Source organism: Peribacillus loiseleuriae, from assembly GCF_001183985.1.
Classification (GTDB): Bacteria; Bacillota; Bacilli; order Bacillales; family DSM-1321; genus Peribacillus; species Peribacillus loiseleuriae.
The window spans coordinates 1,830,169-1,942,333 of sequence record NZ_LFZW01000001.1 but is presented as its reverse complement, the minus strand read 5'-3'; the positions used below and the strand labels follow the sequence as shown (position 1 = coordinate 1,942,333).

The window sequence follows — 112,165 nt, the reverse complement described above, 5'->3', positions numbered from 1 at the left end:
TGTTACCTTACCATTAGCCCTCCAAGACTCGCTACGAGTGAATGGCTAGTTCTTTCTCGACGGGAATCCCACCCGCTATATGATACGACCTAGGCTCGGCCGCACAAGCACCCTTTAGTGCATTAACAATTGGTGATAGTTATTACAGGAATGCTGCACCAAACCCATATCTTAGAGATTCCATTTTCTATGATAATAATAAATTGTCAGAAGTACGATGAATTCGGATGTTGGGATTGCGAGCCAGACGCCTGTTAATCCAAATAATCGAGGCATGATCATAAGCAAGATTAGCAAAACGATAATTTCGCGTGCTGCAGTAATCCATGTTGCCATTCGGATGTGTCCGATAGATTGATAATACGTCATCATGACAAAATTTGTTCCCATAAAGAGATATGCGATGAAGAATAGTTTAATGCCAGATACAGCCAGTGTCACCACTTCTTCAGAGAAATCACCGAACAAGCTGACAATCTGTGTTGCTGCAAATTGACCGATTAACACAAATAAGATACCAGCTACCAAAGCTGTCCCGATCGCAAGCCTTATTGTTTGTTTGATCTTCTTTTCATCTTTGGCTCCACTATAATAACTAATCAGTGGTTGGATGGCGGATCCCATTCCTAAAAACAATAGTAACATTACACTATGAACATAATTCAAAATCGTAAATGCTGATACACCGACAGTTCCGACGAGACTTTTAAACGCGAGGTTATGCGAAATCGTAAAAACTGAAATCCCGACTTCTGCAAGAAAACTTGGGAAACCAATGACTAATATAAGCAGAGCAAGCTTCTTATCAAATTTGAAACGCACGAAACGTAAGTTGCTTTTTTTTCTGAAAAAATGCGTACAAAGTATGATAAGTCCACTAAATGCCCCTAAGACTGTCGCAGCAGCTGCACCTTCCACGCCAAAATCAAGCACGAATAAAAACACATAGTTCAAAATGATATTGACAACTGACGTGGTAATAAGCGCAATCATTGCTACATTTGGACCGCCATCATTTCTCACTAAAATACTAAAAGCATTTTCTACAGTGAAGACAAACCCAAACAATAACATGACGTTCAGATAATCCGATGTATATTCAATCGTATCAGCATTCGCGCCAAGTAAATACGCGAGTTCTGTTCTAAATACAAAGGCAGTAAGTCCGATGATCATCGTCAAGATAAATATAGAGCTTATGGCATGTGAAAAAATGATACGTGCTTGATCTGGTCGTTTAGCGCCCATCATAGCGGAATAACGAGTTGCCGCACCGATACCAATCCACAATGACATGGCGACAAAAATGGTATAGACTGGTCCAGCAATACCCACACCTGCCAGAGCCACTGGACCTAACTTGTTGCCGACCATAATTCCGTCAATAACAATATTGACAGCCATCAGCAACATTCCGACGATTGAGGGGATTAAATACCTCAGGAAAGATTTTCCTACTGATTCTGTATCTATACGGTTTATTATTTGTTCTTTTTCCATTGCTATTTCAAATCCTTATCTATTAATTGGTTTAAAAAACCCAAAAAAATATTTTTGTTTTTATAGTTTTCTTAGGGAGAAAAGAAACTGGCATATTATGTGCCAGTATATTCATCATTTTTTTCAGTCAGAATTCCACTCAATAATACATCCACAATCGTTTCAAATGATTCTGTTACTGAGATACTATGCCCTAAAAAGAATTGTCTATCAAGCGTTATATTCGAAGCCCCAATAATCAGTTTCATCAATAAGTCGATGTTCATGTCCTTAATGATCCCCGATTGGATTCCTTCTTCAAGAAGTGCTTTAAGATCATCCCACTGATTCAATTCGCGATTTACGCGTTCCCATTGTTCAGGGTAGAACCGTTTCAATTGCTCCAAAATACGCAAATCGTAAAACTCATTGTATTTAGGTAAGACAACAATAGTTTTTTTTATTTTTTCCGCGAGTGTGAATTCAGGATTGTCGATAATTAGGCGAGTCTGTTCGTCAAACTCACTAAGCGTCAAATCGATAATGGAATCAAGAATATCTACCTTTGATGAAAAAATTTCATATAACGTACGCTTACTTATCCCAAGTCTTTTCGCCAGATCATCCATTCTGAACTTAATGCCATTATTTCTAGTTTCTTCAATGAATGCTTGTATGATTCGTGTCTTCAACTTATATTCCCCCTTAAGAAAACTTAAAAAACTTTTTTAGTTTTTATGGTTCTTTTTATGGTTCAATGATACTACAGTTGTTGAAGTTATGCCAACTCGGATTATCAACAGTCGATAAACAAGCAAGGATAAATAAAGAGGAAATAATTTTATGAGCGAAAATATTCAAAAGAAATAAGCCTAGATCACTCAAAAGATGAAAAAAAATCTATTTCTACTAAGGTTATTGCGACTAAACAAATGCCAAAAGAAAGGATTCTTATGATGACTACTTTATCGCAAATACTTTAATTCCTTATATAATAAATACTTTGACAACCTTCCGAAAAATACCTCCTTATTCAACTAACCTGCCCCGTTAGTCTCGTTGGGCAATTGAAACGTTTTTCCGCTGGATCAAACAAAATTTAAACGTTCCAGTGTTATTTGGCACGACAAAAAATGCGGTGTTCAACCAACTCTTCGCAGCGCTTATTGCGTATGTTTTATTGAAATGGTTGCACGTTCAAGCTCGTAAACAAATCCATCGCAAGCCCTTATCACTCACAGATTTTCAGCGATTGCTTCTTTGTGATGCTTTGCCCTTTAAATGGCGACTCGCACTCAAAGAAATCCTCGGAAGGTATCGTTTGGTTTATAATGAACCTGTATAATTTTGGTTAATCAACACATGTGTTAAAGAACTTTATTATTCGTGAACAAAAGTTACAGAAAAAATTAAAGCGCAAGTAATCTATGAGCTAAGGAAACAATTCAAAGTCATCGACTTAATTAAGATTGCAGATATTCCAAGAAGTACTTATTATTGGGTAAAACAACTGAATCGTCCTGATAAATACCGAGATGTTAAAACAGTCATCGAAGAAATTTTTCATGAGCATAAAGGTCGTTATGGTTATCGTAGATTGGCTAAAGAATTAATGAAACGCCAGATTCTACTGAACCCGAAGACCATACTTCGTTTAATGAATCAATTGGGACTGAAATGTCTAGTACGTTTGAAAAAATATCGTTCTTATCGTGGAAATGTAGGTAAAATTGCACCGAATATTTTAAATCGTGATTTTTCTGCAAAGAAACCGAATCAACAATGGGTAACGGATGTAACAGAGTTCCATTTGTTTGGAGAAAAACTGTATCTATCCCCTATTTTGGATTTATTTAATGGAGAGATCAAGGCTGGCAGTATCAAATGACACTCAAACAAAACAATAGTACTCAAAATATGTCCCGTAAAAGAAATTGTTTAGATAACGCAGTTATTGAAAACTTCTTTGGCTTATTGAAATCTGAGTTACTCTATCTCCAAAAGTTCGAAAGTATGGAACACTTCTAGCAAGAACTAGAAGAATATATGTACTATTACAATTACAATAGAATGAAGGCAAAATTAAAGGACCTGAGCCCAGTAGAATACCGGATTCAGGTCCAAGAAGCTGCCTAGATTTTTTGTCTAACTTTATTGGTTCAGTTCAGCTCGGTGCTTTTTTATCTGTAGACGATTTTCACATCACTTACTTTCGAACAAGCTTATTCACAATGCCTTCTTTCTCTAGGATTTCTCGTTGTTTTTCACCGAGAAGATCGTAATGAGAATAACCATCCTTTCGAATGTGAATCCATTCCCACTTTAGACCATACCGCGCTCCCCACTCAGCTAGCTGCCTCAAATCATTACAGCCTACTTTCGTAACAGTATCGCAATCTGGAAATCGATCATCCAGCCAGTAATGGGTAATAACTGCAATTTCGCCGTTATCTATTTTCTTTTTCCACTCAGTAATGTCATTACGTTTGATACCAAATGCCAAGACAAGCACCTCCATTTCTAAAGTTGCTGTCATTACAACGAATGCACTCGTTTTTTTGAACTTTTTGACTATTATTCATTCTTTTTCTTGTTCATTTCATATGCCTCATGCCAATCTGGCAAATGACGTTTAATTGAAATCGGTCTAAAGCTTTCTTTTTTTACACAAACATGAGCAGATCTAGCAGATACAGCTAATTCTTCATTTCCGGTAAGAATTTCATATCCATAAACAACACGTAGTCCATCATATGACTCAATCCATGTTTTAACAGTGGCTGTTTCGCCGTAACGCAGTGGTTTTTTATAGGATACCTGGATATCAATGACAGGAGATAGAATGCCATCAGCCTCCATCTCTGCATAATTAAAACCCAAATCTTTAATCAGTTGAGTTCTTCCAATCTCCAGCCAAATCACATAATTGGCATGATAAACTACGCCCATTTGATCCGTTTCTGCATATCGTACTTCAATCTTTTTATCTGATACTAACATTACATCTCACTCTTCCCTAATTTTTCTGCTGCTTTTTTCAAATCATCTGTCGTTAAGACGGTCAAATCTTGCGGATCTTTTTCACTCGACTCGTTTATTAACCGCATTGCTTGTTCTTGAATAGCTTCATCAATTAAACTCGTTGCAAAGCGCCCATTCCCCTTAACTTGATATAAGGTTAAATATTGCATCAACCAACTAATTGCTTGGTCTTCCAATTTGTATTGATAATGAATTGCATAATTTTCAATAATTTGTAAAAGCTCTTCAGTTGTATAATCAGGAAAATGAATAAATTTGCGAAAACGAGAACGAAGACCCGGATTACTTTCAAGAAGACTGTTCATTTCATTGCTATATCCAGCAAGGACTACAACTAGGTTCTCATTATGCTTTGTCATTTCTTCAACTAGTGTATCGATGACTTCTTTTCCAAAATCATTTTCTGATTTACTAAATAAGGAATAAGCTTCGTCAATAAATAAGACACCACCTAGTGCTTCGCGAATCTTTCTCTTCGTTTTAATGGCTGTTTGTCCAACATACTCGCCAACAAAATCGGAGCGACCTGCTACAATCAAATGGCCCCTTTTTAGCATCCCTGTTTCTTTTAAAAACTCCGAGTATATTTTGGCTACCGTCGTTTTACCTGTCCCAGGATTCCCAGTAAACACCGCATGTGATTGAATAGGAACGGCTTGAAGACCATGATTACGGCGAACTTGCTGCATCTCAACAAATGCAATGATCGCTTGTACTTCTTTCTTAATTTCCTCTAAACCTATTAATAAACCTAGCTTTTCACCTGGAGAGATTGTAGGCTTTATTTCATTTCGCCGGAAATCTTCCCCTGTAAGTGACGTATAATGGAGAATTGGTTGTTCATCTAAGTCTGTACGAGCTCCTCTATTAAAAATAGCGTCGCTTACGATAGATCGTACGGTTCTTGCATTTCCAAATGTTTCATCTACTTTTTCCGCCTCAATGCGAAGCTCAAGCTCATTACTTGCATCCTTCGTCATAATATAATCATTATCTCGCGCCATCCCTTCCGCAAGTTGTAACAATTCCTCGGTTGTATAGTCCGGGAGTTGGAAATGATTAGACTGAGGGAATCTGCTCCTTAAGCCCGGGTTAGCCTGTAAAAATTGACGCATTTCATCAGGATAACCGGCTAATATCACTGCAAATTTACCTGCGTATTTTTGATTACTCATCAGTGAAACAAGCGTGTCAATTGCTGTTTGTCCATAATCATTCCCAGATTGACCTTCTCGTTTTAAACTGTACGCTTCATCGATAAATAGTACACCACCAAGAGATTTCTCCACAGCATTTTGAACTCTTTCTTCTGTTTGACCGATGAATGAGCCTACAAGCTGGGAACGATCTACTTCTATGACCTCTTCACGGGGAAGTACACCTAATTCATGATAAATTTTAGCAAGAAGTCGAGCAATGGTCGTTTTGCCTGTTCCTGGATTACCAGTTAGAACCATATTTAGACTTAGCTCATCTTTAATTTGAAGACCAAGTTCTTTTCTTTTATTTTGGTATTGTAGGAAGCGATAATACTCGTTCATTCTATTTTTTACTTCAGTTAACCCAATCATTGATTGCAGTTCGGCAAGTGCATCTTTGGTTTGGGGTAAGACCCCGTTGTTCGTTTGAAATAAATCAGTCCACTGTTTTTTCACTTCCATAATACGATCCAGATGTTCTTTCATATCATTGAAATGTGTCGAAGTATGAAATACACCTGAAATGGACTCCTCATATTCCTTTGCAGCTTGAAGTAGCTTTGTAAACCCTTTAGATGCTTCAAAAAGCAGAGAAATTGCCGTTTCATAGTTTTGGATGATATCAAAGTCAACATGATTTTTTGCCTGTTCTAGTGATTGTTCAAGATTACTACGTTCTTCTGCCATCGCTCCCATATATTTCTTACATAAAGAAATATACTCTTCGGCTATTTTTTTCTTTGCTGTACGATTATCTGTTTCACGTATTAATGGAAATTCGATGGTAGAAAACACTTCACGGTATTTCTTCCAACCAGAGCGTACTAGAAGTTCATTTGCCCGCTTATTCTTCGCATCAGCGCTGACCGCTTCTCTGAGCCATGTTTCATATAGTGAGTTCTCTCCATGAAGAAACTTCTGGCTTTCGGCAAGCATGCTAAATAGCTCTGATTTGTAAGAATACGTACCTGCTGGTGAATCATCGTTTTCAATCTCAGCTAAGACATTCAAAATCGTATGTAAATCACTTATATACCCATTTTTATTTATTTCTTCTGTTAATTTTTTTATTTTTTCTTCATAATAATTATGATCAAGCATATTCCTAGTATCCATTATTATCCCATCTTCCAGTTACGAATTCCTCTCCATCTTATCATATCAAGCTGTCCCTTTTCTCGTTGCAAGAACAGTTCATCTTTTTCCTCATAAAAAAGAAGAAAGAATTCCTTCTTCCTTCTTTTTGACCGTCTATTTAAAGTTATTCATTCATATCCATTCTCTCGGGCTTGCTTTTCATCTTCAATTTCACTTTTAAAAGATTCAATGCTTTCTTGTCTTCGTTGATTTTTTTCCTTTATCGCATTTCTACCATCACCTGAAGCGAACTCCAATGTTTCTTCAGCTGCTTCGATATTTTCCATCGTGTTCTGAATCATATCTTCAAGTTTTTCCACATTATCACTACGATCATCCGGATTCTGTTTATGATTCATCGAAAATACCTCCTACCAAAAAATTAAGATGTCATTAGTTTACATAATTATATTTTTATGAACTAAACATACTATTCACCCTTCGTTTGAATAACTTGAGGCTGCTGGCCGCTTTGGTCTTGCATTTGTTTGCCTTTATTCCCACCTGCAGTTCGAGATTTTGTTCCCGTTTGGTTTGGCGCAAAATGTTTAGAATCTTTTTTAGGATTGCTCATCAATTTTCCCCTCCTCAAGAATAGGATGACCAAATGATAAGCAAACATGACCGGAATTATTTGTTAAATGCTACTCCGCTTTTTGTAAATGTCTTCGTTCAATACGATCTTCAATTTTTGCCAAACGCTCTTCGTCTTGCAACAATTCTTGCTTATTTTCATTAATTAACTCTTCAAAAGTCTTTTTTTTTCGTTTCAAACCCTTCACCCACCTACCAATTGTATTTATCACTACTATTACCAATTAATGAATGATTTATAAGTGAACTTTCAAAAAATTCAATTAGCTGAATACATAAAAATGACGAAATCATTTGATTTCGTCATTTCATATCCTCAATATATTTTTCCATGGATTGCAGGGACACTTGACCAATATGTTTTCGGCTTATAAGTCCTTCACTATCTATAAAATATGTAGTCGGCATTGCCGCTACCTTATATCGTTTATTTACAGCGTTTTTTATGTTTTGAGAATCTAACAGGATTGGGAAGGTAACTCCCATTTCATCTACAAAGGTTTGAACATCGTTCTGCGGATCCAAATTTATCGCAAGGATCACCGTATCCTTCCCTAAACCTTTAGCAAACGTCTCCATATCAGGCATTTCCTCGCGGCAAGGGCCACACCAAGTAGCCCAAAAATTAAGCATTACCTTTTTTCCTTGATAATCCGATAACTTTACCTTCTCACCACTTAGTGTTTCCAATTCAAAGTCTGGTGCCTTTTGGCCAGTATCAAGTCCGCTTCTTGGCTCCATAGCCTGAACTATAGCGACAGCAATGAGCACCACTAGAAAAACTGCTGCAATTATTTTTTTATACATATGTATTCACCTAATTCTATTGGATAATTTTAATATGTCGTTTGGTACTCTACTACAACTTACCAACATCCATAGAAGTTATAAAGTTTTTAACCAGTCAGGCAACAATTTGGGTTAATCCTTCATTAAATTCACATAATTTACAAAAAAGAAAGAGGATGCCCCTTTTGTAAAAGAGCGACCCCAACACTACTACATACAGTTTAAATGAAGTGTAAGACACTATAACCGTGTGGTACGTGAAGTCAGACCTTTTTGGGACATCCTTATTTCTGTAGTAAAATTAACCTTTTAATTTATCGCGCAAGACCATTTGTAAGATACCGCCATGACGGTAGTAGTCAATTTCTACTTCAGAGTCAAAACGAACGAGTACTTCAAATTCTTTTTTGTTTCCAGCTTCATCAGTAGCTGTAACTTTTACGATATCGCGTGGTTTTACAGATTCATCAATTTGAACGTCGATTGCTTCTTTACCTGTTAAGCCAAGTGTTTCAGCATTTTCACCTGCTCTGAATTGAAGCGGTAGAACACCCATTAATACTAAGTTAGAACGATGAATACGTTCGAAGCTTTCAGCGATCACTGTTTTGATGCCTAAAAGGTTTGTACCTTTAGCCGCCCAGTCACGCGAGCTTCCCATCCCGTAGTCTTTACCGGCTAAGATAGCAAGACCTGTACCATCTGCTTTATATTTCATACAAGCATCATAGATTGCCATAACATCGCCAGTTGGCCAATGCGTTGTAAAGCCACCTTCTGTACCAGGAGCCACTTGGTTACGGATACGAATGTTGGCGAAAGTTCCACGCATCATGACTTCATGGTTACCACGACGGGAACCATATGAGTTGAAATCACGTGGTTTTACGCCATTTTCACGCAAGTAAATACCAGCAGGTGTGTCTTTACCAATTGCACCTGCAGGAGAAATATGATCCGTTGTAACGGAATCACCGAATTTACCTACGATACGTAAGCCCGAAAGCGCATCAACAGTACCTGGTTCAGGTGACATTCCTTCAAAGAATGGCGGATTTTGAATATATGTTGAAGTTGTATCAAACGTGTACAATGCTTCATTACTTGTTTGAATTTCATTCCAACGTTTATTGTCATTGAAAACTGTTTCATATTCTTTACGGAACAATTCTGGTGTGACTGTTGCTTTAACAACAGCATTTACTTCATCTTGAGAAGGCCAAATATCTTTTAGGTAAACATCATTCCCATCTTGATCTTTACCTAATGAATCATTTTGTAGATCGAAATCCACTGTTCCAGCTAAAGCATATGCTACAACTAGTGTTGGAGAAGCAAGGTAATTTGCTTTCACCAATGGGTGGATACGTCCTTCAAAGTTACGGTTACCGGAAAGTACAGATGTTACAAGAAGATCGCCTTCAGCGATTGCCGCTTCGATTTCATCAGCAAGTGGACCTGAGTTCCCAATACACGTTGTACAGCCGTAACCAACTACGTTGAAGCCTAATTGATCCAAGTAAGTCTGAAGACCTGCATCACGTAAGTATCCAGTAACAACTTTAGACCCTGGTGCTAATGATGTTTTTACATAATCGGGAACCGTCAAGCCTTTTTCTACTGCTTTTTTTGCAATTAAACCAGCGCCAAGCATAACATACGGGTTAGACGTATTTGTACAGCTTGTAATTGCAGCGATTGCAATTGCACCAGTTTTCATTTTTGACTCATGCCCATCTGTGAATTTCACTGTTACTTCTTTGTCAATTTCAGAAGATTCCAATCCAAATCCTTGGTTCCCCATAGGTGCATTAAGCGCTTCTTTGAATGATTGTTGCATTTGAGAAAGTGGAATTAAATCTTGTGGACGTTTAGGACCAGAAAGATTCGGTTCAATTTCAGATAATTCAAGCTCAATAACATCTGTGTAAACTGGATCTTCTTTGTCAGGTGTATAAAACATTCCATTTGCTTTGGAATATGTTTCAACGATCTGAATAAGTGTTTCGTCACGGCCAGTCAAACGAAGATAGTCAATTGCTTCTCCATCAACTGGGAAGAAACCACAAGTAGCACCATATTCTGGAGCCATGTTAGCGATTGTTGCACGATCAGCTAACGGGAGATTGGTTACTCCAGGACCGAAGAATTCAACAAATTTACCAACTACACCATGTTTACGAAGCACTTGTGTCACTTTTAAGGCAAGGTCAGTAGCTGTGGTGCCGTTAGGTAGTTCACCAGTCAGTTTCACCCCTACAACCTCAGGAACTGGGAAGTATGAAGGTTGACCAAGCATGCCAGCTTCTGCTTCAATCCCACCTACACCCCATCCAAGAACTCCAATACCATTAATCATTGTTGTATGAGAATCTGTACCAAACACAGAGTCTGGGTATACTTCTAAGTCCCCATTTGGAGTGTTAACAGATTGAACGACATTCGCTAAGTACTCAAGGTTAACTTGGTGAACAATCCCCGTTGCTGGTGGAACCGCGCGATAGTTGTTGAATGATTTTTGAGCCCAACTAAGGAATTGGTAACGCTCAGCATTTCTTTCAAACTCAAGATCCATATTAACTGCAAGTGAATCTAAAGTACCTGCTTTATCTACTTGTACAGAATGGTCAATTACTAAATCAACTGGAATTTCAGGATTGATTTTATCAGGATCTTCCCCAAGAGCAGCCATTGCACCACGTAAAGATGCAAGGTCAACAACAGCCGGTACGCCTGTAAAATCCTGTAGAATTACACGTGCAGGTTTGAATGGTACATCAATGTCTTTTAATTCGCTAGTCCCCCACTTAGCTAAATTATCAACATGTTCTTTTGTAATAACTCTGCCATCTACTTGACGCAATACCGCTTCAAGTAAAACTTTAATAGAATATGGAAGACGAGAAACGTTTCCAACTCCTGCTTTCTCAAGCGCTTCCAAATTATAATAGTTATAGCGCTTTCCATCGATTTCAAAAGAAGAGCGCGATTGATACACATCATTTTTTGTCATCAGAATATTACCCCCTATAAGACTTTACGAAAAACATTTGAACATAAAAAGTTAAACGTGGTATGTAAGAATTTCCACATCACCATGTCCTTCTTACAACTATATAAAAAAAACCCCTTTTTTGTCGAAAAGTTTGAATCTTCTCCCATCAAAACTTTTCTTACAAACTAATAGTAATATAGAAATGAGCATAAGTAAATAACAAGTAAGTTATTGTTTTTGATAAGTTTTTCTTATGTTAATCACTTTCATAAACTTCATTTCCTTATTATATATAACTTTTTCCACATTTACTCTTTATAGTAATTAGCTTTTTCACCATAACTTTTCATATGCCTTCGAAAGGTTAGTGGTCAAACATTGTCTTTTGGTGGTCACTTATACTGCATTCCCTATTTCCTTTAAAGCGTTCAGTAGCATGGGCATAATCTGAACGAAATTCTAACCTAATCCTGCATTTTGAATGCCACGCCATGCCCTTGCGCTTTTGCCTAACATAAAGAAAAAACAAGCGCTAACAATGAGAACTGAACCTACAGGAAAACTTAGCGCGACCATCAGATCCACTAAAGGATCCAAAGTATTGTGTGGCTCCGACCGGAATTGCTTCTGGATCTGACGCAAAGGCACGTAAAGGAGTTTTAAAATGGGAAATAAGCCCTCTCTCTGAGAAGGCTGCTTTAAATATGCTTCACGTTTCAAAGAGTACTATGTCTGATATGGTCGGGCGTTTAACATTATATTTTTGTTACTAAAGCATAATATCAACCGCAAAATTTGACTTTAATTATACATAAAAAAGGGATGATTCCCATAACTACTGAACCATCCCTTTTTTATTATACTTTTCAGTGGCTTGTTGAATCGACTGCCTTTTTTCTTCTATTACGTGAATAGTACTTTAATTTATCACGAAACCTACTTAATCATCTTCCTTTACTTCACGTTCGTTTAAAGATTGAACAGGTCGATGGTTGTCAGGGAATATTTTTCGAAATTTATCTATTTGTTCTTTAGACATTTCTATAGGCTCCTCCAATACAATCCATTTAACAGCTTCTGAACATGGAGGAGTTGTTAAAGAACCATTATATCGAAACGAATCTTTATCTTTTGGCAATAAGTTCATTAAGTCGATGGACTCTGCCAATTTAACATCTTCTGTTGTTTCTTCTGTTGGAATGACGTTCCAAGCCTTTTCTAGATAAGGATTTGATGCTCCCTCCTTAATCATTAAACCAAGAACAGCTAATTGATTATTAGCATCCTTATGTACAAGATGTAATTCCATATCAAAATTCTGCCCATTAAATTGGTGTTCACTTGGTGTATGGAAGTGGAATTGCGCTAACTTATATTCATTATTGTCCACTACAATAGAGTTATCTAGGGTCTGTGGGTTGGCCTGAATCGTATGTCCGTTGTTACTCAGGGAGAATCCAGTAGGTTTATAGTTAATATCCAGATCCTTTATTTTTTCATCTTCTATAACTTTTGACATTTCGATATTGACAGGGGACTGCTCTTTCCCGTTTGTACATGCAGCGTAATCAGGATTTATATCACCCCAATGTTCCGGTCCTGTTTCCCCTTCGTAAGACCAATGCGCTGTATGTACTTCATTTGACTTTTGCTCTTCTTTTGTAACATCTTTTTTAGCCACATCGGGTAATGTAGAAGAACAAGCTGTTAACGATAGAACGAGAAAAATTATGAAAAATGAATAAAATATTTTTTTGGCTTGCATGATCTTAAACTCCTTTATTCTAATGGATGTAATAAATGTATTATACCTCTATAATTGCATTCAATGTACCTTTGAATAGCCAATTTGATCTAAATAGGATTTTGTGCTTAGGGGCAAAACCCATAAAATGTGGCACCAACATTACGGTGGTCCCACAACGGAATAAAAATATGTGCCCGATGTACCAACAAATAATAAGAATGAATAGGGACTGATAAATAAAAAAGGATAACTCCGACTTTAATTTCTTTTCCTTCATCAATAAATCTACTCCCTTAGAATAAGAAAAGGCTTTATAACGATAGCTTTTTTCTGTACCTCTTTCCCAAAATAATTGTATTAGGAACTTCTACAGTTTGATAGAGGATATCCGTTATTTTTAGTAAGCGTTGTAATGATTTCAAGAGTTTCTTTTTGTCTCTTTGTAAGTTTTAGGCTAAGCATGATTTACTCCTTTTCGAATACGTGGTTTAGCAGCTGATAAAATGTTGGCTTTAATAAATATCCTTGGTTGCCTTTTCTTAAGACAATATGCACAGATGAATTTTTCCTCAATCCCCTTAACAATTATGAGGCGATCCGTAATAACGCCTTTATTATTCATATACATAATTGCTACAGGTATTTGTTTCTCAAGTGAAGTAATGAATAAGGCCCTTTCAATGTAGGTATGGCCACAATTATACAGAAAATAAATTTATTATTAATAGAACAACCGACATATTAATAATATAGATGATTTTATAAATAAAAGTTATTTTATCAAAGGAGGATTGGAACTTGGATATTAGTTTTATTACTAGTCTGTCCTTATCTGGTTTATTAGGAGCGATTATTGGCTTAGAGCGTGAATTCCGTTCAAAAGAAGCAGGATTACGGACACATTTCTTAGTGGCCGTAGGCAGTACCCTAATAATGTTAGTATCTAAATATGGATTTACTGATATTATTCAGAATGATAATATCGTTTTAGACCCAAGTCGTATTGCTGCTCAAGTAGTAAGTGGAATCGGTTTTTTAGGTGCAGGTACAATCATCATACAAAAACAATTTGTTAGGGGACTAACAACAGCAGCTGGAATATGGGCAACTTCTGGAATTGGTTTAACTATTGGTGCAGGTATGTATACCATCGGGATTAGTGCCACTATTTTCGTTTTAATAGGATTAGAAATACTTAGCAGAGTATTTAAAAATTCATTACATCATATATTTTCTGTTAAGCTTAAATCAAATTCTAAGGCTTCAATAGAAACAGTTATAGATTGGTTTGAGTCTAATAATATTGAAATTACCTCATACGATTGTAGTGAATACCTAGAAGAGAATAAAACGCTATATAGTTTTGAAATTAAGGGTAAATTAAAAAGAGAAAAGGATAAACGGAAAATTTATAAAGCAATACAAGCATGTCCGGATATCCAAACCATTAGGATAGAATAAGTTATTTAAAAGCCCCTCTCGATTAAGAGAAGGGCTTTTCTTATCCATTTAAACAAAGACTTTCCTCCTATTTATCAAATATAAACAGTGTAAATTTGCAGTATATGCTGATGAAATCTCTACAGATAAACATTTATTGATGGTGTCCAATCCTAAATGATAAGAGAACATAACATGATTATATAGTAATACCTTTAAAGGAGGAGATCAACGATGGCCCAGATAGGTAACTGTTGTAATGATTCGTTAGTCGGTGTAAATGATGCATTATGTTTTACTATTGATATAGCTGATACGGATGGAACACCTTTAGTCCTTTGGAACGATGCCACTACTTTTGTCATTAATGGAACAATCATGGTAGAGAACAATGGTACTATTGGCGTTTCACCAACAGCTGCACTTACTGTAAACGGAACACCGATTGCCGGGTTTATTGTAGGTCCAGGTGAGGCTAAATCCGTTACTCTGAATGACATTAACTCAATTGGTATCATTGGAACAGGTGGAACACCAGCAGGCTCTACAGCAAGCGTTAAAGTATCTTTCTCTCTAAATTATAAGTTCTAATTTCAAATGAGAATGATTTTTCATATACTATTGATTTTCTGCTAATCGAATTAAGGACAACATAGTTATTATGCTAACTGGTACTTTACTTTAATAAGAGCGGTGTAGCAGATAATTTTAGGGGTAATATATTAGGTATAGGACGAGGCGCTTAGTCAGGTACACTACACCACCAGTGAGCCTTGCTCCTTTTTACGACGTTTATAAAACCTTAATCATTTATTCATAGTTTAGTAACATCTACTCGGTAAGATAAAGAAGTGAAGAGACCCCTACCTTTTTCAATAATATCCCATTATTTTGTCCGGCAAATGCCGGATTTTTTTGTGCTTTACGAAGATACAGTACATCTGCTACTCTTTACAATCCTCATATCTCTAGTATTTAGGGAATAAAATCTATCCTTAAGTCAGTATATTTTTTTCATTTTTAGCCAGTCTATAATAATCGGAGGTGATATAAATGATTAACCCAAATCCTAAAAAAGAAACACATGTAAAAAAGGAGCCACAACAAAGTATTGATGAAGTAGGCCTTGATGTAGAGGAACAAGCTATGAATGGACTATACGGAATGCCAGAAACTGATTTTGAAAATAGTCAAAACGATTCACAAAAATAAATCTGCGCAAGCATAGCTGTAAAGGTATGCTTACATCAAAACCGATGAATGTATTTGCTGTCTTATTCGTACTCTGCAATATCATTAGTGTCTGTTAATAACGTGTAATTTTCTTTAGTTGACTTATTTCTAAGCCTATTAATTTTTAAATAGGTATTCATACTAGAACTTGTATTATTGCACTCCATATACTATTAATGTCTCAATTAATAATATATGGAGGTTTTCAAATGTATAATAAAACTTGTGGTCATACTTTCGATTGTCATTGTCCACCACAAACTTTTCCTAACCAGTATGATCCACCTCAAATTTCACCAACACAACAAACGGTTAATACAAATGTGTTCAAAACTGTAGTGCCGCATATTCACCCTTCTCACACCACTACAGTTAACAAGCATTTGTTTAATCATCAACACTATTTCCCACAATCTCAATCAGTGGTAAATGAATGTTACGAAGAGCATTTAATGTGTGGTATGCCGTATAATCCTTGTTGTCATCCAAGACCATTCGGATGTTAACTTTTGAAAAGCCCCTTTTGGGGTTTTTCTTATTACTGAACTACTCTATAATGCACTCATAACGTGTCACATCATTTTCGAACTGTGCAACAAATTCATATCTTATGTCTAGGCTCTTTTCTCAAAGTTTGTTGTTTTTTATATAATACTCCATTAATACTTTTTATACATACAGGAATGTAGTAGAAACTCATATCATCCCCTATTTCGGTATTCAAAAGATTAAAAATATCACGCCAATTTTTCATATTTTAATCGGATGTTAGTGGTCAAGCGAGTGGTCAAATTGGCTCGGGTGAAAAACTTTGGTCTCTCTATTTTTCCTATGAAACCTCTTATTTATCCAGCAATTTCCGGACTTTTTTGTTGCACATCATCTTCAGGTTACTCATTAAAACAGGTTCCGAATTTAGGATTTCGTGGTAATTTGAATAAATAGCTACTATCTTATATAAATAAACTACTATTCTTATACAGGGGTGTATTTATGAATAGAACACTCGAAGAATTACAAACTGAAATTACGTTTGAAGCACGAAAAGGGTTTCCACTATTGTTATCTGGCGCAATTGTCTTTTTATTTTTCACCTTTATGCCCTCAGTTTTTTCAATGGACACTGTACATTTAATTTGGATTTTTGGTTTAGGCGCCATTTTTCCTTTTGGAATCCTAATTAGTAAAATTCTTGGTGTTAATCTATTTGCTACCGGTAACCCTTTAGGTACTTTAGGAGGGATAGTTGCAGCTCCACAAGATTTTTACATACCTGTATTTATAATTGTGTATATGCAGATACCTGAATATCTCCCTTTCACCATCGGGTTACTAGGAGGCTCTCATTTTCTGCCTTATATGTGGATTTATAAAAGCAGAGCTTATTTATTTGTACATTAGGTACCTGTCTTTCCTCTCTAATCTTAGGTGGGTTCTTTGTTAATCAAGCATTCTTTCTTGTACCTTTAGCAATCTCTATTGTGTATGGTATAGGTGTTCTTTTAATTCTTAAAGAACTTAAAACCAATCTAGCTTAATCACCTTTTTATTAGGTGATTTTTTATTTTAACGAGCACTTTTTCATTAAACTGATTATTGAATATTGCTTATTCTCACCTAACGCAATCTATGATAGGCTAGGACTGTCTGTTTTTAATGACAGCAAATTTAATTAGATTATATAGGAGAGATACTATGCCATTAACTTTTGCTCATCCAGCAGCAATACTGCCTTTCTCAAGAAAAAGTAAATATATTAATTTTTCGGCAATGGTTTTAGGTAGTATGGCACCTGATTTTGAATACTTCTTAAGAGGGCAGCCTTTTGGGGAGATTGGACATACCTTTATCGGCTTTCTTTTTTTAAATCTCCCATTAGTTACTTTAATTTACTTTATCTATCATCTCTTTATACACCAAACCTTATTTAATCACTTGCCAATATTTCTACAGGATTCTTATTCGAAAAAATCAGATTCAAGTACTAACTTGAAAATAATAGTTTTTTGCTATTCTGCTTTGTTTGGAATGTTAACTCACGTAATATGGGATTCTTTTACTCATATGAACGGGTTTATGGTAATAAATTCCCCTATACTCACTTACACGTTTAGTGTCTATGGATTTGACATACCTTTATATAAATTTTTACAACATGGCAGTACATTATTTGGAATAACTATGATATTTGGTTATTTATATTACAGAGCTTTATCTCAAAGAAGTCATAAAAATCTTGAAGTTTATCCAAAACAGAAATTCATTTATTGGTCGTCAATATTCTTTCTAACAACCTTGTCTGTAATACTTTGGTTTCTTATAGACTATGTTTCAGTCATGAGTTACGGCATAATAGTTGTCAGAATAATAGATTCAGCCTTGATGAGTTTATTAATTGTTTCTTTGGTTTTTAAATATCGACAAAATGAAAGCGAATAATTATAGGACTTCCAAAAAGGAGGTCCCATGGAAAACGCCCATATCTTTTCGTACATGCACTTCCATTAGAAATCTTTGGATACCAAACGTAAACGGTCTTCTAGCTAATGGAACTTTTAATATAGCCAACGAATTAGAAACGGTCGGTAAGCATCTTCATTTATGATTTTATTTTTGCTTGCCAACATACTCCTGATTATTTTTCCTTTTATCGACATTTAGATTTACATAGAAACCCCTTTTATGACCAAAACTATACATGGAGGTGATTTACATGGCTAAACGTAAGGCAAACCATATAATTCCTGGCATGAATGCAGCTAGCGCACAAGGGAAAGGTGCAGGATATAACGAGGAATTTTCTCAACCTTTAACAGAGGAACAAAAACAAAATAATAAAAAGCGAAAGAAAAACCAGTAATTGAAAAACCGCCAGTAAAGCGTTCAGCTGGCGGTTTTTTTGCATGAAGGGCATGGGGACGGGGCTTCGCGACTTAATAATCTAGCCAATCTACTTGGCAGATATACATACTTTATTAAGAAAGCACTTCAAAATCCGGCTCCGCACCGCCACCATTGTGATTAGGTAAGTGTAGCGTGCTACATGTGGTAAATAGTCGCGTTTTAACGCCATATTCGTTTTGTATCATGATTGTTCAACATCTTCGATCATACTTTGAAGATCCTCTTGGTACCGCTGTAGTTGTTCCCGTTGTTGCTCTGAGGCAACCTGCAGCGCACTTTGAATTTGTTGATATGCTTCATCCATTTCTTGCTTCACGTGTTTAAGCTGACTGCCATACTCAGGTCCGTCTTTAACAATTTCAAACATAGCTTCCTGAGCTTGCTTAAAGCTTTGGTCGGCTTCCTGAAATGCACGCCTTTTATCTTGTTTATCCAGCAATTTTGTCCACTCCTTTTTAGTAATCATCGAATTGCGATGTATGAGTAGGTTTTACCTATTGACATAGTTTATACGAGAAATAGAAAGTGAATCCGTGCATATTCTAAAAAATCCTGCTCATCATAAATGGTAAGAGGAGGGATAGAAAATGAACAAAAACGATGGCAAAGATATTAGGAAAAATGCTCCCAAAGGAGATAATCCAGGACAGCCTGCACCTTTAAGCGGGTCACATAAAGTAAAAAACAGAAATCACAGCCGCCAAAAACACAATTCTAGTCACGATATGTAAGCTGACGAATAACAGATAGCCCTAAAGTGTCTGACCTCACACTCTATATACAGTTTATAGTGTTACCTATCTATATGAACTATGTATAGAACGCGCAGTGTCTGACACTTTGTCTATCTGTTATATGAATTAAGCTCACTCACTAAAGCCTCGACCGCTTCACTGTATTTTCATTTATCAAGAAATAGCTTCTTTTTGCAAATAGCCCAAAGCTCCACCAAGTATAAACATTTTGCAGACTTAGGCTTTTTACTGAATGGGCCCTCAATAATTGAAGCAATCATATCTTCGTAATTTAGTTTGACCTGCTTTGGCCCCCTTCTTTCTTATCAACTAACACTAGCTTGAAAATTGAAATTCTGTTCTGCTTCCTTTCTGTGTTGCAATGACTTCGAGGCGTGCGTCAATTCGTTCTTTTAGTTCAGGCACATGAGAAATAATTCCAACAAGACGACCACTACTCTGGATATCCATCAATGTTTCAATCGCATGATCTAAAGATTCCGGATCAAGTGTGCCGAAGCCTTCATCAATAAACATCGTTTCCAATGAAATCCCACCTGCATTTTGCTGCACAACATCCGCTAAACCAAGAGCCAAAGCCAATGCTGCTTTAAAGCTTTCCCCCCCTGACAAGGTCTTTACATGCCTTTCCTGTCCAGTATATTGATCATACACAGATAGCTCCAATCCACTTTGAATATTTCTTCTAGTCGGATCGATTTTCCGGATTAATTGATAACGTCCACTGGTCATCTTCACTAGTCTTGTATTTGCTTCTTTTAAAATATCATCTAAGAAAGCGGCAAGTACATATCGTTCAAATGTAATACGAAATGGGTTTTGTCCTTTGGAAATTTCATGAAGGTGACCAATAACCGCATATTTTTCATCAATTTCTTTTTGATCTTCTATAATTGCTAGGATTTTCTCTTGAATGACAATATTCTGCTCTTTCGATGTAAAGATGAAATTATACAATTTTCGATGATGTTCCAAATCTTCATCAACAGTTTGAACCGTTTTTTGTAAGTCCGATATGTCTGGTTTAACAATACCATTTAACTTTAATTCAAGATCATGATGAAGACCGGTTATTGTATGATATTGTTTATCATATTCTTGAACCTGATTCTCTAACCTATTTATTTCCGATTCTGTTTTTTTCGAAGCCGTATATAGTCCATACGACTCGAACCCTTGTTTCTTTAGGTCATCCTTGAAGCGAAGTCTCTCTACATCAAGATCAACTGTTACTTTTTCCAACTCATTAACAACGGAATTTCGAGTGGTTTGTATGATCGTTACTTGCTCAATCGCTGTTTGCAGGGCTGTCTGAGTGCTTTCAAATGTCTGTTGTAGTATCTTTTGATGGGTTATGGCACTGTTTAATGCCTCCTTATACCCTTCTGGGGTTCGAATCGCATCGGGTATCGCATCTTTTAGGGATGCAAGTTTGGCATTTCCCTCTAAATATACTATACGGGAAGTATCTTCACTTTTTTTCAAGTCTGCCAAGCGCTGCTTCAGATCCGCTTTACTCCCTTTTAACGTTAGGAGTTTTTCGGAAATTTGCCCAAGTTGAGCTTTTTTATCAGCTAACATCTTTAAATGACGTTCTAATTCGCTTTTATTGGCTTTACATTCAATTTCATATTCACCTAAGTTGTTAAAGTCAATTTCAGGAGTTCGTTCTTTTACTTCTGCTACTCTTTCATCGTACGTATCACAGATTGATTCATATTGTGATTTAACTTGATAATATTCGGTTTCTGATTGTACTTTTTTCTGTTCAGCAGCTTGTACAAGTATCGTTTGTTTGTCAATATCCGCTTCATTTGGTATATCTTCTTGAAAGTGGGCAGGATTAGGATGTTCTGTCCCACCACACACGGGACAAGCTTCACCGTGATCGAGCATTTGTGCCAGTATACCCGCTTGGCTTTCACGCCATTTTTTGTTTAATAAGTCCAGTCCCAGCTTTTCGTTTTCAAGTTGGCCAATTGAATGAGCTAGACTAACCTGATTACGGTCTACTGCTTGTTTTACTTGATTCATTGTTTTCATTACTTCGACAAGCTTAGTTATTCTAATCAGATTTTGATCGTTGAGATCAGACTGCCTCTCCATTTCGGCAAATTGTATAGCCGCTTGTTCACATTCTTGTTTTATAATATACGTAGCTTCTTCTTCTTTTTCAATCGTAATGAGATCATTTTCTGCCCTATTCTTTTGGAGGACCATTTGCTGCCATTGCTTTTCCGATTGTGTCGTCTTTTGAATTTGATTGGCTAGATTCTCAACTGATTCCTTCATCTGCTGTAAGTTATGAACAGCGACAGCTGCTTCCTCTCGTTTGTCTGCCTTGGCTAATTCTTCTTCATATTGAATTTGCAAATTCTTTTTCTTTTCTTCACTTTGTTTAAGCTTCTTTTCTAATCGCTCATGATTTGCTTGTAATTCTTTCACTTGATTACCGATTCTTAAATAAAATTGCTCCTGTTTCTCTGCCGCAGCTGCTTTGTAGGCGTTGGAAATTTGAATTTTCACCTGATCAATTTCAATTTTTACAGCTTCTAATTTTTCTTTTTCAATCGTTAATTTTTCCAAATTTAAAAACTGCTTGATTTGTTCTTCAGCACGAAATAAGTCTTCCTTAAGAGAATCACGAGCTTTTTGTTTCTTATCGATGGCGGTTTGCAGTTCAAGTAATCGAGATTCGTCATGTAATATTTGTTTTTCTAAAAGTGGTAGCACCTTTTGCTCAGTTGGTTCATCTTGATTAAGTTCTATTATCAGCTCTTCATTATCACTTGCTGCAATTTCTTTCATATAACGAATTCTATCAAGTTTGCTTTTCTCACTTAACTTTTTTAATTCAGACACTTCTTCTTTCAACTTGTCTTCAATCGTTTTATATAATTCTGTATGAAATAGTCTTTGAAGAATCTGTTCCTTTTCCTTACTTTCCGAAGTTAAAAGCTTTCGGAATTCACCTTGTGGAATCATTAGGATTTGCCGGAATTGATTTGCATCAATCCCGATAATGTTCTTAATCTTTTCATCCACCTCACGAACATTCGCACCTAGCAACTTCTTCTCATCGTTCGATTGGACTTCATATAACTCTGCTTTCGCCGTAACCGTTGTCGTTCCCTCACCTGACTTCTTTTTCCGTTCTTGCTGTGGAGAGCGCCATATATAATACAATTTTCCGCGAAGCATAAATTCCAAACTTACTTCTGTCAATTGATCATCTGCTGCAAATTGACTCCTAAGCTCCTGCCCATTTCGATCTTCGCCACTTGCTTTTCCATAGATTGCATAGCTAATTCCATCAAATATGGTCGTCTTACCAGCTCCTGTTTTCCCAGAAATAACAAACATTGTTCGATTTCCTAGCTGTGAAAAATCGATAATTTCATTCCCTGCATATGGTCCAAATGCCTGCATCATTAATCGAAGTGGTCTCATTTCAATACACCTTCTTTTTTAACAGTGTCAATAACAGAGGACATAATATCTCGCTTTTTTTGATCAAAATGACGATCTGTCATTTCCGCATAAAATGTTTCAAATAAATCTAATTCTGATTTTTTTTCATCCTTAATGGACGAAAACGATTCTTTTCGACGAAGGTCGAGCAAATCCCATTTTCTTTCTAAATGAAGGACATTTGGATACACTTTCCGAAGACGATTAATCGGATCAATAATTGCGCCTTCATCTAGTAGTGTAATTTTCAAATAATCTTCCGTTCTTTGAGATTGATAAAAAGAAGAATCGAGAAGCTCCTCCATATACCCCTCTACCTCTCGCATATCCTTTTTCGGGGAAAGTGAACGATACCTTAAATCAAAGCTGCCATTCTCGTCCATTTCAACTATGGAAATGGATTTATTTTGCTTTGCTTCTGAAAATGAATATTTCATTAACGAGCCTGAATACCGAACCTTAGGATGATTGAGCGCATCAGGACTATGCAAGTGACCAAGTGCCGTATAGTCGAATGCATTAAAAACTTCCGCTGAAACACATCCCGAGCCTCCAACTGACAGAATTCGCTCGGAATCCGTCGTTTGCCCACCTAAGACAAAGGCATGTCCGACCAAAACATTCGGTTCATTTGGGTTAATATGTTGTGCAATCTTCGAGGTGATCGCGGCCATTGCATCTTGATGAGATGTGATTCGATCATCTTGCAATACTTGACGTACAACACCTGGTTCCGCATATGGAACACAGTAAAAATTAACACCATCCACCTGAACTGGCTTTAAATCCTTATTAAGCTTTCCTTGGATAAAGAGATTACTCTGACGATACCAAGACGATCCAAAGGATAATCGTTCTGCACTGTCATGATTACCCGAAATTGCAATTATTGGTTTATTCATTTTCACATTAATGGTATAAAGAATTTCATCAAGCAATTCTACGGCTTCGGTAGGCGGTACGGAACGATCATATAGATCACCCGCAATAACAATTGCGTCCGGATTTTCTTCTTCAATGACATGTACTAGCTGCCTAAGCATATACTCCTGATCTTCTGTCAAATGTATACCATGAACAATCTTACCTAAGTGCCAGTCCGCTGTATGAATAAATTTCATAAAATCACTCCGTTCCTTATCGTACTCCCATTATACCAAAACTCGTAAATGGTTGGTTACGACAGATTTTACTCGATACATACTAAAAAAAAGCAAACAGTATGTACACTGTCTGCTTCATTATGTTCAACTAAATAAATGCTCATATGGATTCATGTTAATTTGACGTTCGGTTAATTTTTTTCTTAAAAATTTATGATCTCGTTTAGGTGTAGCGATAATATAGCCCCTAACAACTAGATCCTGTGTAATCATTTGCGACTTTTCCCTTATTGCCAATTCTCCAATTTTACCCGCAATTTTCTGTCTACCAACATCTCTAAACAATTCGGGAATTGGGCTTACTAAATCTTCGAGTAATTCTTTCTGTTCACTTGTCCACAAATGGGTAGTTTGGCTAACATAATATTCTTCCCAATCCATATCCGATTTTCCATCTTCTTTAGGAAAACGTTTAAGAAATTTGCGAAACATGAAGAAACCGCCAATTCCCATTAATGTGATCAAAATGACCGTCCATGCAAGGATAAACCATAAAAACCAACCTTCAAGCACGTCATTCACCCCGAATTTTTAAAATATTTAATACTATTTATTATAGTCATTTTGCTAAATCTTGACAAGCAGTACAATAATTATTTCATTGAACCCCTATTAGGTTTTATTCCTGACTATGAACGTTCTTTTTTCGATAGATACTTCATTCAAGCTAAATCATTTATGGATTTATGAATTCACTAAAAAAAGCGGTTAGCAATATTTGCAACCGCTTTTTACATTCATTCATTTTTTATACTTTTGCAACTTTACCGTTTCCAAAGTGTTCATTATGGATTTTACGGTATTGAAGATACATGCTAATCCGCCATGGTACAATCATTGCATATGCGAGAAGAAAGAACATGCCACCTAACTGACCAACATCGATAGAAGTACTTAATAACCATTTAGCAACCAATCTGACAATGAGCAATCCGATAAGAATATAAGCAAACGCTTTTGATCGCTTCATATAAATCTCATTGTTCCGTACTTCAAAATTAGATGTTTTTATAAGGAATATAGAAAATAACATCCCTACCAACACTGCTTCAAGTACTTCTAACCCAGTTAATCGGAACATCGGAAATAGAAACATAAGAGCCCCAGTACTCATAAAAATTGGGGGTAATACTATTTTTTTCAAGCTAACTGGTTTTTTTGTTGCCTTTAAACGAACAATAAGTACAGTAATGGCCATAATTAGTGCCACAGCTGATGATATATAAATCATAACCAATTCATTCCTTTTATTTAATAAGGTATGCTACTTGTGACCTTATTATATCCTACTACGAAAAATTATCAAAAATTCTTTCACAAAGAGGCTAATTCTGTTAGGTCTCGCAGGAGATCATTTAATTATTCAACCTACTAATCGCTTCTACTACTCGATTTTCATCAAATGGCTTTACGATGAAATCCTTCGCTCCGGCTTCAATTGCCTCAACAACCATCTTTTGCTGTCCCATAGCTGAGCACATGATTATTTTTGCATGTGGAAACTCTTTTTTTATTTCCTTCACTGCATCTATGCCACTCATTACAGGCATAGTTATATCCATCGTAACGATGTCCGGATGTAATTGACGGTATAGTTCAATTGCTTCTTTACCGTTTGCTCCTTCGCCGATCACAATATGGTTTGCTTTATTTAATATATTTAAAAGGGTCATTCTCATAAATTTTGCATCATCAATTACTAGTATTCTGGCCATTCCTTTTAACCCTCCTAAATCATACAACGAGTAAAAATAATGCTGAACATAAATCAGCAACTCACTTAGTCTAACTAATTAATACGTATTCTTATAGGCTACCGTAATCTCATAAGATATTCAAACAATTCACTCACCAGAATTTACTATTTCATTTATTAATCAATCGTTATGTAGAATACATGCTAGAAACCTTGAAAACCTCCGGTAATATTTGTGAAAATAATGATAATTTTCGTCATCCAATCAAAGAAAAGCACAATTCCCATAAGGATCATGATGTATCCACCCGCTTTAACAATACGGTGGTTATGTTTTTTTATCCATTTCATTTTACCGATGAAGAAAGACAATATGAAGAACGGAATTGCAAAACCTAATATATAAGCAATCATATACAGCATCGCAGAATTTGGGTTGTTGACACCCATTGTTAATACAGCTGTTAAAATAGGGCCTGTACATGGAGTCCACCCTGCGGCAAACGCTAAACCAATTAATGCGGAACCTATATACCCACTTGGACGATTTTTGAATTCAATTCGTTTATTTTTCATTAGGAATTCAAAATTGAATACCCCGACTATCACTAAACCAAAAAAGATAATAATGATAGCACCAATTTGACGGATTAAATCTTGATAATTCTCAAAAAATTCACCAAGAAAGGAAGTGGTAAAACCTAAAGCGATAAATATTAGAGAAAAACCCAATAAGAAAAATAATGTGTGAAATAAGCTTCTCTTCTGCAGCATAGCATTTTCTGTTTTAAGTTCATTGACACTCATCCCTGTAATGTACGATAAAAAAGCTGGATAAAGTGGCAAGCAACAAGGAGAAATAAAACTTAGAAACCCCGCTCCAAAAGCTAGTAATATGCTAACGTCACTCAATCATGTCAACTCCTATGAAAAGCAATTTACCTTCATTCTATCAAATGCACCATGAAAAAGATATTTACTGTTTTGTGAACATATAAAAAATATGAATAAGTGTTTGAATTTATTTCCACAAGCTAGTATAATTAATATTGTAAGTATCATACATATTTAGGGACAAGATTACATCAGGTATAAACACCTCTCTATTAATGTTTAGAAAGGACTAGCAGTTATGACCCGATTAGAATTTCTCGAGCTTATCGAAATAAAACGCAATGAGCTCATTAAAATCGTTTCTAAAAACGGTCTTAATTCTCAAATAACTATTGTATACAGCCAAGAATTGGACATACTGCTAAATCAATATAACCAGTTGTTCCTTAAACAAATTGGTTAGCATAAGCAGTTAATCATTCAAACCATACAACCCGCCTTGCATGAATTCTCAAGGCGGGTTTAAAGTATCTTAAAATAGCTCTTCATAAAGCCAGTGGAAAAATTGCCATGTACGAAGGATCAGAACAAATTTCTTCTATGCATACAAACTCAAAGTAGGTTACCCTTAAAAATTTGATGTTGGTTTGTTTACAATAATCATTTTCTTTTCATCTCGTTCTTGTTGCTTGTTAAACTTTTCAATACCTCCGAAAAGTTCAACGTGAAGTTCTATTTTCTAAACAACTTGGACATTTTCTCTGATTGCTACCTTTAAATTTCGTGAAAGTTTTTTCAAAATCATTTCCACACGAACATGTAAACAGTAGTTTTTGCGAGTACCCTAGATACTCATTGGAAAGTAATTTACATTCTGAATTTTTCGTGACATAATCACGGATATTTTCAATAGTCCATTTTTTATTCATATTAACACCTCCGATAGTAAATCCGAATTTAATCACAGGAAGAAGTTTCGGATACCTTCCTTTCAATCAGGCTTATGACTTCCTAATCTACCTGATTACCCTATTATACCATCACTTCAGCTACCCTGTATTATGTACATGGATACAATTCCTTGTGGCTGTAATCCTCCTTTCTGCTTAAGTCTAAAATAGGCTCTTAATTCATGGACGGTGATGCCTTCTAGTTCACTCACAGCCCTTTTATCAATCAGATATTTCATAAGTTGTTTATATTCTTGACGCTTATTTAATCTCATCTTTGGTGTGAATCCTTTGGCTTCACAATGGTACATATACTCTGCTAAAATATCCTCCAAAAGCACAAAAAAACCACCCTTCCTGCTTAATCATTCAACAGAAAAAGTGGTTTTTAAATGAAATATGAAAGATTAACCATCTCAGCGTCATAATATAGAAGAAAAATTCATCATTTAACTTCTATATTTTTGACTAAGTTCAATCAAACGAGTGCTAAAACCCTTGATATATAAGGTTTCCTTATTTTACCTGTTTATTCATTGCGCTCATCATTTGATTGATTTTTTTCTGAGACGGTTTCATTCCCATTTGCATCATCATCATTTTAAGCATTTGTTCATTAATCGGCGGATTTTTCTTTAGGTAATTCATCATATATTTTCTAGCGATGAAAAAGCCAAGTGCTACACCGGCGATTAAAGCCAAAACTGCGGCTAAAATTATTTGCCAAAGCATATTATTTCCTCCTTCATGTTGTCTACTATAAGTGTACTAGACCAAACGTTATTATACAATACTCCACATCGTCATGTCCTCTATTTATCCATATTTTCTTTCTTTTATCGGTTTTAACCAGCCGTAACGTTTATTCTCAAAATCAATGGCCAGAAAGCTTGCTTCACATTTACGGATGCATTCAAAAAAAGTAGTCTCTGCGTCAAAGTCACCTTCAGCTTTTAAAATAATGGAATGTTCGTGAATATATACAACAGCTTTACTGTTACTTTTTGTTTTTAAATAATATACCCCATTTTGGGTCAAATACCCTTGTTTACGTTGTAAACTTTGTTCTAATGAAAAATGCACGTTGCTAGTAGGTATTTTTTTTGTAATATATTCGATTTGTTTTTGCAAAATATCCTTATGCCAGTCAGTTGATTGAATATACTCCAAAAACAAATTGAAAAAAATCTTCTCTCTACCAAAATAATGTCGGGCAAACTCATCTTCGATTAAATAGATTTGATAACTTCTCATTTAACTGCCTCCTAACATTCTTTTTTGTATTATATTCTTGAAAGTGAAAAAGATATGTTGTTTGATGGAGAAAAAAGCTTGTTTTTTTGTCGAAATCATCATTTTTTCATATATCATTACAATCAAAGTGTTTTTTTCCATAAAAAAAGTGAATATACTTAATTTTCATCAATAAATAGAGAAACGAGTCGGCACCTTTAAAAGATACCGACTCGTTTCTAAATTAATTTTCTAATAGTGATTTTACTCGATTTACCACGTTCGCAACTGTAAATCCGAATTCTTCCATAATTTTATTACCAGGGGCTGACGCACCAAAATGGTTAATTGCAAGGATTTCCCCTTCATCTCCTGCATAACGATCCCAACCGAATGGAGCTGCAACTTCGATAGCCAGACGCCTTTTCACTGCAGGGTTGATGACACTTTGTTTATATTCTTTAGATTGAGCTTCAAAACGATCCCATGACGGCATACTAATTACTGCAGCGTCAATCCCTTCTTTTGCAAGTTCTGCTTGAGCTGAAACAGCTAAATTAACTTCTGAACCTGTCGCAAGTAGAAGTACATCTGCTTCTACTTTATTAGAAGGTGACACAATATATGCACCTTTTTTAACTCCTTCTTTTGCAAGTTCAGCCGTATGTTTTAGAGTAGGAAGGTTTTGCCTAGTTAATATAAGCGCAGTTGGTTTGTTCTTAGATTGAATGGCTTCTCTCCAAGCTGCAGCTGTTTCGTTTCCATCAGCAGGACGAATAACACCAAGATTTGGCATCGCGCGCAATGATGGTAATTGTTCGATTGGCTCATGAGTAGGTCCATCTTCACCTACCGCAATACTGTCATGCGTAAATACATACGTTACAGGAAGACCCATTAAAGCAGCTAAACGAATGGCTGGGCGTAGGTAGTCAGAGAACACAAAGAAAGTTCCACCATATACACTTAATCCCCCATGAAGCGCCATTCCATTTAATGCCGCACCCATCGCAAATTCACGGACACCAAACCAAATGTTCCGACCTTCATATTCGCCTGGAACGAAGTCTGTTGCAGTTTTAATCATTGTGTTGTTGGAACCAGCCAAATCAGCTGAACCGCCAAGAAAGCTTGGTAGGTTAGATGCAATCGCATTCAATACTTCACCACTTGAAGCCCTTGAAGCAAGACTTTTCCCTTCTTCATATACCGGGATATCTTGATCCCATCCTTCAGGTAATTCGCCATTGATTGCCACTTGAAGTTGAGCAGCTAATTCAGGATGCTCTTTTTGGTAATCATTAAATAGACTTTCCCATGCTGCTTCCTTCTTGCCGCCCACTTCCACAACAGTTTTATTAAAATGTTCATATACTTCATTCGGAACATGGAAATCTTCTTCAAATGTCCATTTATAATATTCTTTTGTGAGTTTTAATTCATCAGCACCTAAAGGAGCTCCGTGAGAGGAAGATTTTCCAGAACGGTTAGGTGAACCATAACCAATAACAGTTCTTACTTCAATAAGTGTTGGGCGCGTGTCATCTGTTTTCGCCAATTCTAAAGCTTTAGCAATTTCAGTCACATCATTTCCATCTTCTACACGTATATATTGCCAGCCATATGCCTTAAAACGATCTTCAACGCTTTCACTAAATGATTTATCCAAATCTCCATCAAGTGATATATCATTTGAATCATATAATACGACCATTCTTCCAAGTTTAAGATGAGCAGCTAATGAAGCAGCTTCTGAAGAAACACCTTCCATTAAGTCTCCGTCTCCGCAAATACCATATGTATAATGATCTACTACATTATATGATCCGCGATTGTATGTTGCTGCTAAATGACGTTCAGCCATAGCCATACCTACTGCCATTGCTATACCTTGTCCAAGAGGCCCAGTTGTTGCATCTACCCCAGCAGTATGTCCGAATTCAGGATGTCCTGGTGTTTTACTTCCCCATTGGCGGAAATTTTTAATGTCATCCAATGACAAATCATAGCCTGATAAATGCAACAGACTGTATAAAAGCATCGACCCATGTCCTGCAGAAAGAACAAAACGGTCTCTATTAAACCAAGTTGGATTTTTCGGATTGTGATTCATAAACTGAGTCCAAAGAGTGTAAGCCATCGGAGCGGCCCCCATCGGCATTCCTGGATGTCCAGAATTTGCTTTTTCGATAGCATCGATTGACAAAGTACGAATTGTATTGATTGAAAGTGCATCAGTTTTATTTAACATCAAACCATCCTTTCTTTATGTATACCCTTACTATTTTATAGTGTCATGTTGATAAAAACAACAATAATTCAGATACTTTATTAAAATGCTCCGTTTCCAGTATACAATCCGTTAATTCTAAGAAAAAAAATAAAAGAGAATATCGAATCCGATATTCTCTAACGCTTCATCCCTTAATGCAAACGATTTTTTATATCTTTAATGCTTTTAAGCTTATCAGGTGTTACATCATTTCCCTCAGGGTCAATAATTGTCAAATGCTCGATTGTATTTGACATGGATTTACGAAACGTTTCTAAGTACTCACTTCTCAACTTAGATTGTTCTTTCGCTTCTTCCACTGTTAATGAACTCAACTTAGCCTTCTTAGCCAATTCATTTATCCGAGCTAATTTTTCTTTCGATAACATACTTTCGCTCCTTTACACTTTTAATAGTGTCATGTTATATAAAAAAAGGCGAAAATACAAGTTCTCTGCTTTTGGTTAATCCTCTTCTGAGACTTGGTATTCTAAATATCTGCGATTTATAGTAGCTTTTGAAACTTGATACCCAAATCCTCGTAGGGTAGCTGCAATTTCTGCAAATGTAAGTCCGTTCTTTCGAAGTTTTACTATTTCTTCGATTGGAACTTCCTTTCGTTCTCTTCCACCACCCATTCCCTGATTGCTCAGATTTTTCTGCGGCCGAAATCCATTTTCAACCGCCCGCTGCATACCTCGTTTAATCTTAATATTATGTAGCTTCCTCTGATATTCTTCAACAATTCCAACAATATTAATGACCATCGAATCAGAATCAGATAGTTCAATTTCTCCATCATGTGATATGGAATAAATTTTTACACCCTCCTTTATAATTACATGAAATAGTGCAATTTTCGCATTTCCACGTCCGAGCCGCGTTTCGTCTTGAATTAATAGAACGTCAGCCTGCTTTTTTTTAAAAATATCCAGCATTTCAAAAATCCCATCACGGTTAAGTTCGTATCCACTTGCTTGTTCTTTAATAATAGAAACGATTTCAAACTCTGATTTACTAGCTAGTTTTCTCAACTCTTCTTCCTGCCTAGTTAGTGATGTTTCCTGTGCTTCTTTTTCTGTGCTTACTCGACAGTAAATAATCGCTCTCATTTTTCTTTCCAACTTTCTTATTGCTTACTTGCAAGACTTAGATTTGTTTTAGCTATTGGTAAAATAATAGATTCTCCCGGCACTAGCGATTTAGCAGATATTTCGTTATGAGTAATGATCCATTCAATGAACTCATCTCTCGATAAATCGTCTGTACTGTATATTTCAGCCATTTTCCATAGAGTATCTCCATGATCTATTGTAACGGATATATAATTGTCAAGATTATCATGATTTCTATTCATTGAGAAAAATAAAGAAAAAATAAATACGATTCCTGCTAATAAAAGTGTGTAAGTATGACTTTTTAATAGTTTTTTCATCGTGACCCCTCCAAATTCGAATACTTGTTCGCTATTTGATAAATTAAGTATAAATCGAACACCTGTTTTTAGTCAACGATATTCGAACTTATGTTTGTATCTTTTTTTTTTGCGTGATATAATAAAAACAAGAATAAGAGAGATGGGGTGAATGTATGTCAAAGCTTTCAAAAAGGCAAAATGATATATTGGATTTTATTAAAGACGAAGTACGCACTAAAGGCTATCCACCTTCAGTAAGAGAAATTGGAGAAGCAGTTGGCTTAGCTTCAAGTTCAACCGTTCACGGTCATTTATCAAGATTAGAAAGTAAAGGACTTATTCGTCGTGATCCTACCAAACCTCGTGCCATTGAGATACTAGATCAATCTGAAACGCACAATATACCCAAAAACAATGTCATCAATGTCCCTTTACTCGGAAAAGTTACAGCTGGTCTACCAATTACAGCCATTGAAAATATCGAGGAATATTTTCCACTACCAGAATCGATGGCAGCACACGACGAACATGTCTTTATGCTCGAGATAATGGGTGATAGTATGATTGAAGCCGGAATCCATGATGGCGATTATGTTATTGTGAAACAACAAAGTACGGCGAATAATGGTGATATCGTTGTTGCCATGACTGATGACGATGAAGCAACAGTGAAACGCTTTTTTAAAGAAAAAGAGTTTATCCGATTACAACCAGAAAACTCCAATATGGAACCAATCATTCTAGGGAATGTATCAATTCTTGGAAAAGTTATTGGACTTTACCGCCAAATCCATTAATAGTTCTTTCTCCTCCTGTTTATTGCAGGAGGATTCTTTTTTTGATAACATCCTACTTTAATTACTCACTTCAGTGCATGTAAATAAAGGATACAAATGGCGAATATTATTTTTATTAGGTAACTAAAAAGACGAGTTTGAATGCAATTGTGAAATGCCTTGGGTATTCCTGTCATATAGCCTCGTATGAATAAAAGCGCTTTATTTTTAAGAGATTTCCTCTCAGATTTTTGTTAATCTCTCTTAGATAATTTATATGAACTGTTTCTAGTATTATTCCAGATACTTTATCCATTCAAACCAACATTAATATCCGATTTATTACATATATAATCTCTGAAAAAAATTCCAAAATCTAACTACGGAGATTACTTTCTTGTAGCAAAGTCTCACATTCTAAGTTAGTCGTAAAGTCTTGATTAATTTCTTAATTTTCTAAATACGCAAATATACTTTTCCATGTTTGGATAACCCAAAAGATCCCGCGGCGGAAACTAGACATCAAACACTGGAAAAAGGTCTAGCGATAAAACATTCTATGACTCTTACATTTCTTTGGAAATAGTCCCCCGCTTTTAATAATACTGAACCCATATACGAAAGAAATTCTCCAATACCCTATTACACCTGGGCAAGTGGCAAACGTTCCACAAGATTGGTGGCATTATGAAGTAGCTGCAGTTGATAATACTCATCTTTTAGCGATTTTGATGCACCTACCCCAGATGTTATATTAGATTCTGATTTCTTAAGATTCACTCCCGCAAACATCATGGCACATACCTATTGTCTCGATGAATATCAATGGAAACAAGTAATTGAACCAGTTAAACCCACAACATATATAGGCCCATACAAGGACTGTAACAAAGCAATGGGAAATACACCTTATTATTTTTATCAACAATCACAAAATATGCAGCAGTACCAACAAACTCCTTACTTTCCTCAGCATCAGCAATATAGGGGCTATTAAATAAATAATGCTACTGACATGGAAATTCCATATCTTTTTTTCTTTCGACGGATATTATTTATTACCTTTTCTATCAGTTGTACGATATTTACGCAATAATGTAATTACTTCATAGATGATAGCAAAGTAATGTCTTTGAACTAGTTCTAGGAGCAATTAAGGGCGTAGCTAATAAAAGAGACGTGTACGGAACCATCCTCGATTCGGATAAAAATTTTCTGTACACGTCCTAGAAATACAACAAAAGATTTCAAAAATAGGAAATAGGAAACTACCTAAATAATGTATGTGTGTATCCCTTCCCCCATTTTAATCACAGATATTGTCTTATATTTGTTTAGCGGAAGCGGAACTGCTCCAAGCAATTGATAGTTCTAGCTATAATTAAATCTATTAAAGTTCCAAAAACGACTATAACAGTTGTCCTTCCCGTATCAAACAGAAGCTTACTGGCTGGCTTCTAAATGACAAGAGTAGCTCCATTAAAGAATGACTTTTATCATTCCTGATTTTCTTTTTCAATTTCATGCAACCTGGCTTCAAGAGCCTTTATATCATCTGAATTTTCAGTGATTAATTTTAGAAAGTTCCTCCGTAAACGATTTACCACTATTGCTGATTCTTCCCTTGTAATTGAAGCTCCTGGTCTTGATCCGTCAAAGTAGCCGTTTGATGTAGCTTCATCCCATGAGGATTTCGCCCAATCGCTCACTTTATTTATATCTCGTTCTACCACTTTTGATTCCTCCATTGGTACTGGCATTTTCTTAACTGGTAAATCCAAATACTTCGCTACACCTCGTGCATAAGCTGCTGCCATATCTTTAATAAAATCTTTATTTTTTAGTATTTCAGCATCTTCGGAGTCAATAAAAGCAATTTCCGTTAGGATTCCCGGCATAGCAGTTTCCCGAACAACAGCTAGATTCCCTCGTTTCTTATCATCACCATGTGCTCTTAGCCCGTATTTTTTAGCAGTTTCAAGAGCCTCCGCATTGACTAGAGTTTGCAATTTCACTGAATTAGCACTCGCCTTGGTGTAGATATATGACTCGTAACCTGTACCTCCACCAGCGTTCACATGAATTGAGATAAATACATCTGCATTGGTTCTATTGGCAATATTGGCGCGTTCCGATAGTTCCATAAAGATATCCGTAAAACGCGTAAGGGTGGTTTTATGATCTGTATAGTCTTCGTCAAGATATCTTTTCATTTCTTTTGAGATATCCAGAACGATATTTTTTTCTTGTAGGCCATTAGCTATCCCACCTGGGTCTTTTCCACCGTGCCCCGGGTCAATCTTTATTTTTTTCACCATACTTATCACCTCACACTATTTTATGTTTAGGTAAATAAATATCCTGTACTTTTTTCTAGATTTCCCCATCAAACTAACTTGTGTGCAGGTGATTTCAAGACAAATTCTCTTTCACTCTGTTGGATTTACAGGCTGTTTTATCCCCCCTATTTTCCTTGATTCTTCACAAATTTGAGGAAGGGTTATTACAGCCTGTTAAATAGAAATAAAGACTTAAAAAAACCGAATAAGGGACTTTTTACAGCGCCCATTATTCGGGGGATACTTCAGGATGTCTTTTGTACTTATTATTTTATTTAAACTCAGAAGAAGTTTTGACCTCAATTAATTAAATTTTCCCGCGTTATACATATTTAACAAATTCTTTCGTATGTACTGTCTGCAATCAGGAGATACAAATGACCTTTGTTCATGGATTAAATCTCCAAATGGCATTCCATTAAGAAATTTAATTTCTCCATTAAATTCTATCCCAAAACTCGCATCGTACCCCATAACTTTCACAAATAAGGTTTTGTGATCCGTGCTCATAAAATCAATGACACTTAATATATGCTGGTTTATTTCGTGCATAATTTGTTACCTCCTAATTCATGATATATACTCCAAAAGCCGTTAAGTTTGAGATGTCAAGTAATTTAGTATTCCCAACTTATTGGGCGAGTGGTTCGCTGTAAATAATCTCCCCAATGCGGTAGAAATTTTTGCTAAAGAACATAATTGCAGACATGCTAGAAATTTCCTATAAAACCGTTCAACGTTTAATGAAAAAGTTAGAAGACCTTGTATACCACTTAATTTCATAGGAACTCCCCTTAATAGTTTTCTAAACCACATTACTATAAAAACTTGAAAACGTCATTGGATTAACACAAAAAGAAACCCTTGAGACTACTGGCATTGCGGTTTTACGAACGATAGATACATTTCTTTGCTTACTGTCGTCACCCTGGGCGCCTAAACCATATTTTTCGCAGTAGCAAGCTTCAGCATTAACTAGGTTTTGTAGTTTAGCAGAACCGGCGCTCGGTTTAGTGTAGGTATTAGACACGTATCCAGAACCACCACCCGCGTTCACATAATTTGAGATAAATTAACATCTGTCCCGCCTCTATTTGCGATATCGGTGCGTTCAAATAATTCTAAATTGACTTCGGTAGATTTTGTAAGAGTGGTCTCATGATCCATATAATTTTCATCAAGATACTTTTTTATTTCTTTTGAGATATCCAGAACGATGGTTTTTTTCTTGCAGTCCATTGGCTCCCCCACCTGGATCTTTCCTACCGTGACCTGGATCAATTTTGATTTTTTCATCCTTATCATCTCATATTTTTATGAATCAATTTCATAACTCTACAATTTAACTCTTTCCTAGAATATTAAAGAAAGTTGGACTACCACCCCTGCCAATCTATTCAACCCGTCGTCATACACATGCAGTGTGGCAAAGCTGGGGATATTCAAGAGCGCCTCGGACACGATAGCATGCAAATCACTGCTGATGTATATTCGCACATCAGTAAAAAAATTGAGAAGAATAGAGCGAACAAATTTGAAGTGTATATGAAGATTGTCCTCGAATAATCTTTTTAAAATAAAAACGGGCAGTTATCGGACAGTTTATAAAATCGAGTTGGTAGCACGATTATTGCCACCAAACAAAAAACCTCCCATTTTTAGGAGGTTGGAATTGAAGTATACATCTTGTTTCATTATCCAATTTATAAGAAATTCTTTGTTTTTTTCGCCGGATAATACCATTTATATGTTTCAAATTCCTTTTGGAACTTTTTAGATTCAGGTTTTGTATATGCCATCACCATGCAAACCATTGCCTCTTCTAACTCCTCTATATCCCATGTAGTGATTGACTGACGGAGGAATTCCTTATACTGTTAATTTCAATTCGCTAGCCAAACAAATACCCTTTCTTATATAATTAACAATTTAACTCACTTGAATTTTTTTTTGAATTCTATGTATAAACCTTACGTACCAACACAAACTATTCTTGCAACACCATATTCTAAAATTCTAAGGAGATGTACATCATGACAAGTAACAACAGTAATAATTTAGTTGTTCCGGGAGTACAACAAGCATTAGATCAAATGAAATATGAAATTGCACAAGAGTTTGGAGTTACATTAGGCGCTGAGACAACCTCAAGAGCCAACGGATCAGTTGGAGGCGAGATAACCAAGCGTTTGGTACAAATGGCTGAACAGCAACTTGGTGGTTTTCACCGCTAATATTTAAAGTTAATTATGTAATAGTTGAGGAGAGACTTCCCTCTGACCTGCTCTCCTCTTATGTATGCTCCTTTTGAAACACTGATTTTATTAGGTAAAATTAATTCTTAATCGTTATTTCATACTTAAAAGTGTTCCCGCGAACTGATCCAAGACTTGCTCCTAATTTGACCACATCCCCTACGCTCACTAACATTTCATCTAGCTGACTGTATTTATGTGAATGCTTACTAGTTCTAACTGTTACTGAATTAATGTCTGATTCAAACTACTACGCCTTCAATATTTGATTTTAGGATATGCACATTTCTCACCTCCCCTCAAAGATTAATCGTTATATATATTTATTAATTTTACTTATATAGATTGTGATAAAGGACATGTTTTATCTTCTTTTTTTACATTAAATGTCAATAAGTTTATTTAAACCTAAGTATCTGTATGTATTTTTATATAATGTCACACAAAATATAATAGAAAGTAAGTGTTTTGAGTTGATTCGTGACAGAGGCCGTATCAAATGAGTGTGGATTTAAAATAAAGTTCAACCGTTTTATATATGGTTTTTTTCTTATTAAGCAATCGGGCCAGATTGTTGAACAAGTGAACGTATGAAATCTTTGATATAAACTGTTATCAATTCAGAATTAACTCTGCAGAACCATATGATAATTAAATGAGGTTTTTCAGTAGTTGGATCAGTCATTTTTATTGAAAGGTAGGAATTTAAAAAGAATTTCCCCACCTTTTGGTCTTTTTGTGAATTTGGAGGGCGGGATTTACTTCTTTAAGAAAGTCGAGCGCAGGTAATTGTATTAATCATTCGGAAGGCGTTTATAAACTTGTCTATTGAATGTAGATAATAGCTCTTGGCACCTGGTACGTTCACTAAGTACGTTCCAAGGCGCAAATGCGCGTTCATTTTATATTCCTTAAATCGGCTTTCTACAGCGCGTGAATGCGCCATAATTTCGCCCAATAAAGACTAAATAAATAATCCCATCAAAATCGTGTTGTAATAAATTCCATTAATTAAATTGTCTTTTTTAATGAGGCCTTCTTTTTCAAACCCGAGCTTTTCGTACAATTCAATGGCTGGAACATTATCTTCTCTAGTTACGAGACTAATTTTGTTAGTTATCCCATTTGAGGATGCCCACTGGATCATTTGTTCCATCATTTTTCTGCCTAAGCCTAGTCCAGTAAACTGTTCGCTAATAACGATTCCTAATGTACCTACATGTTTCATTCTGTCCTTCTGGCTAGAATGAATGGATGCTATACTAATAATTTCATCATTTATGGTTGCAAGTAATATGATGGAGTTTTGTTCCAGGCGTGTAGATTCTATAAACTCTTTATATTCCTCTTTATTGCGTTTAAATTCATTTTTTCCGAATGAAAGAAAATCAGTTTCTCCACCCACGATATTATAGAAATCGATCATATGTTGGGCGTATTCTTTAGTCGCCTCTTTTATCGTTACTTCATTCCCATCTTTTAAACGAAATTTCATCATATCTCTCAGCTACTTTCTAGTTTGATATGGTTAACAAGGTTTGATTTTAGATTAAACAGTACAATTGATTCTACCTATTGAAGTTTTCATTACTTTGTACTCCTCTGAACATTATAGATTAGTCCATCCTTTGAAACCATTCAAAAGATGGGTTTTGTTTCATCTTTCAGAGACACTACGGTGAACCGTTTAGTAGTGAAACATCTTATATATTAGTTATTCCACAATCGGGCGCTTTAATGGAGGAAGGATCACAAAAATTATCAAACTTTTTTATAAATGAGTGATTCAATTGAATATATTAAGATCGTGTTTTGATCAATCTTTTTTTCAAAACACGCTCTTTCTTTTTGTTCGTTTATCAAGGTTATTGATATCAATTTGATTAAACTTTATTTTAAAGCTACAGAATCGTAATCATAAACTTTATTTTCAAACCAACATTAGCAAAAAGTGTTCATTTTCACTTGACGGTTACATATATCTTGATCTTCCGCAATAGGGCGCAATTGTTGAAGTTGAATAAGAAAAGACATTACATATTAGTCATATAAAATATGTAATGTCCTTTAATCTATCTATCTTTTGTTTAGTTAGGTCTTGATAAATAATTTGATTAAAACATGCTCATTCTATATTCAAACGAATTAGTTAAAAAAGGTTGATCATTTCTGTGACCCTTATACCATTAAACGGCCCTTTAGTGAAATAACGTGGATGGTGTTTTTTAAACAAATTATTTTTTCAACAATAATGAGAGTACAGTGGAAAGTCTGTAAATAAGAAAGGTTTTTGATCAAATTTTTTTAAAAGAACAAAAGGATAGTAAAAACACATCCAAACCAAATATTGGAAAATGAAAAATATATTAAGATTCAATAGAATAGTCTTCGAATTGTTTGTAAAGCCACTTTTGATTGTTTTCAACAATGTATTCTTCTGCTGCAATCAGGCGGTTTACGAGTTCTTCTTTTGACATTTTTTTATAGTCAAAAAATGGCAATAATTGCTTATAAACTTCACTTCCACCCATTACAAACAAGTTTGCTTCTTTATTACCGTAATTCACGTATTCGTGCAAGATGTCTTTTACTGAGCAATACACGTACACATCGTTGTGTGGATCATATTCGGGATTGCGTATAGGATTATGTTTGTACGCTTCGTTAATGGACTACCTATTTCTTCATATGTATTGCTCCCCATAACCACAATGCCACCAGTAGTTAATTCACGAAAATGTTTCATGTCGTTTTTAAGTTTCGTTAACAATTTCCCTTTGTAACCCAAACCATTAGATAAATCTATTGCAGCGACTACATGTATCAAAGCGCTACCTCCAACTTTACTTTATCACCATGTTCGTAATCAGTTACTTTGACATCGTCAATTGTGAAGTCATAAAAACTTTTAATCTCAGGATTAATCCACACTTTAGGAGCATTGTATGATTCTCTAAAAACTTGCTCCATTAAAGGTTCGAAGTGTCTGTCATAAATATGAGCATTATCAATATTAAAACAAATTGTTCCCACTTCTTTATTTGTAACTTGAGCAATAAGTCTATGTAGAATTGAATATTGATAAATATTATATGGATTTCCTAATCCCATATCATTTTATCTGACATTGACAGTTAGATTATGTTTACCTCCCCACATTTGCCAATGCGTTTCATAAACACATGGTTCAAGTGCCATATCATCTAAATCCTCTACAATTCTGCGTGAGTAAGAATTAGTTTTAAGAGTGTATATTAGATAATCAACTTGGTCTAAATTGGCGTATTCTCCATCATTGTGAATAGGCTCAGATATCTCACCATCAACCACCATGTTTACTAATTCGTTGTTTAACTTAACTTTTCTTCGTTTATTCTTTAGTTGGGACTCTTTTTGATGTAAGATTAGGAATTTCCTTACCCTTGTCAAATTTCATTTGTACATTTAACAATGATTTTGTATAGGCAAAAGTACCATCTTTCCATTTGGCTCTTACTTGGTGATCTTTTATCCCACAAGCCTTCTTCAATGATTTCTCGGATGATAGAATTATAAATAATGTAAGATTTGATCATATTTTCCAAAACCTCCGTTTCGTATATAAATAAGAATATTAACTATAATTCCATTTTTGATACTAAATTTAATATGGGATGTATATAAACGGTTCAATGAACTTAACATGCCTATAAAAATTTTTTTACAAGTTATAGCATTCTTTTTAGCAATAATTTGTACAGGCTTTATTATCAACGAGATTATAATTGAATAGTATCAATCGAATCATCTCAACGTTCCGAGTAATTCAGAACTCTATTACGATACCACTTTCGAATTATTCATAAGGGTTCGAATAGTTCGAAACTCCATTACGAATTGTATTATTAAATATCTAATGCACTTCTCCAGATATTCATTATTTCATAAAGGTCGTTTATTATATCCGCTTTTTCGTTATCTGTTAGATCTGATTCCATAGCTTCTGCAAACAATCTAATCATTTATTTCATCGTGTTTACTTTCTAATCGTACCGCCTCCCCTTCGAGTTCGTGACATATCTTGATCAAACTATATATTAATAAAAAACATTTAATGGTTCAAAATTCCAAATATTTATGGTAACCTCTTAATAAATGCAGTTTACATATATAAGGAGGGAATAAAATGACTCTAAACTGGCGCCTTTTTATAACCACAGTTACTGCTCTTTTATTTGTCATCCTTGTTTTCATGAATTTCTTGGGATATTGGGCAGCTAACCCCGCAATACAAATTCTTTTTTTCTGTATAATGGTTGTAGCTATTTTCAACGCAGGTACTGAAACTAGTAAACATATGAAGAACAGGGGCTGATTGAAAAAAATCCAATCGGCTTTTTTACTACACAATTTATTCCAACTATCAATTAAAATCATGGTTTCAATGACTGTTTAGTCGAACTATGTGATATTAACTTTTTTTACAAGTTTGATATTTTACTTCTACATATATTGAGTAGTATCCGAATAAAGTTGACGTCGCCCATGCGAATAGCTTTGGATTAGGTAGATGATTCAGCCCCGTTTTATCAATCGCTCCCTGATGTATCTCCTTGAAATCTTTATCATTAATTTTCATAATTCCAGCTATAAAACCTACAAGTAACCAACTTATAATTATATAAAACACCACTTATCGCTCCCTTTATCATCTACGAATTATCTCATGTTTCTGACAGGCGTTTTAAAGCATCGTAATTGGTCGATATAGATTCTTTAATAAAGTTATCTCTAATTGCTTTTCTGCGTTCACTGAAACCATGTTCGTATTCTTTTGAACAAAGAGAAGTAGGGACATTTGCATTAGATTCTTCTAATGCATATACGCTTTGACAATATATACATTACACCAACATCACCAATGATAACCCTAGTACCACTCTCCAAACCTTCTTCTTACAACTATCCACCTCTTCAGTGTTGCAAACGAACCCAATGCCAATGTTCCAAAAATTATAGTCAATATCCATGCTGTCAAAATCACTATGTATTACCTCCGTGTCTAATTAAAAAGATGCCATATTCCCCAAGCAATAATTCCCCATATTGCCAATGCAAATGGTAAACCTCTAAATACTCCTAACCCATCATCTTGCCTCTTTATCTCCTAGATTCCTCCTACTTAATCAATGCGATGATAATGAGTAACCACCATAGCAACATGATCAATATATATTTCAACAGCTTGCCCATCACCTTCACATATAATTTCATTTATAATCCCTCCTTCAAGTCCTCAACCAAATCATCGCTTGTAAGTTGAATGATTTCTATATTTCCAAGTACTTGTTTCCTGTCTATTTTTATGAATCGCAGCTCATCATCTCACCTGGAAGCTGCGATTCTTTTTTTCTTATTGATGCACCCTACAACCACAGTTCTTTTTACATTTTGGTGTCCATACGGTACATGGGTCATTCTCAACAAAGCAACATCTTACTCTCTTACAGCATTCTCTGTTATTCGCATTAAAAATTCCACACATTGTTGTCCACCTCCTTAGTTACTGTATATGAAAATTCAAATAAAAGGTTTGGACGAGTACATTAAATTAATGTAAATTATCTTCCAAATTCAATGTAATTCTGTAATAAAACACTTTCATTCAACAAACCTCATATGTATTCATTTATTTTATGTATAACTACTCGAATACAACCTTGTTCACTCCGGCTACATTCTCCAATAGCTCTCTGATTTTTATAACATTTCTTCTCCATTCCCCTATATGTTTTATTAACTTCGCAGTTTGTGTTTATAATATATTTATTTATCATTAATTTTACTCATTAAAGCTTCCCCTCTTCATCAATTACCTTATTAATAAGAATCCATTTAGATTCCGTAGAATCGAACTCTATCTCATCAATTTTTCCTACGGCCAACCGTTTTGCATTGTTATCAATATGCTTTATCGCCTCCTGTGCATTTTCAATAACCCAAAGTAACTTCTCTCTTGCATCTTTCATTTATTAATAACCGCCTTACCTTGTATGCATTATGTATTATCTAATGTAAACTAGTATATAATTTCCATTTCCATCGGTTAATAATCATTTAAAATAATCTATAAATTCATTTGTATTACGTTCTATTGCATAACACTGAATGATTTAACGGTTATACGTCCATTTTCACAAAACAACATAGAATCGTCCTTTGCCTTCATTAATCCTTTTTCCACTAGAGCATATGGCAGTACAATCTTTCCAGTTGGGTAAATATCATACGTTCCGTTCACAGTAAAATCTAAATATACTTTCTTCTTATGTATGTTGAACTTACTATTACATTTATCCCCATTTGATAATCCCTTGCTTGCTCTTAATTCTTTTGGCAAATGTAAACTAATACTGAATCTACTTGAAAATGAAGCCTTTGCTTTATACACCTTCTTGCGATCAAGTATGTATTGATAAATGTTCGATAATGAATCATATGTAAAACTATGTAGAATACTTTCCGACCAACTTAAATTATTCTTTAGCAAATATACTAGCTATTCCTTATCAGAATTGTACCAGTCATTAAATGGATACATCCACTTTTTACTGTTACAACCTTTACACGCAGGGACACAATTTTCCAACTCGTTCCTTCCCTCATAAATAACATGTTCCTTATGTAAACCTTGTTTAAATACGCTCTTGTGTTCAGCATATGTCATTCCACAATCTGCACAAGAATTATCGAAATATGATTTACATGCTATCCATTCTGACGGCTGAATTTGATGATGCTTATTATGTGATCTTTTTAACCCGTACCCTTTAAGTTTTTCTTTTCCACGTTCGCTTTGCTAAAATTTAACCTGCTTCATTTTATTTTCCTCTAAATTTTCTAAACAATATTGTCTCTTCTTTTCTCTTTCTGTAATTGCATTCTTTTTATGCCATACCCCCTTTACATGCTTAACATGTTCTAAGTTATCTATTCGATGTCTTCTTGCCCTTCTACCCGTGCACTCTTTGTATTCTGGATTATAATAAATCCAATCTCCACGCTTCTTACTGTATTTTTTCTGTGAATAAAAATTACTCAAAGGCTGTGGATTTACTTGTTCGCAATTTGGATCATTGCAATATTTTTCTTCCATGTACTTCTTCTCCTCCCTACGATAAAAATCTACTTTTAACTTATCGTATCTTGCACCTTTAAAGGGGTTGCAACAAATCAAATGAAGCTTCATATAGTTATAAAGGGATGGAGATTCATTTGATTTTTACGTTACTTTAACAAAAAGGGGATGTGAATTTGAAAAATTATTTAAAAAAGGCTCCCTATTTGTGTTGTTTGTTAGTAATCCCTTTCCTCGGTTTAATATATGGCCTGCTAAACAGTCGAGCTCATAATCCTATCGATATTACTACAACCTTGGACAGTAACACACCATTCATCCCAATTTTTATAATTCCGTATATTCTTTGGTACGCATATTTGTTTTGTTATTTAGGATACTTTTGTTTTAAGGATATTAAAATCTACTTTAAGTCGTTAATATTGATTGTAGCAGCCCAACTTATTTGCTTCGTTATTTATTTCTTTTTTCAAACAACTGTACCAAGACCAACACTAGAAAGTAATAACTTTATCTTAAGGCTGGTGGATTGGATTTACTCACTGGATCGTCCATACAATTGTTTTCCTAGTATACATGTATTAACAACCTTTGTTGTGATGCTCGTATCAAAGCAAGTTAAATATAAATATGTTCTTAATACAATATGTATTCACTTAGCCGGAACATTAATTATTGTATCAACCCTTTTTGTAAAACAACATGTGATCATTGATATGATAGGCTCTATTGTTCTAGTAACTTTATTAAACTGTCTTCCGCTTGAACTTTTACTGTTCAAGCTTCTAAGAAGCTATCGACATTTACATGAAAAAAGCTAAGTTTTTTCACCGTCCCCACCTTTTCCCTTTGTCTAATAAAATACAAATTGCATACGAATTATACGTTAGTGTTGATCTATAATTTCACTTGTTTAAATATAAAAATGGAAAAACACCCCTTAATTATACTAATCTAAGATGATTTCCCCTTAAGTTGTAATCATTATGTATTGAAAACTTCAATAACATTTGTTATATTTTATTTGTAAAGTTGATTTGCCTTACACACATGTTTATATGGTTACCGCCATATAAAGCTGACTTAGATGCTGAGTTAATTCTTGGTGTCTTTTTTGTTTCCTTCTTTTAATACTCTTTCTTCAAACTCCTCAACTACCGCAATATGTATATTATTGTTTTCTGCCATTAATAAGTAATCATTTGTCAATAGAGTATCGTTTTTAAATTTACCCAACAGACGCCCATTATTTCGCTTTCTTTAATATCTGTATAAATATTAAGTATGATTTGACCTTTTACTCTCTTTTCATGTAATATCCCCAAGCTTTCCTAGGGATAAATGTTCCTGTCATTCAAAAATCTCTGGATACATTCCTCTTATATTTTCTTCGTTAATATATGCCCTCATAGAGTTATATCTATATGTTCCTTGCGTCATTGTTTTTTTCATTCCAAACTGCTCTGCTATAATATCTAGTTCTTTATTCGTTAATTGCTTTCTGTCTTTATATAAATCTTTAGCTAATTTCAATTTCCCCGATTTAACTATATTATTTGCTGTTAAATATCTATAGTTGAATTGCTCACTCATCGTAGCTAATCGTCTATATATCAAATGTTTATCAGCTCTGTCTAGGTTAATTGTTCTTCCAATTGTCGACCTAACTATATAATTATTGTTCACAACCTCAATCTCTCGTCTCTTTCCTTCGCTCAATCCATTTTTGAGTGCATATGGCACATTCTTAATTGCTTGTCTAATTAAGTTTAAAGACCCCTCTGAAACTTCAATTTCACGCTTTTCACCTGAATCGTTTCGCAAACTTAAAATTCCAGTATCAAAATTTACATCTTTTTCTTGTAAATTAAGTAACTCAGAAAGTCCCTCTCCCTCTACACCTTCAAACAATAGTTTTAAAACAACTGCATCCTGAGCATTGACAAGTGCTTTTTCCATTTCATTTATTTCTTTTTCTGTAAATATTGTCTTTTTACTAGAATCATAAATGTTCTCGTACCATTCATTTAACAAACCATTTAGTGGATTCTCGTTTACCTTGTATCCTTCACCTATTATCCAATCAAGATAATAACTGATAAATCGACCATTTGATCTTATAGAGTCGATTGATGATGAATTCATATCCACTAATACCAATCTAATCTCATTGAGTGTGAATTCGTACAAATCCCTATTTAAAGGTTTCTCTGTTTTAGCACTCCACTTAAATACATTTATCATAGTATTCCTAGTACTTTTATTTTCGTATCTATCCAAAAATGCCATTTTTAACTCTTCATTGTATAACTCAGACATTTAATTCTCCTCCATTGACTTATTCAAATCTAAATTCCTAAAAAAATTCATAATATTTCTCTCTGATCCACTATGGATGGCTCCTGAAGAGTTAACATAGCCTATCTCTTTCCATAGTGGATTCTTCCTATCAAAGTCTATACTATCTAAAATATCTTTTATATTTTCAAAAGAAATATTTTCTTCGACCATTCTCTTAGCTAAAACAACATAGCCAGCAAACATTCTATTCGTATTAATATATGACTTCTTTTTTATTCTATTTACATCATTTATAAATTCATCTGGATACAACCCAAATAAGTAATAAAAGAATTTACTTAATCGCTCTCCCACTTTATCAGCATCTAGTCTGCTTTTCATTATAAATTCACTGTTAATCGCATCTGATAGTACTCCATATCTTACTATTTCATTCGATCCCACACTAACGTGACCATCCACCGATATTCTGTCTTTTAAATCCGACTCTAAATTTAAATAATTCATCGCGTCATCAGAAAATCTATTTTTTTCTAGTTCTTTGACTCGATCTTTAGATATTGCATTTTGCTTAGATATATCAGCGAGAAATTCTTTAGCTTGTGGTAGATTGAAGTTTTTGATTGCAACTTGTACTTTATGTTTTACATTTGGATTTATTTCTAATGCATTCTTTATGGCAGTCAACCTATGCATACCATCTAATATATTTAGCTCTGTTCCCTCATTAACTGTTAAAGTCATATTTTTAGGATTATAAGAAAGCTCTTTACCTGTATCGGATGTCCCAACAAGTGCATTTATAGTAATAGTTGTGTATCCTAATTTCCCCTTTAACAACTTGGCAGTCATTTCTTTAATTGAATGAGGGTATATCTTAATAGCAAATTCAATTTGATTATTTCTCTGAATTTTTCTCGTCTCTCGCTGAGTCTCTGGGTTATAACTTAATAAATCGCTTAGTAGCTGATTAGCATATTGAGCATCCCAGTATCCTATATAGTTTTTATCGTCAATTTTTAGAAATGGGTCTGGCATTGTTAAGGGTAACTTGATCGAGTCTACATGTGTTTCATAGGCGTAGTCATATAACGTAGATGTTTTAATTTCTTTAGGTGTAAACCATTCATCGGTTTTTAACTTTTTATCACCCGTAGCGACATATATATGTTCTGTTAAAAGGCATATTAACCTCAAATCCAAATCTGACAAATCATCTTCTGTGCTATTAATAAGCTCCTGAGCTGCACCTGGTATGAAATTATTATTAGTTACAAGTTCATTTTTGATTTTATTAATCTTTTTATCGTTCTCTTTAACTAACTTTAAATTTAGCAATAAATATTCTATAAGTTCATCTGGCGATTTATTTACAATCATATTTTTCTCCCTTTGTAACTATAAATTTATTTATCAAATTAAGTCTAATATACATTTTATAAACTTTATTGTAAATAATAATTACATATTTTCCCTGATTTTTTTCTCGCTTATTTTTTGATTTAATAAGATTAATGTTGGATTACCTAGTTGTTTCAATGTTTCTAATAGAACTTCATTGCTAACACCTTTGTATAAACTCATATCAACTGACACAGCGCCTACCGCCCATAGTTTTCTGCCTCTTATAAGTATATTATATAGTTGTAGTATTAACATTCTTATGATTTGCGAATCGCATAGTGGCATAAGGTTCTTTAGTTGTTTGATAAAAATGTATAATAGATGCTTTTCTTATACTATGGAAGACTAAATTCCTTTGAGGCGGAAGCCCCTTTATTTTTATTACTTTGGCAAATAGAGAGACAGCAACTCATTTTTTCTCAATGCAGTATCCAGTGCAAGTAGGAAAAATAAACTTTTCATTTTAGGCTTCACTTTTTCTACCTGTAAAGTTATATCAGAAATCCTCTTTACTTCTTCTACTGTAAACGCTCCGTAACTATCTGACTCATTAGGTAATACTTTAATTTCATTTAAATAAGTAACATCGGGAACAATACGCATTTCGTTAATTTTCTTTGGTTGTAGAAATTTTAATAACATTCTTAAGGAGACTACTTTACGATTAAATGATGAGTTTACAAATATACCTGATTCTCTAAGTTCATCTATAAACATTTCGAAGTCTTCATTGGATATATTTGTATCTTCTAGTGTTAAACAGTCTAATGTTTTGTCTCTCGCAATGTAGAAAAAATCTTTAATATCTTTTTCCTACACTATTCTCGTTTCCATTGAAGTTCTTATTTGACTTTTACTTTCCTTTTTAGATAGAAAAAAATTGAATGTAATTATAAATTAATGTCGGCTCTCCCTCTATACATACTATATTTTCATTAATTTTATTTCTGTTAACCATTGACATATTGTGTTCCCCCTTTATTTTTACTATTTCTAATCTCTTCTTTGATTCGGTTAATTATTAACTCAAGCTGCTCGATCTCTTTTCTCTTGTTATATGTAGATAATTTATATATGTTTCTTTGATACCAACCGTACAAAGCATTTAGCACCATCTTATCTCTCCTCTAAGTTAATCGTTAATGTATCTTATATTTATTCATAAATACATAAAATTTTCCTTAATAAAAAACAGCACTATTTAAACTGTTTTGAGGGGTTTATATATAACTATCTAATCCATGTTTTATTAATCCAATGCCATATAAAACAGCCCTCTATAAAAAGGGCTGAAATTAAGATTTATTTTCAAAGTTTATCCTCTTCTTCCACCTCTACCGCCTCGTTTGGATTCGGTATTACGTTTAAGAGATGATAAGTTTTCTTCGCTGGATTTTAGAAATTTGGACATTTTATCATCAAAGGTTTCCTTTGGTTGGAAATTACTTTTTGGGCGATTATCAGTCTTGCGGAAAGGTCTCTTAGTGTAAGTCTGTGCTTGCCCTTCTGGTTTATCAATAGTTTGTTTGATTGATAAAGCAAGCTTACCTTCTTTTTCACTTAAGACTTTTACTTCAACTTGATCTCCAATTTTAAGATGATCATTAACATCTTTGACATAACTATCTGCAACCTCACTAATGTGCACAAGTCCGGTTATGTTTCCCGGTAACTCTACAAATGCTCCAAAGTTAGTGATTCCTGTTACTTTACCTTGTACCTTACTACCTACTTCAATTGACAATAAACTTCCTCCTAAAAATAACAATAACTCAATTATAACAAATTAATGTGATTATTTACATCTAAATTCTTCTGTAAAGCACACGCGCCTTGTGACATCCTAATTTCAACATGAATAAATTCCTAATTTACACACACTCTATCGCTATAGGAGGTGTAATGAATGGAAAAAGAATCACGTAAAACAAATAACACAGATAATTCAGGAACTAAATATCACGAAGATAAAGCTGGTCATATTCCCGGTTATGGATTAGTAGATGAGAATGCCAAGTTGTTACTCGATGAAGAAGAATCTAAGTAATTATTTAAGAGCGCCTATTTGGGCGTTTTTTATTCTTATCTTAACATGATCATGTAGAAAACCCATTACATCCTCAAACACCTCAGTTCTTCTAAATATTTCATGGGATATTTCTGGATATATAGTTAATTCTTTAGATAGTTCTTGATGTAAGCACTCTTTAATCCATACTTCTAATAATTCAATGTCAATTTTCAAAGTTTACCCCCCTTAATTATAAAGGAAGCAATTTATTGCTAATTTAATATATTTTTAGATGAGTTGAATAAATACCTCAAATTATGAATATATTATTCTTATAAAATATGAGAGGGTTGATTATAAGGGCCCATATCCAACACAACAAAGCAATAGAAATACAGAAAAATTGGGAAAGCAAAGGGAACTCTCACTGTAATCACTCTTCATTGTCAAGGGAATATATGCTTGATATGCATACAGGTGATTACGTTTATAACACTTGCGGAGATTCATTCTCTAGTCGTGAAGAAGCAAAACGTACAGCTAGAAAGCAGTAACAGTATTTATAGGTGACAGGATTTCTTGTCACCTATCAGATTGAAATAAATGCTTGATTCAGAAGAAACAATAGCTCTCTTTCTAAAAGGGAATATTAAAAAACAATCAACCATTCTCTTTTACCTATGCTACAATAGATATGGCAAATTTTATGAAAGTAAAAGACGCAAAGCCACGGGTCTAAAGTGATATCCAATCACCATGACAGCCGGGTTGCCAAGTTTATCCCCTTTCTAATTTGCCTGAAAATTAGAGAAAAGAGGGCGTGCCTTGCATTATCCCACAGTTTTATTGAGTAATACCAATGAGATGCACATTGTAAAAGATGAACAAACTTGTATTTGTGGAGAAAAGTATAATTATTTTTCAACCTTCACAAGGTCTGATCTAAGAAAGATTAAATTCAAAAAGCTTGATGAAGTTGACTGTCCGCTATGTAAAGTGCTATTTAAAAATGATTATCAAGTTTAATTAACTTTGACACCTCTCTATTTGGAGAGGTTTTTTATATTCTTAATCACATCAAAGTTTTATAGTTCATCTATTTATTTAGTAAATTTATTTATAAATTGAGTCATTAGTTCTATTAGTGTTCATATACTTCTAAGAAGGAGCGTGATTAAATTGGATTTTAAACAACAAGCAAATGAATCATATTATATGGCAATCGAATACTTAAAACAGTGTGAAGAGGGCGATGAATTTCACATCAATGATTTTATACGCTGGACGATAAAGATAAGGTTCATTGGTTATCAAGTCGCAGTGGTAATTGCCGAACGTTTAAAATTAGAAGGTTATATTACAGGTTTCTCATATAATGATAGATTAATCCTTAAAGTACCTTTATAGGTGATTTTTTTGCTATAGATATATTATTCACAATTACACTTCCCTTTGTTTCCTTATACTCCCACGGAACCATTTCTACATTGAAATTAGTATTTTAGGTTTCATAGTCATAAATCTCTTCATCTCTTAATATCCTTAATTAATACTAGGAGAAAGGGTGATAGCCATACCTACCAACAGATCTTTATCCCCAAATGATATCAATATTAAAAAAGATGTATTTCTTGGTGAAACATGTGTGCAAATCGAGAGTTTTCACGACGGTTATCCCAGTGTTCATATTGTAAAATCCTATATGTTAAAAGACTCACCTGAGCGAACCGAAGGAGGCTTCTATCATATATTTAAGTGTATATCTGGTACATGCGTAACGAACTTTAAATATAAGCAATATGAACAAGTAAAAAGACATATTGATATTTCTGATTACTGGACGATTCTCTATCTTCATGAAGATCACAATGGAGGTATCCTAATACCTATAAGTAAGCTTAATCGTTTAAATGATCGCGTAGCTACTAGATAGTTACGCTTTTTCTATTGAAATCGGCTTTTTATTTCCTTAATCACCGCTATTGTAATTCCAAACGACAATATATTTATTTCAATTTAACCTAAACTATTCTTATTGAATTTTGAGAGGTGATCATATTGTCTACACTAGGATATTCCAACATCTTTCTTGATCTAATTTCATAAATCATATTAAATACCTCCATTTGATTTTAATTTCTTTATGTCTCATCTCGTTTATACCATGTTTAATAATCTGTAATTTTATTCATTATACACTTTCTTAACATCAAACTACCCGCGCTCAACACCTTCTAGCCAGAATTTGAGTTCCCAATACTGTGTATACACTTTACTCGGATCTCCTTCAAAGTCTCTCTGGTACATATCAAACAATGCAACCTTCCTCTTATACATAAAGTCTAATAGTTTATCTTTATCAATCTCTGTCAATCTTCTGCTTCCTTTCTTGATATTCCGGCATGCAATAATGACTATACATATCTTCATAGTGCTTTGTCCGCGTATCAGCTAATTTCTTTTTCTCTTTTCGCTCCCTAAACTGTGAAAATTCATCCACAAGTACCACATCTTCATTCTCTTATTGTTCTTCCCGTACTAAATCCATAAAATCGTCAGTAATAACTATCCATTCATCATTATCCACCTTACCAGTATAAATTCTCAAAATCACAAAAACCAGATCCCTATATAAACAAGCTATAATTTTATTTATTATTTGTATCGTACATTCATTAATTCATTCCGTAAATTATTTCTATTTTTATTTTATTCCAGTATAGCAATGTCCCACAGTCACACGTTCTTCAATTGTCGGTTTTAAATTATATAGACTATATATATTGGATTTCCTCATTACACATCCTCCTATTATCAATAATTTTATTCATATATGTATTTTAACTGCACACTCTCATATTGAATATGCAGCCCCTTTCCCTCATAATTTTCATGCTTAATTAATTGATAGTAAACTTGATACACATTCTGTGCAAGTAGAGCCTCTTTTGTTTTCTTTAATAATTTGAAACTGTGTATAATATTTTTCATTTGAACAATTTTTACAACGTTTATATAGCGGGCATCTAATTGAATAATTAAATTCAGCAGAGTTAAAGTCAAGTCTTACTATATCTATGTGCTTAATCATCAGCATTGCGGTGTGAATAGCATCATATAATCCACTGTGAAAATTCCCTTGCACTTCAATATTTGATTGATTTATTGCATCCTTTAGTTTCATTTGGTCTCGGTTAACAAGTACATTGGATATACCCGGTTGAATGTCATTATAATTTTTTAACCATTTTAAAGAGATATCTTCATTTGAGCATTCATTTATCAAAAATAATTTATCTGAATTTCCCCAGCAGCACAGAAAGTAGTCTTCACCTATCCAGTCGATGAATTTACATAAAGCACTATTGGGTGTTACAGCATTCTTTATATCGGTTTCACTCATCTTTATCATTTTTATTGTTGCATTTCTTATGCCTATATGTGGCATAACGTATACCTGAAAAGTATCTAACACTTTCATATCGTCTAAATTAACTTTTACCGCACCTATCTCAACTATGCTAGTAGATTGACCTTTTCTAAATGTCTTATTTAGCTCCAGGTCAAATATTATTGCATTCATTAATTAAAACTCCCCTACTTTAATTAAAGTAGTATAAATACTAGGATCTAATAACCCTATTTGTAAATATATCCTACCTTAAAAATTGTTAAAATGCCTCTTTTATTATCTTATTTGCTTAACTTGTGTGAGAAATTCCTTTAGCAGCATTATATCATCAGGCGAAACTTCGATATCTTCAAACATATCAATTCCAGGTTGCCACTTCTCTACAATTTCACTACTATCATTAAATATATCTAAGCTTAAGATATCACCAATCTGAGAAATATTTAGTTGTTTTCTTCTTTCTTGAATGATTAGACCTATATTTTTCATTAATTCGCTCTCCAATGTATATTGTACAATAAACCTAAGATTTCATCCTGCTTAACTATTTAAATCTTGTTTTTTGTACCTTTCTTTAAAATAACCCAATCTTTTATAATAAATTATATAAGCAATTGTAAAAAGTATCACACTCACAACTATTATTACAGTAGAAGCATCCTTTTCCGAATCAACCAATCCACTAATAATCGCACTTTCTAGTATTATGTTCGAGATAATAGGAATATAAAATATTGTAATAAATGCCCATACTCCTTCTATTATGTAAAACCATAATGAGATTTTATTGTTTATGAAATTCAATTGGACTTCTCTTTTTGGCATATAGAATAGACCTGATACTAGGAATAAAAACCATAGTGTCAGTAAAAGCAATAATTATCACATCCTCGAATAAATTAGGTTCAGTTTTTTCTTTTTTAAGTATTTTACTATTGATCCTATTATCTGAGCTACCCTATTTAATGCACTTTGAATCTCGTTCATATTATCTATTGATTCTTATAATACTTAAATTTCATTTTACTAATTTCCAAATCAGTTCAGGTTAATTTCCTTTAACGTACTAAGATCATTTAACTACTTTTAATTCATCCCTTTCATTAGGTAATATTGCAATATTTTCGTCAGCAAAAGTTTCATTGAAAATAACTTCATAACCGCTACCAAACTTATAAGGCTCAACAATTGCGGTATGAAAAGAAATGCTAAGCCTTTTTTCAATATCTTCAACAGATGACTCAGTATCAAGTTGTAAGTGTGCTAGTTTACCTTCATAAAAAATTACTGTTGCATAATCGAATACATCACTTGCTTCATAATTAAAACTAGCAGCATTAACCATTGCCCCGCCCTTTAACTGATACTTACCGTTTGGATATTGAGTCTCTTCTGGATCTTGCTTAAACATTGCATTACATTCGTCAAAGATGAGATATTCTTTTAGATTTTTAGTTTTATTAGGTTCAGTTTTTTCCACTTCAGTTACTTTAGTTGTTTCTTCTTGTTTAATTAATTCTTATTTATTTTATCTTCTGAATTTGCCTCTTCAGATTTCCCGCTACAAGCATGTAAAAATAGCAATGAAGCTTCTGAATAATTCGCCTTTTCTACCGGCTTCATTACATACTTCACCCTCTAAATAGCCATTGATAAAATCACTTGCTTGATGTTCTGTTTCAAAGGTTTCAATTGGCAACGCTGAAAATTCAGTAATGATGCTGCATCCAGTTATATCTCTTATGTAAAAAATATTTGTGATTTCGACATTTATTATATCCTCTTCTTTCGATCTCCTATTCCCAATTTGATATATTAGGAAACGTTGTAATTAATTACGGGGTGTTTTAACTGTCCAGTGAAAATATTGAAATTAATTTAACTAAAACGTACACCTGTAAAAAAAATACCAGACATCCACTCGGGAAAATGCGATTTCTGCCAGAAGGCTCATTTTAATTCTTCGATAAAGAATGGTCTATTCCTGCATAAATGTCGTAATTGCGGTATGAAGAAGACTATTTAGTTACTACCATGTCAGTTTGGATCAGCAAACTATCCTTTCCAATATAAGCCCAATCTGATAAAATTCTGTTTTTATAAGTCTATTCAGCTATTTGACGCTTACTTATATATGTTTTAATGTACTTTTTTCTCATGAAGAAAAACTACCTAACTAAATAACCTAGCCGTATAGTCTTATACAAACCGCATTTACTTATGATACGGTTCACTCCACCTTTTTAAGCGGCGGTTTTGTCTATTTATCTTGAATTGAAGGAGCAGAAACAACCGTAAAAGATCAGTTATTCATTCTTCAATTTCATTGAAAGCTCATTTAATTTATTATGCTGCTGAATTCGATACTGATGTCCTTCCTTTTTCAAATAACCTTTATCACAAAATTGTGCAAATACATGCAATAAGTGCCGATAGGATACACCTAGAAAATCACAAACCGTTACATGCTTTTCCCTATATATATCTTCATCAACAGTTTGCAATATAAAATCTGCTAGTCGGTTTTCAAGCGGGAATGCCAGACTTTGTGAATACTTTGCAGCCATTTGTGTTGCTTTTATACTTAAAAATTTGGTTAGTTCACGAAGAAAAGTCGCATCTTCCAGAATTTGTATCCGGTAGGATTGAAAAGGAATTGCAAAGCAAATGGTCTCGGTGGAGGTTTGAATCCCTTTTGAATAGTAAATCTGATTTAATAATTCCATTTCTCCAATATAATCCTTCGCCTTAATAAAATTTAGTAGGGAAACTTTTCCGTTTTGATGTGTTACATAAATTTTTGCTTTTCCTTCTATTACATAAAATAAATAATCCGGTCGCATACCTTCTTGAATGATCCATTCATCGCGTTTATATTTATGCACTTCTATAAACTCTTCAATTGGAAAAGAAAATAAATACCCAATCGAATAATCCTCCAAATAACGCTGCCTTTTCTCACCTTTGTAAATTTCCATAATATCCCCCTGCAATATGAGATTTCTCATATTATTGTACGTATCTCCATGATATTATGCAAACATTGGGGGGAATAAAATGAATTCACAACGCTGGATGAGCAGACAGTTTTTTAGTTTTTTTATAACATGGGGTGTTTTTCTACCCTTTTGGACAGGGTGGATGATCTATACAAAAGGAATTTCAGTTTCACAAGCTAGTTTGATTATGAGTTTAGGGTTGGTTGTAAGAGGCATTTCTACATTATTAGTATTTCCTTATTTATCAAGGAAATTTAGTAGTAAAACCTTAATAAAAGGGATGGCAATCGGCACGCTACTCTCCATTCTATGTTATATTCCGGCAAAATCTTTTACTAGCTTACTGGTGACAACATTACTTTTGCATTTATTTTATCCAGCATTGATGCCTACGTTAGATAGCGTTGCTGGCGTCCTTTCTCAAAGTAAGCAATTGAGACATTACGGGAAGAGCCGTTCGTGGGGATCCATTGGCTTTGTTATTTCCGGCATGGTTTTAACTGTCTTTACAGGGGCATTTGGAGATGAAGTGATTTTATGGGCTCTGCTACTCGGCACGTTTGTATTCGTGTGTCTTAATTTTATGCCCACTCCTGATGTTTTAAATAAAAAGCCATCAGCGAATCAAACCAAAAGAGTCGACATGCTACAATTATTTCGCATTAAACACTTTGGTGTGGTGCTCGTTATTGTAATTTTACTGCAAGCGGCACACGCTTCTTATTACAGCTATGGCTATATCTTTTTACAAGAAATCTATGCACCCAAATATTTAATTGGAGTGATTCTTAATATTGCTGTGATCGCAGAAATCACTTTCTTTTTAATAGCAGATCGGCGCTTTCATAAATTTTCTGTTGGTTCCTTACTGACCCTTGCGGCACTTGGTTCAACCGTGCGTTGGATACTAGTATTTTCCTTTCCAAATATTATTGTTTTCTGTATCTCTCAAACATTACATGCCTTCTCTTTTGCGATGGGGCATTATGCTTTTATGAAATACTTAATCAAAAATATTCCACATGTACAGATTCCGAATGCACAAGGCATGTATTCAGCACTGGCACTTAGCTGGAGCACAGCAATATTCACGTTTTTCGGCGGTTACTTGTATGAAATCGAGCCAAGATACGCCTTTATCGGGATGATTATTTGTTCCATTCCTTCGATGTTGCTTGCGTTAGTTTATCGAAAATTAGATGATCCAATGGGGGAACTGTTTGAAAGAACAAGGTGAATTCTTTAAAAGCGATATAAAACATATGACAGCATCCAGCTTTAGGTTGCTGCCAATTTCTTAAAGGTTATTGTTATCACTCTTTATGAAAAACATTTTGATAGTAAGCATATAATAAGCGCCTACCTGTCATTTCAGGAGGCGCTTATTATATGCTTTATTTAGTTTTACTTGGAACGTAACAATCTGTCGGAAGGGTCTTCGACCACGGTAGGAGCTTATCCAGTGCTTCCGAATCCTTCAGATCGATTAAAGGCAACTGTTCAAATACGTGGGTTAAGTAAATCAGCGGATTTAGCTGATTTTCTTTGGCAGTTTCCACAATAATATAGACAATTGCACTCGCTTTTGCGCCTTTCATCGATTGTGAGAAGAGCCAATTTTTTCGCCCGATTACGAAGGGCTTGATAGCGCGTTCACTTCGATTATTATCGATATCCAAACGTCCGTCCTGTAAAAACATTGTTAGACGCGGCCACTGGTTTCGGCAATATTTGATGGCTTGTCCCAGAGCACTTTTAGGGGTAACTCGCGAACTTTGTTTTTGTAGCCATGTTTATTCCTCCTTAGTTATGTCGTTGATTGCGTTCACTTTTTATCAAAATTAAGATTTCAATAATTTTTTTTATAACTAACTACTGTTGAATTCAATACCCCTATTCTCTAGTCTTTCTTCACATACAAGACGTTCAATATATCCTTCGGCCACAAACCATTTAATCTTTCCAGCTTCTCCCCACTCAATTAGATACATATTCATCTTCCTCCAGACTCTTATAATACCTTTCTAATCTCGATCTCATACTAGTCTCTGCGAATACTATTCCATATTTATCAAGTGCAACAAATGCTTCAGTTAATAATTTTGTATAATTAGGCATCTCTTCATTCTCCTTCAGTATTGTAGATATTGTCTTATCTTATTTATATTTTTCATGTAATTTATATATTCATTAATTTTACTCATTTGATCGATCAAACAAACTCTTAGTCTTATTTTCCAATTGTTATAATTTGTATATTATTTGTTTAGTTTATGTACAATTACACTACAGTCACAATTACTTCAATTAATTCAAGGTTGTCATTTTCTTCTTTCATGCTATTTGCATCAATCTCTGGGAACACGCCTGCATAGTCAAAATTTAGTGTTTGTGTTCTATCAGCTTTGATATATACCTTTTTTCCGGCAACCTTACTTAATTTAGTTTCTTCGATGATAAATTTTTTCATATCAACATACTCCTTTGTTTGATTTCATTATTATTTGGTTAAAATGGTACCATAATGTCATATACACTCACCACTTTATTTTTTTAATTTTCACACTTGATCCACTTTTAATATTACTATTATATACATGTATTAAATTTACTTTTAAACCAAAGAAACAATTCCAACTTATCATTTTTCTCAATTAATGCCTTCGCTTCTTTTTCTAACAAGTTTTGACCATTGTAATTATAGGTAGTTTTTGCATCTAATGCATTAGTTATTAATAACAAATTACCATTCTTATCCTATTTATAATTAGTTTCGCTTGTTTTAGCATCAGTTACTCTTTCCAGTTCATTCTTTAGATTATAGCTATAAGATGTCGATCCTATTGACTGAATGGACTTTAGCAATCACTAACTTCAAAAACAGTACTAGATAACTGTGTATCCTGAGTAATTAGGGTACACAGTTTTTAAGTTATCATAAAAGATGTGTTTCATCACCTATAGTGTATTCGAACTAAGAATTGCCAATAGCAATACGTCCATTCTGCCGATTAGCTCGCCTTAATTGATACATATAACGCAAAGTAGTTAATTAGAACTATTCAACAAAACACTTAACAGTGATAATATACCTATGAGGCAAATTTTACGAAAGTAAAAGACGCAAAGCCACGGGTCTAAAGTGTTTCCATCCACCATGACAGCCGGGTTCCCAAGATATAATCTTGTTATTGATTCATTCTTTCAAATTTGCCTATTACAATGAAAGAAGGTTTTCAATATTAAATCAGTTCTACTTGTTGACGATTCTAAATTCATGCGAACTATACTAAGGAAGCTAATAAACGGTAAAGATTACTTTGTCCTTAGCGAGGCTAGTAACGGATTTGAAGCTGTTGAGCAATACGTTTATTATCGTCCTGATATCGTTATAATGGATATTACAATGCCTAGTATGAACGGATTAGAGGCTTTAAAAAGTATTATAGAAAAAGATCCTCAAGCTAAAGTAGTTATGTGTTCTGCGCTAGGTCAACAGTATCTAATAAACGAATCGTTAGAGTTAGGTGCTAAGGGTTTTATTATAAAACCCTATTTTGATAATATTTTATATACGTTACAAAAAATTGTTTCGGTGTGTAGCATCCCTTAAATGGGATGTTATTTTCATTATTCCTACTTTACAATTGGACTAAGTTTCCAAACGATTAAAAGAATGATTTTACTGTAAGTTTATTCAAAATGCGTACTAATAAGTTTTTAATAACTACGCACACCAAATTAAATGTAAGTTCATATCATGCCTAGAAGGTTTGTTTTTATAGCTAATGTAAAGAGGGGAACAAAATTTTATGGTTTCATATATGGATTACAATTCTCCATCAACTCAATACACTTTTGATGTAAATAAAAGTCCCTTGTTCAAAAAAGATAACAACAACTATATTAACGTATTAGGTGTGCAACAGTTGAATACATTGGAAAATGTGTCTCTGCTAGACATTTTCCTAAGTGCTAATAATTTCGTAGAACCGCACTATCACCAAAATGCAGCTGAGTTAGTCTATTGTATTACTGGTGCTGCTATTGTATCGATACTGAACCCATTCACAAAACAGCTTCTCAATTACACCATTACACCAGGACAAGTGGCAAATGTTCCACAAGGTTGGTGGCATTATGAAGTAGCTACAGTTGATGAAACACATCTTTTGGCAATTTTTGATGCACCAACTCCAGAAGTTATTCTAGGTTCTGACATCTTAAAATTTACTCCTGCAAACGTCATGTCGCATACTTATTGCATCGATGAAAATCAATGGAAAAAAGCAGTTGCACCAGTTAAACCCACAACATATATTGGCCCACCTAATACCTGCAACAGAGCCCACGACAACACTTCACAGCATCATCCACGGTATATAAATCATTACGACAACCAAAGGTATGCAACCGAAGCGTATTATCAACAATATCCACCCCATCAGCAGCATTATATTGACTATTCGTAGGTGAGAAAAATATAGTGCTTAGAATTTGACATGGATCCCCCATGTCTTTTTTATTGCACATTTTGTATCTACAGTTTAGTAAAGTCACCAATTAAAACTATCCTTTTAATGCTTTCCTTGTACTTCTACATTACAAATTGATGTTTGGATAATGTTCTACATTAACGATCATACTAATGAAAACATCAAAACTGAGGTGGATTTCATGTATGATACTTAGATTTATAAACATTTCATTAACACTACTCTTTTCCCTATTATATTAATTGGTGGAATGTTTATATTGCTTAACGTTTATTTCTTTGTATCTAAAAAGAAAAATAATTCATAAAGTGATAGCTTTTGTGTTTATTCAATTCAATATCTCTCTAACCTGCTCCAGCACCTATCATACTTTTCCAATAGCTTTTCATATGGCAGCTTTGAAAATTCATCTAGTACCTTAATCTGTTCCGGTGTCATTGTGTACATTCCGTCACCTCCTCGATGATCCTACAAGATAACCTAAATCAGATAATTTACTTCTTAGCCGGAAAAATCTTCTTCCACTAGTAACTTGTTTTCGGAGTTCATGTGATGTGCGCATGTAACATAATATACTTTATTCTTATCGATTTTTGTTTTCATTGAGTCCTCCATCTAATTAGTTTCTTTATTAATCTTTACGACTTGCATCAAATCTCCGTCCTCATCAAATGTTGCTTTCACCGTATTGCCTTTAATAGTTTCCCCTACACTTTGAATTTCATCACTTGTAAAGCAAACGCCACTATCAGTTATTGTAGACTGTCCGGAATACTCGTAACTGTTACCGAAGTTATTGTAAACGTCTCTGTGTCGTATGTAGGCTGTTCTGATATAGGTGTGAATAGTAACATGATTGATAGAATAATTGAGTTTAACATTGTAATTTTCCCTGTTATTGGATTGTTTTTTAGTTAAATTCGCAAATAATGGTTTCTTTAAGATAATGTTAAGTTTGGTTAAATTACTCATAAGTTCCCCTCCTCAGAATAGTTTCAATGTAATTTCAGATACGGGATACTTCTCTCCGATAATTTCCCATGCTGCCATTTCATTTTCTTCCTGGATATATTCGTGAAATTCTGCCTCGCTCGTTACTATTTTAAATTTAAATAAATACTTATTTAATAGTAATTATTCAGCTACCAATAAATCAGGCTTTGTAAAGTACGTTTTGTATTCACTTAATTTGTCGTTTGTAAAAATTGATCCTTCTAAAGTCCAAGTGATAATTCCATTAGTTAAAACAGTTAGATATTTACCAGTGAGTTTATTTTTAAGTTTCATTTTTAATTATCCCCTTTGCGTTCGTCTGGACTTTTTATTTTCTCTGTTCGATTAATTTAATTTTAAAATATCTGTAATTTTATTTATGTAAAGAAAAAATCCCCATAATCCATAATATTTAAGTTGTTTTATTGGCTGGTGAGGTCTACTTCATCTTATTGGTTATATTCTATACTATGGTTACTAATTATTTTTATGAATAATAATAGCTTCTTTTATTAAGTTATCTATTAAATATCATTAAATGAAATAGACCTTAATATTAAGTCCAAATTGTTGAAATGACTATTGACAGCAGTTCTATGTATCTATATTATATTGCTTATAGTTTCTAAGTGAAAATCGTTCTCATTTATATTCAAGTGTCTCGCATTGCATGCAGAATCGATTTTTCTAAGATACATAGCTATAGATAAAGGAGAGATTTTATGAAAAAACTTTTTATTCCGTTAGTCTTGTTTCTGATTCTTCTACTAAGCGCCTGTGGAAGTAAAGCGAACAACACTAATACGGAAGCTAGTAAACCATCCTCAGAATCAGACACATTTACCTACCAATCTGAGAATGGCCCAGTCGAGGTTCCGTCAAAGCCAAAACGTGTCGTTGTACTCACTAGATTCTTAACAGGTAATGTCATGGCACTAGGTGTACCAGTAGTTGGAGTTGACGAAATGTCCAAGACCAACCCGAGATTCGAAGAAAAATTGAAAGATATTGAAGCGGTTTCGGATGAAAGCCTTGAGAAGATCATTGAGCTAGAGCCGGATCTTATTATCGGGCTTTCTGGTATTAAAAACATCGATAAGTTCAAACAAATTGCTCCTACGGTCACTTATACTTATGGTAAAGTCGATTACTTAACTCAGCAACTGGAAATTGGAAAGTTGTTGAACAAAGAAAAAGAAGCACAAACATGGGTCAATGATTTCAAAGCTCGTGCAACAAAAGCTGGAGAAGAAATCAAGGAGAAGATTGGTGAAGATGCGACGGTCTCAGTCATCGAGACATTTAATAAGCAACTCTACGTATATGGCTATAACTATGGTCGAGGAACCGAAATTCTCTATAATGAATTTAAACTCGGTATGCCCCAAAAAGTAAAAGAATCCACAGAACAAGACGGATACTTTGCGCTATCAACTGAAGTACTAACTGATTACCTTGGCGACTACGTCATTTTCAGTAAAAACTCTGATGAGGACAACTCATTCCAATACACTGAAATGTACAAAAACATTCCAGCCGTCAAGAATAATCATGTTTTCGAGGCCGATGCAAAAGCATTCTATTTTAACGATCCGCTGAGCCAAGAATACCAGCTAGAATTCTTCATTAAAAACTTTCTTGGTAAGTAAATACAAGCCAACCACTGAGCAATATTCATGGAGTCCTACATGTTGTAGGACTCTTTTTGACCTAGAGTAGCAATGATAAAAACTCTCTATAATGTGAATTGGATTGAAGGCTACCACCCCTCCCTAGAGAACATGAAATTTAATTCTTGCATTTTAAGTCTTCTTATTCACAGAGTCCTGGATTGTCGAATTGTCTATATTCATTTATAGCTAGGTAATATGAATGAAATTATTGATTGTTACATATTAAATATTAAAAGTCTCGTTTTATTATTTATGTGTTGCTATAAATATCCTGTATTGTTATATATTTTTAGGAGCGATCAATATACTTATTCTAATACTTGCTATCCTATTAGGTATCTTTCTTTACGTATCCATTAGCACAATTCAAAAAGCTATTCTTTCCATTGAGAAACAAAATGAACGTGTTATCGAACTTCTAGAGGAAATTAAAAACAAATAATGCACTCGTTAATTGAGTGCTTTAAATGCTTTTTCATATTAAAATATTACGAATATACACAGAAATGAAAAAACTATCACAATGAACAATAAATTTGAAATGCTTTTAGGTCAATTCGCAACTTTTACATATTAGGTAGTTTTATGTTGAGATGTTTTTTTCTTATCAAGAATATTCCCAATCAACGCACCAATGAATGTTGCTACCAATAATAACATTTCCTCTTTCACATCCATATAATGGAACAAAGTAAGAGAGTTATTGAGATGTCTTAATAAAATCACAACGCAGTATGACAAAAGTAAACCCATTATTGTGCCTATAGTAAATCCATTAATAGACAACCAAGCATTCTTTCTCATTAATAACAGATCCCCTAAACTGAAAACGATAATGGGTAGAATATTAAAATACTCTATATAATGGATCGGTGAATATACTGATAACATACTTATTAACAGATCTACTAATTGATACACCCACAAACTAAAAACCCCGCTAAACAGGATACTGGGCACATTTAGTTTTATATAAAAGCGATAGAATACAAAGATTAATATTGCAGTAATAAAAAGGCGGAATTATTATTACTTCTAAAAAACATCCTAAAAGTTCCATATCTCCAGGTTCTGACTTCAACACATAGTCATCGTACATCGCACCCAATGTTGAAAATGTTAAAAAAAGAATGATGCCCATAATAATTGCAGCTGTTGCGGAATTTAAAAATCTCATAAAAAGCTCCTTTTGAATAGTTCTGTGAATGACATGTTGCTATGCTCCTTAAGTGTGATTGGTACTAAATTACTCCGAATGAAAGTAGAAGCAAATAACCTATCACAATGATTATTAAATTTGAAATGGATAATAATAAGTGTTTTCTAGTTCCACGTTGATGCTTCCACTCCATGAACGAACGGAAGGAAAATATTATAAAGAAAAAAGGTAAAATGGTATACTTCAATACTCGATAAAGTATAGCGATTAGGAATAATGCTACGATTATCTACTCTCCCCATTGATGAATTTTATTTGCGTATACATACGAACGCCCCTTTCTTTGTTCGATATTGAAAATTTTTTTAATTAATTTATCAACTACGATACCTAGAATACCTGCTGCTAAGATAATAATGAGTCCTTGTAAGGGTGTCAATCTGATCCCTCCTACTCTATTTAAATTTTCCTCATTTCACCATAATATTATTTAGATTGGAAGATTAAACAAAAAGCACACTGTTTAGTGAGCATATTACATTCAAATATCAATTTTATTATGAATAATACTGCTGTACTGTTAACATTATTCGCTCAACAAGAAAGGCTGCCACAAAGACTAATTAGTTCAGATAACGTGAAGAAAATCCAACTTCACATTAAATTTTCCAGTCCATAAAATAGTGGAAATAGCAGTGAATTTAGCGCATAAAAACGCTTGGGGGAAATCTCCAAGCGTTTTTCATCGTATTTAATTTTTGTTCTTCAACAAAAGCCAAATAGTTGAGCAAATGAAGAGCTTCTATCAGCTCGTTTAGTTCAAAACTTATGTTCAATCAGAATATGTTTCTCCTTTTTTTAAGTCCAAAATGTGATTATTTATTGAAACCGTATGGTTATTTATCCACTCTACATTAGCATGGTCCATTCTATAATCATTGTAAATTGTTTTTTCAAACCATAGCGGACCATCTAATTTTCCTATTACTCCAAACGATGTAGTAGCTCCGCCGTTGGTAAGATAAAATTCTATTTTGTAGTTATTATCAGGCGAATGTGTTGTTTTAAACAATTCCTTTGAAATAATAAGAAAACGAAGTAACTCTAATAAAAGAACTAATGATAGCAATGATGAGAAAATAACAGTAAACCAACTTCGTAATTTTGATAATCTATTTGTTTTATCTTTAAACCCCAAAACACCTAAAATAAAGGCTATTACTGCAAGTAACCAAAGAATATAAGAGGGTGGAGATACCGACCAATTTGAAAAAATCAAGCTCAATGAAAATATTAAACATAATAAGCACAAATAAAAGGACCATAAATTATATCTTCTTGCCATAATTACTTCCTTTCTATTGTTGTATTGTCTTTTTCACCTTACCTACGTTGTTAATTTAAGTACATATTATCACAATTTCTCTATATATTTTATCATATAATTACCAATTTTCTCTGAACATATTAAATTGGCAAGGTAAATAGCATACTTTTAACATACCCATTCACGCCTTGACAATAGTTACTGTCACTGGTTTATTTTGCGTGTTATTTACTTTAAGAATTTATATGTTAAAACTCGATAATCACTGATATAACAAAGATTAAAAAAGCCGAAATTAATGTGTGATTTCGACTGCTGATTGGAATGTTATTTCTTATGTTTCTCCACAAAAACTGAACTACTTACACAAAGACAGCCATGTTTTTTCCCTAGTCGAGTAGAAGGGAACCTCTCTACCTTGCGGTAGATTGTGTTCCTCCCCCCTCACAGAACCGTGCTTGCGCTATTTACGCACACGGCTCCTCCTAGTCACCATTCACAAAATATAGCTAATCTCTTTCGCTCAGATTTTGCTAATTCTGCTATCCTTAATAGTTTTGTGTCCATTTATTATCCCTACCTCTGCGTGTAGTAAATGTGTCCCTAGTAAGGGTGATAACTTGGTAGCAGCCTTTCCTCCATCGGCATTACCCAACTTCATTGGTACTACGCTGCTATCCGACTCCCTACAACGGCATTTGGCTTCCTTGCTTATTATCGCTTGTACACCATACTCTTCTATAAGAAGAAAAGACCGGTAGGGCCTCCCGAGTTGCCGTATCATATCAATGTGTGACGTGCCAAGGTCTCTGACTCCAGAGAGGTTCTATCCTTCTTGCCTTTAACGATGGATAAAATGTAGCTTTCTGCTGTGCTTAAGGCATCAGCCCTCTCGATTTACTAACATTATGGAGCTCAATCCCTTCAACCATTTGGCTTTCGGCCCGCCACCTAACTGTCTACGCTTAAAGGCTAATGTTACCATTAGCCCTCCAAGACTCGCTACGAGTGAATGGCTAGTTCTTTCTCGACGGGAATCCCACCCGCTATATGATACGACCTAGGCTCGGCCGCACAAGCACCCCTTCGTTAAACAAGAATCCGTTTATACCTGGAAGTTTAGTGCCTCTCTTCTATAAGTAATTTTATATCTTTTATTTGTTCTATGTGTCGTTGTTCATGCAAATTTAATAATTCAATCCATTGATTGAGAGGTAATTCACCAAAGCGAGGATGTTTCGCTGATTTTTCCGCCAATATGGACTTATCTTCTACCGTATTAAGAACAGCCAACAACTTATTTCTTGAAGCATTTAACAAATCAATTATTTGCTGAACTTCGAATGGTTCTACATCTGGTTTAACTATTTCTGGAGCTTCAACCTTCTTCGTTCTATCCAATACAAGGTGAATTTCTTTACGCTCTTTCTTATTACCATTGATTCTTTTTAATCCAAGTTCAATAGCATATGCAGATGATTTTTCTACTAAAATTAAATGATGACAAACTTGGGCTATACTCCACTTATTAATATCATTCCTACTGTTAAATTCATCATAACTTAGTAAAATAATCTCGTTTACTAGTCTATTTCTCGTTTCAAACAGATTGTCATTTTCTAATTTACTCATAATATTTCTCCTTTCACCGGACATTCCAAATATAAATTCTATATGGCAGTTATCCTATTTAATTATGAGTGTATTCTTCAACTAAATGTTCTACACGTTTAACTAGATCTCCTTCATCACTATAGTATTCATTGATGATTTTGTGATTAGGTTGCAAGTTGTATTTTTGAATGAGATAGTTAATTTTCACTATTTGTTGATACTTTATATTTCGATTAGGTTCAATAATTCCTTCTTCATGAAGATTGGACAATTGGATATTTGCGAATTTAATATTTTCTTTAATTACGATTTGATTCAAATTAGATTCTCCCCTTAACTATTAAAAGTATTCCGTACATCATCTATAGGTATGTAGGAGTCAGAGAGTTATTCCAATTTATTATTAAACAAACTTAATTTAGTTATATAAAAGAACGATTTTATTATCTTTTAATTGTTTTTAAGTTAAGGGGATAATATCACTTTCCTTAACTATTAATCTTTTATTTCATATAAAACCTTAAATGCCCTTTCAACAACTTCTTGATCAAAAATACCCACATCAATTCCATAGATATATTCATCATCAACACGGAATCGTTTACTTGGTTCAGATATTGATAAAAAATATCCTCTTCCATCATTTTCAAATCTATACCCTTTTAAAAGCTGTGAAATAACTTCTTAAATTTCTGTTCCGTTTCAGAGCAGTTGTTTTTTGAGAAGTTTTAGGCAACACAATGCTTAATATATTTCGCTTCATAGCCGTACTTTCTTATAATTTGAGTTGAATAATTCATTAATATTAATCATTCTTTAACAAAATTTTAATAAATTTTAGTTACACTAGTGAATAGAGTGGATAGCAAGCGTGGCTGTCATGGTATTTGGCGAAGGAGGAGCCGATACCCCTATAATTGAATCATATTATTAAGAGCACTTTACTTCAGCTCTAACACTACCTTTATAATCTATTACTATATCAAGTGCTTTTAAAAATTGACTCTCAGCAGCTGTTCGCTTTTCTTTATAAAGCAGCTCTGTTCCCAAATCGAAACACGCACTCAAAAAATTGGATTCAATTACTTCTTTATCCATAACAATTCTCCCCTTTTATAGTTATTTATTATCTAATGCCAGTTTTCTACCATTTGAAAATCTCACTCTGCGATAATTTCATTAGTGAACGGGTTCATGATCATAGTAGTCATTTGTAATTCCTCTGATCCATTTTATCTTTTTATAAACCTATAATTTTATTTGTTATAGTTTCGTTATTTAAGAAGAATGGAAAGTTTAAAAGATATATTTTATTATCAGTTACCATTTTTGGGTTAATGATTGTTTTAGCAGTAATCGATGGTGTTAAAAATCCTCCGGCAGTTAATACTTCCTCTTCACTTGAATCTAAAGACGCAGAAGAGAAGGCTAAAAAAAAGGCTGAAGCTTTAGAGAAGAAAGAAGAAAATGCTATACAAAAAGCCAAAGAAAAATTAATAGCTGAAGAGGAAGCTGCTTCTAAAAATATTGTAGAAGTAAGTACGATAGCTAGAGATAAAGAAATAGCTGATACAGTGAAAAAAATAATAAAAAAAGAGTATTACAATACAGCTATTACTAAGGTTGTAGTAAATGATCATTACGGTACAGCAAAAGATAACGATTATATCGTGTTACCATATTTGAAGTGGGATTCAAAAAACACTAAAAAGACAACAAAAGAGATTCTAAAATTATACAGCGAGGATTTAGCTGCTCAATTGATTGCTGAAAGCGATATATCAGAAATCACTGTGTTTTGGGAAGTCCCTTACCATCTTGAAGGTGCCAATATTGCTAAATTCAATTATTCAAGAAGTGGAAAAAACATGGCCATTGATGACGTTTGGTATGACCCAAGTATTAGAAAAAGAATTAAGCCCTCTCACATCGAGAAGGGCTCTTCTTAACTATTTAAACGAGATTTCTTTATTTATTATATGTAAAGTCCTAGGTTTCCCGTCTTCCCAACCAATTAGTCCTTTGTCTCTTAGCTTAACTAAATGACCTGAGACTGTGCTAGATGATTTCAAGCCCACTTCTTTTCCTATATCTCTAATTGACGGTGGGTATCCTTCAAGATATCCACTTAGTGTAGCTTCCTCCCAATTCTTTTTCGCTGTAACTATTTTAAATGGTAAATCCAAATATTTCGCTACACCTCATGCATATTCAGCAGCCATATCCTTGTTGAAATTATTATTCTTTAGCAATTCAGCATCTTTTGAGTCAATATAAGCAATTTCAGTTAAGATCGCTGGCATATTAGTTAGCCGAACAACAGCTAAATTTCCCGCAATCTTTTTTACTTTTAATTGATTATTCAAATCCTTTTCAATTCTTTTTCTTAACGTTTCACGCTCACTTTTGCCACCCTATTCCCCTCCCTAATTTACAGTAGTCCCCAATTTAATAGTCTCACGAGAAATTACTCGTAAATCTGGAAATTCGAGCCCCTCTCCGGTCCCCAGAGTTTTAAAAATTAACAAAATATTGGGCCGGGGGTCTTACCACTTCTCGTCACCCCACTTCGCCTGCTTCCCTTTCTTACCGAATCCTTTTTCAGGATGCATTTTGTTATGGCCGCTAAGACAAAGCGTTTCTAAGTTATCAAGAACTAAAGCAAGCTTTGGATAATGTTCTATCTCGTACTTGTGATGCACATTTAATTCAATGCTCTTGCGCTCACCTTGTACCTTCTTTGAGTCCACACGAACTTTGCCTTCACGCTTGCATTGTTGACATTCGTAGTTATCTCTTTCGAGAGCATGAATCCTTAATGACTCCCATCGCCCCGACCTATAGAACTTCTTCTTCTGTTCCTTTGTCTGATACTCTGCCGAGGTAACGATTCCTCCTAATCAAAAAAGTACCCATCAAGTAGATGCGTACTGTGCTTTCAACTCACTCATATTTTTTTGTTTTCCTTAGTTAATTTATCGATTTTCTCTTTCTTGTGCTCAGCCAGTTGTGGACTTCCACAACCTCTTATTTCAGCCCAAAGCTTTTGTATTTGCTTTTGACATTTCCTAGCTCGATCATTTGTAAATGCAGCACTAAATCGTGCAGAACAATGCGGACAAACAAAATATGTTTCAACTACAGCCTTTCCATGTTTCTTCTTTTTTAAGTTGATAGGAAACTCTTTGGAACATTCATTACATTTTACTTTCATTAGTATCACCTTCTTTCTCCAAAATAAAAAGCATCCAGACGGATGCTAATTACTTTGGCCCTTTAAATTTATCACTTTTATATTTTCTATTTTTCTCGTCAAAATCAGAACCATAAACAAAGTCTTTATAATTACATGCTGAGTTATTTAAATACGATGTTCCATGACCGCGAGTAAACGAACCTATTAACTTTCCTTTTTTATTGTAGAAATTTATTCTTACATTCCCACGACAAGTAAAATCTACCCAAAAAAAAGAGTTTTGAGGCGGATCATCATAATAGATCAAACCTCTTTCCTTATTTTCCATATCATATTGAATGAATGTTATCTTTTTCACTCCATGAGATACGTAAATTTGCCACGAGAACTTCTTCTGAAAATAGTCAGAATTTGTAGGTGGATAATATTGCCCTGATTGGCTGTTCGCCATTACGGAACCGGGTAAAAACGTAAATAGCATTAAAAAAAGCAAGCATTTTCTAATCATGTAAAGCCTCTCCTTCCACCTACAATTATGAGTAAAAGGAACTAAAGGGACAAATGCTATCGTTCGACAAATCATGACAATATATCCAAAAGAGACGACACTCTCAACCTCAGCACCTTCTTTCTCCAACATAAAAAGCACCCAATGTTATGAGTGCTTCCTTGAACTAAATTACTTCATAATTACCAGTTCCAAAACGGTCTACATCTATTGTTATTAAAGTCACTTCCACAATTAAAGTTTTCCTCTACTACTTCATTTACTTCTCTCTCATGCACTGGAAAGAAATGCTCGTTCCTAACAACTGTTCTATTAACATTAATAACTTCCGTTGGATGAATATGCTTAACTACACGTTCTTTTGTCCTAGTGTTTACTACTGTCTTAGTTGGGCTTGTAATTACTTCCTCCCTTTGTGCTTTCTCACGACATCTTCTACAATTACAACTCATAAAAACATCCCACCCTTTTTTTGGATTATTACTTTACGATGTAGCTTATGTAAGTAGGTGAGGACTTGTACTAGACAATAATACTAAATATTATTCCAAAATAAAAAGCACCATCGCTAAGACGATGCTCCTCTTTTCTTATCCATATCACTTTTACGCTGCATAATATCTTCTAAAAAAAACAATCGATCTCTAGGTAGATCTTTAATAGGATTTAATTCCCTTTTAGTATCAACTATAAGCAAGATACCACCTCCTTCGCCCTACAATTATCAGCGAAAGAAAGTTTTGGGACAATCTCTAACGTTCAATAAAATTTTAGGTCACTTATTGTTTCGTAAAGTATATATCACCACTTTGTTGTACACGATATTAACTAGTTAATACTACTATTGAGAAATTTGATGGTCGATTCTTTAAGCCCTAATATAACTAAGAAACATCTCTTTTAAAAATTGTTGTTGGTCAATGGCCGTAATTCCTGATGGAAAATTAGCTACCTTTTCATGTAGCGTGATTTTAGTTGAAAATATACCAAAACAATTCGTTATTGTGGTAAGAGCTAATTCCATTTTTATATCTGAACGAATGGAACCGTCAACTTCTCCTTGCTTAATGATTTTGAATATTTCATTCGATAAAACTCCTTGTATTTCAATATATGCATCAATATTTTCTAATGGCTCATTTCTGTATGAAGAGTAACTTTCGAATGCTTCACGAAATAACGTAACTTTTCTAGCGGGCCCATTTGCTATTTCTAAAAAATAGTCAAATAAGTGCTCTAGTTTATCAAATGCATTTTTTTCTGAATCAGCAATCTTTTGTAAGTCTTCTTGAAACTTGCCTAAAGCAAAGACTGCTACTTCCACAATTATATTTTCCTTTTTTGGAAAATAACGAAATAAAGTCGCGATACCAACATTAGCCTTTGTGGCAATATCCTGCATCTGTACATCATATAAGCCTTTCTCTGAAAATAATTCCTCAGCAGCAAGAATAATTTGTTCTGTGCGTTGCTTTTTATTTTTTTCTCTAGCATTTATTGTCAAGGTTTTACAACCCTTTCTATTATCTTGATATATTCTTATAAATATTATAAAATAAATCTGTATAAATTGATAGTTCAACTATCAAAATAAACAAAAGAGGTGCTATTATGACAAGATTATTAAATAAAGTCGCTATTATTACAGGTGCAGCACGTGGTATGGGTGCTTCACATGCACGTAAATTCGTAGAAGAAGGCGCAAAAGTTGTAATAACAGATCTAAACGAAGAAGCGGGTATAGCACTTGCTCAGGAGCTTGGAGAAAATGCTATGTTTATTAAACAAGACGTATCCAGTGAAGCAGATTGGGATGCAGTCGTTGCTGAAACAGAAAAAGCTTTTGGCCCCGTAAATATTTTAGTGAATAACGCTGGTATTAGTGTCAACAATTCTATTGAAAATACAACATTAGAGCAATATTTAAAAATCGTAAATATTAATCAAGTATCTGTATTTTTAGGGATGAAAGCAGTTGTATCATCTATGAAAAAAACAGAAAACGGATCAATCGTCAATATTTCTTCAATGAATGGCTTAGTAGCTGGAGCAATTGGTTATACCGATACTAAATTTGCAGTTCGCGGAATGACAAAAGCAGCAGCGATAGATTTTGCGCGCTACGGTATTCGCGTAAACTCAGTACATCCAGGTGTAATTGAAACACCAATGGTAACTCAAGGTGATTCCGTTGAAGTCATTAAAGAATTTGCGAAACATATTCCACTTAAACGTGTCGCAAAGTCAGAAGAAGTAACAAATCTTGTTTTATTCTTAGCTTCCGAAGAATCAAGCTATTCTACAGGTTCTGAATTTGTAATTGATGGTGGCTTAACTGCACAATAATTTATTCAATCATATACTCTGGTTGTCTTCTTAATGTTTTTAGAGGCAACCAGTTTTTACTGTACATAGTTGATCACTAACCTTATTCTTTTCTTCTTTAATAATATTCATTTGGTGTTAGCTCAATGCTCAAACTAGACACTCCCTTTATTGTAAATTTATTTTTTAATTAAAATAAAAATCCACAAAAAAAGAATCCACAACACCTCATAAAGTTATCTTTATCGAGTGTAAAAAAGAAAAATCATCAGTAACTTATTATGTAAGATAACTTTTAAAAGCGTGACTCTTGACCTAATTTATATATGTTCACTTCAACTTCCCCATTACATTTGATAATATTTATCTACAAACATACTTATTATGTATTTATTTTTTCACTTATCATGATTGCAGTCATGATCTGTTAGCCTTCGATGCTGAGTTGTCGCTCAGTATTTTTTTGTCCTCTTCTTTTAATATTCTTTCTTCAAACTCCTCAACTGTTTCATATTTTAAATCATGAGAAGTTACTTTCATTTCATGCACACTGCTCCCAGTATCTAATAGTTGATTCTTAAATTGCAATGAATCTTTTCCGATGTTTGAAGTTACAATCGGAAAATGCCTACTTTCCAGCCTCCTTCGCGAACGTGACCTAACGCAAATAGAATTTTGTGAACAGACTGGAATGTCTCCAACTCAACTTTCTGCGTATATTAACAACAGAAAGAGGATGTCCCTACAGACCGCTTACCTTATTTCTGCTGCGCTAGGCTGTTCCATGGAGGATCTTTATTCATATGATAATAAAGGATTAGTAGGCAGACTTGACGGCTTTTTATGCGTCAGTCTCCTCGGAACTTCACTACTTGGTGAAATTTTTGACTATTATACCAATATTACAATATATTTCAAATTGTATCATTATTTATTTTGTATATTTTTTCATATTTGGTATAGATAGTTAATAACAAATGTATAATTCACAAACCCAAAATTTATTCTTCACCAAAATATAAACGTGTAATTTTATCTTTAGTGTATATGTTTTTAAATCCCTTTAGTGTTACAGGGATTTAAGGGTAAATCATCAAAAAATTTCCGGATATAAGTCATTCAAATTTTCTATGTTGATATATTGCCTAAGAGAATGAAGATTATAGCCCCACTCACCATTTCTCATAATTTTTTTCATACCGAATTTATCACCAATTATATTTAATTCGTCATTACCAAGTGTTTTTCTTTCTATATATAAGTCTTTTGCTAAAGCTATTTTACCTGATTTCTCGATGTTGCTGGCAGTTAAATATGGATAATCAAGAACATCTTTATCGGACATCATTGAAAGCCTTCTAAATATTAGATGCTTACTTGCTTTCTCTGGGTTCACAAGATTATTAGTTAAAGTCGATTTAATTACGTAATCATTATCCACCAGAAAGGCATGTGATTTCTTACCAGTTGATTGTCCGTTCTTTAATAAATAATGGCTATTTTCTTTATCTAGCGCACCTTCGATTATTTCTATTACTTCTTTAGATACTTCTAATGTTCGTTCGTTCCCATCATCATCTTTCAAAAGAAGTATTCTATTTTCAAAATCTATATCATTACTTTTCAAATTTAGTATCTCAAAAAGTCCATCCCCTGCTATCCCTATAAATAAAAGACAAATTATCACCTTATCTTGATAATTAACCAGCTTCTCTAACATTTCACTTATCTCTTCATCTGTATATAAAAGTTTCAATGACCTATCTATAAAATTATCAAAATAAGACATATGCTTTGACGATATTAGGTTAATATTACTTCTTCTATAACCTTTAGGCTCTATTGACCATTCGATATATTTTCTAATAAATCTCCCGTATGTTCTTGCTGAATTTGTTGTTTTGGGATTTAGCTCCCTCATCATATCTTCAATTTCTTCTATAGTGAAATCAAACAAGTCTTTTTCTTTTAAAAACTCTGTTTCCGCACTCCTTATAAAAATATGCTTTATTGTATCAATTGTACTTTTATTATCATATTGACTTAAAAATTGTTCCTTTATGTGTTCTTGATATAATTCGGCCACAATTATTCAATACCTCCTGCAACTCTAAACTTATTCAACTCAAGATTCCTGAAATACATTTTCACCTTTGATTTAGCAGTACTTACAAAAATTTTATTTTTATCTAGAACTCCTGCTTTTTCCCATACTTCATTATCTCTAGTTATATTTAGCTCATCTATTATCTCTTTAAGATTTCGAATTTTAATTTTATCATCCAACATTTTTCTTGCTAATATGATATAACCTGCGAACATTATATTTTCACTAATCAAATTCCTATCTTTTCCTAGGTTATCTACAAATTCCTCCGAATAAGTCCCAATTAAATGATCAAAGAATTTAGTAAGATACTCGCCAACTTCTTCTGCATCTAATTTGGTTTTCATTTGAAATTCTTCATCTATTGTATCTGCTAAAGTATTATAAGAAACAATTTCTCCCAAAGTCGGCTTTGGAGTTGAGGTCTGAGATACTCTTCCTTTTAAATCAGATTCTCTCATTAAATGTCTAACAACCATATCTGATTTTCTTGATTCCTTTAATGCTTCTATATGTGTTTTTGAAATTGGGTTGAATGTACTTATTTGAGCTAAATGACGTTGAGCTTGTTTAGTATTAAAGTTTTTTATTGAAATAATAAACTCATGTTCTAGTTCAGGATTAGATTCTAATGCATTAATTATTCCGGAGATTCGATGCATCCCATCAACAATGTCCAAGAATGTACCATTTTTAATAATTAATTGCATTTTTTTAGCATCATACTCTAACTCTTCTCCGTCATCAGCAGTACCAACTAATGCGTTGATAGTTATAGTCGTTTTCTCTAACTCTCCTTTTAACGCTGCTTGTGCAATTTCATCTACAGATTTACTATTTAAGTTGATTACCTTTTGAATTGTATTATTTCTTTTTACTTTAATATGCTCTCTTTGGGTATCAAAGTTATACCTTAGTAGTTGATTATCCATTAATTGTTTTATAAATTTAGCATTCCAAACTGTCACATAATTCTCAGAATCAATCATAATAACGTTATTCAAATATATAGGAAAATCAATGATGTTAATACTACTCAATAATGAATAATCAAAAGTTCTAGCCACTTTTAACTCTTGTTCTTCAAATATATTTTTTGGATTGAAATCATCAATCATTGTTTCTAAATAAATCTCTTCAGCTAATAAACAAAGAATTCTCAGATCTAATTCTGGAAGATTTTCTTGAGGATTAGCAAAATAACTCTGTACTGCTCCAGGAGGAATACTGTACGCCTTCAATCCTGTTTTAATATTTTTAACTTTCTTCTTATCATGTTTTATCTCTAATATAACATCTTGCAATGTATTTTCTAATTCATTTCTACTTACTCTCACTAAATAGTGCCACCCCTTTAAGCGTAATCTTATAAATATCTATTGATAATAATATACAGTCTTTAAAACTCAATGTAAACAATAATTACATATTTTCCCTTAATTTCTTAGCTTTTTATTTTGATTTTCTTTAATCTTATTATTAAGTAATAGCACAAAAGAATCATCCATTTCACTTAATGCTTCCAATAAATCTGCACGACTAATCTTCTTGTGCAAATCTAAATCTACATCTTCAGTAAATGAAATTGCTCCGTAACTTTCCTCCTGTATATATCTAACTGTAGTGTTAAAATTCTTATGATTTGCAAATCTCATAGTTGCAAAAGGATCTTTAGTTAACTTATAAAAATTACTGATAGCAGCTTTTCTAATACTATGGATAACTATATTACGTTGCTTAGGGAATTTCGTTTTCTTCCTAATTCGATTAAACATGCTTACAATACTATCTGAAGAAATATCAAATACTTTTTCTTGCCCAATATTTAAAATTAATAATTCCTCATAAAACTTTAAAGAAATCTCTTTTTATATTTAACATTACCTTTACCAATACCACTAATGAAAACACTTGAACCTTCTTCATGAAAATCATTCCACTTTAGATTTAAAATCTCTTCTTTCCTTAGAGCTGTATTCAATCCAAATAAAAAGAAATACTTCTTTATAATACCCTTCTCTCTTTCCTCAAGAGCTAATTCAGACATCTGTTTAACTTCATTAACTGTCAATATTCCATGTCTTTCAGACTCATCTGCTTTACTTTTTACCCACTTCAAGTAGCTAATATCTGATACGACTTTTTTAGAATGCAAATATTCAAGAAGAGATTTCACGCTAGACATTTTCCTATTTATTGATGAATTAAAATACAGTTCAGTTACCTCTAAGTAATTAATAAAATCTTCAAAGTCATCATAAGTAATATTCATATCTTCTTCTGTTAGAAACTTAATATCTTTATCCCGTAATATTAAAAAGAAATCTTTAATATCTTTCCTATAGGCGTTACTCGTTTGATTACTTTCATATTTAGAACTTTTATTCAACTTATCATCTAAAAATCTCATTATTTGATTAAAGACTTACGTTGAATACAAATCAACAACTTATCCATTACTTTTTGTAATCTTATCTTTAATCTCATTTACGTCAGCTATTGACATGTTGAACCCCTCCTTTATTAGATTTACTCTGTCTAATGTCTTCTTCAATTAATTTAATTATGGATTTAAGCTCTTCTATTGCCTTTCGTTTTGTATATGTACTCCACTTAGATAAATTTCTTTGATACCATCCGTACAAATCATTTAGCAGCATTTGAACATTTCCTCTCTGCTTAACCTGTTAATATTAGTATATAGTAAATATATACAATCACCAATGAAAACATTAATTAATTTTATAAATTTATCTTTAAAGTTATATTAGTATTGATTTCCTTATAAATGATTGTGAATTCACACATATAAATACCTTATTTAATAAGGTATTCCTTAGATGAATTCACAATCTTTTTAAGTTAAATTCGCTGATTTATTATATGTTAACCTCTTCTTCCGCCTCTACCGCCCCGTTTGGATTCGGTATTACGTTTAAGAGATGATAAGTTTTCTTCGCTGGATTTTAGAAATTTGGACATTTTATCATCAAAGGTTTCCTTTGGTTGGAAATTACTTTTTGGGCGATTATCAGTCTTGCGGAAAGGTCTCTTAGTGTAAGTCTGTGCTTGCCCTTCTGGTTTATCAATAGTTTGTTTGATCGATAAAGCAAGCTTGCCTTCTTTTTCACTTAAGACTTTTACTTCAACTTGATCTCCTATTTTAAGATGATCATTAACATCTTTGACATAACTATCTGCAACCTCACTAATGTGCACAAGTCCGGTTATGTTTCCCGGTAACTCTACAAATGCTCCAAAGTTAGTGATTCCTGTTACTTTACCTTGTACCTTACTACCTACTTCAATTGACAATAAACTTCCTCCTAAGAATAACAATAATTCAATTATAACAAATTAATGTGATTAATCATATGTAAATGCACAATGATACCACAATAAATAGCATTTTAACACAATTCCAATAAAGAATAAATAACTGATCTACACACAATATATCCCTCCCTATAGGTGGTGATAATTATGGTTAAAGACGCACGTACAAATAGTAAATCTGATGACTCAGGAACTAAATATCACGAAGTGAAAACTGGTCACATCCCCGGTTATGGTTTAGTAGACGAGAATGCTAAGATGTTACTCAATGATGATGAAGAATCTAAGTAACTCTCCAAGAGCGCCTATTTGGGCGTTTTTTCGATTTTACATATCATCAGCTCTTTTCTTTAAAATATTTCTTTTATTTTAGCTTTCTTAGGATATTAAACAGCATTAATACTTCATCTGGACTTATATTGTGATTGTCGAAATAATCATTAACAGAAGTCCATTTATTATCATTGTTTGTTCTGTTTGTTTCTCCAAAGAAGTCTTGTATTGTAACTTCGAAAATGTCAGCTAGATTATACAGAAAATAAATACTTGGAATTGTAATCCCGTTTTCCAATTTGGAGATATAAGATTTTGTTAATTCAAGCTTGTCGGCCAATTCTTCCTGAGTTAGCCTTTTTGAAAGTCTGATTTCCTTAATTCTTTCACCAATTATCTTCATTATAGCTCCGCCGCCGTCTCATAAAATGATTAATTTATTAATCCCAATTCTCACTCATATCTAGATATGATTCTTCCTCAACTGTATATTCAATTCCATTCTTTTCTTTTATCATTTCTGCAAATTCTATAGCTTTTTCTTTTGTATTTTCTTCCGTCATACGAGCCAATTGTTCACATCTGTTGTCTTCCAAGGTAATAAACCAATTTCCACTAGACTTTTCTTCTATAATAAAAATTTCTAATGGTACTCTATCTTTTAAGATACTGTTGTTACTCAAGTTAATATTGGGTATTTTAACAATTTTCCTTGAATATTCCTCCTGGTAATAGTCAACCTCCCTTTTTAACTTACTAACTCTTTTTGCTAGGTCGTTCTTAGCATCTTCAGACACTTTTTCATTAAAATACACATCTAGAAATTCTTTCTCTGTAATCTTTAAATCACCTATTAAAAACCTCAATTTTTCATCAATTTCTTGTAGCTTTCTCGTATGATCAGATAACCCTAATAAAAAATCTGAACTTTCATTATAGAACTGAGATATTTTAATTAATGTGTCAACTTTAGGGTTTGCTTCCCCATATTCCATTTTTTGATAGCCACTTGTAGTTAATCCTATATTACCAGCTACTTCTTTTTGTCCATACCTTTTTTTCTCCCTTAGCCATTTTAATCTTTGCCCTATAATATCCATTAAAAGACAACCTCTAATCCATACACAGTTTCACTGTGTGTCTTTATGTAATTTTAATGTTTTACAAAACCTTTTAAATTGTGTGTTATTAACTTAATTGATGCGCCTTTACTCACAATTACATTATATACTAACACTAGGAGGGGTTCCAATGGATGTTTATGCTCAAGTTAAAATTGACTTAGTTTTGTTTAATGGTGGTTCGATTGAAGAAGCAGGTATTTCACTACATGATGATATTATCAAAGACACAAAGGTTATTATCACTACTACCAATGGTAGGGAAATCATTTTTGACTCCAAGAAGAGCGAGATTAATAATGTAGAAGTTTCATGGGAAGCTGAATACGATGATGAAGTCTGCTAACGCGGGCTTTTCCGTCTTTGCTTTTAATCTGCTGTTTTGATATATTAGTCAGGTTGTGAATTTTTCTATGAGGTGATTTAAATGACTGATGCAACTAAAGAAATTGACTTATCTAAAACTTATACCTATAAAGAAATGCCAGACATACAATATGCCCGTTGCGACAATTGTGATTATGCTCACTTTAATTCTTCGAGAAAGAATGGCTTATTCCTACGTGAATGTCGTAATTGCGGAATGAAAAAGACTATTTAGCTGTCGCCCATGTCAGATTGGTTATGTAAAGTATACTCTCCTCTACAAATCTAATCTGATGAATTTCTGTTTTTATAGTAGTGTTCATTAAAGTGAATCTTCATATTCTTGAATTTTACCGTTTAAAAAACTGTTAATCTTTCTCGTGTTTCATCTATAAGGCCTTTTAATTGCTGTTCCGACTTACATCCATCGTAATTAACTAGAATATCTCTTGTATCTTCGAGAAAATATTTTTCTTTTTCTGTCATGTTATCACTCCTTGTTTTTGGTTCACAATTTGTGTCTACTATCAAGTTTAGTTGAACTATGCTATTATTTAACAACATATTTAATTCGCATGCCATATCGATTAAAGTAGTAAGTACCCGGTTTTAATTCCTTATTTTTATTGATATACATCTTTCTTCACTCCTTTGCAGTTTTTATCCACATTCTATTAAAATCGTGATTTAATTGTAAATACACTTATAATAAACAACTATTGAATTCAATACCTTTATTTTCGAGTCGTTCTTCACACACCAGGCGCTCTATATATCCCTCGGCCACAAATGACTTATTCTCTCCATCCTCAACCCACTTGATAAGATACATTTTCTTCTCCCTCCAAGCTTTTGTAATGATTTTCAATTCTCATTCGTAATTCAATATCCATACTAGATACCAAGCTATATCTCGCAAGTATACCGAAAGCTTCATTTAATAAATTTATCTTATTAGTCATTCTGAACATTCTCCTTATTATTTAGTGCAATCAATTAGTCAAACTGCATATTGATCATCTAATCGTTTTAAGGCTTCATAGTTTTCTTGGTTCGACCTTTTGATCATAGCGATTCTAGTTTTTTCTTTAAAAATTTCTTTCTTTAAAGCACGTTTTAACTTACATTTTTCAGTTTCATCTTTATGTAAAATTACTTTATCAATATTTACGCCAAGGCGTTCAGATACTTTTTCAAACATAATAATCACCCGTCCCCAAAATATACTGTTACAAGCATATTCATCAATATTTCCTTACTGATAAACTCACTAGGTTTCAGTCCATGCAGCGACAATTCTGCTCGTATAGCCAACTCACTTACTTGATGAAGTTTTGCTATCAACTTATCCTTAGGTGACATATGATCCCTCCTATTTGTTAACAAGAGCTCTTAATTCATCATACGTTCATTTATCACGAATTGTGTAAAGTTACTTTTAAATTGATGAAACAATTACTTCGAATAATTCCAGTTTATCATTATTGCTCTTTATAACTAATGCCTCATCCTCAAGAAATACGTGCGTGCGATCATAGTTTGATACTTGTGTGTTATTTGCTTTAAGGAATACTTGTTGCCCAGTTAATTTAGTTGAAACAGTATCTAAAATTACGTATTTTTTCATTTTATTTAGCTCCCCTTTATAATAAATTTTATATAGTCAATGAATGAAGATACGAAGTTTATTCAAAATATAAATTAGATTGCTTCATATCTTCATCCATTGGTGTCCCACCGATTGGGTTAGCGATTCAAAAGCTATGTATTTATCTAACTCCTTAAACAACTACTACATTGACCTCAATCAATTCCATGTTATCATCATGTTCTACTATATTGAATGCTTCTACTTCAGGATATACATGAGCATAGTCAAAGTTCAAAGTTTGTGTATTATCTGCTTTGAGGAATACTTGCTTCCCTGTGATTTGACTCGAATTATTATCTTTGATTATGAATTTCTTCATGTTAGATTGCTCCTTTAATTAAATTGTTGTATTTTGCATTTTTATGTCGACACCAATATGATACCATAACACCGTATGCATTCTCTAGTACTAATTTGGATTATTTATAATAATTAGTAAATTAAAATCATGTTAAAGTATACTTAATATAACCACAAATACCAATTTACCAAATGCTATTTTAGTAAATTTATCTTTAAAGTAGTTATTTTATTGCACATAATTTTCGAATTGTGCACTAAACAACTTTAACTGTCTTAATAATCATGAGATGTCGTTGCAAACCTAATTTTCTTGAAACAATTTGTGTTGCGCTTTCTATTGCGTTGTTTTCGTCAGAAACTAACACATTCTCAGTACCCACAAAGTAGTTAAAATCCATATCTCTAACATGCCAATCAACTTCATATTTTTTGTTCTCCACAGATATCTCCCTCTCTTACTTCGCATTTTGTGTATTGTGTGTCACTTTAAAATTGTCATTTTATTTAGGTAACAAAAGATGTGCGTTGTTAGCTTTTTCTAACGAAATGAAATTAATAAACTTCTCAGCATGCAAACTTAAATAAATATCATTTTTTAAAATATCTCTATCCTTATCAATAGTCCCAAAACTAAATCCTGTAACCTCTCCTATTAGACCCATATTTTTTAATTTCATATCGCTATTTCTCATAATAGCGTGTTCTTCACTATCTTCAATAGGAGGAGGATAATTATCAATTTTTCCTGCTAAATAGAACAACCTTTTTATATCAACGTACCTAAGTGATCTTAAGGTGTCAAAATAACTTATTACCGCGGCCTCATAACTATTCTCTTCGATAAAAACGTTCTCAAAGCCATTTAAACTTAATACTATCTTAGCATCTTCGTGTTCTTCTATGATGTCAGCTAAAACTATTGGTGATATTCTCTCACTAATATATTCATCTAAGAGTTTTGTGTGTGGAGCATACATAGATATTCTTTTCAATTGTTCAGACTTCTTTGTAATTCTTCTGTCCAGTCTGTTAAATTTTCTGTAATTTATAAAAGCACTGATACTTGGAGCAAGACTCAAAGCATCTTCAAATATTGGCATCAGTTCTAAAGAAATTTCTTTAAGATGATTTTTGATATTATTAATTTCACTAACCATTTTATTCATTATTCCATTCCCTTTCATCATAAATTATTCGATTTAATGCAATTTAGAATTATTTTCTAATTTCGCCATCTGTTCATCTACGTGTTTTATATCGCTTAGTAAAAATGAATACATCTCTTCTAGCTATTTCACATCTTTATTAATAATATATGTAGTGCTTCAAATGACCCATTTAAACTGTAATAGCTCTGCTCGTTTTTTAGCATGTTCCCACTCCTTTCATTCGTCAAAATCTCCAGCTCCAACTTCTTGATACATTTTAAAATATACATCTGCTACTGTTTGGTAGTGTTTTCTAGACTCTTCAACTTCACCATTCTCAAATTTATCGGCTTCTCGTTGATGATAAATATGCATTTCCCATCAGTGATCAAGTAGTTTTTCTTTGTTCATGTTAATCCACCTCCCTTTAAATTACCTGTTTTATCATTCTAAGTGAAAAGGATATTCTCTTCACTTAGAAACTTAATACTCTTATTGGTTCTCCGTACAATCAATTATTGATACTAACTTAATTTTTTCCCCATCTAAATTAATCAAAGGAAGATTAATAGTATTATCGATTGATCTTGCATTTAATAAATAAGGATAAAATGGACTGCTTTCATCGTCAATTTCGGCCGTTTCAAGAATCTTTACTAATGTATTAAATAGTAAAGGGATATCGTTGATATGTTTAAATGGATTGTAAAATAATCTATTAACTTCTCTCAGATAAATTTGCCATATATCATTTAAAATCTTTGATCCCCTATCTGGGCTAAAACGGACTTGATCGACTTCCCCTTCATCGTCTATGTAATTCTGATAAGCAAACGAGCTGCTCATTTGCAAAAAGTCTCCTGTATATAATGTCCCTTTGTACTCTATTACAAGTTTTAATTCTCTTCGATAAAAATTGAATTTGTTATTTGCTGATATTCGTTTTAGTAGATATTCCAAGGCTTGTAATTGTTGGACTGTATACATTATTATCTCTCCCTTATAGATGTCTTGTTTTAAATCACTTATTTAGCAGTTAAAAATCAGCTAGTTGCAGAGTTTCATAGTTTTGTAAATTACAGAAGTCACTTTCAATTATATTGAGGCTGTCTACTAAATATTTTAATCCTCCTATCCACATATAATCTTCGCTTTTGTAAGCTATTTCTAATGCATCCTCTAAATATGGTAATACTGATCGTTTTCCAATATTCTTTACTATCTCAACTGCTTCAATTGCACCAGGCCAATTTATATCCTGCATTAAAAATAGAAGTGAAGGAATCGAATTCTCATTTTTGGGAAACCCAATACTACTGATAATCAGCATTGCATTTGGCCAAGTAGTTTTCATGTCTCTCTGTATTAACAAATCGACATATTCTTCCGGAACATAAATTAACTGTCTTATGGCATCTTTTTGAGTAGGCTTTGGTTTTAAATAACTCATATTAGGTATTAATTTCATAATAACTTCTTTTTTCATATCTTTCTCCTCTTACAATAAAAGAGATTTTTTATTCGCGTGGATATTTATATAAATTATCAATACTTTATATCTAGCACATATTGACTAAACAATAACATAAAAGATAATATATGGATATATTATAAAGGAGGTGATACACTTGAAAAAGATTTCAATATTACTTTTTTCTGGAATAATTCTAGTAACTCTTTCTTTTGGTAGTCAAATTGATGTTCAAGCTGCACCCAAATCATTTAAAAACTGCACTGAGTTAAATAAGGTATATAAAGGTGGAGTTTCTAAATCATCAACAGCAAAGAACGTAGGCGGTAAAACTAAGTACAAGCCAACTGTTAACGCTGAATTGTACAATGCAAACAAAAAACTCGATCGAGATAAAGACGGTATTGCATGTGAAAGGTAATACCATTGCTCTGTTAGATCTTTCCTCTATCAGAGCTTTTTTGATAAAACTCTTCTTTTATTACTGTCTGTTTTCTTAAATTCATCTTACCACATCTATCCAACCCACCGCAATGTCCTTTTGTTTATTTTATAATTTTATCTTTATTATTTTAGAGTAAAGAAAAAGCCTGTGCAATTAGGCTTTCTAACGTTAATTTCACATTGAAATGTTACATTATTTTTAATTATTTTTTTACTCCAACTATGTTAAATCTTACTTCTAGCAGACTATCATCTTCCAGTAGAAAGATTATCTTGCAACAATTTTATTAACAGGTTGAAATCCTTTTGTTTTTAAAAACTTCATGTTATGATTAAAATTTTCCATCGAATCAGAGCAATCAATAGCTTCAAAATTCAATTGATTAAGTGTGATCTCATCAAATTCCACAGATAAAATCGTCGCTTCTGTATTTCTTCCTGTTGAAGTGTCTAAATGCTCATCCTTTGCATGGACTATTACCCTTTCAAACGGAAGTATCGCAAACATATCTCTAGCAATTCTAATTGAACAGCTGCATACATAATCTTGAAATATGCCATAGTACTTAGTCAACGGCATATCTTTTACAGATAATTTACCTGTCTTAGTCAGAGTCTTTACTTGTTTTGGTACAACTTCTTTTGATTGAACATCAAATTCTACCTCCAGTACCATTGGGTCATCTATAAAAAACTCAAAACCACTACCAAACTCTAATAGATCATCAAGTGGTGACAATTCTTCGATAACTTCAAAATAAGCATCCACATCTTTATTCAATATCCTATTGGCCAATTCAATTGTTTTTTTGAGCTCCATGTATTCTTTTTGGTCAAGTTCTTTTGCTTTTTCTACCTCTATCCTCAATTTCTGCTCTGCTTTATCATTCGTTTTTAATATCTTCTGTATGAAACTTGGCTTGAATGTGTTCAATTTCTCTCTAGCCTCTATTTCATGTTTTCCTTGTTGATTGAATTGATTAGGATGAGTAGACGATGCGATTTCTTGCCAATCAAAAATATCGTCACATTCCTTATGTATAGAATGGATAAGTTCAATTTTATTCTCATACATTTCAACTTCATACCTTGCTCTTTGTAACTCTTCTTGTTTAGCTATTTCTTTCTGTTGCCTAAGCAACTGTTGTCTATTTTGCTGTGCAGCAGACTTATATTTTCTACCTGAACTAGAAGTCGTGGTGTATGATATTCCAGTCCCTGGAATGCTTGCTGTTGTTCTACGCTGACCTCTAGAGTTAACACTATATCTTAATCCTTTAACGCCTGCGCTCATTCCTACTCCTCGATTTGAAACATTTAATCTTACTCCAGGTGCTATTTTAAAACTCTTTCTAAATCCTAAACCCATTTATAGTTCAACCCCCTTTTAGTAAAATTACACCATATAGTTTCTATTATACAGAAATAATAATCTAAATTATGAACTTACTATCCAAGCAAGCTATTTTCTCCTTTGGATTTTTCTTTTCACCTTTTTCTCAATTAATTTAGTCTCATATCTGTAAGATCATTGATCATCTTTATCCGTTCACTCGCCCCTCCTATTTAAAGCACTCATACATACTATAAGCCCATATAATTAGAGTTAATGTAATTAAAAATGAATTATTCACAACGAATGATTTAAGATAGGTTTTCATAGCAACATCTCCACTTCACCATATTGTATAATTCGTAATTTTATCTTTATAAATAAAGATTGTGAAAACACCTGTCAAAAAAAACTATAAACATTGTAATTTCTAACTTCATTTCACAATCTTTTCTTTATGAAATCTGCATTTTATTAGATATTATTCTTCTATCATCTTTCTAACATTGTCTAAATGATTACTATCCATCACTTTACCATTAGTATTCAAAGCGATGAAGAATCTGATTATTCCCTTTCTTGGCAACTCATCGATTTCAGCAATTGGTATAGGGTAGTTTTCAAAGTGACCTTGATCCCTTAGTGTCAAATCGCTGAATTTTTTACCTTCATATTCAAATCTGTCCTCGTAATAATCTAAAATGGCTCTCATTCTCTGTTTACCATCCAATACCTCATAACTCAAATTCAATTTACTCCACGTCTCACTGTTATATCTAACAAAAACAAATTTACCAATATCAATATTATTAAAAACAGAATCATTTAAATTCACCTTGCCTCCCAATTCCCAAACATACTCTCGTTGATAATCCAGATCAAAATTAACACCGAAATAGTAAGCCTTACTTAATAAAGAGGCTATATTCTGATTAGAGTAATTGAGTCTCATGTTCTTATTTCGTATGAATGATTCCGTTTTCGCAGGCAACTTCCTAATGTCTAACCGAGTAACATACCTCAGTCGATGTTCGTGTCTTATTGGATTTCCTCTATTGTGGTCAACGGAAGTGTAATCGATCAAATATATTTTTCCGCCTTCAAGTGAATTTTTTACAATCACATCTTTCAAATTTCCGATACCAACTTGTTGGCCAATTTCAAATGTATATATAGGCTCAGGTATCAAGTAGAGTTTTTCTTTTACCTCGTTTAATTCATATTCCAATCTTTCGGCTTTTAATTCTTCTTCTGTTTTCTTTATCTTTTTAGCCACTATATCTATCCCCTCCTAGTTTATTAAAAATTCACCAGTTAAAAGATGGGAAGCAGAAGATAAGAGATCATCATCAGCTAGAAATTATAAGAGAAATCATTCTAAAGAAAAATTGAAAGCCGTGTTATTCATTGGTGCAATCGGCATTGGAATCCTATATTTTTTATGGAGCGTTCCAAATCCAAAAGTTGAAGATAATCAGATTTGGAACAATAATGACACCAACAACTATATTGATTGGAAGCAAAATCAAAACTTAAATGAAGGTAAGATTAATAGTTGGTCAGAATAACTTCTATTAATTATCTCCCTCTGTCCAATGGCAGAGGATTTTCACATTTAGTTTAGCGCCCCCATTAAAAGGTTAAATTTAATGTGCACCATATTAAACTATAACGTTACCCTTTATAAAACAACACCGAACCTAAGTAATCATAAAGTTTATCTAATTCATCATTGAATAATGTTAGAGTATTGCCGTATCCATCCTTAAGTGTTAACGTATGATGATCATAATTTTCATTAACATTCCATTTAACTTCTCTAAATCCTTCTTGTGGAAACTCATTTAATTTGACGAATTCATTAATGTTGATGTTCATTTTATATCCTCCATCTTTTCTATGTCTACTTTCACTTTTTTATCCATTCAAATAACCTCCTCTTCAATATTTACACCGGTTGCTTTTAATGCTGCCACACAAATTGCCAACGGTGCTGTTTTTTCTTGCTCAGAGCTGTAATCATCACTTTTCCCGTCAGTAAAATATGCCCAAAACCCTTTATATCTAAGTTCTAGATCAAAAATCAATTCCGTGTTTCCGTAGCTTATTTTCTCAACTATTAACCAAGCATCCTCTAAATCTTCTGAAGGCCTAAATTCATTTATCGAACACATATCGCCCGTTATCATATCGTGATATAGATATCCGTCAGAAGTCCATCCCATAACCTTTTCAGCAATTAACCTGTCAATTTCGTATCCCAACTTCATTCCTCCCCCATGCTTACGTTTACTCTTAAATGCTCCATTTTTCATCGTTATCAATCTAATAAAACCACGCTTTTAATGTCAAACAGTTTAGTCATACTATTTATACATCAATTTCTTCTTCCTATTTCCTTTAAAAGCTGTCATAATAAAAAATAAAATTCATGGAGAATACTCTTATGATTTGGCTATTAGTATCCTTATTAGGCATAGTGATTGTTGTTTTTGCTATTATTTATTTTTTTAATGAAGCAAAAGCATTTAATAATAAAACAGCAAGTACTTTTCCACTTGAAGGTGGAGCAATTTTATTAGGGTTTCTCTTAATTGTGTTTGGAATACTTAAGGCTACAGGTTCTTAATATTCTTTAATTCTCTGACTTAAAATATAAAACTTTTAGTTAAACCATTAAATCATTAGTGGTTTTTCTTATGTCACAGGTTTTGTCAACTTTCTTCCATATTTTTTCGGTATATGCCTTTAGAAAGAACGATTTATCCTCAGTTAATTCTAAAACCTTATCGCATAATTGACCGTATCCAACAGTATTTTCTAACGGGAATAAGTATTTAACCTTCTTAGATTGCTCCTTCACAAATTCATCAGATAGTTTGTAAATTCTAATCGCTTCTTCCAGTCGTTCAGCCTTTTCAGCTTGTGAAATAAGCCAATCGATATCTTTTCTATTAAGAAAAGTATCCCAATCCCGTTTTTCCCACGTACTTTTGACCATCTGTAATCGGTTTTCTTCCATCCTTTTACACGTCCTTTCTACCGCATTCTTTATGTCAACTTTCCTTCACAAAACGTTGGGCAAATCTTAATTGCTGTCTAATATATGGATCATTTTTATTTCCACCTGATGTCAACCAATCCCCAATACGTTGGTTTATATCTTGTAAAACTTCTAGTGGCAAATGACGAGCTATTGAAGAGATTTCTTGAATTGCGTTTGCCTCGGCCATAAACTTCCTCCTTCCCAAGTTGGAAAAAATTAGACTAGTTTAGTTTGTGTTAGATGTTGACTGTTGCAATTTTAAACATATTATCATTTCTTCGTAAATCGGAAAAATAAACTGTTCCATTTTTATTCAATTTATTGCATAATTTACTAATACACTTAAATTTTAGGAGTAAAACGATTATGTTAAAACAATTAAAACGCACAGTATTGTGCAAAAAAATTAATATGTTAAAAAATCAAATGATTAAATCGGGAATGGACAATGGTATCTCAAGTCCTGAAACTATTAAATATAGTCAAGAACTAGACAAATTGATTTATAAGTATCAACGCTTGGTTAAAACCACTTATTAGGATTTCTTTTCAAATCGATTTCACGAAACGAACCTAAAAACAGGTGAAATTTTTCAAAAGGGCAGTTCCTAAGGCAACCTTTCCTGCAGCTCATCATACTTTTCCAATAGCTCTTCGTATGGCAGCTTTGAAAACTCATCCAACACTTTATTTTGCTCTGGTGTCATTTGATACATAATAAAACCTCCTATTATTGGATTGGCTTTTTGATTAAATTTGCAAAGGGTGCCTTCTTTAAGTTGATGATGTTACGTTTATTTAGATTGATCATACTCTCCTACCTCCTCAAAATAGTTTCAATGTAATTTCAGATACCGGATATTTCTCGCCAATTACTTCCCATGCTGCCATAACATTATCATGCTGAATGTACTCATGAAACTTGGCCTCGTTTGTCACTACTTCAAATTTGAATAGATACACGTGTATTCCTCCTTTGCGATTTTTAGTTATTCTGATTTTCTTATAAATTAATCTTTAATCTGAGTAATACTCATTTAAATCATATCCGCTTTTCGTTAGCCATTTTTCAATTTGTGCGAATGAGGTTTCTTCAATAAGTTCACTGATTTCTTCTTCATCCATTCCCATGCAATCGTGATGATCTCTAAACACTTCGTATACGTATTCTTGATAGGCCATGATTGTTTGCCTCCATTCAATTTAACATTTTATCTTATAGAATGAAGACCTAGTAACTTTCTAAATTCTTCTTGCATATGTTCTTTACCACTTTTGAACCCTTTACTACGATCTTCTGCGATTTTCAATTCAGCTCCATGCATAAATTCCATAATTCCAAATGTCTTAATAACTAATTCATATAAGTATTCGTACAGTTCTGCTGTTTTTTTCTTCAGTTATTAATTTTTTGATACGTGCAACAACTTCATCGTCAGTAATATTGTATTCTTTCCCAAATCGACTATTAAATCTATAGAGTTTCTTTGCGTTCAAACATCCTCCTCGTCTTTCTGAAAACTCTTCACAAGATGTTGGCACATAAGTTCCACTTGTATTATCTTCTTCACCAATCCATTTTTCAACCATATCTCATTTCCCCTTTCTATATAAAATTAGAATTTTAGCTTCTTCTTAAAAGGTTTCTAGTGCTTCATTTCCAAATGTATTTTATTTTCATAGAATCCAACCTCCTTCGAATGAAATACTTATTTTAAACTCTTCAGTTATTCAGCTACCAATAAATTAGATTTGGAAAAGTAATTTCTATATTCATTTAATTCCTCTGTGGTAAAGACTGATCCTGCTGAAGTCCAAGTAATGATCCCATTAGATAATACTGTTAGATACTTCCCAGTTTGCTTATTTTTAAGTTTCATTTCCCATATCCCCTTTGCATCCTCATTGGACTGTTTATTTATTTCTGCCTCCTAACTATCAAATATATAATATCGTGTAAATTCATCTTTATAAAGTAATAGTTTCCAAATTATCTAAGTTTTTAATTTAAGAGAAAACCTAATTTCTAGGCTTCCTCTTTTGTCAAATACGCTGCAAATAACTCATCCATTAATTCTTTGTCTGTATCTTCTCCATGGTGATACAAGTAAAAGTAAACCATTTCAGCTAATTCGTGCGGTTCCACTTCGTGAAGTTTTAATATTCGTATAAGTTTTTGCATATGCCATACCTCCTAAGTGGTTATAGTTAATTATATGCTGCGATGATTATTCATATGTCTAATTCGTGTAAATTTACTTTTAAAAGGTCATTTTAATGTGAGCAAAAAAAGAAAGGAAGAGACGCTAACCTCTTTCCTCCCTCTCATTTTAATCCTCTTTTCGTTTATCTCCGATTATACTCATCACCCCTGATGTCACCAAGACGCACCGTTCCATGAAATTCTGGGTCTTTCAACTTACTGGGCTCTGTTATAATTTCACCTGATGGGCCATTTTTACGTTCGGTTGAAATTGGATGATTTATCCCACTACTAATGTTACTGTTTTCATCAATAAGCACTAGTGTTTTCCCGTCTTTTACATCATCTGAATATGCTGCAGCATTATGCCGAGTTAGCCCCATACCGATAAGTCCCTCTGTCAGTGAATCACTTTCACCTGTAAAGAAATTCTTTACTTTCTCCATGAATGATTCATCATGTGGCTCATCCATCACGACATTTACATCTGAGGAAAATTTCCATTTATCTTTTTTGTCTGTTACAAGTAGAATTTCGTTTCCATCATACCCAATTGTCTTCAATTCATTGATCGCTGATATCACTTCTACACTCGAATCAAAAATCCCATATACTCTTTTATTCATTTCTATTCCTCCTCTGTTGAGCTGTTTGTATGCAAATACCCTTTATACGCTTAACCAAACCAGAAAACTTATTTTGAAGAGGCATTTTATTTATATAATCAAAAATAGCCCATTAAACGATGGGCTTGTTTTAAATTAAATTATATTGAACGCATATAAACAAAAACCACTTATCACAAGGAGTATTAAACTTGAAACAGACAATATGTGTTTTCTAGTTTCACGTTGGTACTTCCACTCCATGAATGCTCTGAAGGCAAACAGAATAAAGAAATAAGTAAATAGAGCAGGAACTAGTTCAATAGAAGCTACTGATAATCGATAGAACAAAACGATTATAAATAATATTACAATTATCCACTCTCCCCTTTTGTGAATTTTATTCGCATGTGTGTAGGATCTTCCCTTTTCTTTTTTGATATTGAAAATTTTTCTAATTACTTTATCAAATACGATACCTAAAATGAATACTGCCAAGAGAATTATGTAACCTTGTAACGGTGTCAGAATGTACCAATCCTTTTCTATGTGAGTTTACTGTGTTGGATATATTTTACTAGATTGTAGGATTAATTGGAAGCCAGTTATAAGAAAAGCCCACTGAACAGTGAGCTACACTATGAGTAATATTCTTCCACCGTTTGTTCTATTCGTTCAACTAGGTATCGTTTTTCATCATAGTGCTCATTGATAATTTTATGATTAGGCTCCAAGTTATATTTTTGAATGAGTTCATTAATTTTAGTTATTAATTCCTGATACATTAATTTTTGTGTAGGTCGAATAGGTTCCTCTTCATTAAAATCGATTAGGTAAACTTTAGCGTATTCTGTATGTTCTTCAATCACAATTTTTTTCAATTAGCCCCCTCCTTTTTTCGTACTTTTTATTGATATGTCGGGAGAAAAGGAGATATTCAAATTAATTTAAAAGAGCGAATTTATTGAGCGCACTCTGCTTCATCTCTGACACTATCTTTATAGTTCATTATCATATCGAGACGTTTTAAAAATTGACTCTCAGCAGGTGTTTTATCTTCTTTGTAGAGCAGTTCAGTACCTAATTGATAACACGCACCGAAAAATGCTGATCCAACTGATTCTTTATCCATAGTAATTCTCCTCTCTTTGTGCCATTAATCTAACAATACTTCTTGTGCGCTTGTATATTCTTGCTCTAATTTCTTATAAGCTGCCATTGTTACATAATAGATGTTATGTCCATACAATTTAGGTGAATTGCAATTGTGTTCCGTGTAAGTGTCGTGATACTTGATTCCTCTTCCCTTAAGTTCCAATGGCGTAGATATTCTGAACTTCCCCATAATTGCTGAAAACTTAGCTTCAATTTGTGCTTGTGGTTTAGTGTCTCCCATTTCCGGACAGTAGATAGTTGCTGTTTGATTTGTCATTTTTAAAACATCCGTTCATTTTATGTAATTTAATCTTTAATAACACATTTTCCGCTTCCTTATTTCTTAAAACCATTATATGCCAATTAAACCAATAACACAAATAAAACTTATAAATTTATCTATAATATTCATTTGAAATCATAGTTTTATTGCACAATAAAGAGAGAAAAGACGCAAACTCCTGACCTTCCTCTCTATTTGATCATTTAATTAAGATGTTCCTTTATTATCATAGGTGAACTTTGATAACGATTTCCCTAAGGCTTCTGCCATTATAGCAAGACTGTTTGCCATACCATCCACTTCTTGCATAGATGCATTTTGTTGTTCCATGGTAGCAGATAATTCTTCTGTACCAGCAGAGGTCTCTTGGGTAATTGATACTATATTCTCCACAGCTTTTACCGCTTTTTTTGTTTCTTCTTCAATGAGTCTTGATGCACCAGTCACGCTGTTGATTTGATCGACCATTTTCGTAATATTATTAGCGATTTCATCAAACGCCTTACGACTATTATCAATCACTTCGGAACCAGACTTCACTTCCTGTACTACTTCGACCATAGCTTGTTCAGCTTTTTGGGTTTCCTTTTGTATACTTTCGATGATGCTTGAAATTTGGCTTGTCGATTCGGCAGACTGTTCAGCCAGTTTTCTAACTTCATCAGCTACTACCGCAAACCCCTTGCCATTTTCACCAGCTCTCGCAGCTTCAATGGCTGCATTTAGTGCTAATAAATTCGTTTGGGAAGCAATGTCATGGATAACATTAAGAATTTCATTAATTGCTACAGACTTAACTCCTAATTCTTTAACAATGTTTGCTGCTGAGGAAACCTTGTCTTCAATAATCTCCATTTCCTGCATCGATTGTTCTGCACTTTGTATCCCTTTTTGAGAAGATTCCTTCGTTACTAGCGAACGATCCGTCATTTCATTCGTGTATTGAATAATTTGTTTAACTTCATAATCCACTTGTTGAATCTCCTCCATAGTTTCACCGGCATGATGTGCTTGATCAGAAGATCCTGCCGCCATTTCCTCCATCGTTGAAGATACCTGTTCAATTCCAACTTTTATTTCATTTGTGGATGTCATTAATTCTTCACTGTAAGCAGCCACTTGATCTGAAATACCCGCTGCATCTTGAATCAAGACTCTGGTATTTGAAGTCATCTCATTCATCGCGTGTGCTAATTGCCCTAATTCATCTTTTGATTTAATCTCTAATGCTTCAACTGTTAAATTACCGCTTGCAATTTCTTTCATTTGTTCGACTACTTTTAAGATCGGTTTGATAAGTCTTCTTACAATCTCAAATATAACTAAGGCAAGTATTATGATTCCAATTACACCAATAATGATGGACAAATTTAGTAAATCTCTGGATTCCTTCTTTACTTCATTTATTGGAATCGCTATCATTAGTGACCATGGTGTATTTGTTGAGCCTATTTTAATGGGTGAAAACGTCTTATAAACATCTCCGTTATCTACAGGGTCAAAGTCACTAATTGATAACGATTTTCCTGATTCAACTGTAGATTTAATCTCATTCACTGACTTTATACCTTCAAGCTCATAATAGCTTTTCCCAACTAATTTGTTTGATTTATGAGCCACCAAAGTTCCGTTATTGGATAGAATTGCACCGAAGCCACTATCGTAAAGAATTAAGGTATCATTCATTTTCCGCATAGAATCTAGACTAATATCAATTCCAACTACTCCCACTATATCATCACCAATTTTAATAGGAGCAGTAATAGATGTCATCAACACTTTCTCGCCATTTACTTCATATGAATAAGGATCTAAAATCACTTCCTTCCCACTGTCTTTAGCGCGCAAATAGAAGCCTCCTACTTCTGGTTTGTCATAACCTTCTAAGGCCTTTACACTAATTTCCCCATCTTTCCGACTCCAATATGGAACAAACCTTCCCGTTCCATCATGGCCTATCGAGTTAACGAATTCTGCGTCATTCCCATCAAAGGCATTCGGTTCCCAACCTGTCCAAATAGCTAAAAATCGTTCGTTCTCCTTAAGAGTCTTATTCAAAATGGCATTCGCAAGATCTCTTTCCGCCCTATTTCCTTCCACCATCGAACCTAATGTTGTTGCCAATACTCTGACAGTGTCCATATAATAATTAAGTTCCGATTCGATATATTTTGCATCCTTTTCACTTTCTGCAATAGTAATTTGATTGGCATTCTTAACTGCTAAATTATTTGTTTTATAAAGAGTAACCCCTATAATTGAAACAAAGATAAGTATACTTGTGCTAAGTACTGTTATTATTATCCGCGTAAATAAATTCAACGTATTATCCCCCTATTATTCGTATGGAAAAACTTAAGATGTTAACCAATGGAAAAAACACTCATTTTAGTTTTAATTTCCATTCCTCCTTTTTTGCAAGTTGTAAATATGTAATAGAATAATCCTCCCTCTTAACATATATCGTTAAATTTCCCCAAATTTCAATAGTAGTTAACGATGATATAATAATAATTCTGAATAATTAAATATTAATATTCGAGATAAGCAAAGAACTTTGCGTTCTCAACATATAAGAACAATTAGTGCCTTTCTAATTTTCGTTGTGTATGGCCTTATCTCTATTGTGGTGATAAGTGAATATTATGGTAAAAAACCTCTCAACGTGTTAGGTTGAAAGGTTAATGTTTGGTTAGTCTGTAATTTTACCCCCTTAATTGGATGTGATGCTCTATATATAGCTTACACCTAAATAGGGGGGTAACGAATTACAAGTCTATAATTTCCATAACCTTCCATATTGATTTGTACTTCTTCTTTTTACCACTTTCGATTCTACTCGTTTCAAATTGCTTTATGTAATAATCTAAACCTTGTTCTCTTAATGCAGAATTCAGTATGTCTAAATTTTTTAACATTTTGCCATTCTGTTTAACGTTAATTTTAGCAATCAATTCTTTTCTGTCCACTGCTGTAAGTATTACTTCTCCAACTATACTTTCTAAATACTCTATTAGTTCCATTTTTGTGATACTCGTTTCAATATGTTTATTCCTCCTGATTTATATATTGGATTTATGTAAAGGATAATTAGTTAGATTGATTAAGTTGTTTATATTCGTTCATAGCCTGTTTGAATTCTGGAGTGACCTGGAATAAGCTGAATATCTTTTGTGACTTTACGTCCATAGCTACAGTGACATATGTTATTCCTTTAGAGTCATAAAGTCAGATACCCGTTTGTTGTAACAGAAAAAGAAGTTTGATTTAGTCATAAAGTTATATTCTCCTTTCCTATTAATTATCTGTATCTACTTCACCAGTGCCATTACAAGTTATACACTAGTTAGTCTTGTTCACATCAAACAAATAAACTAATATAAATTTATCTTTGTTTTATATTAGTTTATTTGTTAAGAAAAAGTTAAAAATATATATTGTCATAGATAGTAATATTTGTTATTATATTTATTTACGCACAGTCGGTGGATAAGATGTGCATAAGTGTATCACTATTGATGATACAGGATGGGTAATTTGAGTATGTTACAGATTAGTACAGAACGTTTAGTGTGATAGGTATAGTGGTAAGTACGGTAGATATAGCAGTGCATTAGTTGAATAGTACACTTCATATTCGAACTACTTGTTACCCCACTTTTGACCAAAATTAAGAAATAGTCAGTACATTTTATGATCTGAAATATGGTAAAAATTTCAAAATTGTACTGGCACCAGTTTATGCTGCGTTTTGTAGGCGGGGATTTAAGGTGAGTAAACGAATACCGTATGTAATGGATATTACTTATGGAACTGGGGGGCTATTTTACACCCAAAACAAGAATGTTTGTTTGTATACGTAGTGCAACACTTCTATTCACACCGCATCACCAAGAATTGACTCGATATGTATTTCCACCCTAATGTTTTCCATTTATTATGATTTTCACCTCAAATCCTATCGAAATCGTATCGTAAAAGTTTTGATAATCAATCAATATCTTACCCTCACATCGTCCAAATTTGACCATATTCCATTAAAAACAACCTCTAGCCATACTCTCCCAAGGCTCCGTCGATTGAAGTTGACTAAAATAAAAGAAAACCCCTATATTATAAGGATTTTCTTTCTAATTCCACCTATTTACGATACGACTTTTTCGTCCCTTCGATACAACTTTCATAACTCTGTTTTCGTTATTACAGGGTTATTCTTTTATAATTTAAATTTCCTAACCAATTCCCTTAATTTCTCTGCCAAATCAGCTAATGATGAAGCAGAAGAAGTTACCTCCTCAAGAGTAGCTAATTGTTCCTCAGATGCTGCAGCAATTTCTGTCGCATTACCTGAAGACACTTTGGCTAATTGAGCAACTTCTTCTATAGATGCATTTACTTGTTCTACACTTGCGGACATTTCTTCAGATATTGCAGACAGCTCCTGTGCTTGAGCACTGACACCTTCTATTGATTTTAATATTTGATTAAATGTTTTCCCTGTTTCTTCTGCCAAATTTAAACCATTTTGTACTTCCTTATTTCCGGTGTTTGTCATTTCAACAGCTTTCATAGTGTCCATTTGAATTAGTTTGATGATTTCTGCTATCTGATTTGCCGATACTTTAGAGGATTCTGCTAATTTTCTAACCTCTTCAGCTACAACAGCAAATCCTTTCCCATGTTCACCTGCTCTAGCGGACTCAATTGCTGCATTGAGAGCTAAAAGGTTAGTTTGTTCCGCAATACCTGTAATGACTTCGATAATTTGTCCGATTCCTTTTGATCTACTTTCTAGTGCTTCCATAACCGTAATAGTATCCCTACTTGCCCCATAAATTAACTTCATTTGTCCAACTACTTTTTGAATATTAACATTTCCTGTATTGGCTTGTGTTGTTGTTTCCATTGTAGATTCTGCTATCACAGATGTAGATTCCGCAATACTTTGTACGCCTATTGATATTTCACCAATTGATCGAGCACTTTCTTCTGTATTTTCCCCTTGAACCTCAACACTACTGGCTACTTCTTGAATTGATGTGACCACTTGTTTTGTGGCAGAAGTGGTTTCTTCCGTACTAGCCATTAATTCTTCTGAAGAAGAAGCAACTTGCTCGGATGTGAGATTAATCTCGTGGATAATAGCTCTTAAATTTTCAGCCATTTGGTTAAATGATGAGGCCACTTGACCAATTTCATCTCTATTTTTTATCTTAATCTCTTCAATTGCTAGATTACCATTTGCGATTTCTTTTGCATTTTTAGTTATCATTTCAAGTGGTCTTGATATCATACGTGATACAACGAAGGCTATCGTTAAACCTAAGATTACTCCTACTGCCAAATAAATTAAGGTCAGTTTAAAGGAAGTAGTAAAAAGTTCACTACTATCATCTCTACTTTGTAAAGCTTGATTTTTGTTCAACTCCAATAGATTTTCTAAGTAAATTTGCATATCAGAAAATAGGATGCTACCTTCATTCAGTATGGAATTTAATTTTGTCACATTATTATTATCTGCTCCATTTATGATATTAACACTAGTACCTAATTCCATAAATTCACTATGTATAACTTGATAATTTCTCCATTTTTCTTTTAAAGCATCGAAATTCTTTCTGTCCTCTTCTAAGGTGATAGTTTTTTCATAATAATCAAATGAAGTATCAATCTCTGAAAAAGTATTATTCATCTCTTCTTCTAATTTTTTAAGCTCAAGTGAATTTGGTTTTAATAAATATTCATACTCCAAAGCCGTTATATGTTCAGTAAGATAGTTGATGTTATTGATTGTTGCTGTTCCCGGCAACCAATTATTTGCAATTTCTTTTGTTTTATCATTCATGCTGAGCATATTAGAAATCGAAACCCATCCTAAAATACCCATAATGAGTAACACCGATATAAAACCGATGTATAATTTCTTTGCTACTGTAAATTTCCCCTGTTTCATTAATGCCATCCCCTATTTTGTTATTCTCATGCTGATTTACTAATAATTATATTAACATTAAATTTTCAAAAAGAAGCATTTTCTTTGCAGCTTTAAATAAAGATTGTAAATTATCGCTAATAGGCTTTATATAGGACTAGCTCAAGCAGAAAAAGGCAGCCGCAGCCCGCCACTTATCATGATAAGGTATATTATGTACACTTCCCCCTCAATATTATATAGATACAGCCCATCGACTCTTTCTCCTCCTGTAAAACAACTTATACATTCTCCTTGTTAATTTACCATCATCTAATACCTCCTCTTTCTCTAATCCAACATACTCATAAACTCCCAACTTCATATTTTTATCAATTAAATAGCAGTATTCGCTATTCCTATTCCCATTCTCATATATATATAAGTCCATTTTGAACTTCCGACATGGCCATCGATCCAATCAGACGGAGTACTTTTTCCAGGCATTCATGGAGATACCCCAAAAATGAGAGAATTGATTTTCGTATATCTTCGCGAGTCACATGAAATCGATTAGCGATCACACTTTTTTTCAGCCAGCCCCAAACTCGTTCCACTGCATGTAAATTCGGAGAATCGGGGGGCAAGAACAACAAGGTCAGACGATCTTCGTTTTCTTTCAAAAATGGCTGAAGCAGTTTGGCATGATGAATACGGGCATTATCGAAAATCATCCCAATATGTTGATGTCCATATCGGGAAAGAACATAGCGAAGAAATTCAAGAAATGCTTGGGCATCACAACGGTCCGTTTCCATACACAAAAATTCTCCGTTTTGGATATGAACACAGCCAAATAAACTCACGGTGGCACGATGGCCATAGGTAAGGATTTGTTTTGTCTTCCTTTTATACTCCGTGTCGCCCGAAGTGCTTGGTAATCACGAATATGACTTTCATCTTCGTATAAAAAGACGAACTCGTCTATAGCGTTTTTTTTATCAGGTCTAGTTGCCGTTTAAAGGTTTCTTGCTTGTTCTGATCTGCACGTTTCAATGTATGCGTAGGCCAATTCCACCTCTGGTCATGGTGACGGAAAAACGGTCTTCAAGGACTTCTTTTAAAATGCGAGTATCCCAGCATGATTCACAGCCGTATCCTTCTTCAGAAAGTGTACTGAATTCCAGGTTTGGCGGACTTCCTGTTCTTCTTCTGGTGACAAATAGGTACGTCTGCCTGGTGCATATTCACGGTGAAGTAAACCTTCCATTCCACCTGTGTTAAATTTTTTCACGTATTCAGAAATGGTTTCACGATGCAGATGAAGAAGTTCAGCTACTTGAATGGCATAATCCCCTTGCATGAGAAGTCGAATGGTCGCTACTCGTCTCGCCATGGATGCTTTCTGAATCGTTTTTTCGTGAGCTTGGAGGCATTCCACCGTCCAGCCATGTGTGTTCTTAATTTGAAGTCCTTTTCCCATCTTTTCTACTCCTTAACTGCTCTTTTTAAGGACATTATGACAAGATTGAATAGGAGTTATACATGTCGGAAAATCTAAATGAATTTATATAGAACTGGATGATAGTAAAATAATGTTAAAGCTATATCTCCGAGAATGGTTATTGGAGTATAAAAAAGATAATGTGAGGAAAAACACTTACATTCTATATGAGCGTAATATTGAAACAAAAATAGATCACTAAGCATGGTTTACCCCTTTTCTTATCCTTGGTTTAGCAGTTGATAAAATGTTGGCTTTTATAAATATTCTTGGTTGCCTTTTCTTAAGACAATAAGCACGAATGAAATTATACTCTATTCCCTTCACGATAATTAGACGATCTGTAATGGCTCCCTTGTTATTCATATACATAATTTCAACAGGTATTTGCTTCTCAAGTGACGACATGAATAATCCCAACATTTTACCAGTTCCTTTATTATCATCACTTTATACGAACGTTTGTTTGATTTCGAGTTGTTTTCGAACATTCGTTTGTATATAATAATAATAAAGGAGATGATTATTTGATAAGAAGTGAACTCTTAATGAATGCGGTGTTAGATGAGCAAGTATTCAAGCAAATCGGTATTGTCGTAATGGATTCCCTTAATTACATACTTCCAGTTCGTATTACCTTCTGGAAGGCAGATAATCTAGTCAATAATATAGGCATTGTTAGCAAAGTAGATAGGCAAATGAAGTATTTAATATTAGATTTATTAAGTGGGGAAATTAGGATTGAACTCGATTGTATAATAGCTGTAGAAAGGTATAACCATGACTAGGATTCCTGATAATGACAGAGAGATTATAGAAACAGCTTTGTATTTACCAATGCTGCTTAAAATACTGGAACGAGATAAAGTTTTGATTGAACAAGGATCTTTTAAAATAAAATCACCCTATGTGGATATAGTTGAGAATGCAATTAAGGCTGTACGGAAGGATTTAAAAATTGCCGGGAACTATTTGCGTAAGGAAAAAATGGAACTAGAAGAAATTAAAAGAGATGCCGATTTCACAATGTACTCATTTATATACAAAGGTGTTGAAGAACATCACACCTACTTCAATCCACGATTAAGGAATAGAACCGAGGAATTGTTGAGGATTTATTTGCAGATTGATTCAACAGGATAAGCCCCTCTCAATTAAGAGAAGGGCTTTTTCAACTATACATGCAGGAGTAGTATTATTTTTCCCTTTCAACTAGAAGAATAAACATAAATTGAGTGTTTTTTGTCCTTACTTTTCTTCTTTTTCAAATTTCTGCAGCCTTGCTTCAAGAGCCTTTATATCAGCTTTACTTTCACCAATTAACTTTAGGAAATTGCTTCGTAGTCTATTAATCACAACAGCAGCCTCTTCCCTCGTGATTGATGCTCCTGGTCTTGCACCGTCAAAGTAACCATTTTCTTGTGCTACTTCCCAATCTATTTTTGCCCAATCGCTGACCTTATTAATATCACGTTCCGCCACTTTTGGTTCCTCCTTTTTGATTAAATTAACTTTTGTTTTGGAGTCAATAGGTATCGTAATCTCGCCTTCGATGCTATAACCAGTTGGCATTACCCACGTTTTCTTGACTTCGAAGTGTGGACGGTCTATGTTTTTTTCCCAATCACCGCCCCATGTAATACCCAATTTGCGCGCGATAGCTCCGACCTTGTTTAATGTGTTGGTATCATACAATGATGCTGGTGGAGCAACAGCAATGTCCCAAGCAAGTCGACCGCTATGGTTGTTGCTACTGCGAGCCCAAGTTACAATCTCTCCAGCCCTTGATCTGCCCTGCTCATAAAGATAATCTTGGCGTGCTTGTGATCGGTATGTCTCCGTGATAAAAATATTTGTTAGACCAGCTTTATAGCATTCCTGGAATAATAACCTACAAGCTAGCTGTGCTGCTGGCAAAAGTTCTGATATGCTCCTGCATGTAGTTGTAACATCCATATAATCATCTCCTTTATATAATAAAAAAAGCCATCCGTGTGGACAGCTTACTTCAACCCTTGTTTTTTCAATGCTTCCTCTTGCTTTTTAGCTTTGTTCGTTAGTACATACTGGTTTTTATAAACACCATACAGAGCTAAAACTAATGGAACAGCAGCAATCAAGAAATTCGTAAATACGTCAATCGTGGTTTCATTAAACCAAGTAATTTCAAGACCTAGTGCTTGAAAAAACAAAAGCAGTGCCCCCAGGACACCGCCAATCATTGCTACATATTGTTTTGCTTTATCCAATTCAACTCTCCCCTTTACTTTCTAATGAGTCAATCCGTTTATGTGCTTGCTTATTACTTTCATCGTTGCGAATAACTTGCTCTGATAGCGCCGTCCAGCGCTGATCACTTGCTTTAAAATCAATTCTAATCGAATCTACAGACTGACTAATCTTGTCTAATTTCGTTCTAATTACCGCCGATTCTGTGGCGTCGTTTTTAACATCCTTATCCCTGTTCCTACTGAATGTTAAGAAACCGATAAGGACCCCTATCACTGTACACAAGATTGAAATACCAACTTGAACCTCCATGTTTCACCCCAATTTTTCAAAATAAAAAAGGACTCAAATGAGCCCTCATGCATAAAAAAACACCTCATGGATGTTTTGTTTACTGCGTATCATCTTCCTGATGTAAAAGAAAAACCTCACTGAAAAAACAGCGAGGTAACAATGTTAGTTATTTTTTCTAATGTTATCTGGGTTTGTTGTATCAATGTTTAAATCAATCGTAACTTTTAAAGTTGGATCATTCGCATCTTCTACAGTAACCAGTAAATGATCTTGGCTAAAAGATAATAGACCAGGATAATTTATATTATCTTCAGTAGTATCTAAGCTAAACTGAATCTGATTGGCTCCTATTACAGTTGCGTATAAACCATTGGAAGGTTGTTCAAAATTCATCGAATCATAATTAGTTTCTCCGCCTGTAAAAGCTACAGAAATTTTACTAGTATTACCGTTTGATAACTGGAAGTCCCAGGGCTTGTTGCAGTCGTTAATTGTGTTTGGTCATTCATTTGCCCATCTGTAACAGTAAGCCCAGTTATTGTTAAAACGTTCGTTGTTTCATTCCAAACATAACTTGCTTGTGGTGCGCTATTCTCGTCTTATACCATTTCTCTATCTAGGTTTTATAACGAGCCTTCACCGTGCAGGCGACTTTCATCGCACACGGCGATCCGTCAGCAGTAGATCTTTAAAACTTATTTCCCCAGGTGAATTATAGTTCATTTGGTCTGCAAATCTCAATATTATTCTTTAATAATTACTATTTATCATCCGGGGATTACATAAAAATAAACCTCATTAGGTGTTTGGTTTGCTACACATCAATTTCCTATTGTTCATTTAGACGTTGTTCAATAGCTAAAATCATATCATCCTCATCTACATTAAAAGCTAATTCACTTGCTTTAAAGCGAAATAATCTGAAATATTTGATGCTTTTGACCAGTTTAGTGAATTTAATTCTCTTATACCTAAACGTGTAAAAGGAATAGGCTGATTAATTTTATTTACGTCTTCTTCAACTTTTGATACAGACTTAAATTCCTCTTTTATTTTTAATAATTCAAATCTTATTCTAAGTAAAGAAGCTCGTTCCTGCTCATTATTTATTTTTATTCTATTAATCTCACCTTGATTAAATTGTTGCTTTGCAACAATTTATGCAACTATTCCTCCTATAATCCCGCTGGAATAATTGCAAAAAAAACCTACCCAAGATCCTTCATCGCCAATTGTTAATTTCCCTCCTGGTATATTTAAAAGTAATCCAAGAAGAATAGGTGTTACAATTATTATTACTGGTATTAAATAAATAAAATTTATCTTTTTAGCCTTTATTTCTTTTTTATCCAACCTAACCCCTCCACATGATTATTATGATATATCTATATAGAATAGGGAATGATTTGAATAAATTTTTTTTAAAAAAAGACACCCATTAAATGAGTGCCTTTCATACTATATAATTATGGACGAACAATACCTTTTCGTAAAGCAAGACTACCAGCAACACCTGGATCTCCTTGCAACATTGGATAACCACCTGTACCTGGATCTTTCATTTTATTCTCGCCCCTTTCTAAAGCGCCTAATAAAGTGTTGCTTATACTAATGTCCCATCTAATACTTTAACATTAGCTTTAGGTTCACCGATGGCTCTATGTAATTGTGTAATAATTTCTTCACGACCTTCTGGAGAATTAGGATCTAATTCGTCATTTACAGTAATGACTTTAAAGCTATCAAATTTATCTGGAACTATTATTTCTCCTACTTGTTTGAATAACCTATACCTCATCCTGATGTTCAAATTAACTCCTCCTTCCCTACTACTTATACTTCAACATAATATTAGTTATTCCTTTTATTAAATTAATTCTTCCCTTGCAAATATCATTTGCTAGGTAGTTTTCTTTAATGTTTTCTTTAGGAATCTCGCTCTAATGAAGGAACTAGATTCACCGTCCTCCATATGGAGTACAGTTGATTATATTCCCTCTAAACTAGACACTCAATTACATATGCGAAACAAGTTTGGAGTATTTTTTTACGAGCGCCTAGTTTACAAAGAACATAAAAAGAGGACACTCAAAACCTAAGTGCCGTCCTTGTAACTTTCTCGATGTTATAAATTTATCATGTCTAAATGCAAACAACACACATTCTTTTACTATTTTTATTTGAAATATTTTCTATTATTTTTATCATTTAACAGTTAGAATAATAAATGTATTATTTAAGAAAGAGGGTTCTCCAATGAAAAGATTGAAATTTGAATTAACAACATTATGGTACTGTCTTTTTTTAGTACCTATTCCAGGAGTACTTGGAATAATTGCAATTAAAGCATTCCACATAGATTTTTCATATTTAGGACCATTCGGCGACTTTTTTGCAGGAACGACAGTACCAATATTGACTTTCATTAGCTTTTTAGCCATCGTTATAACACTAAAAATGCAAAAAGAACAACTTGAAATGCAAGGTAAGCAACTTGAAATGCAAAATGAAGAGTTAAGGAATTCAATTGATGAAATGAAGGCTACTCGAAAAGAATTTGAATTGCAAAATAAAACATTATCCATCCAACGATTTGAAAATACTTTTTTCCAAATGGTCAATCTTCACATTGATATAGTTAATGCCATGGTTTATGAAGATAGTATGAGCTCTAATAAAGTTGGAAGGAACTCGTTTTTTTATTTTTATCAGGCTTTGAACGACTCTTATCGCATTCATGTTAAAAACACCTTTAATAATGATTTTCTAAATAAAAACGAAATTGATAGAGTTAGGATAAACTATCATAGTTTTTTCTTAAAAAATGAAGATCAGCTTGGTCATTATTTTAGGAATCTATATAGAATTGTAAAGTTTATCGACGTATCAGAATTACTCGAACTTGAGGAAAAAAAGACGTACATCGGTATATTGAGAGCGCAACTTTCATCTACAGAGCTAGCATTTCTTCTTTACAACTCATTAGGGTTACATGGGTACAACTTCATGATACTAATGCATAAATATAATTTGTTAGACAATTTAAATAGCAAGATTTTAATCAAAGAAGAACACTTCGACTTATACATGACAGAAGCTAATTTGTATAGTAACGAAGAAGCCATTATGTAATGGCTTCTTTTGTTATAGCTATATTCATATTTAAAGCAACCCTATAAAAAGCTTTCCAGCGAATTTTTGCATAGGTCATCGCGCTAATTGGAGGCTGAAATTTGAAACAATATACCTGATAATCTGTTAAGTAATCCCCATCCTGCGATATATATCGTTCCTCTATTAAAAACCTTTCCATCTTAGGCAGCCGACTCACAGCCCGTTCCAATCGTTCGCAATATTCTTTTCTATATTTTTGTTGATCTGCATTGTATATTGCAATATCTCCAGTCTGGTCATTTATCTGGTTAGTAGGACCATGATAACGAGCCTCAGAACTTACTGTGATTGATGCTTCCCTATCTTCAAAGATTAAGTATTTAAACAACCGGTATTTCTCCAAGGCAACTTCAACGGCTGCTTGTGTAGACTTCCTATCTAATTCTGGTAATTCAAAAGTCATTGTATCCCCCATTTCCCAGGAACACCCCAAGCCTAAGCTCAGGGATTTTACTATTAATCTAGTAGATCCTCATCGTCAAAGCCAGTAGCATCGAACGGATCATCTTCATTTTGCTCTGGTGCATCTTGTACCTGACCTTCTTCCACATCATCAAGGGACATTTGATCGGCAGCCACCTTTGCAGTACCATCCTTCTCAATTGAATATTCAATACCCTCGTGCGCTTCATTGAATTCCTCTATGGACATTTGCGAAGCTTCCAAAAGAAGAGAAACACTTCGGCCAGCATACGGGGGTAAAGCTTGTTCATTTTATCCTCACTATCACCCTTAACATTGAATTTTAATGTAGTTTTCTTGGAGTAGCGCTGTATGGATTTAAATTCAGCGTTGATTTCCCCTACTTTGCTCGTTTCCACATCCAGATAAACAATGGAGCCGGCCATACTAACCAGTTGTTGAGAATGCGGCAACTCATCCCCTTGCACATGAAACTCAAGAACCTCTTTTTTATCATCCTTTTGGATCTTTTTGAACAAAACATTTAATTGAGTTTTTGACATTCTCGTAATCTCCCTTATTAAGCCATCTAAGGCGTTTTAATGTCCACCAATTCATTCAGATTTAAAAATAAAGCAAATTTACCACCATTCTGTGACACCTACTTATGTAGAATCTTGTCGAATGAATCTGTTTCATATTTTTTCGATCTTTCGGAAGTGTTTCGTCGTACTGCGACACTAAATTAATCCTTTCTTATTTCCTTTTTCCCAATGAAATTTCATCTTTTCCATTGTTAAACTCCTCCCTTATCTCACAGTTTTGTCTATTGAATTACAATGAAACTCAAATTTTATAAACTTTTTAAAGCTACTATCATATTAATTATTGGATTTACATAATATTCACTAAAATGGTATAATCCCCAATATATGAAAGGCTGTGAACCACTTGACTAAGAAGAATATCACTTGTTTATCCGCTTTGATTATCCTATTATCACTTCTATTATTGAAGAAGAATCAGGTAACTGTAGTTGTTAATAAAAATTACAATTTCAACTTGCATTCTAAGTAGTGTCAAATAAAGGCTAAATAATAGGATATTTAATTCTACCGTTTCGTCGAACTACGCAGTAACTTTATACATTCTAAATTTCCGATCAATTATTACTCTAAAAAAGAAATTTTGTCGTATTATGATATTTTTTGTCGAGATTTACAAACTAGTTAAAAATTATCCTATAATGTTATTTCGTGCCTTTTTAGGTTTCAATAACAAATCTATAGGAGTTAAGTTATGAAAATAAAGGAATTAATACTTAATGATTTAGAAAATAAAATTAATACATCACGAATTCTTATGATATCTATCGGTACATTAATGGGTCTTAATCATCCTGACACGGTAGTATGCAAATAACCTCTGATGTTTATTCACATATTAGTAAAAAAATCGAACAAGACGAAATGAATAAATTCGAAGAGCATATGAAAAATGTACTTGAATAATTTATTCTTTGGGCAATTCTTGGGCAATTGCTAAAACGCTGATGGAAAAGGCGCAATCTGCCCAAAACAAAAAAGCCCCAACACTAGATGTGTCAAGGCTTCCCACGATTTAATACATGTTCATATATTGTTCGCGTTCCCATGGGTGAACTTGCGTTCTAAACATACTCTAGTCCATAAGAGTGAATCAAGATAGTTTGAAAATGCTTGTTTATCAGTACTTTCGAAAATTAGGGAATCGAATCAAATCTAAATACTTTATGAAAAATCGGGCGTTTGTCGGGTAATTATCGGGCATTTATAACTTATTGACAAGCTTTACTTTGATGCGAATTTTATTGATGGATAAATCTTATGAAGCCCTTAAATCCACATGCCTTTTGCACTTGGTACATTGATACAAGTTAGCTTCAATCTCTTTATGCCTTTTTAGTTTTCTACAAGTCTGGCATGACAGGGTAACGTGTCTAACTGAAAAGTCATTTACTTCAAGTTCGCTATCGTCAGTTTCAAATTCAGTTTCGATTTCGGCATCATCATTATTCGAAAACAAGGCGAATGCAAAGGCTGTACCCATGGCACCTGTGAGGAAGCTTATCCATTCCATACGGTATTACCACCTTTCGTTCAAAACATATAGGAGTTCGCCAGTTTCGTAATCTCTAATCGGCAATACCTTATAGGCAGTGTGGACTGCATGCTCATTTTGGAGATCTGATATCAATCTTGGATTGTTCAAGCTTCTTTCGATAAGTAGTCCTGCAAGCGTGGTCGGCTTCATGTTACAGGCCACAGCTAACTTATTTAATTTCTGATTGAACGCATTCGAAAGTGAAACACCGACTCGGTTTACTTTCTTATTGCCTAAGCCCTTCCCTTCTATCATGTTTAAGCATCCCCTTTCCATTTGTCGTGACAATTACCAACGTCAACCGTGTAACAGTGTTACAGAAGAGATGTAGAAAGAGGAGTAGTATTACTGGCCTATGACAATCTTAATTCCCCCACTTTCTTTCGTGTGGATGATCTTTAATTTCTCTTTTCTTTGCATGTCGGCTGTTATTAACTCTTTGACATAACCACTAAAATTAAAATCGGTTATTAGGTGATCATATGAAAAGTAGAGTGGGAGAGTTAATAAAGGGTAAAGGATTAAGGAAAGCGTTTATAGCCGAACAATTAGGCATAACTGTGCGACAGTTGAGGAAATACGAAACGATGGAGGCGCTAATACCGATGGACAAAGCATTTAAGTTGTCGCGGTTATTAGGTGTAAAAGTAGATGACCTTTACGAATATGATGAATGAATGTGGATTTAGGCATTTACAATCGCCATCCAAAACTGGTAATCTTTTAATGTATCAAATAGGTTATTTTACCTACATATCGAAGGAGGAAATATTGTGAAGAAAATTTTATGTTTATCTTTTTTATTAATACTTGTTTTTGCTCTAACTGCTTGTAATGCTGAAAATTCATCAGGATCCGAAAAAGCAGATGCTCCAAAGAAAGAAAAAACTAATAGTAAATTATTAACCAAAGAAGAGTTTACTAAAATGCTTTCTGATCCTAAAAAATACAAGGGTAGTAAAGTAGATTACTATGGTAGAGTTTTTACTGAACCAGAAAAAGACGATGACGGCACATACCTACAAGTGTTTGCAGAGGATAATAGTGATAAGAATACTATTGTAGCAATTTTGGATCCTAGCTTAGATGTCAAAACAGATGACATTGTACATATTACTGGAACAATAAAGGACATATTTGAAGGAGAAAATCTAATGGGTGGGAAAGTTACAGCACCTGCAATACAAGCTGATAAAATTGAGGTTTCTGATTACGCCACAGCATTTGCACCTGCAATTAAAACAATAGAAATAAATAAAGAGATAGATCAACATGGTTACTTGCTAAAGTTGGATAAAGTTGAAATTGCAGAAAAAGAAACTAGAGCATATGTGACTATTACCAATAACTCAAATGATAGCATTTCATTCTATACTTTCAATACGAAACTCGTTATTGATGGTAAGCAA

General features: G+C 33.7%; 151 protein-coding genes, 7 pseudogenes and 2 riboswitches (1 of these 160 cut by a window edge). Of the genes and pseudogenes, 37 read left to right on the top strand and 121 right to left on the bottom strand.

The window, feature by feature from the left end:
* Window positions 1–171: 171 nt before the first annotated feature.
* Both AC625_RS09170 and AC625_RS09165 read right to left on the bottom strand, forming a co-directional pair.
* Window positions 172–1,500, bottom strand: a complete 1,329-nt coding sequence (locus AC625_RS09170) for an MATE family efflux transporter (RefSeq protein ID WP_049681029.1) — start codon at window positions 1,498–1,500, stop codon at window positions 172–174.
* Between the two features lie 95 nt (window positions 1,501–1,595).
* A complete protein-coding gene (locus AC625_RS09165; RefSeq protein WP_049681028.1) occupies window positions 1,596–2,171 on the bottom strand; it encodes a TetR/AcrR family transcriptional regulator in 576 nt (191 codons plus the stop codon).
* Between the two features lie 419 nt (window positions 2,172–2,590).
* On the opposite strand from AC625_RS09165, the gene AC625_RS28505 reads away from it, so the two are divergent.
* Window positions 2,591–2,824 (top strand): hypothetical protein, encoded by a 234-nt coding sequence (locus AC625_RS28505; RefSeq protein WP_425415439.1) that lies wholly within the window; start codon window positions 2,591–2,593, stop codon window positions 2,822–2,824.
* Between the two features lie 48 nt (window positions 2,825–2,872).
* Window positions 2,873–3,615: pseudogene (locus tag AC625_RS09160) on the top strand (IS3 family transposase); the annotation flags it as partial.
* Between the two features lie 70 nt (window positions 3,616–3,685).
* On the opposite strand, the gene AC625_RS09155 reads toward AC625_RS09160, so the two are convergent.
* From AC625_RS09155 to AC625_RS09120, 9 genes are all read right to left on the bottom strand, one after another.
* On the bottom strand, window positions 3,686–3,982 hold the full coding sequence (locus tag AC625_RS09155; protein WP_049681027.1) for a hypothetical protein: 297 nt from the start codon (window positions 3,980–3,982) through the stop codon (window positions 3,686–3,688).
* Window positions 3,983–4,053: 71 nt separating this feature from the next.
* Window positions 4,054–4,479 (bottom strand): acyl-CoA thioesterase, encoded by a 426-nt coding sequence (locus AC625_RS09150; RefSeq protein WP_049681026.1) that lies wholly within the window; start codon window positions 4,477–4,479, stop codon window positions 4,054–4,056.
* Window positions 4,479–6,836 carry an AAA family ATPase gene (locus tag AC625_RS09145; RefSeq protein WP_082191003.1) on the bottom strand — a complete coding sequence of 786 codons (2,358 nt, stop codon included), beginning with the start codon at window positions 6,834–6,836 and terminating at the stop codon, window positions 4,479–4,481. Before AC625_RS09145 ends, AC625_RS09150 begins: the two co-directional genes overlap by 1 nt.
* 149 nt (window positions 6,837–6,985) lie before the next feature.
* Window positions 6,986–7,216, bottom strand: a complete 231-nt coding sequence (gene tlp, locus AC625_RS09140; protein ID WP_049681025.1) for a small acid-soluble spore protein Tlp — start codon at window positions 7,214–7,216, stop codon at window positions 6,986–6,988.
* Between the two features lie 71 nt (window positions 7,217–7,287).
* Window positions 7,288–7,431, bottom strand: a complete 144-nt coding sequence (locus AC625_RS09135; RefSeq protein WP_049681024.1) for an acid-soluble spore protein N — start codon at window positions 7,429–7,431, stop codon at window positions 7,288–7,290.
* 70 nt (window positions 7,432–7,501) lie between these two features.
* Window positions 7,502–7,639, bottom strand: coding sequence for an FbpB family small basic protein (locus AC625_RS25615; protein WP_400630699.1), 138 nt, complete (start codon window positions 7,637–7,639; stop codon window positions 7,502–7,504).
* Window positions 7,640–7,754: 115 nt separating this feature from the next.
* Window positions 7,755–8,258, bottom strand: a complete 504-nt coding sequence (locus AC625_RS09130) for a TlpA disulfide reductase family protein (RefSeq protein ID WP_049681023.1) — start codon at window positions 8,256–8,258, stop codon at window positions 7,755–7,757.
* A gap of 283 nt (window positions 8,259–8,541) precedes the next feature.
* Window positions 8,542–11,253, bottom strand: a complete 2,712-nt coding sequence (gene acnA, locus AC625_RS09125; RefSeq protein WP_049681022.1) for an aconitate hydratase AcnA — start codon at window positions 11,251–11,253, stop codon at window positions 8,542–8,544.
* A gap of 922 nt (window positions 11,254–12,175) precedes the next feature.
* Window positions 12,176–13,000 (bottom strand): carbonic anhydrase, encoded by an 825-nt coding sequence (locus AC625_RS09120; protein ID WP_049681021.1) that lies wholly within the window; start codon window positions 12,998–13,000, stop codon window positions 12,176–12,178.
* Window positions 13,001–13,780: 780 nt separating this feature from the next.
* Here AC625_RS09120 and AC625_RS09110 point away from each other — a divergent pair.
* The 8 genes from AC625_RS09110 to sspO all read left to right on the top strand — a co-directional run bounded on the left by AC625_RS09110 (window position 13,781) and on the right by sspO (window position 18,515).
* Entirely contained in the window at window positions 13,781–14,443 is a 663-nt protein-coding gene (locus AC625_RS09110) for an MgtC/SapB family protein (RefSeq protein WP_049681019.1), read from the top strand.
* A gap of 213 nt (window positions 14,444–14,656) precedes the next feature.
* Window positions 14,657–15,013 carry a DUF3992 domain-containing protein gene (locus tag AC625_RS09105; RefSeq protein WP_049681018.1) on the top strand — a complete coding sequence of 119 codons (357 nt, stop codon included), beginning with the start codon at window positions 14,657–14,659 and terminating at the stop codon, window positions 15,011–15,013.
* A 462-nt stretch (window positions 15,014–15,475) separates the two neighbouring features.
* Entirely contained in the window at window positions 15,476–15,634 is a 159-nt protein-coding gene (locus AC625_RS25610; RefSeq protein WP_082191001.1) for a DUF4021 domain-containing protein, read from the top strand.
* A 197-nt stretch (window positions 15,635–15,831) separates the two neighbouring features.
* On the top strand, window positions 15,832–16,161 hold the full coding sequence (locus tag AC625_RS25605) for a CotD family spore coat protein (RefSeq protein WP_425415438.1): 330 nt from the start codon (window positions 15,832–15,834) through the stop codon (window positions 16,159–16,161).
* A 152-nt stretch (window positions 16,162–16,313) separates the two neighbouring features.
* Window positions 16,314–16,427 carry a tyrosine-type recombinase/integrase gene (locus AC625_RS28500; protein ID WP_082191252.1) on the top strand — a complete coding sequence of 38 codons (114 nt, stop codon included), beginning with the start codon at window positions 16,314–16,316 and terminating at the stop codon, window positions 16,425–16,427.
* Between the two features lie 221 nt (window positions 16,428–16,648).
* Entirely contained in the window at window positions 16,649–17,056 is a 408-nt protein-coding gene (locus tag AC625_RS09100; protein ID WP_245644964.1) for a DUF7010 family protein, read from the top strand.
* Between the two features lie 294 nt (window positions 17,057–17,350).
* A complete protein-coding gene (locus AC625_RS09095; RefSeq protein ID WP_049681017.1) occupies window positions 17,351–18,094 on the top strand; it encodes a DUF4184 family protein in 744 nt (247 codons plus the stop codon).
* 274 nt (window positions 18,095–18,368) lie between these two features.
* Window positions 18,369–18,515, top strand: coding sequence for a small acid-soluble spore protein O (sspO, locus tag AC625_RS09090; RefSeq protein WP_049681016.1), 147 nt, complete (start codon window positions 18,369–18,371; stop codon window positions 18,513–18,515).
* A 225-nt stretch (window positions 18,516–18,740) separates the two neighbouring features.
* Here sspO and AC625_RS09085 read toward each other — a convergent pair whose 3' ends face one another.
* A complete protein-coding gene (locus tag AC625_RS09085; protein ID WP_156187481.1) occupies window positions 18,741–18,998 on the bottom strand; it encodes a DUF2524 family protein in 258 nt (85 codons plus the stop codon).
* A 148-nt stretch (window positions 18,999–19,146) separates the two neighbouring features.
* Between AC625_RS09085 and AC625_RS25595 the strand changes: the two genes are divergently transcribed.
* Window positions 19,147–19,290, top strand: a complete 144-nt coding sequence (locus tag AC625_RS25595; protein ID WP_082190999.1) for a small acid-soluble spore protein P — start codon at window positions 19,147–19,149, stop codon at window positions 19,288–19,290.
* 339 nt (window positions 19,291–19,629) lie between these two features.
* Here the strand turns inward: AC625_RS25595 and AC625_RS09080 are convergent, their stop codons facing one another.
* From AC625_RS09080 to AC625_RS09055, 6 genes are all read right to left on the bottom strand, one after another.
* Window positions 19,630–22,764, bottom strand: a complete 3,135-nt coding sequence (locus tag AC625_RS09080) for an AAA family ATPase (protein WP_049681014.1) — start codon at window positions 22,762–22,764, stop codon at window positions 19,630–19,632.
* Window positions 22,761–23,906, bottom strand: coding sequence for an exonuclease SbcCD subunit D (locus tag AC625_RS09075; protein ID WP_049681013.1), 1,146 nt, complete (start codon window positions 23,904–23,906; stop codon window positions 22,761–22,763). Before AC625_RS09075 ends, AC625_RS09080 begins: the two co-directional genes overlap by 4 nt.
* Window positions 23,907–24,032: 126 nt before the next feature.
* Window positions 24,033–24,461: a DUF2621 domain-containing protein gene (locus AC625_RS09070; protein ID WP_049681012.1), complete on the bottom strand. Its 429-nt coding sequence runs from the start codon at window positions 24,459–24,461 to the stop codon at window positions 24,033–24,035.
* 235 nt (window positions 24,462–24,696) lie between these two features.
* A complete protein-coding gene (locus tag AC625_RS09065) occupies window positions 24,697–25,179 on the bottom strand; it encodes a CcdC family protein (RefSeq protein WP_049681011.1) in 483 nt (160 codons plus the stop codon).
* Between the two features lie 124 nt (window positions 25,180–25,303).
* Entirely contained in the window at window positions 25,304–25,663 is a 360-nt protein-coding gene (locus AC625_RS09060; RefSeq protein WP_049681010.1) for a response regulator, read from the bottom strand.
* 185 nt (window positions 25,664–25,848) lie between these two features.
* A complete protein-coding gene (locus AC625_RS09055) occupies window positions 25,849–26,556 on the bottom strand; it encodes a cytochrome c biogenesis CcdA family protein (RefSeq protein ID WP_049681009.1) in 708 nt (235 codons plus the stop codon).
* Window positions 26,557–26,776: 220 nt separating this feature from the next.
* On the opposite strand from AC625_RS09055, the gene AC625_RS09050 reads away from it, so the two are divergent.
* The gene (locus AC625_RS09050; protein ID WP_049681008.1) at window positions 26,777–26,941 is read left to right on the top strand and encodes an aspartyl-phosphate phosphatase Spo0E family protein; all 165 of its coding nucleotides are present in this window, start codon (window positions 26,777–26,779) and stop codon (window positions 26,939–26,941) included.
* Window positions 26,942–27,197: 256 nt separating this feature from the next.
* Here the strand turns inward: AC625_RS09050 and AC625_RS27635 are convergent, their stop codons facing one another.
* From AC625_RS27635 to yneA, 8 genes are all read right to left on the bottom strand, one after another.
* Complete coding sequence (locus AC625_RS27635) at window positions 27,198–27,407, bottom strand: hypothetical protein (protein WP_049683656.1); 210 nt, start codon at window positions 27,405–27,407, stop codon at window positions 27,198–27,200.
* Between the two features lie 116 nt (window positions 27,408–27,523).
* Window positions 27,524–27,769, bottom strand: coding sequence for a hypothetical protein (locus AC625_RS09040; RefSeq protein ID WP_049681007.1), 246 nt, complete (start codon window positions 27,767–27,769; stop codon window positions 27,524–27,526).
* 175 nt (window positions 27,770–27,944) lie between these two features.
* Window positions 27,945–28,160 carry a YneF family protein gene (locus AC625_RS09035; RefSeq protein WP_049681006.1) on the bottom strand — a complete coding sequence of 72 codons (216 nt, stop codon included), beginning with the start codon at window positions 28,158–28,160 and terminating at the stop codon, window positions 27,945–27,947.
* 84 nt (window positions 28,161–28,244) lie between these two features.
* Window positions 28,245–28,682 carry a sporulation inhibitor of replication protein SirA gene (gene sirA / locus AC625_RS09030; protein ID WP_049681005.1) on the bottom strand — a complete coding sequence of 146 codons (438 nt, stop codon included), beginning with the start codon at window positions 28,680–28,682 and terminating at the stop codon, window positions 28,245–28,247.
* 223 nt (window positions 28,683–28,905) lie between these two features.
* The gene (gene tkt / locus AC625_RS09025) at window positions 28,906–30,912 is read right to left on the bottom strand and encodes a transketolase (protein ID WP_049681004.1); all 2,007 of its coding nucleotides are present in this window, start codon (window positions 30,910–30,912) and stop codon (window positions 28,906–28,908) included.
* A 173-nt stretch (window positions 30,913–31,085) separates the two neighbouring features.
* Entirely contained in the window at window positions 31,086–31,322 is a 237-nt protein-coding gene (locus AC625_RS09020) for a DUF896 domain-containing protein (protein ID WP_049681003.1), read from the bottom strand.
* Window positions 31,323–31,397: 75 nt separating this feature from the next.
* A complete protein-coding gene (locus AC625_RS09015) occupies window positions 31,398–32,045 on the bottom strand; it encodes a YneB family resolvase-like protein (protein ID WP_049681002.1) in 648 nt (215 codons plus the stop codon).
* Between the two features lie 17 nt (window positions 32,046–32,062).
* A complete protein-coding gene (gene yneA / locus AC625_RS09010; protein ID WP_049681001.1) occupies window positions 32,063–32,368 on the bottom strand; it encodes a cell division suppressor protein YneA in 306 nt (101 codons plus the stop codon).
* Window positions 32,369–32,523: 155 nt separating this feature from the next.
* Between yneA and lexA the strand changes: the two genes are divergently transcribed.
* A complete protein-coding gene (gene lexA / locus AC625_RS09005) occupies window positions 32,524–33,147 on the top strand; it encodes a transcriptional repressor LexA (RefSeq protein ID WP_049681000.1) in 624 nt (207 codons plus the stop codon).
* Between the two features lie 581 nt (window positions 33,148–33,728).
* A pseudogene (locus tag AC625_RS27630) lies at window positions 33,729–34,123 on the top strand (cupin domain-containing protein); the annotation flags it as partial.
* Window positions 34,124–34,622: 499 nt separating this feature from the next.
* Here the strand turns inward: AC625_RS27630 and AC625_RS09000 are convergent.
* From AC625_RS09000 to AC625_RS08985, 3 genes are all read right to left on the bottom strand, one after another.
* Window positions 34,623–35,444: an N-acetylmuramoyl-L-alanine amidase family protein gene (locus AC625_RS09000; protein WP_053178046.1), complete on the bottom strand. Its 822-nt coding sequence runs from the start codon at window positions 35,442–35,444 to the stop codon at window positions 34,623–34,625.
* Between the two features lie 324 nt (window positions 35,445–35,768).
* Window positions 35,769–36,017 (bottom strand): hypothetical protein, encoded by a 249-nt coding sequence (locus AC625_RS08995; RefSeq protein WP_049680999.1) that lies wholly within the window; start codon window positions 36,015–36,017, stop codon window positions 35,769–35,771.
* Between the two features lie 501 nt (window positions 36,018–36,518).
* On the bottom strand, window positions 36,519–36,761 hold the full coding sequence (locus tag AC625_RS08985; RefSeq protein ID WP_049680997.1) for an N-acetylmuramoyl-L-alanine amidase: 243 nt from the start codon (window positions 36,759–36,761) through the stop codon (window positions 36,519–36,521).
* Between the two features lie 737 nt (window positions 36,762–37,498).
* Between AC625_RS08985 and AC625_RS08980 the strand changes: the two genes are divergently transcribed.
* The gene (locus AC625_RS08980) at window positions 37,499–37,699 is read left to right on the top strand and encodes an alpha/beta-type small acid-soluble spore protein (protein ID WP_049680996.1); all 201 of its coding nucleotides are present in this window, start codon (window positions 37,499–37,501) and stop codon (window positions 37,697–37,699) included.
* A 985-nt stretch (window positions 37,700–38,684) separates the two neighbouring features.
* Here AC625_RS08980 and AC625_RS08975 read toward each other — a convergent pair.
* From AC625_RS08975 to AC625_RS08915, 16 genes and pseudogenes are all read right to left on the bottom strand, one after another.
* Window positions 38,685–39,215, bottom strand: a complete 531-nt coding sequence (locus AC625_RS08975) for a GNAT family N-acetyltransferase (protein WP_049683654.1) — start codon at window positions 39,213–39,215, stop codon at window positions 38,685–38,687.
* An 871-nt stretch (window positions 39,216–40,086) separates the two neighbouring features.
* Window positions 40,087–40,299 (bottom strand): hypothetical protein, encoded by a 213-nt coding sequence (locus tag AC625_RS26610; protein ID WP_180320085.1) that lies wholly within the window; start codon window positions 40,297–40,299, stop codon window positions 40,087–40,089.
* An 8-nt stretch (window positions 40,300–40,307) separates the two neighbouring features.
* Window positions 40,308–40,547, bottom strand: a complete 240-nt coding sequence (locus AC625_RS08970; RefSeq protein WP_049680995.1) for a dihydrofolate reductase — start codon at window positions 40,545–40,547, stop codon at window positions 40,308–40,310.
* Window positions 40,544–41,053 (bottom strand): annotated as a pseudogene (locus tag AC625_RS26605) (thymidylate synthase). Before AC625_RS26605 ends, AC625_RS08970 begins: the two are co-directional and overlap by 4 nt.
* Before the next feature lie 1,117 nt (window positions 41,054–42,170).
* Complete coding sequence (locus AC625_RS08955; protein WP_049680993.1) at window positions 42,171–42,392, bottom strand: hypothetical protein; 222 nt, start codon at window positions 42,390–42,392, stop codon at window positions 42,171–42,173.
* Between the two features lie 1,156 nt (window positions 42,393–43,548).
* Entirely contained in the window at window positions 43,549–43,728 is a 180-nt protein-coding gene (locus tag AC625_RS08950; RefSeq protein WP_049680992.1) for a hypothetical protein, read from the bottom strand.
* 122 nt (window positions 43,729–43,850) lie between these two features.
* Entirely contained in the window at window positions 43,851–44,249 is a 399-nt protein-coding gene (locus tag AC625_RS08945) for a hypothetical protein (RefSeq protein WP_049680991.1), read from the bottom strand.
* Window positions 44,250–44,258: 9 nt separating this feature from the next.
* Window positions 44,259–44,471 carry an HNH endonuclease gene (locus AC625_RS28495; protein ID WP_425415482.1) on the bottom strand — a complete coding sequence of 71 codons (213 nt, stop codon included), beginning with the start codon at window positions 44,469–44,471 and terminating at the stop codon, window positions 44,259–44,261.
* Between the two features lie 87 nt (window positions 44,472–44,558).
* Window positions 44,559–44,855, bottom strand: coding sequence for a hypothetical protein (locus tag AC625_RS08940; protein WP_049680990.1), 297 nt, complete (start codon window positions 44,853–44,855; stop codon window positions 44,559–44,561).
* A gap of 1,077 nt (window positions 44,856–45,932) precedes the next feature.
* Window positions 45,933–46,073, bottom strand: coding sequence for a hypothetical protein (locus AC625_RS27395; protein ID WP_156187477.1), 141 nt, complete (start codon window positions 46,071–46,073; stop codon window positions 45,933–45,935).
* A gap of 114 nt (window positions 46,074–46,187) precedes the next feature.
* Entirely contained in the window at window positions 46,188–47,156 is a 969-nt protein-coding gene (locus tag AC625_RS08930) for a phage lytic cycle repressor MrpR family protein (protein WP_049680988.1), read from the bottom strand.
* Complete coding sequence (locus AC625_RS08925; protein ID WP_049680987.1) at window positions 47,157–48,518, bottom strand: DNA sulfur modification protein DndB; 1,362 nt, start codon at window positions 48,516–48,518, stop codon at window positions 47,157–47,159. It abuts the gene before it with no gap.
* 81 nt (window positions 48,519–48,599) lie between these two features.
* Entirely contained in the window at window positions 48,600–48,734 is a 135-nt protein-coding gene (locus AC625_RS28160) for a hypothetical protein (RefSeq protein WP_281177223.1), read from the bottom strand.
* Window positions 48,735–48,923: 189 nt separating this feature from the next.
* Entirely contained in the window at window positions 48,924–49,259 is a 336-nt protein-coding gene (locus AC625_RS08920; protein ID WP_049680986.1) for a site-specific integrase, read from the bottom strand.
* Between the two features lie 233 nt (window positions 49,260–49,492).
* Window positions 49,493–49,657, bottom strand: coding sequence for a hypothetical protein (locus AC625_RS26595; RefSeq protein WP_156187476.1), 165 nt, complete (start codon window positions 49,655–49,657; stop codon window positions 49,493–49,495).
* A gap of 200 nt (window positions 49,658–49,857) precedes the next feature.
* Window positions 49,858–50,286: a S1 domain-containing RNA-binding protein gene (locus AC625_RS08915; RefSeq protein WP_049680954.1), complete on the bottom strand. Its 429-nt coding sequence runs from the start codon at window positions 50,284–50,286 to the stop codon at window positions 49,858–49,860.
* A gap of 162 nt (window positions 50,287–50,448) precedes the next feature.
* On the opposite strand from AC625_RS08915, the gene AC625_RS26590 reads away from it, so the two are divergent.
* Window positions 50,449–50,589, top strand: coding sequence for a hypothetical protein (locus tag AC625_RS26590; RefSeq protein ID WP_156187475.1), 141 nt, complete (start codon window positions 50,449–50,451; stop codon window positions 50,587–50,589).
* Here the strand turns inward: AC625_RS26590 and AC625_RS08910 are convergent, their stop codons facing one another.
* Window positions 50,590–50,787, bottom strand: coding sequence for a hypothetical protein (locus tag AC625_RS08910; RefSeq protein ID WP_049680985.1), 198 nt, complete (start codon window positions 50,785–50,787; stop codon window positions 50,590–50,592).
* A 452-nt stretch (window positions 50,788–51,239) separates the two neighbouring features.
* Window positions 51,240–51,329: riboswitch (cyclic di-GMP riboswitch) on the top strand.
* Window positions 51,330–51,732: 403 nt separating this feature from the next.
* On the opposite strand from AC625_RS08910, the gene AC625_RS08900 reads away from it, so the two are divergent.
* The gene (locus AC625_RS08900) at window positions 51,733–51,960 is read left to right on the top strand and encodes a hypothetical protein (RefSeq protein WP_049680983.1); all 228 of its coding nucleotides are present in this window, start codon (window positions 51,733–51,735) and stop codon (window positions 51,958–51,960) included.
* A gap of 157 nt (window positions 51,961–52,117) precedes the next feature.
* Window positions 52,118–52,486, top strand: coding sequence for a hypothetical protein (locus AC625_RS08895; RefSeq protein WP_049680982.1), 369 nt, complete (start codon window positions 52,118–52,120; stop codon window positions 52,484–52,486).
* A 281-nt stretch (window positions 52,487–52,767) separates the two neighbouring features.
* Here AC625_RS08895 and AC625_RS26585 read toward each other — a convergent pair whose 3' ends face one another.
* The 4 genes from AC625_RS26585 to AC625_RS08875 all read right to left on the bottom strand — a co-directional run bounded on the left by AC625_RS26585 (window position 52,768) and on the right by AC625_RS08875 (window position 55,445).
* Window positions 52,768–52,926 carry a hypothetical protein gene (locus AC625_RS26585; protein WP_180320084.1) on the bottom strand — a complete coding sequence of 53 codons (159 nt, stop codon included), beginning with the start codon at window positions 52,924–52,926 and terminating at the stop codon, window positions 52,768–52,770.
* Window positions 52,927–53,449: 523 nt separating this feature from the next.
* The gene (locus tag AC625_RS08890; RefSeq protein WP_049680981.1) at window positions 53,450–54,136 is read right to left on the bottom strand and encodes a 3'-5' exonuclease; all 687 of its coding nucleotides are present in this window, start codon (window positions 54,134–54,136) and stop codon (window positions 53,450–53,452) included.
* 105 nt (window positions 54,137–54,241) lie between these two features.
* Window positions 54,242–54,454 carry a hypothetical protein gene (locus AC625_RS08885; protein WP_049680980.1) on the bottom strand — a complete coding sequence of 71 codons (213 nt, stop codon included), beginning with the start codon at window positions 54,452–54,454 and terminating at the stop codon, window positions 54,242–54,244.
* 583 nt (window positions 54,455–55,037) lie between these two features.
* Window positions 55,038–55,445 (bottom strand): hypothetical protein, encoded by a 408-nt coding sequence (locus tag AC625_RS08875; protein ID WP_049680978.1) that lies wholly within the window; start codon window positions 55,443–55,445, stop codon window positions 55,038–55,040.
* Between the two features lie 426 nt (window positions 55,446–55,871).
* On the opposite strand from AC625_RS08875, the gene AC625_RS28735 reads away from it, so the two are divergent.
* Window positions 55,872–55,991: a DUF8096 family protein gene (locus tag AC625_RS28735; protein WP_483824135.1), complete on the top strand. Its 120-nt coding sequence runs from the start codon at window positions 55,872–55,874 to the stop codon at window positions 55,989–55,991.
* Window positions 55,992–56,271: 280 nt separating this feature from the next.
* Here the strand turns inward: AC625_RS28735 and yeiL are convergent, their stop codons facing one another.
* Window positions 56,272–56,943: a transcriptional regulator YeiL gene (gene yeiL, locus AC625_RS08870; protein ID WP_049680977.1), complete on the bottom strand. Its 672-nt coding sequence runs from the start codon at window positions 56,941–56,943 to the stop codon at window positions 56,272–56,274.
* 79 nt (window positions 56,944–57,022) lie between these two features.
* On the opposite strand from yeiL, the gene AC625_RS08865 reads away from it, so the two are divergent.
* Window positions 57,023–58,201, top strand: coding sequence for an MFS transporter (locus AC625_RS08865; RefSeq protein WP_049680976.1), 1,179 nt, complete (start codon window positions 57,023–57,025; stop codon window positions 58,199–58,201).
* A gap of 157 nt (window positions 58,202–58,358) precedes the next feature.
* On the opposite strand, the pseudogene AC625_RS08860 reads toward AC625_RS08865, so the two are convergent.
* The 3 genes and pseudogenes from AC625_RS08860 to AC625_RS08855 form a co-directional block, all read right to left on the bottom strand.
* Window positions 58,359–58,754 (bottom strand): annotated as a pseudogene (locus AC625_RS08860) (IS66 family transposase); the annotation flags it as partial.
* 78 nt (window positions 58,755–58,832) lie between these two features.
* The gene (locus AC625_RS28155; RefSeq protein WP_281177222.1) at window positions 58,833–58,955 is read right to left on the bottom strand and encodes a hypothetical protein; all 123 of its coding nucleotides are present in this window, start codon (window positions 58,953–58,955) and stop codon (window positions 58,833–58,835) included.
* Between the two features lie 290 nt (window positions 58,956–59,245).
* Window positions 59,246–59,434 (bottom strand): hypothetical protein, encoded by a 189-nt coding sequence (locus AC625_RS08855; RefSeq protein WP_049680975.1) that lies wholly within the window; start codon window positions 59,432–59,434, stop codon window positions 59,246–59,248.
* Window positions 59,435–60,052: 618 nt separating this feature from the next.
* Window positions 60,053–60,141: riboswitch (cyclic di-GMP riboswitch) on the top strand.
* A 64-nt stretch (window positions 60,142–60,205) separates the two neighbouring features.
* Here AC625_RS08855 and AC625_RS08850 point away from each other — a divergent pair.
* Together AC625_RS08850 and AC625_RS08845 are read left to right on the top strand one after the other, a co-directional pair.
* Window positions 60,206–60,577, top strand: coding sequence for a response regulator (locus AC625_RS08850; RefSeq protein ID WP_082190995.1), 372 nt, complete (start codon window positions 60,206–60,208; stop codon window positions 60,575–60,577).
* Window positions 60,578–60,776: 199 nt separating this feature from the next.
* The gene (locus AC625_RS08845; RefSeq protein ID WP_049680973.1) at window positions 60,777–61,436 is read left to right on the top strand and encodes a cupin domain-containing protein; all 660 of its coding nucleotides are present in this window, start codon (window positions 60,777–60,779) and stop codon (window positions 61,434–61,436) included.
* Window positions 61,437–62,075: 639 nt separating this feature from the next.
* Here AC625_RS08845 and AC625_RS08840 read toward each other — a convergent pair.
* Both AC625_RS08840 and AC625_RS26580 read right to left on the bottom strand, forming a co-directional pair.
* Window positions 62,076–62,432, bottom strand: a complete 357-nt coding sequence (locus tag AC625_RS08840; RefSeq protein ID WP_049680972.1) for a hypothetical protein — start codon at window positions 62,430–62,432, stop codon at window positions 62,076–62,078.
* A gap of 162 nt (window positions 62,433–62,594) precedes the next feature.
* The gene (locus AC625_RS26580) at window positions 62,595–62,747 is read right to left on the bottom strand and encodes a hypothetical protein (protein ID WP_156187472.1); all 153 of its coding nucleotides are present in this window, start codon (window positions 62,745–62,747) and stop codon (window positions 62,595–62,597) included.
* A gap of 428 nt (window positions 62,748–63,175) precedes the next feature.
* Here AC625_RS26580 and AC625_RS08835 point away from each other — a divergent pair, with 428 nt between their 5' ends.
* Window positions 63,176–64,102: an iron-hydroxamate ABC transporter substrate-binding protein gene (locus AC625_RS08835; RefSeq protein ID WP_049680971.1), complete on the top strand. Its 927-nt coding sequence runs from the start codon at window positions 63,176–63,178 to the stop codon at window positions 64,100–64,102.
* 597 nt (window positions 64,103–64,699) lie between these two features.
* Here the strand turns inward: AC625_RS08835 and AC625_RS08830 are convergent.
* The 8 genes from AC625_RS08830 to AC625_RS26570 all read right to left on the bottom strand — a co-directional run bounded on the left by AC625_RS08830 (window position 64,700) and on the right by AC625_RS26570 (window position 69,324).
* Entirely contained in the window at window positions 64,700–64,930 is a 231-nt protein-coding gene (locus tag AC625_RS08830; RefSeq protein WP_049680970.1) for a hypothetical protein, read from the bottom strand.
* Between the two features lie 136 nt (window positions 64,931–65,066).
* On the bottom strand, window positions 65,067–65,303 hold the full coding sequence (locus AC625_RS08825) for a hypothetical protein (RefSeq protein ID WP_049680969.1): 237 nt from the start codon (window positions 65,301–65,303) through the stop codon (window positions 65,067–65,069).
* Window positions 65,304–65,367: 64 nt separating this feature from the next.
* On the bottom strand, window positions 65,368–65,571 hold the full coding sequence (locus tag AC625_RS28490) for a DUF4181 domain-containing protein (protein ID WP_425415481.1): 204 nt from the start codon (window positions 65,569–65,571) through the stop codon (window positions 65,368–65,370).
* A 3-nt stretch (window positions 65,572–65,574) separates the two neighbouring features.
* On the bottom strand, window positions 65,575–65,724 hold the full coding sequence (locus AC625_RS26575) for a hypothetical protein (protein ID WP_156187471.1): 150 nt from the start codon (window positions 65,722–65,724) through the stop codon (window positions 65,575–65,577).
* A 393-nt stretch (window positions 65,725–66,117) separates the two neighbouring features.
* Window positions 66,118–66,630, bottom strand: a complete 513-nt coding sequence (locus tag AC625_RS27245; protein WP_180320081.1) for a DUF5412 family protein — start codon at window positions 66,628–66,630, stop codon at window positions 66,118–66,120.
* Between the two features lie 1,101 nt (window positions 66,631–67,731).
* Window positions 67,732–68,244, bottom strand: coding sequence for a DinB family protein (locus AC625_RS08810; protein WP_049680967.1), 513 nt, complete (start codon window positions 68,242–68,244; stop codon window positions 67,732–67,734).
* 58 nt (window positions 68,245–68,302) lie between these two features.
* Window positions 68,303–68,545 (bottom strand): hypothetical protein, encoded by a 243-nt coding sequence (locus tag AC625_RS08805; RefSeq protein WP_049680966.1) that lies wholly within the window; start codon window positions 68,543–68,545, stop codon window positions 68,303–68,305.
* Window positions 68,546–69,156: 611 nt separating this feature from the next.
* Entirely contained in the window at window positions 69,157–69,324 is a 168-nt protein-coding gene (locus tag AC625_RS26570) for a hypothetical protein (protein WP_156187470.1), read from the bottom strand.
* A 239-nt stretch (window positions 69,325–69,563) separates the two neighbouring features.
* Here AC625_RS26570 and AC625_RS08800 point away from each other — a divergent pair, with 239 nt between their 5' ends.
* Window positions 69,564–70,175, top strand: a complete 612-nt coding sequence (locus AC625_RS08800) for a hypothetical protein (protein WP_049680965.1) — start codon at window positions 69,564–69,566, stop codon at window positions 70,173–70,175.
* Here AC625_RS08800 and AC625_RS28150 read toward each other — a convergent pair whose 3' ends face one another.
* The 8 genes and pseudogenes from AC625_RS28150 to AC625_RS08770 form a co-directional block, all read right to left on the bottom strand.
* Window positions 70,176–70,412: a LexA family protein gene (locus tag AC625_RS28150; RefSeq protein WP_281177221.1), complete on the bottom strand. Its 237-nt coding sequence runs from the start codon at window positions 70,410–70,412 to the stop codon at window positions 70,176–70,178.
* Between the two features lie 15 nt (window positions 70,413–70,427).
* A pseudogene (locus tag AC625_RS25570) lies at window positions 70,428–70,628 on the bottom strand (N-acetylmuramoyl-L-alanine amidase); the annotation flags it as partial.
* A 144-nt stretch (window positions 70,629–70,772) separates the two neighbouring features.
* Complete coding sequence (locus AC625_RS08790; RefSeq protein ID WP_049680964.1) at window positions 70,773–71,117, bottom strand: HNH endonuclease; 345 nt, start codon at window positions 71,115–71,117, stop codon at window positions 70,773–70,775.
* 56 nt (window positions 71,118–71,173) lie between these two features.
* Window positions 71,174–71,440, bottom strand: coding sequence for a hypothetical protein (locus AC625_RS08785; RefSeq protein ID WP_049680963.1), 267 nt, complete (start codon window positions 71,438–71,440; stop codon window positions 71,174–71,176).
* A gap of 49 nt (window positions 71,441–71,489) precedes the next feature.
* Window positions 71,490–72,059, bottom strand: a complete 570-nt coding sequence (locus AC625_RS08780) for a hypothetical protein (RefSeq protein ID WP_180320079.1) — start codon at window positions 72,057–72,059, stop codon at window positions 71,490–71,492.
* A gap of 53 nt (window positions 72,060–72,112) precedes the next feature.
* A complete protein-coding gene (locus AC625_RS08775; protein WP_049680961.1) occupies window positions 72,113–72,382 on the bottom strand; it encodes a CotD family spore coat protein in 270 nt (89 codons plus the stop codon).
* Between the two features lie 116 nt (window positions 72,383–72,498).
* A complete protein-coding gene (locus tag AC625_RS28145) occupies window positions 72,499–72,627 on the bottom strand; it encodes a hypothetical protein (protein WP_281177220.1) in 129 nt (42 codons plus the stop codon).
* A gap of 171 nt (window positions 72,628–72,798) precedes the next feature.
* Window positions 72,799–73,434, bottom strand: a complete 636-nt coding sequence (locus AC625_RS08770; protein ID WP_049680960.1) for a TetR/AcrR family transcriptional regulator — start codon at window positions 73,432–73,434, stop codon at window positions 72,799–72,801.
* Window positions 73,435–73,541: 107 nt separating this feature from the next.
* Between AC625_RS08770 and AC625_RS08765 the strand changes: the two genes are divergently transcribed.
* Window positions 73,542–74,276, top strand: coding sequence for a glucose 1-dehydrogenase (locus tag AC625_RS08765; RefSeq protein WP_049680959.1), 735 nt, complete (start codon window positions 73,542–73,544; stop codon window positions 74,274–74,276).
* Window positions 74,277–74,856: 580 nt separating this feature from the next.
* Window positions 74,857–75,222, top strand: a complete 366-nt coding sequence (locus AC625_RS28485; protein ID WP_082190991.1) for a helix-turn-helix domain-containing protein — start codon at window positions 74,857–74,859, stop codon at window positions 75,220–75,222.
* Between the two features lie 126 nt (window positions 75,223–75,348).
* Here the strand turns inward: AC625_RS28485 and AC625_RS08760 are convergent, their stop codons facing one another.
* From AC625_RS08760 to AC625_RS08740, 5 genes are all read right to left on the bottom strand, one after another.
* The gene (locus AC625_RS08760; protein WP_049680958.1) at window positions 75,349–76,341 is read right to left on the bottom strand and encodes a site-specific integrase; all 993 of its coding nucleotides are present in this window, start codon (window positions 76,339–76,341) and stop codon (window positions 75,349–75,351) included.
* Window positions 76,342–76,343: 2 nt separating this feature from the next.
* Complete coding sequence (locus tag AC625_RS08755; protein WP_049680957.1) at window positions 76,344–77,699, bottom strand: DNA sulfur modification protein DndB; 1,356 nt, start codon at window positions 77,697–77,699, stop codon at window positions 76,344–76,346.
* 99 nt (window positions 77,700–77,798) lie between these two features.
* Entirely contained in the window at window positions 77,799–78,137 is a 339-nt protein-coding gene (locus AC625_RS08750) for a site-specific integrase (RefSeq protein ID WP_049680956.1), read from the bottom strand.
* Window positions 78,138–78,214: 77 nt separating this feature from the next.
* On the bottom strand, window positions 78,215–78,751 hold the full coding sequence (locus tag AC625_RS08745) for a tyrosine-type recombinase/integrase (RefSeq protein ID WP_049680955.1): 537 nt from the start codon (window positions 78,749–78,751) through the stop codon (window positions 78,215–78,217).
* Between the two features lie 497 nt (window positions 78,752–79,248).
* A complete protein-coding gene (locus AC625_RS08740) occupies window positions 79,249–79,677 on the bottom strand; it encodes a S1 domain-containing RNA-binding protein (RefSeq protein WP_049680954.1) in 429 nt (142 codons plus the stop codon).
* 168 nt (window positions 79,678–79,845) lie between these two features.
* Here AC625_RS08740 and AC625_RS26565 point away from each other — a divergent pair, with 168 nt between their 5' ends.
* Complete coding sequence (locus AC625_RS26565) at window positions 79,846–79,989, top strand: hypothetical protein (protein ID WP_156187469.1); 144 nt, start codon at window positions 79,846–79,848, stop codon at window positions 79,987–79,989.
* Between the two features lie 73 nt (window positions 79,990–80,062).
* Here the strand turns inward: AC625_RS26565 and AC625_RS25075 are convergent, their stop codons facing one another.
* Both AC625_RS25075 and AC625_RS08730 read right to left on the bottom strand, forming a co-directional pair.
* The gene (locus tag AC625_RS25075) at window positions 80,063–80,374 is read right to left on the bottom strand and encodes a helix-turn-helix domain-containing protein (protein WP_053178038.1); all 312 of its coding nucleotides are present in this window, start codon (window positions 80,372–80,374) and stop codon (window positions 80,063–80,065) included.
* A 37-nt stretch (window positions 80,375–80,411) separates the two neighbouring features.
* The gene (locus AC625_RS08730) at window positions 80,412–81,071 is read right to left on the bottom strand and encodes a helix-turn-helix transcriptional regulator (RefSeq protein WP_049680953.1); all 660 of its coding nucleotides are present in this window, start codon (window positions 81,069–81,071) and stop codon (window positions 80,412–80,414) included.
* 151 nt (window positions 81,072–81,222) lie between these two features.
* Between AC625_RS08730 and AC625_RS08725 the strand changes: the two genes are divergently transcribed.
* Window positions 81,223–81,438 (top strand): hypothetical protein, encoded by a 216-nt coding sequence (locus AC625_RS08725; RefSeq protein WP_049680952.1) that lies wholly within the window; start codon window positions 81,223–81,225, stop codon window positions 81,436–81,438.
* 81 nt (window positions 81,439–81,519) lie between these two features.
* Window positions 81,520–81,693 (top strand): DUF8096 family protein, encoded by a 174-nt coding sequence (locus AC625_RS27620; RefSeq protein ID WP_245644960.1) that lies wholly within the window; start codon window positions 81,520–81,522, stop codon window positions 81,691–81,693.
* A 122-nt stretch (window positions 81,694–81,815) separates the two neighbouring features.
* Here the strand turns inward: AC625_RS27620 and AC625_RS28140 are convergent, their stop codons facing one another.
* The 10 genes from AC625_RS28140 to AC625_RS08690 form a co-directional block, all read right to left on the bottom strand.
* Complete coding sequence (locus tag AC625_RS28140) at window positions 81,816–81,944, bottom strand: hypothetical protein (RefSeq protein WP_281177219.1); 129 nt, start codon at window positions 81,942–81,944, stop codon at window positions 81,816–81,818.
* Between the two features lie 323 nt (window positions 81,945–82,267).
* Window positions 82,268–82,420 (bottom strand): hypothetical protein, encoded by a 153-nt coding sequence (locus AC625_RS26560; protein WP_156187468.1) that lies wholly within the window; start codon window positions 82,418–82,420, stop codon window positions 82,268–82,270.
* Between the two features lie 38 nt (window positions 82,421–82,458).
* Entirely contained in the window at window positions 82,459–82,659 is a 201-nt protein-coding gene (locus AC625_RS08720; RefSeq protein WP_049680951.1) for a hypothetical protein, read from the bottom strand.
* Window positions 82,660–82,664: 5 nt separating this feature from the next.
* The gene (locus tag AC625_RS26555; RefSeq protein ID WP_156187467.1) at window positions 82,665–82,820 is read right to left on the bottom strand and encodes a hypothetical protein; all 156 of its coding nucleotides are present in this window, start codon (window positions 82,818–82,820) and stop codon (window positions 82,665–82,667) included.
* A gap of 76 nt (window positions 82,821–82,896) precedes the next feature.
* Window positions 82,897–83,085 (bottom strand): hypothetical protein, encoded by a 189-nt coding sequence (locus tag AC625_RS08715; RefSeq protein ID WP_049680950.1) that lies wholly within the window; start codon window positions 83,083–83,085, stop codon window positions 82,897–82,899.
* A 154-nt stretch (window positions 83,086–83,239) separates the two neighbouring features.
* Window positions 83,240–83,428, bottom strand: coding sequence for a hypothetical protein (locus AC625_RS08710; RefSeq protein ID WP_049680949.1), 189 nt, complete (start codon window positions 83,426–83,428; stop codon window positions 83,240–83,242).
* A gap of 238 nt (window positions 83,429–83,666) precedes the next feature.
* Window positions 83,667–83,852, bottom strand: a complete 186-nt coding sequence (locus tag AC625_RS08705) for a hypothetical protein (RefSeq protein WP_049680948.1) — start codon at window positions 83,850–83,852, stop codon at window positions 83,667–83,669.
* Window positions 83,853–83,912: 60 nt separating this feature from the next.
* Window positions 83,913–84,578 carry a hypothetical protein gene (locus tag AC625_RS08700; protein ID WP_049680947.1) on the bottom strand — a complete coding sequence of 222 codons (666 nt, stop codon included), beginning with the start codon at window positions 84,576–84,578 and terminating at the stop codon, window positions 83,913–83,915.
* A 474-nt stretch (window positions 84,579–85,052) separates the two neighbouring features.
* Window positions 85,053–85,547, bottom strand: coding sequence for a hypothetical protein (locus AC625_RS08695; protein WP_049680946.1), 495 nt, complete (start codon window positions 85,545–85,547; stop codon window positions 85,053–85,055).
* Between the two features lie 49 nt (window positions 85,548–85,596).
* Window positions 85,597–86,046 carry a hypothetical protein gene (locus tag AC625_RS08690; protein WP_049680945.1) on the bottom strand — a complete coding sequence of 150 codons (450 nt, stop codon included), beginning with the start codon at window positions 86,044–86,046 and terminating at the stop codon, window positions 85,597–85,599.
* Window positions 86,047–86,188: 142 nt separating this feature from the next.
* Between AC625_RS08690 and AC625_RS08685 the strand changes: the two genes are divergently transcribed.
* Window positions 86,189–86,452, top strand: a complete 264-nt coding sequence (locus AC625_RS08685; RefSeq protein WP_049680944.1) for an excalibur calcium-binding domain-containing protein — start codon at window positions 86,189–86,191, stop codon at window positions 86,450–86,452.
* A gap of 291 nt (window positions 86,453–86,743) precedes the next feature.
* Here AC625_RS08685 and AC625_RS08680 read toward each other — a convergent pair whose 3' ends face one another.
* From AC625_RS08680 to AC625_RS08660, 4 genes are all read right to left on the bottom strand, one after another.
* Window positions 86,744–87,844, bottom strand: coding sequence for a DUF4236 domain-containing protein (locus AC625_RS08680; protein ID WP_049680943.1), 1,101 nt, complete (start codon window positions 87,842–87,844; stop codon window positions 86,744–86,746).
* Window positions 87,845–88,289: 445 nt separating this feature from the next.
* Window positions 88,290–89,084 carry a DUF262 domain-containing protein gene (locus tag AC625_RS08675; RefSeq protein ID WP_049680942.1) on the bottom strand — a complete coding sequence of 265 codons (795 nt, stop codon included), beginning with the start codon at window positions 89,082–89,084 and terminating at the stop codon, window positions 88,290–88,292.
* 398 nt (window positions 89,085–89,482) lie between these two features.
* On the bottom strand, window positions 89,483–89,686 hold the full coding sequence (locus AC625_RS08665; RefSeq protein WP_049680940.1) for a hypothetical protein: 204 nt from the start codon (window positions 89,684–89,686) through the stop codon (window positions 89,483–89,485).
* A gap of 47 nt (window positions 89,687–89,733) precedes the next feature.
* Window positions 89,734–90,072 (bottom strand): BC1872 family protein, encoded by a 339-nt coding sequence (locus AC625_RS08660; RefSeq protein WP_049680939.1) that lies wholly within the window; start codon window positions 90,070–90,072, stop codon window positions 89,734–89,736.
* Window positions 90,073–90,254: 182 nt separating this feature from the next.
* Here AC625_RS08660 and AC625_RS08655 point away from each other — a divergent pair, with 182 nt between their 5' ends.
* On the top strand, window positions 90,255–90,437 hold the full coding sequence (locus AC625_RS08655) for a hypothetical protein (protein ID WP_049680938.1): 183 nt from the start codon (window positions 90,255–90,257) through the stop codon (window positions 90,435–90,437).
* A gap of 39 nt (window positions 90,438–90,476) precedes the next feature.
* Here the strand turns inward: AC625_RS08655 and AC625_RS08650 are convergent, their stop codons facing one another.
* Both AC625_RS08650 and AC625_RS27240 read right to left on the bottom strand, forming a co-directional pair.
* The gene (locus AC625_RS08650; RefSeq protein WP_049680937.1) at window positions 90,477–90,830 is read right to left on the bottom strand and encodes a hypothetical protein; all 354 of its coding nucleotides are present in this window, start codon (window positions 90,828–90,830) and stop codon (window positions 90,477–90,479) included.
* Between the two features lie 34 nt (window positions 90,831–90,864).
* Window positions 90,865–91,041, bottom strand: a complete 177-nt coding sequence (locus AC625_RS27240; RefSeq protein ID WP_180320078.1) for a DUF6877 family protein — start codon at window positions 91,039–91,041, stop codon at window positions 90,865–90,867.
* A 179-nt stretch (window positions 91,042–91,220) separates the two neighbouring features.
* On the opposite strand from AC625_RS27240, the gene AC625_RS25560 reads away from it, so the two are divergent.
* Entirely contained in the window at window positions 91,221–91,394 is a 174-nt protein-coding gene (locus tag AC625_RS25560; RefSeq protein ID WP_082190989.1) for an aspartyl-phosphate phosphatase Spo0E family protein, read from the top strand.
* A gap of 285 nt (window positions 91,395–91,679) precedes the next feature.
* Here AC625_RS25560 and AC625_RS26545 read toward each other — a convergent pair whose 3' ends face one another.
* From AC625_RS26545 to AC625_RS08590, 16 genes and pseudogenes are all read right to left on the bottom strand, one after another.
* Entirely contained in the window at window positions 91,680–91,817 is a 138-nt protein-coding gene (locus tag AC625_RS26545) for a hypothetical protein (RefSeq protein WP_156187462.1), read from the bottom strand.
* A 54-nt stretch (window positions 91,818–91,871) separates the two neighbouring features.
* Window positions 91,872–92,036 (bottom strand): hypothetical protein, encoded by a 165-nt coding sequence (locus AC625_RS26540; RefSeq protein WP_156187460.1) that lies wholly within the window; start codon window positions 92,034–92,036, stop codon window positions 91,872–91,874.
* A 177-nt stretch (window positions 92,037–92,213) separates the two neighbouring features.
* On the bottom strand, window positions 92,214–92,444 hold the full coding sequence (locus tag AC625_RS08645) for a hypothetical protein (RefSeq protein ID WP_049680936.1): 231 nt from the start codon (window positions 92,442–92,444) through the stop codon (window positions 92,214–92,216).
* Between the two features lie 137 nt (window positions 92,445–92,581).
* A complete protein-coding gene (locus AC625_RS26535; protein ID WP_156187458.1) occupies window positions 92,582–92,734 on the bottom strand; it encodes a hypothetical protein in 153 nt (50 codons plus the stop codon).
* A gap of 146 nt (window positions 92,735–92,880) precedes the next feature.
* Window positions 92,881–93,036, bottom strand: a complete 156-nt coding sequence (locus AC625_RS26530) for a hypothetical protein (protein WP_156187456.1) — start codon at window positions 93,034–93,036, stop codon at window positions 92,881–92,883.
* A 164-nt stretch (window positions 93,037–93,200) separates the two neighbouring features.
* Window positions 93,201–93,683, bottom strand: coding sequence for a YflT domain-containing protein (locus AC625_RS08640; protein ID WP_049680935.1), 483 nt, complete (start codon window positions 93,681–93,683; stop codon window positions 93,201–93,203).
* 135 nt (window positions 93,684–93,818) lie between these two features.
* Complete coding sequence (locus AC625_RS28480) at window positions 93,819–94,160, bottom strand: DUF4181 domain-containing protein (protein ID WP_049680934.1); 342 nt, start codon at window positions 94,158–94,160, stop codon at window positions 93,819–93,821.
* Between the two features lie 140 nt (window positions 94,161–94,300).
* Window positions 94,301–94,543, bottom strand: coding sequence for a hypothetical protein (locus AC625_RS08630; protein ID WP_049680933.1), 243 nt, complete (start codon window positions 94,541–94,543; stop codon window positions 94,301–94,303).
* 80 nt (window positions 94,544–94,623) lie between these two features.
* Window positions 94,624–94,794, bottom strand: coding sequence for a hypothetical protein (locus AC625_RS26525; RefSeq protein WP_156187454.1), 171 nt, complete (start codon window positions 94,792–94,794; stop codon window positions 94,624–94,626).
* A gap of 24 nt (window positions 94,795–94,818) precedes the next feature.
* Complete coding sequence (locus AC625_RS08625) at window positions 94,819–95,094, bottom strand: hypothetical protein (protein ID WP_049680932.1); 276 nt, start codon at window positions 95,092–95,094, stop codon at window positions 94,819–94,821.
* A gap of 213 nt (window positions 95,095–95,307) precedes the next feature.
* The gene (locus tag AC625_RS08620) at window positions 95,308–97,422 is read right to left on the bottom strand and encodes a methyl-accepting chemotaxis protein (protein ID WP_049680931.1); all 2,115 of its coding nucleotides are present in this window, start codon (window positions 97,420–97,422) and stop codon (window positions 95,308–95,310) included.
* 446 nt (window positions 97,423–97,868) lie between these two features.
* Window positions 97,869–98,123: a hypothetical protein gene (locus tag AC625_RS08615; RefSeq protein WP_049680930.1), complete on the bottom strand. Its 255-nt coding sequence runs from the start codon at window positions 98,121–98,123 to the stop codon at window positions 97,869–97,871.
* A 1,193-nt stretch (window positions 98,124–99,316) separates the two neighbouring features.
* Complete coding sequence (locus AC625_RS08610; RefSeq protein ID WP_053178036.1) at window positions 99,317–101,053, bottom strand: methyl-accepting chemotaxis protein; 1,737 nt, start codon at window positions 101,051–101,053, stop codon at window positions 99,317–99,319.
* A gap of 389 nt (window positions 101,054–101,442) precedes the next feature.
* A pseudogene (locus tag AC625_RS08600) lies at window positions 101,443–101,910 on the bottom strand (IS630 family transposase); the annotation flags it as partial.
* A 221-nt stretch (window positions 101,911–102,131) separates the two neighbouring features.
* Complete coding sequence (locus AC625_RS08595; protein ID WP_218971216.1) at window positions 102,132–102,494, bottom strand: helix-turn-helix domain-containing protein; 363 nt, start codon at window positions 102,492–102,494, stop codon at window positions 102,132–102,134.
* Between the two features lie 219 nt (window positions 102,495–102,713).
* Window positions 102,714–102,938, bottom strand: a complete 225-nt coding sequence (locus AC625_RS08590) for a hypothetical protein (RefSeq protein WP_049680927.1) — start codon at window positions 102,936–102,938, stop codon at window positions 102,714–102,716.
* A gap of 104 nt (window positions 102,939–103,042) precedes the next feature.
* On the opposite strand from AC625_RS08590, the gene AC625_RS08585 reads away from it, so the two are divergent.
* Entirely contained in the window at window positions 103,043–103,303 is a 261-nt protein-coding gene (locus AC625_RS08585) for a YolD-like family protein (protein WP_049680926.1), read from the top strand.
* Entirely contained in the window at window positions 103,296–103,658 is a 363-nt protein-coding gene (locus AC625_RS08580; RefSeq protein WP_049680925.1) for a YhjD family protein, read from the top strand. Before AC625_RS08585 ends, AC625_RS08580 begins: the two co-directional genes overlap by 8 nt.
* Before the next feature lie 105 nt (window positions 103,659–103,763).
* Here AC625_RS08580 and AC625_RS08575 read toward each other — a convergent pair whose 3' ends face one another.
* The 6 genes from AC625_RS08575 to AC625_RS08550 all read right to left on the bottom strand — a co-directional run bounded on the left by AC625_RS08575 (window position 103,764) and on the right by AC625_RS08550 (window position 106,848).
* A complete protein-coding gene (locus AC625_RS08575; RefSeq protein WP_049680924.1) occupies window positions 103,764–104,471 on the bottom strand; it encodes a M15 family metallopeptidase in 708 nt (235 codons plus the stop codon).
* A gap of 47 nt (window positions 104,472–104,518) precedes the next feature.
* Window positions 104,519–104,764: a phage holin gene (locus AC625_RS08570; RefSeq protein WP_245644955.1), complete on the bottom strand. Its 246-nt coding sequence runs from the start codon at window positions 104,762–104,764 to the stop codon at window positions 104,519–104,521.
* A gap of 1 nt (window position 104,765) precedes the next feature.
* The gene (locus AC625_RS08565; RefSeq protein WP_049680923.1) at window positions 104,766–105,056 is read right to left on the bottom strand and encodes a hypothetical protein; all 291 of its coding nucleotides are present in this window, start codon (window positions 105,054–105,056) and stop codon (window positions 104,766–104,768) included.
* 144 nt (window positions 105,057–105,200) lie between these two features.
* Window positions 105,201–105,431 carry a hypothetical protein gene (locus tag AC625_RS08560; RefSeq protein WP_049680922.1) on the bottom strand — a complete coding sequence of 77 codons (231 nt, stop codon included), beginning with the start codon at window positions 105,429–105,431 and terminating at the stop codon, window positions 105,201–105,203.
* A 765-nt stretch (window positions 105,432–106,196) separates the two neighbouring features.
* Window positions 106,197–106,391, bottom strand: coding sequence for a hypothetical protein (locus AC625_RS08555; protein ID WP_049680921.1), 195 nt, complete (start codon window positions 106,389–106,391; stop codon window positions 106,197–106,199).
* Window positions 106,392–106,641: 250 nt separating this feature from the next.
* Complete coding sequence (locus AC625_RS08550; RefSeq protein WP_049680920.1) at window positions 106,642–106,848, bottom strand: hypothetical protein; 207 nt, start codon at window positions 106,846–106,848, stop codon at window positions 106,642–106,644.
* Between the two features lie 446 nt (window positions 106,849–107,294).
* Here AC625_RS08550 and AC625_RS08545 point away from each other — a divergent pair, with 446 nt between their 5' ends.
* On the top strand, window positions 107,295–108,170 hold the full coding sequence (locus AC625_RS08545) for a putative phage abortive infection protein (RefSeq protein ID WP_049680919.1): 876 nt from the start codon (window positions 107,295–107,297) through the stop codon (window positions 108,168–108,170).
* On the opposite strand, the gene AC625_RS08540 is transcribed toward AC625_RS08545, so the two are convergent.
* From AC625_RS08540 to AC625_RS08525, 4 genes and pseudogenes are all read right to left on the bottom strand, one after another.
* Entirely contained in the window at window positions 108,163–108,615 is a 453-nt protein-coding gene (locus AC625_RS08540) for an ArpU family phage packaging/lysis transcriptional regulator (RefSeq protein WP_049680918.1), read from the bottom strand. The genes AC625_RS08545 and AC625_RS08540 overlap by 8 nt on opposite strands.
* A gap of 140 nt (window positions 108,616–108,755) precedes the next feature.
* Window positions 108,756–109,177, bottom strand: a pseudogene (locus AC625_RS08535) (hypothetical protein); the annotation flags it as partial.
* Window positions 109,178–110,477: 1,300 nt separating this feature from the next.
* Window positions 110,478–110,732: a hypothetical protein gene (locus tag AC625_RS08530; protein WP_049680917.1), complete on the bottom strand. Its 255-nt coding sequence runs from the start codon at window positions 110,730–110,732 to the stop codon at window positions 110,478–110,480.
* Between the two features lie 6 nt (window positions 110,733–110,738).
* Entirely contained in the window at window positions 110,739–111,011 is a 273-nt protein-coding gene (locus tag AC625_RS08525; protein ID WP_049680916.1) for a hypothetical protein, read from the bottom strand.
* Between the two features lie 227 nt (window positions 111,012–111,238).
* Here AC625_RS08525 and AC625_RS08520 point away from each other — a divergent pair, with 227 nt between their 5' ends.
* Window positions 111,239–111,433 carry a helix-turn-helix transcriptional regulator gene (locus tag AC625_RS08520; RefSeq protein WP_049680915.1) on the top strand — a complete coding sequence of 65 codons (195 nt, stop codon included), beginning with the start codon at window positions 111,239–111,241 and terminating at the stop codon, window positions 111,431–111,433.
* 96 nt (window positions 111,434–111,529) lie between these two features.
* A protein-coding gene (locus AC625_RS08515) for a hypothetical protein (RefSeq protein WP_049680914.1) crosses the window boundary here: on the top strand, window positions 111,530–112,165 show its 5' portion. 186 nt of this gene lie beyond the right edge of the window; the window shows 636 of its 822 coding nt (coding positions 1–636); the start codon lies at window positions 111,530–111,532; its stop codon lies off the right edge, out of view.

What these genes read in the sequence shown, in the direction of transcription:
- AC625_RS09170 (WP_049681029.1), bottom strand. Translation starts at nt 1,500, where the DNA reads ATGGAAAAAGAACAAATAATAAACCGTATAGATACAGAATCAGTAGGA.
- AC625_RS09150 (WP_049681026.1), bottom strand. Translation starts at nt 4,479, where the DNA reads ATGTTAGTATCAGATAAAAAGATTGAAGTACGATATGCAGAAACGGAT.
- AC625_RS09145 (WP_082191003.1), bottom strand. Translation starts at nt 6,836, where the DNA reads ATGGATACTAGGAATATGCTTGATCATAATTATTATGAAGAAAAAATA.
- tlp (WP_049681025.1), bottom strand. Translation starts at nt 7,216, where the DNA reads ATGAATCATAAACAGAATCCGGATGATCGTAGTGATAATGTGGAAAAA.
- AC625_RS09135 (WP_049681024.1), bottom strand. Translation starts at nt 7,431, where the DNA reads ATGAGCAATCCTAAAAAAGATTCTAAACATTTTGCGCCAAACCAAACG.
- AC625_RS09130 (WP_049681023.1), bottom strand. Translation starts at nt 8,258, where the DNA reads ATGTATAAAAAAATAATTGCAGCAGTTTTTCTAGTGGTGCTCATTGCT.
- acnA (WP_049681022.1), bottom strand. Translation starts at nt 11,253, where the DNA reads ATGACAAAAAATGATGTGTATCAATCGCGCTCTTCTTTTGAAATCGAT.
- AC625_RS09120 (WP_049681021.1), bottom strand. Translation starts at nt 13,000, where the DNA reads ATGCAAGCCAAAAAAATATTTTATTCATTTTTCATAATTTTTCTCGTT.
- AC625_RS09105 (WP_049681018.1), top strand. Translation starts at nt 14,657, where the DNA reads ATGGCCCAGATAGGTAACTGTTGTAATGATTCGTTAGTCGGTGTAAAT.
- AC625_RS25610 (WP_082191001.1), top strand. Translation starts at nt 15,476, where the DNA reads ATGATTAACCCAAATCCTAAAAAAGAAACACATGTAAAAAAGGAGCCA.
- AC625_RS25605 (WP_425415438.1), top strand. Translation starts at nt 15,832, where the DNA reads ATGTCTCAATTAATAATATATGGAGGTTTTCAAATGTATAATAAAACT.
- AC625_RS09100 (WP_245644964.1), top strand. Translation starts at nt 16,649, where the DNA reads ATGAATAGAACACTCGAAGAATTACAAACTGAAATTACGTTTGAAGCA.
- AC625_RS09095 (WP_049681017.1), top strand. Translation starts at nt 17,351, where the DNA reads ATGCCATTAACTTTTGCTCATCCAGCAGCAATACTGCCTTTCTCAAGA.
- sspO (WP_049681016.1), top strand. Translation starts at nt 18,369, where the DNA reads ATGGCTAAACGTAAGGCAAACCATATAATTCCTGGCATGAATGCAGCT.
- AC625_RS25595 (WP_082190999.1), top strand. Translation starts at nt 19,147, where the DNA reads ATGAACAAAAACGATGGCAAAGATATTAGGAAAAATGCTCCCAAAGGA.
- AC625_RS09080 (WP_049681014.1), bottom strand. Translation starts at nt 22,764, where the DNA reads ATGAGACCACTTCGATTAATGATGCAGGCATTTGGACCATATGCAGGG.
- AC625_RS09075 (WP_049681013.1), bottom strand. Translation starts at nt 23,906, where the DNA reads ATGAAATTTATTCATACAGCGGACTGGCACTTAGGTAAGATTGTTCAT.
- AC625_RS09065 (WP_049681011.1), bottom strand. Translation starts at nt 25,179, where the DNA reads ATGATTTATATATCATCAGCTGTGGCACTAATTATGGCCATTACTGTA.
- AC625_RS09060 (WP_049681010.1), bottom strand. Translation starts at nt 25,663, where the DNA reads ATGGCCAGAATACTAGTAATTGATGATGCAAAATTTATGAGAATGACC.
- AC625_RS09050 (WP_049681008.1), top strand. Translation starts at nt 26,777, where the DNA reads ATGACCCGATTAGAATTTCTCGAGCTTATCGAAATAAAACGCAATGAG.
- AC625_RS27635 (WP_049683656.1), bottom strand. Translation starts at nt 27,407, where the DNA reads ATGAATAAAAAATGGACTATTGAAAATATCCGTGATTATGTCACGAAA.
- AC625_RS09035 (WP_049681006.1), bottom strand. Translation starts at nt 28,160, where the DNA reads ATGCTTTGGCAAATAATTTTAGCCGCAGTTTTGGCTTTAATCGCCGGT.
- sirA (WP_049681005.1), bottom strand. Translation starts at nt 28,682, where the DNA reads ATGAGAAGTTATCAAATCTATTTAATCGAAGATGAGTTTGCCCGACAT.
- tkt (WP_049681004.1), bottom strand. Translation starts at nt 30,912, where the DNA reads ATGTTAAATAAAACTGATGCACTTTCAATCAATACAATTCGTACTTTG.
- AC625_RS09020 (WP_049681003.1), bottom strand. Translation starts at nt 31,322, where the DNA reads ATGTTATCGAAAGAAAAATTAGCTCGGATAAATGAATTGGCTAAGAAG.
- AC625_RS09015 (WP_049681002.1), bottom strand. Translation starts at nt 32,045, where the DNA reads ATGAGAGCGATTATTTACTGTCGAGTAAGCACAGAAAAAGAAGCACAG.
- yneA (WP_049681001.1), bottom strand. Translation starts at nt 32,368, where the DNA reads ATGAAAAAACTATTAAAAAGTCATACTTACACACTTTTATTAGCAGGA.
- lexA (WP_049681000.1), top strand. Translation starts at nt 32,524, where the DNA reads ATGTCAAAGCTTTCAAAAAGGCAAAATGATATATTGGATTTTATTAAA.
- AC625_RS09000 (WP_053178046.1), bottom strand. Translation starts at nt 35,444, where the DNA reads ATGGTGAAAAAAATAAAGATTGACCCGGGGCACGGTGGAAAAGACCCA.
- AC625_RS08995 (WP_049680999.1), bottom strand. Translation starts at nt 36,017, where the DNA reads ATGCACGAAATAAACCAGCATATATTAAGTGTCATTGATTTTATGAGC.
- AC625_RS08985 (WP_049680997.1), bottom strand. Translation starts at nt 36,761, where the DNA reads ATGAAAAAATCAAAATTGATCCAGGTCACGGTAGGAAAGATCCAGGTG.
- AC625_RS08980 (WP_049680996.1), top strand. Translation starts at nt 37,499, where the DNA reads ATGACAAGTAACAACAGTAATAATTTAGTTGTTCCGGGAGTACAACAA.
- AC625_RS08975 (WP_049683654.1), bottom strand. Translation starts at nt 39,215, where the DNA reads ATGAAATTTCGTTTAAAAGATGGGAATGAAGTAACGATAAAAGAGGCG.
- AC625_RS08950 (WP_049680992.1), bottom strand. Translation starts at nt 43,728, where the DNA reads ATGAAAGATGCAAGAGAGAAGTTACTTTGGGTTATTGAAAATGCACAG.
- AC625_RS08940 (WP_049680990.1), bottom strand. Translation starts at nt 44,855, where the DNA reads ATGGAAGAAAAATATTGCAATGATCCAAATTGCGAACAAGTAAATCCA.
- AC625_RS08930 (WP_049680988.1), bottom strand. Translation starts at nt 47,156, where the DNA reads ATGTCTGAGTTATACAATGAAGAGTTAAAAATGGCATTTTTGGATAGA.
- AC625_RS08925 (WP_049680987.1), bottom strand. Translation starts at nt 48,518, where the DNA reads ATGATTGTAAATAAATCGCCAGATGAACTTATAGAATATTTATTGCTA.
- AC625_RS08920 (WP_049680986.1), bottom strand. Translation starts at nt 49,259, where the DNA reads ATGTTTATAGATGAACTTAGAGAATCAGGTATATTTGTAAACTCATCA.
- AC625_RS26595 (WP_156187476.1), bottom strand. Translation starts at nt 49,657, where the DNA reads ATGGTGCTAAATGCTTTGTACGGTTGGTATCAAAGAAACATATATAAA.
- AC625_RS26590 (WP_156187475.1), top strand. Translation starts at nt 50,449, where the DNA reads ATGGAAAAAGAATCACGTAAAACAAATAACACAGATAATTCAGGAACT.
- AC625_RS08890 (WP_049680981.1), bottom strand. Translation starts at nt 54,136, where the DNA reads ATGAATGCAATAATATTTGACCTGGAGCTAAATAAGACATTTAGAAAA.
- AC625_RS08885 (WP_049680980.1), bottom strand. Translation starts at nt 54,454, where the DNA reads ATGAAAAATATAGGTCTAATCATTCAAGAAAGAAGAAAACAACTAAAT.
- yeiL (WP_049680977.1), bottom strand. Translation starts at nt 56,943, where the DNA reads ATGGAAATTTACAAAGGTGAGAAAAGGCAGCGTTATTTGGAGGATTAT.
- AC625_RS08865 (WP_049680976.1), top strand. Translation starts at nt 57,023, where the DNA reads ATGAATTCACAACGCTGGATGAGCAGACAGTTTTTTAGTTTTTTTATA.
- AC625_RS28155 (WP_281177222.1), bottom strand. Translation starts at nt 58,955, where the DNA reads ATGTATCTAATTGAGTGGGGAGAAGCTGGAAAGATTAAATGGTTTGTG.
- AC625_RS08855 (WP_049680975.1), bottom strand. Translation starts at nt 59,434, where the DNA reads ATGAAAAAATTTATCATCGAAGAAACTAAATTAAGTAAGGTTGCCGGA.
- AC625_RS08845 (WP_049680973.1), top strand. Translation starts at nt 60,777, where the DNA reads ATGGTTTCATATATGGATTACAATTCTCCATCAACTCAATACACTTTT.
- AC625_RS08840 (WP_049680972.1), bottom strand. Translation starts at nt 62,432, where the DNA reads ATGAGTAATTTAACCAAACTTAACATTATCTTAAAGAAACCATTATTT.
- AC625_RS26580 (WP_156187472.1), bottom strand. Translation starts at nt 62,747, where the DNA reads ATGAAACTTAAAAATAAACTCACTGGTAAATATCTAACTGTTTTAACT.
- AC625_RS08835 (WP_049680971.1), top strand. Translation starts at nt 63,176, where the DNA reads ATGAAAAAACTTTTTATTCCGTTAGTCTTGTTTCTGATTCTTCTACTA.
- AC625_RS08830 (WP_049680970.1), bottom strand. Translation starts at nt 64,930, where the DNA reads ATGAGAAAGAATGCTTGGTTGTCTATTAATGGATTTACTATAGGCACA.
- AC625_RS08825 (WP_049680969.1), bottom strand. Translation starts at nt 65,303, where the DNA reads ATGAGATTTTTAAATTCCGCAACAGCTGCAATTATTATGGGCATCATT.
- AC625_RS27245 (WP_180320081.1), bottom strand. Translation starts at nt 66,630, where the DNA reads ATGGCAAGAAGATATAATTTATGGTCCTTTTATTTGTGCTTATTATGT.
- AC625_RS08810 (WP_049680967.1), bottom strand. Translation starts at nt 68,244, where the DNA reads ATGAGTAAATTAGAAAATGACAATCTGTTTGAAACGAGAAATAGACTA.
- AC625_RS26570 (WP_156187470.1), bottom strand. Translation starts at nt 69,324, where the DNA reads ATGGATAAAGAAGTAATTGAATCCAATTTTTTGAGTGCGTGTTTCGAT.
- AC625_RS08800 (WP_049680965.1), top strand. Translation starts at nt 69,564, where the DNA reads ATGATTGTTTTAGCAGTAATCGATGGTGTTAAAAATCCTCCGGCAGTT.
- AC625_RS08785 (WP_049680963.1), bottom strand. Translation starts at nt 71,440, where the DNA reads ATGAAAGTAAAATGTAATGAATGTTCCAAAGAGTTTCCTATCAACTTA.
- AC625_RS08775 (WP_049680961.1), bottom strand. Translation starts at nt 72,382, where the DNA reads ATGAGTTGTAATTGTAGAAGATGTCGTGAGAAAGCACAAAGGGAGGAA.
- AC625_RS08765 (WP_049680959.1), top strand. Translation starts at nt 73,542, where the DNA reads ATGACAAGATTATTAAATAAAGTCGCTATTATTACAGGTGCAGCACGT.
- AC625_RS28485 (WP_082190991.1), top strand. Translation starts at nt 74,857, where the DNA reads ATGTTTGAAGTTACAATCGGAAAATGCCTACTTTCCAGCCTCCTTCGC.
- AC625_RS08750 (WP_049680956.1), bottom strand. Translation starts at nt 78,137, where the DNA reads ATGTTTAATCGAATTAGGAAGAAAACGAAATTCCCTAAGCAACGTAAT.
- AC625_RS26565 (WP_156187469.1), top strand. Translation starts at nt 79,846, where the DNA reads ATGGTTAAAGACGCACGTACAAATAGTAAATCTGATGACTCAGGAACT.
- AC625_RS25075 (WP_053178038.1), bottom strand. Translation starts at nt 80,374, where the DNA reads ATGAAGATAATTGGTGAAAGAATTAAGGAAATCAGACTTTCAAAAAGG.
- AC625_RS08730 (WP_049680953.1), bottom strand. Translation starts at nt 81,071, where the DNA reads ATGGATATTATAGGGCAAAGATTAAAATGGCTAAGGGAGAAAAAAAGG.
- AC625_RS08725 (WP_049680952.1), top strand. Translation starts at nt 81,223, where the DNA reads ATGGATGTTTATGCTCAAGTTAAAATTGACTTAGTTTTGTTTAATGGT.
- AC625_RS27620 (WP_245644960.1), top strand. Translation starts at nt 81,520, where the DNA reads ATGACTGATGCAACTAAAGAAATTGACTTATCTAAAACTTATACCTAT.
- AC625_RS28140 (WP_281177219.1), bottom strand. Translation starts at nt 81,944, where the DNA reads ATGACAGAAAAAGAAAAATATTTTCTCGAAGATACAAGAGATATTCTA.
- AC625_RS26560 (WP_156187468.1), bottom strand. Translation starts at nt 82,420, where the DNA reads ATGACTAATAAGATAAATTTATTAAATGAAGCTTTCGGTATACTTGCG.
- AC625_RS08720 (WP_049680951.1), bottom strand. Translation starts at nt 82,659, where the DNA reads ATGTTTGAAAAAGTATCTGAACGCCTTGGCGTAAATATTGATAAAGTA.
- AC625_RS26555 (WP_156187467.1), bottom strand. Translation starts at nt 82,820, where the DNA reads ATGTCACCTAAGGATAAGTTGATAGCAAAACTTCATCAAGTAAGTGAG.
- AC625_RS08715 (WP_049680950.1), bottom strand. Translation starts at nt 83,085, where the DNA reads ATGAAAAAATACGTAATTTTAGATACTGTTTCAACTAAATTAACTGGG.
- AC625_RS08710 (WP_049680949.1), bottom strand. Translation starts at nt 83,428, where the DNA reads ATGAAGAAATTCATAATCAAAGATAATAATTCGAGTCAAATCACAGGG.
- AC625_RS08700 (WP_049680947.1), bottom strand. Translation starts at nt 84,578, where the DNA reads ATGAATAAAATGGTTAGTGAAATTAATAATATCAAAAATCATCTTAAA.
- AC625_RS08695 (WP_049680946.1), bottom strand. Translation starts at nt 85,547, where the DNA reads ATGTATACAGTCCAACAATTACAAGCCTTGGAATATCTACTAAAACGA.
- AC625_RS08690 (WP_049680945.1), bottom strand. Translation starts at nt 86,046, where the DNA reads ATGAAAAAAGAAGTTATTATGAAATTAATACCTAATATGAGTTATTTA.
- AC625_RS08680 (WP_049680943.1), bottom strand. Translation starts at nt 87,844, where the DNA reads ATGGGTTTAGGATTTAGAAAGAGTTTTAAAATAGCACCTGGAGTAAGA.
- AC625_RS08665 (WP_049680940.1), bottom strand. Translation starts at nt 89,686, where the DNA reads ATGAACATCAACATTAATGAATTCGTCAAATTAAATGAGTTTCCACAA.
- AC625_RS08655 (WP_049680938.1), top strand. Translation starts at nt 90,255, where the DNA reads ATGATTTGGCTATTAGTATCCTTATTAGGCATAGTGATTGTTGTTTTT.
- AC625_RS08650 (WP_049680937.1), bottom strand. Translation starts at nt 90,830, where the DNA reads ATGGAAGAAAACCGATTACAGATGGTCAAAAGTACGTGGGAAAAACGG.
- AC625_RS27240 (WP_180320078.1), bottom strand. Translation starts at nt 91,041, where the DNA reads ATGGCCGAGGCAAACGCAATTCAAGAAATCTCTTCAATAGCTCGTCAT.
- AC625_RS25560 (WP_082190989.1), top strand. Translation starts at nt 91,221, where the DNA reads ATGTTAAAACAATTAAAACGCACAGTATTGTGCAAAAAAATTAATATG.
- AC625_RS26540 (WP_156187460.1), bottom strand. Translation starts at nt 92,036, where the DNA reads ATGGCCTATCAAGAATACGTATACGAAGTGTTTAGAGATCATCACGAT.
- AC625_RS08645 (WP_049680936.1), bottom strand. Translation starts at nt 92,444, where the DNA reads ATGGTTGAAAAATGGATTGGTGAAGAAGATAATACAAGTGGAACTTAT.
- AC625_RS26535 (WP_156187458.1), bottom strand. Translation starts at nt 92,734, where the DNA reads ATGAAACTTAAAAATAAGCAAACTGGGAAGTATCTAACAGTATTATCT.
- AC625_RS26530 (WP_156187456.1), bottom strand. Translation starts at nt 93,036, where the DNA reads ATGCAAAAACTTATACGAATATTAAAACTTCACGAAGTGGAACCGCAC.
- AC625_RS08640 (WP_049680935.1), bottom strand. Translation starts at nt 93,683, where the DNA reads ATGAATAAAAGAGTATATGGGATTTTTGATTCGAGTGTAGAAGTGATA.
- AC625_RS26525 (WP_156187454.1), bottom strand. Translation starts at nt 94,794, where the DNA reads ATGGATAAAGAATCAGTTGGATCAGCATTTTTCGGTGCGTGTTATCAA.
- AC625_RS08625 (WP_049680932.1), bottom strand. Translation starts at nt 95,094, where the DNA reads ATGACAAATCAAACAGCAACTATCTACTGTCCGGAAATGGGAGACACT.
- AC625_RS08615 (WP_049680930.1), bottom strand. Translation starts at nt 98,123, where the DNA reads ATGGAACTAATAGAGTATTTAGAAAGTATAGTTGGAGAAGTAATACTT.
- AC625_RS08610 (WP_053178036.1), bottom strand. Translation starts at nt 101,053, where the DNA reads ATGAAACAGGGGAAATTTACAGTAGCAAAGAAATTATACATCGGTTTT.
- AC625_RS08595 (WP_218971216.1), bottom strand. Translation starts at nt 102,494, where the DNA reads ATGGGAAAAGGACTTCAAATTAAGAACACACATGGCTGGACGGTGGAA.
- AC625_RS08590 (WP_049680927.1), bottom strand. Translation starts at nt 102,938, where the DNA reads ATGTTGGGATTATTCATGTCGTCACTTGAGAAGCAAATACCTGTTGAA.
- AC625_RS08580 (WP_049680925.1), top strand. Translation starts at nt 103,296, where the DNA reads ATGACTAGGATTCCTGATAATGACAGAGAGATTATAGAAACAGCTTTG.
- AC625_RS08575 (WP_049680924.1), bottom strand. Translation starts at nt 104,471, where the DNA reads ATGGATGTTACAACTACATGCAGGAGCATATCAGAACTTTTGCCAGCA.
- AC625_RS08565 (WP_049680923.1), bottom strand. Translation starts at nt 105,056, where the DNA reads ATGGAGGTTCAAGTTGGTATTTCAATCTTGTGTACAGTGATAGGGGTC.
- AC625_RS08560 (WP_049680922.1), bottom strand. Translation starts at nt 105,431, where the DNA reads ATGAATTTTGAACAACCTTCCAATGGTTTATACGCAACTGTAATAGGA.
- AC625_RS08545 (WP_049680919.1), top strand. Translation starts at nt 107,295, where the DNA reads ATGAAAAGATTGAAATTTGAATTAACAACATTATGGTACTGTCTTTTT.
- AC625_RS08540 (WP_049680918.1), bottom strand. Translation starts at nt 108,615, where the DNA reads ATGACTTTTGAATTACCAGAATTAGATAGGAAGTCTACACAAGCAGCC.
- AC625_RS08530 (WP_049680917.1), bottom strand. Translation starts at nt 110,732, where the DNA reads ATGGAATGGATAAGCTTCCTCACAGGTGCCATGGGTACAGCCTTTGCA.
- AC625_RS08525 (WP_049680916.1), bottom strand. Translation starts at nt 111,011, where the DNA reads ATGATAGAAGGGAAGGGCTTAGGCAATAAGAAAGTAAACCGAGTCGGT.
- AC625_RS08520 (WP_049680915.1), top strand. Translation starts at nt 111,239, where the DNA reads ATGAAAAGTAGAGTGGGAGAGTTAATAAAGGGTAAAGGATTAAGGAAA.